Origin of the sequence: Micromonospora chalcea (genome assembly GCF_028768405.1) — a bacterium.
In the GTDB taxonomy this organism is placed as follows: domain Bacteria; phylum Actinomycetota; class Actinomycetes; order Mycobacteriales; family Micromonosporaceae; genus Micromonospora; species Micromonospora chalcea.
Genome location: NZ_CP118233.1, coordinates 1,670,855 through 1,781,825, shown reverse-complemented (window position 1 = coordinate 1,781,825; position 110,971 = coordinate 1,670,855). Strand labels below are relative to the sequence as shown.

At 74.3% G+C, this 110,971-nt stretch carries 112 protein-coding genes and 1 riboswitch (2 of these 113 cut by a window edge); of the genes, 55 read left to right on the top strand and 57 right to left on the bottom strand.

From position 1 onward, the window contains the following. The 17 genes from PVK74_RS08330 to PVK74_RS08250 all read left to right on the top strand — a co-directional run. Positions 1–284 carry the 3' portion of a macro domain-containing protein gene (locus PVK74_RS08330; RefSeq protein WP_274478725.1) on the top strand. It extends 190 nt beyond the left edge of the window, so 284 of the gene's 474 nt are visible here — the last part of the coding sequence; its start codon lies beyond the left edge, outside the window; the stop codon is at positions 282–284. A 70-nt stretch (positions 285–354) separates the two neighbouring features. After that, a complete protein-coding gene (locus tag PVK74_RS08325; RefSeq protein ID WP_274478724.1) occupies positions 355–2,457 on the top strand; it encodes a heavy metal translocating P-type ATPase in 2,103 nt (700 codons plus the stop codon). A gap of 94 nt (positions 2,458–2,551) precedes the next feature. Then, entirely contained in the window at positions 2,552–2,950 is a 399-nt protein-coding gene (locus PVK74_RS08320; protein WP_043323433.1) for a TOBE domain-containing protein, read from the top strand. After that, complete coding sequence (gene modA / locus PVK74_RS08315; RefSeq protein WP_166455975.1) at positions 2,947–3,729, top strand: molybdate ABC transporter substrate-binding protein; 783 nt, start codon at positions 2,947–2,949, stop codon at positions 3,727–3,729. The genes PVK74_RS08320 and modA overlap by 4 nt, the downstream gene beginning before the upstream one ends. Beyond that, a complete protein-coding gene (locus tag PVK74_RS08310) occupies positions 3,726–4,523 on the top strand; it encodes an ABC transporter permease (protein WP_274478723.1) in 798 nt (265 codons plus the stop codon). Before modA ends, PVK74_RS08310 begins: the two co-directional genes overlap by 4 nt. Then, entirely contained in the window at positions 4,520–5,575 is a 1,056-nt protein-coding gene (locus PVK74_RS08305; protein ID WP_043330044.1) for an ABC transporter ATP-binding protein, read from the top strand. Before PVK74_RS08310 ends, PVK74_RS08305 begins: the two co-directional genes overlap by 4 nt. A 104-nt stretch (positions 5,576–5,679) precedes the next feature. Continuing rightward, on the top strand, positions 5,680–5,943 hold the full coding sequence (locus PVK74_RS08300) for a hypothetical protein (RefSeq protein WP_205796395.1): 264 nt from the start codon (positions 5,680–5,682) through the stop codon (positions 5,941–5,943). A 49-nt stretch (positions 5,944–5,992) separates the two neighbouring features. Beyond that, positions 5,993–7,012: a zinc-dependent alcohol dehydrogenase gene (locus PVK74_RS08295; RefSeq protein ID WP_369830112.1), complete on the top strand. Its 1,020-nt coding sequence runs from the start codon at positions 5,993–5,995 to the stop codon at positions 7,010–7,012. A gap of 2 nt (positions 7,013–7,014) precedes the next feature. Then, positions 7,015–7,413: a 6-pyruvoyl trahydropterin synthase family protein gene (locus tag PVK74_RS08290; protein WP_043323437.1), complete on the top strand. Its 399-nt coding sequence runs from the start codon at positions 7,015–7,017 to the stop codon at positions 7,411–7,413. A 4-nt stretch (positions 7,414–7,417) separates the two neighbouring features. Beyond that, complete coding sequence (locus PVK74_RS08285; protein WP_274478722.1) at positions 7,418–8,455, top strand: glycosyltransferase family 4 protein; 1,038 nt, start codon at positions 7,418–7,420, stop codon at positions 8,453–8,455. Then, a complete protein-coding gene (locus PVK74_RS08280) occupies positions 8,452–9,261 on the top strand; it encodes a small ribosomal subunit Rsm22 family protein (RefSeq protein WP_064445681.1) in 810 nt (269 codons plus the stop codon). The genes PVK74_RS08285 and PVK74_RS08280 overlap by 4 nt, the downstream gene beginning before the upstream one ends. 147 nt (positions 9,262–9,408) lie before the next feature. Next, positions 9,409–10,305 (top strand): lysylphosphatidylglycerol synthase transmembrane domain-containing protein, encoded by an 897-nt coding sequence (locus PVK74_RS08275; RefSeq protein ID WP_233514685.1) that lies wholly within the window; start codon positions 9,409–9,411, stop codon positions 10,303–10,305. 69 nt (positions 10,306–10,374) lie between these two features. Continuing rightward, positions 10,375–11,004: a GTP cyclohydrolase II gene (locus tag PVK74_RS08270; protein WP_030499246.1), complete on the top strand. Its 630-nt coding sequence runs from the start codon at positions 10,375–10,377 to the stop codon at positions 11,002–11,004. Further along, on the top strand, positions 11,001–11,690 hold the full coding sequence (locus PVK74_RS08265) for a RibD family protein (RefSeq protein WP_043323447.1): 690 nt from the start codon (positions 11,001–11,003) through the stop codon (positions 11,688–11,690). The genes PVK74_RS08270 and PVK74_RS08265 overlap by 4 nt, the downstream gene beginning before the upstream one ends. 107 nt (positions 11,691–11,797) lie before the next feature. Then, the gene (locus tag PVK74_RS08260; RefSeq protein ID WP_274478721.1) at positions 11,798–13,477 is read left to right on the top strand and encodes an extracellular solute-binding protein; all 1,680 of its coding nucleotides are present in this window, start codon (positions 11,798–11,800) and stop codon (positions 13,475–13,477) included. Next, entirely contained in the window at positions 13,474–14,499 is a 1,026-nt protein-coding gene (locus PVK74_RS08255; RefSeq protein WP_064445683.1) for an ABC transporter permease, read from the top strand. Before PVK74_RS08260 ends, PVK74_RS08255 begins: the two co-directional genes overlap by 4 nt. Next, the gene (locus tag PVK74_RS08250) at positions 14,496–15,416 is read left to right on the top strand and encodes a carbohydrate ABC transporter permease (protein WP_043323451.1); all 921 of its coding nucleotides are present in this window, start codon (positions 14,496–14,498) and stop codon (positions 15,414–15,416) included. The genes PVK74_RS08255 and PVK74_RS08250 overlap by 4 nt, the downstream gene beginning before the upstream one ends. A 9-nt stretch (positions 15,417–15,425) precedes the next feature. Here the strand turns inward: PVK74_RS08250 and PVK74_RS08245 are convergent, their stop codons facing one another. From PVK74_RS08245 to PVK74_RS08225, 5 genes are all read right to left on the bottom strand, one after another. Beyond that, positions 15,426–16,163, bottom strand: coding sequence for an amino acid ABC transporter ATP-binding protein (locus PVK74_RS08245; protein WP_064445684.1), 738 nt, complete (start codon positions 16,161–16,163; stop codon positions 15,426–15,428). Next, the gene (locus PVK74_RS08240; protein ID WP_069088490.1) at positions 16,160–16,936 is read right to left on the bottom strand and encodes an amino acid ABC transporter permease; all 777 of its coding nucleotides are present in this window, start codon (positions 16,934–16,936) and stop codon (positions 16,160–16,162) included. Before PVK74_RS08240 ends, PVK74_RS08245 begins: the two co-directional genes overlap by 4 nt. Before the next feature lie 38 nt (positions 16,937–16,974). Beyond that, a complete protein-coding gene (locus PVK74_RS08235) occupies positions 16,975–17,829 on the bottom strand; it encodes an ABC transporter substrate-binding protein (RefSeq protein WP_064445686.1) in 855 nt (284 codons plus the stop codon). A 110-nt stretch (positions 17,830–17,939) separates the two neighbouring features. Next, complete coding sequence (locus PVK74_RS08230) at positions 17,940–18,065, bottom strand: hypothetical protein (protein WP_255361248.1); 126 nt, start codon at positions 18,063–18,065, stop codon at positions 17,940–17,942. A 33-nt stretch (positions 18,066–18,098) separates the two neighbouring features. Beyond that, positions 18,099–18,209, bottom strand: a riboswitch (SAM riboswitch). Between the two features lie 69 nt (positions 18,210–18,278). Continuing rightward, positions 18,279–19,754, bottom strand: a complete 1,476-nt coding sequence (locus PVK74_RS08225; RefSeq protein ID WP_043323460.1) for an NAD(P)/FAD-dependent oxidoreductase — start codon at positions 19,752–19,754, stop codon at positions 18,279–18,281. Positions 19,755–20,118: 364 nt separating this feature from the next. Between PVK74_RS08225 and PVK74_RS08220 the strand changes: the two genes are divergently transcribed. Both PVK74_RS08220 and PVK74_RS08215 read left to right on the top strand, forming a co-directional pair. Then, positions 20,119–21,435 (top strand): glycosyltransferase family protein, encoded by a 1,317-nt coding sequence (locus PVK74_RS08220; protein WP_083297013.1) that lies wholly within the window; start codon positions 20,119–20,121, stop codon positions 21,433–21,435. 64 nt (positions 21,436–21,499) lie between these two features. Next, on the top strand, positions 21,500–21,952 hold the full coding sequence (locus PVK74_RS08215) for an EVE domain-containing protein (protein ID WP_064445687.1): 453 nt from the start codon (positions 21,500–21,502) through the stop codon (positions 21,950–21,952). A gap of 1 nt (position 21,953) precedes the next feature. Here the strand turns inward: PVK74_RS08215 and PVK74_RS08210 are convergent, their stop codons facing one another. Together PVK74_RS08210 and PVK74_RS08205 are read right to left on the bottom strand one after the other, a co-directional pair. Next, positions 21,954–24,485: a DUF6493 family protein gene (locus PVK74_RS08210; protein WP_274478718.1), complete on the bottom strand. Its 2,532-nt coding sequence runs from the start codon at positions 24,483–24,485 to the stop codon at positions 21,954–21,956. Further along, positions 24,482–25,816 (bottom strand): SWIM zinc finger family protein, encoded by a 1,335-nt coding sequence (locus PVK74_RS08205; protein WP_274478717.1) that lies wholly within the window; start codon positions 25,814–25,816, stop codon positions 24,482–24,484. Before PVK74_RS08205 ends, PVK74_RS08210 begins: the two co-directional genes overlap by 4 nt. Before the next feature lie 59 nt (positions 25,817–25,875). Between PVK74_RS08205 and PVK74_RS08200 the strand changes: the two genes are divergently transcribed. Both PVK74_RS08200 and PVK74_RS08195 read left to right on the top strand, forming a co-directional pair. Then, the gene (locus PVK74_RS08200; protein ID WP_274478715.1) at positions 25,876–26,418 is read left to right on the top strand and encodes a GNAT family N-acetyltransferase; all 543 of its coding nucleotides are present in this window, start codon (positions 25,876–25,878) and stop codon (positions 26,416–26,418) included. A 38-nt stretch (positions 26,419–26,456) separates the two neighbouring features. After that, positions 26,457–26,867 (top strand): hypothetical protein, encoded by a 411-nt coding sequence (locus PVK74_RS08195; RefSeq protein ID WP_069088496.1) that lies wholly within the window; start codon positions 26,457–26,459, stop codon positions 26,865–26,867. Positions 26,868–26,914: 47 nt separating this feature from the next. Here the strand turns inward: PVK74_RS08195 and pgi are convergent, their stop codons facing one another. Continuing rightward, complete coding sequence (gene pgi, locus PVK74_RS08190) at positions 26,915–28,549, bottom strand: glucose-6-phosphate isomerase (RefSeq protein WP_064446469.1); 1,635 nt, start codon at positions 28,547–28,549, stop codon at positions 26,915–26,917. 243 nt (positions 28,550–28,792) lie between these two features. Between pgi and PVK74_RS08185 the strand changes: the two genes are divergently transcribed. From PVK74_RS08185 to PVK74_RS08175, 3 genes are all read left to right on the top strand, one after another. Next, positions 28,793–30,763, top strand: a complete 1,971-nt coding sequence (locus tag PVK74_RS08185; RefSeq protein ID WP_274478713.1) for an ABC transporter ATP-binding protein — start codon at positions 28,793–28,795, stop codon at positions 30,761–30,763. A gap of 77 nt (positions 30,764–30,840) precedes the next feature. After that, entirely contained in the window at positions 30,841–31,890 is a 1,050-nt protein-coding gene (locus tag PVK74_RS08180) for an aldo/keto reductase (protein ID WP_274478712.1), read from the top strand. A 385-nt stretch (positions 31,891–32,275) separates the two neighbouring features. After that, entirely contained in the window at positions 32,276–32,818 is a 543-nt protein-coding gene (locus PVK74_RS08175) for an RNA 2'-phosphotransferase (RefSeq protein ID WP_274478710.1), read from the top strand. Positions 32,819–32,825: 7 nt separating this feature from the next. Here the strand turns inward: PVK74_RS08175 and PVK74_RS08170 are convergent, their stop codons facing one another. From PVK74_RS08170 to PVK74_RS08145, 6 genes are all read right to left on the bottom strand, one after another. Further along, positions 32,826–34,109 (bottom strand): sulfite oxidase, encoded by a 1,284-nt coding sequence (locus tag PVK74_RS08170; RefSeq protein WP_274478709.1) that lies wholly within the window; start codon positions 34,107–34,109, stop codon positions 32,826–32,828. 84 nt (positions 34,110–34,193) lie between these two features. Continuing rightward, entirely contained in the window at positions 34,194–34,832 is a 639-nt protein-coding gene (locus PVK74_RS08165) for a hypothetical protein (protein WP_274478708.1), read from the bottom strand. Further along, complete coding sequence (locus tag PVK74_RS08160; RefSeq protein ID WP_069088501.1) at positions 34,829–36,235, bottom strand: selenium-binding family protein; 1,407 nt, start codon at positions 36,233–36,235, stop codon at positions 34,829–34,831. The genes PVK74_RS08165 and PVK74_RS08160 overlap by 4 nt, the downstream gene beginning before the upstream one ends. Positions 36,236–36,251: 16 nt before the next feature. Continuing rightward, on the bottom strand, positions 36,252–36,977 hold the full coding sequence (locus PVK74_RS08155; RefSeq protein WP_166455961.1) for an ABC transporter ATP-binding protein: 726 nt from the start codon (positions 36,975–36,977) through the stop codon (positions 36,252–36,254). Next, on the bottom strand, positions 36,950–37,786 hold the full coding sequence (locus PVK74_RS08150; protein ID WP_274478707.1) for an ABC transporter permease: 837 nt from the start codon (positions 37,784–37,786) through the stop codon (positions 36,950–36,952). Before PVK74_RS08150 ends, PVK74_RS08155 begins: the two co-directional genes overlap by 28 nt. Beyond that, positions 37,783–38,757 (bottom strand): sulfonate ABC transporter substrate-binding protein, encoded by a 975-nt coding sequence (locus PVK74_RS08145; protein ID WP_064445699.1) that lies wholly within the window; start codon positions 38,755–38,757, stop codon positions 37,783–37,785. Before PVK74_RS08145 ends, PVK74_RS08150 begins: the two co-directional genes overlap by 4 nt. 141 nt (positions 38,758–38,898) lie before the next feature. Here PVK74_RS08145 and PVK74_RS08140 point away from each other — a divergent pair, with 141 nt between their 5' ends. After that, entirely contained in the window at positions 38,899–40,065 is a 1,167-nt protein-coding gene (locus tag PVK74_RS08140; RefSeq protein WP_113972890.1) for an LLM class flavin-dependent oxidoreductase, read from the top strand. A 30-nt stretch (positions 40,066–40,095) separates the two neighbouring features. Here PVK74_RS08140 and PVK74_RS08135 read toward each other — a convergent pair whose 3' ends face one another. The 7 genes from PVK74_RS08135 to PVK74_RS08105 all read right to left on the bottom strand — a co-directional run bounded on the left by PVK74_RS08135 (position 40,096) and on the right by PVK74_RS08105 (position 45,705). Beyond that, on the bottom strand, positions 40,096–40,605 hold the full coding sequence (locus PVK74_RS08135; protein ID WP_064445701.1) for an NUDIX domain-containing protein: 510 nt from the start codon (positions 40,603–40,605) through the stop codon (positions 40,096–40,098). Positions 40,606–40,646: 41 nt separating this feature from the next. Further along, positions 40,647–41,237 (bottom strand): NADAR family protein, encoded by a 591-nt coding sequence (locus PVK74_RS08130; protein WP_069088505.1) that lies wholly within the window; start codon positions 41,235–41,237, stop codon positions 40,647–40,649. Positions 41,238–41,534: 297 nt separating this feature from the next. Further along, entirely contained in the window at positions 41,535–42,176 is a 642-nt protein-coding gene (locus PVK74_RS08125) for an SRPBCC family protein (protein ID WP_166455958.1), read from the bottom strand. Next, the gene (locus PVK74_RS08120; RefSeq protein WP_069088507.1) at positions 42,173–42,538 is read right to left on the bottom strand and encodes an ArsR/SmtB family transcription factor; all 366 of its coding nucleotides are present in this window, start codon (positions 42,536–42,538) and stop codon (positions 42,173–42,175) included. Before PVK74_RS08120 ends, PVK74_RS08125 begins: the two co-directional genes overlap by 4 nt. 91 nt (positions 42,539–42,629) lie before the next feature. After that, positions 42,630–43,304, bottom strand: coding sequence for a peptidoglycan recognition protein family protein (locus tag PVK74_RS08115; protein WP_187693201.1), 675 nt, complete (start codon positions 43,302–43,304; stop codon positions 42,630–42,632). Positions 43,305–43,377: 73 nt separating this feature from the next. After that, positions 43,378–44,124, bottom strand: a complete 747-nt coding sequence (locus PVK74_RS08110; RefSeq protein ID WP_064445705.1) for a lysozyme — start codon at positions 44,122–44,124, stop codon at positions 43,378–43,380. Positions 44,125–44,250: 126 nt separating this feature from the next. Next, complete coding sequence (locus PVK74_RS08105) at positions 44,251–45,705, bottom strand: flavin monoamine oxidase family protein (RefSeq protein ID WP_274479258.1); 1,455 nt, start codon at positions 45,703–45,705, stop codon at positions 44,251–44,253. On the opposite strand from PVK74_RS08105, the gene PVK74_RS08100 reads away from it, so the two are divergent. From PVK74_RS08100 to PVK74_RS08065, 8 genes are all read left to right on the top strand, one after another. After that, a complete protein-coding gene (locus PVK74_RS08100) occupies positions 45,697–46,047 on the top strand; it encodes a YciI family protein (protein ID WP_064445706.1) in 351 nt (116 codons plus the stop codon). The genes PVK74_RS08105 and PVK74_RS08100 overlap by 9 nt on opposite strands. After that, positions 46,044–47,249: an RNA polymerase sigma factor gene (locus tag PVK74_RS08095; RefSeq protein ID WP_274478706.1), complete on the top strand. Its 1,206-nt coding sequence runs from the start codon at positions 46,044–46,046 to the stop codon at positions 47,247–47,249. Before PVK74_RS08100 ends, PVK74_RS08095 begins: the two co-directional genes overlap by 4 nt. A gap of 140 nt (positions 47,250–47,389) precedes the next feature. After that, the gene (locus tag PVK74_RS08090; protein WP_274478705.1) at positions 47,390–48,202 is read left to right on the top strand and encodes an ABC transporter ATP-binding protein; all 813 of its coding nucleotides are present in this window, start codon (positions 47,390–47,392) and stop codon (positions 48,200–48,202) included. Then, the gene (locus PVK74_RS08085; protein ID WP_043323500.1) at positions 48,199–48,915 is read left to right on the top strand and encodes an ABC transporter ATP-binding protein; all 717 of its coding nucleotides are present in this window, start codon (positions 48,199–48,201) and stop codon (positions 48,913–48,915) included. Before PVK74_RS08090 ends, PVK74_RS08085 begins: the two co-directional genes overlap by 4 nt. 13 nt (positions 48,916–48,928) lie before the next feature. Then, positions 48,929–49,807: a branched-chain amino acid ABC transporter permease gene (locus tag PVK74_RS08080; RefSeq protein ID WP_043323502.1), complete on the top strand. Its 879-nt coding sequence runs from the start codon at positions 48,929–48,931 to the stop codon at positions 49,805–49,807. Then, a complete protein-coding gene (locus PVK74_RS08075) occupies positions 49,804–50,949 on the top strand; it encodes a branched-chain amino acid ABC transporter permease (RefSeq protein WP_069088511.1) in 1,146 nt (381 codons plus the stop codon). The genes PVK74_RS08080 and PVK74_RS08075 overlap by 4 nt, the downstream gene beginning before the upstream one ends. A 52-nt stretch (positions 50,950–51,001) precedes the next feature. After that, entirely contained in the window at positions 51,002–52,273 is a 1,272-nt protein-coding gene (locus PVK74_RS08070) for an ABC transporter substrate-binding protein (protein ID WP_064445709.1), read from the top strand. 89 nt (positions 52,274–52,362) lie between these two features. Next, complete coding sequence (locus PVK74_RS08065) at positions 52,363–52,989, top strand: TetR/AcrR family transcriptional regulator (RefSeq protein WP_064445710.1); 627 nt, start codon at positions 52,363–52,365, stop codon at positions 52,987–52,989. Between the two features lie 16 nt (positions 52,990–53,005). On the opposite strand, the gene PVK74_RS08060 is transcribed toward PVK74_RS08065, so the two are convergent. From PVK74_RS08060 to PVK74_RS08045, 4 genes are all read right to left on the bottom strand, one after another. After that, entirely contained in the window at positions 53,006–53,593 is a 588-nt protein-coding gene (locus PVK74_RS08060; RefSeq protein ID WP_043323509.1) for a cysteine hydrolase family protein, read from the bottom strand. Between the two features lie 10 nt (positions 53,594–53,603). Further along, the gene (locus tag PVK74_RS08055) at positions 53,604–55,691 is read right to left on the bottom strand and encodes an amylo-alpha-1,6-glucosidase (RefSeq protein WP_274478704.1); all 2,088 of its coding nucleotides are present in this window, start codon (positions 55,689–55,691) and stop codon (positions 53,604–53,606) included. Further along, entirely contained in the window at positions 55,684–56,052 is a 369-nt protein-coding gene (locus PVK74_RS08050) for an SCP2 sterol-binding domain-containing protein (RefSeq protein WP_274478703.1), read from the bottom strand. Before PVK74_RS08050 ends, PVK74_RS08055 begins: the two co-directional genes overlap by 8 nt. 74 nt (positions 56,053–56,126) lie before the next feature. Beyond that, positions 56,127–56,543: a MarR family winged helix-turn-helix transcriptional regulator gene (locus tag PVK74_RS08045; RefSeq protein WP_104114099.1), complete on the bottom strand. Its 417-nt coding sequence runs from the start codon at positions 56,541–56,543 to the stop codon at positions 56,127–56,129. A gap of 80 nt (positions 56,544–56,623) precedes the next feature. On the opposite strand from PVK74_RS08045, the gene PVK74_RS08040 reads away from it, so the two are divergent. Further along, positions 56,624–58,414 (top strand): ABC transporter ATP-binding protein, encoded by a 1,791-nt coding sequence (locus PVK74_RS08040; protein ID WP_274478701.1) that lies wholly within the window; start codon positions 56,624–56,626, stop codon positions 58,412–58,414. A 103-nt stretch (positions 58,415–58,517) separates the two neighbouring features. After that, positions 58,518–59,075: a M23 family metallopeptidase gene (locus PVK74_RS08035; protein ID WP_082930909.1), complete on the top strand. Its 558-nt coding sequence runs from the start codon at positions 58,518–58,520 to the stop codon at positions 59,073–59,075. Between the two features lie 91 nt (positions 59,076–59,166). Here the strand turns inward: PVK74_RS08035 and PVK74_RS08030 are convergent, their stop codons facing one another. Then, positions 59,167–59,952: a hypothetical protein gene (locus PVK74_RS08030; protein WP_274478700.1), complete on the bottom strand. Its 786-nt coding sequence runs from the start codon at positions 59,950–59,952 to the stop codon at positions 59,167–59,169. Between the two features lie 330 nt (positions 59,953–60,282). Between PVK74_RS08030 and PVK74_RS08025 the strand changes: the two genes are divergently transcribed. Then, positions 60,283–60,828: a hypothetical protein gene (locus PVK74_RS08025; RefSeq protein ID WP_043323518.1), complete on the top strand. Its 546-nt coding sequence runs from the start codon at positions 60,283–60,285 to the stop codon at positions 60,826–60,828. Here the strand turns inward: PVK74_RS08025 and PVK74_RS08020 are convergent. Together PVK74_RS08020 and PVK74_RS08015 are read right to left on the bottom strand one after the other, a co-directional pair. Then, on the bottom strand, positions 60,756–61,061 hold the full coding sequence (locus PVK74_RS08020) for a hypothetical protein (protein ID WP_274478698.1): 306 nt from the start codon (positions 61,059–61,061) through the stop codon (positions 60,756–60,758). The genes PVK74_RS08025 and PVK74_RS08020 overlap by 73 nt on opposite strands. A 2-nt stretch (positions 61,062–61,063) precedes the next feature. After that, positions 61,064–61,339: a DivIVA domain-containing protein gene (locus PVK74_RS08015; protein ID WP_274478696.1), complete on the bottom strand. Its 276-nt coding sequence runs from the start codon at positions 61,337–61,339 to the stop codon at positions 61,064–61,066. A gap of 299 nt (positions 61,340–61,638) precedes the next feature. On the opposite strand from PVK74_RS08015, the gene PVK74_RS08010 reads away from it, so the two are divergent. The 5 genes from PVK74_RS08010 to PVK74_RS07990 all read left to right on the top strand — a co-directional run bounded on the left by PVK74_RS08010 (position 61,639) and on the right by PVK74_RS07990 (position 67,084). Further along, positions 61,639–61,878: a winged helix-turn-helix domain-containing protein gene (locus PVK74_RS08010; RefSeq protein ID WP_064445718.1), complete on the top strand. Its 240-nt coding sequence runs from the start codon at positions 61,639–61,641 to the stop codon at positions 61,876–61,878. Positions 61,879–61,936: 58 nt separating this feature from the next. Next, the gene (locus PVK74_RS08005) at positions 61,937–62,782 is read left to right on the top strand and encodes an alpha/beta fold hydrolase (protein WP_274478695.1); all 846 of its coding nucleotides are present in this window, start codon (positions 61,937–61,939) and stop codon (positions 62,780–62,782) included. Positions 62,783–63,068: 286 nt separating this feature from the next. Continuing rightward, positions 63,069–65,978, top strand: a complete 2,910-nt coding sequence (locus tag PVK74_RS08000) for a M36 family metallopeptidase (protein WP_274478693.1) — start codon at positions 63,069–63,071, stop codon at positions 65,976–65,978. 187 nt (positions 65,979–66,165) lie between these two features. Next, on the top strand, positions 66,166–66,606 hold the full coding sequence (locus PVK74_RS07995; protein ID WP_030499301.1) for a ribonuclease domain-containing protein: 441 nt from the start codon (positions 66,166–66,168) through the stop codon (positions 66,604–66,606). Positions 66,607–66,667: 61 nt separating this feature from the next. After that, positions 66,668–67,084 carry a barstar family protein gene (locus PVK74_RS07990; RefSeq protein WP_274478692.1) on the top strand — a complete coding sequence of 139 codons (417 nt, stop codon included), beginning with the start codon at positions 66,668–66,670 and terminating at the stop codon, positions 67,082–67,084. Between the two features lie 199 nt (positions 67,085–67,283). On the opposite strand, the gene PVK74_RS07985 is transcribed toward PVK74_RS07990, so the two are convergent. The 8 genes from PVK74_RS07985 to PVK74_RS07950 all read right to left on the bottom strand — a co-directional run bounded on the left by PVK74_RS07985 (position 67,284) and on the right by PVK74_RS07950 (position 76,877). Then, entirely contained in the window at positions 67,284–68,012 is a 729-nt protein-coding gene (locus PVK74_RS07985; RefSeq protein ID WP_064445723.1) for an HD domain-containing protein, read from the bottom strand. A 7-nt stretch (positions 68,013–68,019) separates the two neighbouring features. Continuing rightward, positions 68,020–68,478, bottom strand: coding sequence for an ATP-binding protein (locus tag PVK74_RS07980; protein ID WP_104114108.1), 459 nt, complete (start codon positions 68,476–68,478; stop codon positions 68,020–68,022). A 282-nt stretch (positions 68,479–68,760) separates the two neighbouring features. Continuing rightward, a complete protein-coding gene (locus tag PVK74_RS07975; RefSeq protein ID WP_274478690.1) occupies positions 68,761–70,104 on the bottom strand; it encodes a pectate lyase family protein in 1,344 nt (447 codons plus the stop codon). Between the two features lie 28 nt (positions 70,105–70,132). Next, positions 70,133–71,299 carry a Gfo/Idh/MocA family protein gene (locus tag PVK74_RS07970; protein ID WP_274478688.1) on the bottom strand — a complete coding sequence of 389 codons (1,167 nt, stop codon included), beginning with the start codon at positions 71,297–71,299 and terminating at the stop codon, positions 70,133–70,135. A 25-nt stretch (positions 71,300–71,324) separates the two neighbouring features. Continuing rightward, positions 71,325–72,809: a mannitol dehydrogenase family protein gene (locus PVK74_RS07965; RefSeq protein WP_210887701.1), complete on the bottom strand. Its 1,485-nt coding sequence runs from the start codon at positions 72,807–72,809 to the stop codon at positions 71,325–71,327. Then, complete coding sequence (locus PVK74_RS07960) at positions 72,800–74,101, bottom strand: enolase C-terminal domain-like protein (RefSeq protein ID WP_274478687.1); 1,302 nt, start codon at positions 74,099–74,101, stop codon at positions 72,800–72,802. The genes PVK74_RS07965 and PVK74_RS07960 overlap by 10 nt, the downstream gene beginning before the upstream one ends. After that, positions 74,098–75,531 carry a glucuronate isomerase gene (gene uxaC / locus PVK74_RS07955; protein ID WP_274478685.1) on the bottom strand — a complete coding sequence of 478 codons (1,434 nt, stop codon included), beginning with the start codon at positions 75,529–75,531 and terminating at the stop codon, positions 74,098–74,100. Before uxaC ends, PVK74_RS07960 begins: the two co-directional genes overlap by 4 nt. A 17-nt stretch (positions 75,532–75,548) precedes the next feature. Beyond that, positions 75,549–76,877 (bottom strand): Gfo/Idh/MocA family protein, encoded by a 1,329-nt coding sequence (locus PVK74_RS07950; protein WP_274478684.1) that lies wholly within the window; start codon positions 76,875–76,877, stop codon positions 75,549–75,551. 240 nt (positions 76,878–77,117) lie between these two features. On the opposite strand from PVK74_RS07950, the gene PVK74_RS07945 reads away from it, so the two are divergent. The 8 genes from PVK74_RS07945 (at position 77,118) to PVK74_RS07910 (ending at position 84,508) form a co-directional block, all read left to right on the top strand. Then, positions 77,118–78,164, top strand: coding sequence for a LacI family DNA-binding transcriptional regulator (locus PVK74_RS07945; protein ID WP_043323558.1), 1,047 nt, complete (start codon positions 77,118–77,120; stop codon positions 78,162–78,164). 97 nt (positions 78,165–78,261) lie between these two features. After that, complete coding sequence (locus tag PVK74_RS07940) at positions 78,262–79,605, top strand: ABC transporter substrate-binding protein (protein WP_274478683.1); 1,344 nt, start codon at positions 78,262–78,264, stop codon at positions 79,603–79,605. Positions 79,606–79,626: 21 nt separating this feature from the next. Next, the gene (locus tag PVK74_RS07935) at positions 79,627–80,607 is read left to right on the top strand and encodes a carbohydrate ABC transporter permease (RefSeq protein ID WP_064445732.1); all 981 of its coding nucleotides are present in this window, start codon (positions 79,627–79,629) and stop codon (positions 80,605–80,607) included. Beyond that, positions 80,604–81,473 (top strand): carbohydrate ABC transporter permease, encoded by an 870-nt coding sequence (locus tag PVK74_RS07930; protein WP_274478682.1) that lies wholly within the window; start codon positions 80,604–80,606, stop codon positions 81,471–81,473. Before PVK74_RS07935 ends, PVK74_RS07930 begins: the two co-directional genes overlap by 4 nt. Next, positions 81,470–82,078 (top strand): hypothetical protein, encoded by a 609-nt coding sequence (locus PVK74_RS07925; RefSeq protein WP_393100173.1) that lies wholly within the window; start codon positions 81,470–81,472, stop codon positions 82,076–82,078. Before PVK74_RS07930 ends, PVK74_RS07925 begins: the two co-directional genes overlap by 4 nt. Next, positions 82,075–82,917: a DUF6807 domain-containing protein gene (locus PVK74_RS07920; RefSeq protein ID WP_274478679.1), complete on the top strand. Its 843-nt coding sequence runs from the start codon at positions 82,075–82,077 to the stop codon at positions 82,915–82,917. The genes PVK74_RS07925 and PVK74_RS07920 overlap by 4 nt, the downstream gene beginning before the upstream one ends. Beyond that, entirely contained in the window at positions 82,914–83,897 is a 984-nt protein-coding gene (locus PVK74_RS07915; RefSeq protein WP_274478678.1) for a sugar kinase, read from the top strand. Before PVK74_RS07920 ends, PVK74_RS07915 begins: the two co-directional genes overlap by 4 nt. Continuing rightward, on the top strand, positions 83,894–84,508 hold the full coding sequence (locus PVK74_RS07910; protein ID WP_043323565.1) for a bifunctional 4-hydroxy-2-oxoglutarate aldolase/2-dehydro-3-deoxy-phosphogluconate aldolase: 615 nt from the start codon (positions 83,894–83,896) through the stop codon (positions 84,506–84,508). Before PVK74_RS07915 ends, PVK74_RS07910 begins: the two co-directional genes overlap by 4 nt. On the opposite strand, the gene PVK74_RS07905 is transcribed toward PVK74_RS07910, so the two are convergent. The 18 genes from PVK74_RS07905 to PVK74_RS07820 all read right to left on the bottom strand — a co-directional run bounded on the left by PVK74_RS07905 (position 84,501) and on the right by PVK74_RS07820 (position 100,313). Further along, positions 84,501–85,265: a hypothetical protein gene (locus tag PVK74_RS07905; protein WP_274478677.1), complete on the bottom strand. Its 765-nt coding sequence runs from the start codon at positions 85,263–85,265 to the stop codon at positions 84,501–84,503. The genes PVK74_RS07910 and PVK74_RS07905 overlap by 8 nt on opposite strands. A gap of 18 nt (positions 85,266–85,283) precedes the next feature. Further along, positions 85,284–85,760: a hypothetical protein gene (locus tag PVK74_RS07900; protein ID WP_274478676.1), complete on the bottom strand. Its 477-nt coding sequence runs from the start codon at positions 85,758–85,760 to the stop codon at positions 85,284–85,286. Beyond that, the gene (locus PVK74_RS07895; protein WP_069088530.1) at positions 85,757–86,677 is read right to left on the bottom strand and encodes a carbohydrate-binding protein; all 921 of its coding nucleotides are present in this window, start codon (positions 86,675–86,677) and stop codon (positions 85,757–85,759) included. The genes PVK74_RS07900 and PVK74_RS07895 overlap by 4 nt, the downstream gene beginning before the upstream one ends. Beyond that, complete coding sequence (locus tag PVK74_RS07890) at positions 86,674–87,336, bottom strand: phage tail protein (RefSeq protein WP_274478673.1); 663 nt, start codon at positions 87,334–87,336, stop codon at positions 86,674–86,676. The genes PVK74_RS07895 and PVK74_RS07890 overlap by 4 nt, the downstream gene beginning before the upstream one ends. Further along, the gene (locus PVK74_RS07885; protein WP_274478671.1) at positions 87,317–89,938 is read right to left on the bottom strand and encodes a putative baseplate assembly protein; all 2,622 of its coding nucleotides are present in this window, start codon (positions 89,936–89,938) and stop codon (positions 87,317–87,319) included. The genes PVK74_RS07890 and PVK74_RS07885 overlap by 20 nt, the downstream gene beginning before the upstream one ends. After that, positions 89,935–90,375, bottom strand: coding sequence for a GPW/gp25 family protein (locus PVK74_RS07880; protein WP_274478669.1), 441 nt, complete (start codon positions 90,373–90,375; stop codon positions 89,935–89,937). The genes PVK74_RS07885 and PVK74_RS07880 overlap by 4 nt, the downstream gene beginning before the upstream one ends. After that, the gene (locus PVK74_RS07875; RefSeq protein WP_064445743.1) at positions 90,372–90,710 is read right to left on the bottom strand and encodes a hypothetical protein; all 339 of its coding nucleotides are present in this window, start codon (positions 90,708–90,710) and stop codon (positions 90,372–90,374) included. Before PVK74_RS07875 ends, PVK74_RS07880 begins: the two co-directional genes overlap by 4 nt. Next, entirely contained in the window at positions 90,710–92,281 is a 1,572-nt protein-coding gene (locus PVK74_RS07870) for a phage baseplate assembly protein V (RefSeq protein WP_064445744.1), read from the bottom strand. The genes PVK74_RS07875 and PVK74_RS07870 overlap by 1 nt, the downstream gene beginning before the upstream one ends. Positions 92,282–92,330: 49 nt before the next feature. Beyond that, on the bottom strand, positions 92,331–93,089 hold the full coding sequence (locus PVK74_RS07865) for a CIS tube protein (RefSeq protein ID WP_064445745.1): 759 nt from the start codon (positions 93,087–93,089) through the stop codon (positions 92,331–92,333). Beyond that, positions 93,089–93,229 carry a hypothetical protein gene (locus tag PVK74_RS07860; RefSeq protein ID WP_231915426.1) on the bottom strand — a complete coding sequence of 47 codons (141 nt, stop codon included), beginning with the start codon at positions 93,227–93,229 and terminating at the stop codon, positions 93,089–93,091. Before PVK74_RS07860 ends, PVK74_RS07865 begins: the two co-directional genes overlap by 1 nt. 1,270 nt (positions 93,230–94,499) lie before the next feature. Continuing rightward, a complete protein-coding gene (locus PVK74_RS07855; protein ID WP_043323571.1) occupies positions 94,500–94,982 on the bottom strand; it encodes a phage tail protein in 483 nt (160 codons plus the stop codon). A 1-nt stretch (position 94,983) separates the two neighbouring features. Then, complete coding sequence (locus PVK74_RS07850) at positions 94,984–96,225, bottom strand: phage tail sheath family protein (RefSeq protein WP_064445747.1); 1,242 nt, start codon at positions 96,223–96,225, stop codon at positions 94,984–94,986. 16 nt (positions 96,226–96,241) lie between these two features. Beyond that, positions 96,242–96,922, bottom strand: a complete 681-nt coding sequence (locus PVK74_RS07845) for a carboxypeptidase-like regulatory domain-containing protein (protein ID WP_064445748.1) — start codon at positions 96,920–96,922, stop codon at positions 96,242–96,244. Further along, positions 96,919–97,527, bottom strand: a complete 609-nt coding sequence (locus PVK74_RS07840) for a hypothetical protein (RefSeq protein ID WP_069088539.1) — start codon at positions 97,525–97,527, stop codon at positions 96,919–96,921. The genes PVK74_RS07845 and PVK74_RS07840 overlap by 4 nt, the downstream gene beginning before the upstream one ends. A gap of 13 nt (positions 97,528–97,540) precedes the next feature. Then, on the bottom strand, positions 97,541–97,885 hold the full coding sequence (locus PVK74_RS07835) for a hypothetical protein (RefSeq protein WP_069088684.1): 345 nt from the start codon (positions 97,883–97,885) through the stop codon (positions 97,541–97,543). Between the two features lie 138 nt (positions 97,886–98,023). Then, positions 98,024–98,860: an LppM family (lipo)protein gene (locus PVK74_RS07830; protein ID WP_274478664.1), complete on the bottom strand. Its 837-nt coding sequence runs from the start codon at positions 98,858–98,860 to the stop codon at positions 98,024–98,026. A 179-nt stretch (positions 98,861–99,039) separates the two neighbouring features. Beyond that, on the bottom strand, positions 99,040–99,291 hold the full coding sequence (locus PVK74_RS07825; RefSeq protein ID WP_274478663.1) for a hypothetical protein: 252 nt from the start codon (positions 99,289–99,291) through the stop codon (positions 99,040–99,042). Positions 99,292–99,323: 32 nt separating this feature from the next. Beyond that, entirely contained in the window at positions 99,324–100,313 is a 990-nt protein-coding gene (locus PVK74_RS07820; RefSeq protein WP_069088541.1) for a LacI family DNA-binding transcriptional regulator, read from the bottom strand. 118 nt (positions 100,314–100,431) lie between these two features. On the opposite strand from PVK74_RS07820, the gene PVK74_RS07815 reads away from it, so the two are divergent. Together PVK74_RS07815 and PVK74_RS07810 are read left to right on the top strand one after the other, a co-directional pair. Then, positions 100,432–101,691 carry an MFS transporter gene (locus PVK74_RS07815; protein WP_113972851.1) on the top strand — a complete coding sequence of 420 codons (1,260 nt, stop codon included), beginning with the start codon at positions 100,432–100,434 and terminating at the stop codon, positions 101,689–101,691. Between the two features lie 88 nt (positions 101,692–101,779). Continuing rightward, positions 101,780–102,112, top strand: a complete 333-nt coding sequence (locus PVK74_RS07810; RefSeq protein WP_030499339.1) for a hypothetical protein — start codon at positions 101,780–101,782, stop codon at positions 102,110–102,112. A gap of 9 nt (positions 102,113–102,121) precedes the next feature. On the opposite strand, the gene PVK74_RS07805 is transcribed toward PVK74_RS07810, so the two are convergent. Continuing rightward, positions 102,122–102,484, bottom strand: coding sequence for a fluoride efflux transporter FluC (locus PVK74_RS07805; RefSeq protein WP_274478661.1), 363 nt, complete (start codon positions 102,482–102,484; stop codon positions 102,122–102,124). 22 nt (positions 102,485–102,506) lie between these two features. Beyond that, positions 102,507–102,977 (bottom strand): FluC/FEX family fluoride channel, encoded by a 471-nt coding sequence (locus PVK74_RS07800; RefSeq protein WP_043330057.1) that lies wholly within the window; start codon positions 102,975–102,977, stop codon positions 102,507–102,509. Between the two features lie 223 nt (positions 102,978–103,200). Here PVK74_RS07800 and paaK point away from each other — a divergent pair, with 223 nt between their 5' ends. Together paaK and paaI are read left to right on the top strand one after the other, a co-directional pair. Further along, positions 103,201–104,508 carry a phenylacetate--CoA ligase PaaK gene (gene paaK, locus PVK74_RS07795; protein WP_274478658.1) on the top strand — a complete coding sequence of 436 codons (1,308 nt, stop codon included), beginning with the start codon at positions 103,201–103,203 and terminating at the stop codon, positions 104,506–104,508. 1 nt (position 104,509) lies between these two features. Continuing rightward, positions 104,510–104,917: a hydroxyphenylacetyl-CoA thioesterase PaaI gene (gene paaI, locus PVK74_RS07790; protein ID WP_043323587.1), complete on the top strand. Its 408-nt coding sequence runs from the start codon at positions 104,510–104,512 to the stop codon at positions 104,915–104,917. A 76-nt stretch (positions 104,918–104,993) separates the two neighbouring features. Here the strand turns inward: paaI and PVK74_RS07785 are convergent, their stop codons facing one another. After that, a complete protein-coding gene (locus tag PVK74_RS07785; protein ID WP_274478656.1) occupies positions 104,994–107,159 on the bottom strand; it encodes an adenylate/guanylate cyclase domain-containing protein in 2,166 nt (721 codons plus the stop codon). Positions 107,160–107,348: 189 nt separating this feature from the next. On the opposite strand from PVK74_RS07785, the gene PVK74_RS07780 reads away from it, so the two are divergent. Together PVK74_RS07780 and PVK74_RS07775 are read left to right on the top strand one after the other, a co-directional pair. Further along, the gene (locus PVK74_RS07780) at positions 107,349–110,285 is read left to right on the top strand and encodes a helix-turn-helix transcriptional regulator (protein WP_274478654.1); all 2,937 of its coding nucleotides are present in this window, start codon (positions 107,349–107,351) and stop codon (positions 110,283–110,285) included. A 112-nt stretch (positions 110,286–110,397) separates the two neighbouring features. Next, positions 110,398–110,971, top strand: partial view of a DUF5995 family protein gene (locus PVK74_RS07775; protein ID WP_043323591.1) — the 5' portion only. Its footprint extends 197 nt past the window's final position; the window shows 574 of its 771 coding nt (coding positions 1–574); it begins with the start codon at positions 110,398–110,400; its stop codon lies off the right edge, out of view.

The following is a 110,971-nucleotide window of genomic DNA, read 5'->3' as shown; positions in this document are numbered from 1 at the left end:
GGCTGGGCGCCGTCCGGCTGGTTCGGGTCGCGCCGGATTTGTGGGTGGCCAACATGGTCGGCCAGCGCGGGATGCGCCGGGGCAGCTCTGGGCCGCCGATCCGGTACGACGCGGTGGAGCGTTGCCTGACGGCCGTGGCCGAGCACGCCGAGGAGCTGGGCGCCTCGGTGCACATGCCGCGCATCGGCTGCGGGCTGGCCGGTGGCTCGTGGCAGCGGATCGAGCCGTTGATCCGGCGGGCGTTGTCCGACCGCGGCATCCCGGTGACGGTCTACGACCAGTGACCTCCGTTGTCGCCCGGGTCATTTCACCGAGCCGATGTGGGCAGGTACCCCCAGGGGGTATGGTGGTGCGATGGAGCACGGACCCGGCCACCACAGCGACCACGGCGGCGCGCACGCCGGGCACGACCCGGAGCAGTTCCGCCGCCGATTCTGGCTGAGCCTGGCGCTGACCCTGCCGATCGTCGCCACCAGTCACATGGTGATGGACTGGTTCGGCTACTCGATCGACCTTCCCGGCGTGCGCTGGGTCGGCCCGGTGCTCGGCACCGTGGTCTTCCTCTACGGCGGCTGGCCGTTCCTCACCGGCGGCCTGCGTGAGCTGCGCGAACGCAGCCCCGGCATGATGCTGCTGATCTCGATGGCGATAGTCGTCGCGTACCTCGCCTCGGCCGCCACCAGCATCGGCCTGTTCGACCTGGACTTCTGGTGGGAGCTGGCCGCGCTGGTCACCATCATGCTGCTCGGCCACTGGCAGGAGATGCGGGCGGTCGGGCAGGCACGCGGCGCGCTCGGCGCCCTCGCGGCGCTGCTGCCCGACGACGCCGAGCGCCTGGACGACGCCGGGCGGCCGCATCCGGTGCCGGTCGGCGAGCTGCGGGTGGGCGACCTGGTGCTGGTGCGCCCCGGCGGACGGGTGCCGGCCGACGGCCGGATCGTCGAGGGCGCCGCCGAACTGGACGAGTCGATGATCACGGGGGAGTCGCGGCCGGTGGCCCGCGCCGCCGGGGACCGGGTGGTCGCCGGCACCGTGGCCACCGACTCCACCCTCCGGGTACGCGTCGACGCGGTCGGCGCGGACACCGCGCTGGCCGGCATCGGGCGGCTCGTCGCCGAGGCGCAGGCCTCCGGCGGGCGCGCGCAGGTGCTCGCCGACCGGTTCGCCGCGCTGCTGTTCTACCTGGCGGCGTTCGCCGGCCTGGCGACGTTCGCGGTGTGGGCGCTGCTCGGCGACCCCGACCAGGCGGTGGTACGCACCGTGACGGTGCTGGTGATCGCCTGCCCGCACGCGCTCGGCCTGGCGATCCCGCTGGTGGTGGCGCTGTCCACAGCGCTGTCGGCGCGCGCCGGCATCCTGGTCAAGGACCGGCTCGCGCTGGAGCGGATGCGCACCGTCGACACCGTCCTGTTCGACAAGACCGGCACGCTCACCACCGGCCGGCACACGGTGACCGGCGTGGCCGCCACCGGCGGGATGGACTCCGCCGCCGCCCTGGCCGTGGCCGGCGCGGTCGAGGCCGACAGCGAGCACCCGCTGGCCCGTGCGCTCGTCGCCGCCGCCGACGTGCGGCCGACGTCTCCCGGGCCGACGTCTCCCGGGCCGACGTCTCCGACCGGGTCCGACGCCGAGCCCGGCCCGGCGCGTCCGGTCGCGCGCGGCTTCCGGGCGCTGACCGGCCGGGGCGTGCGCGCCACCGTGGACGGCGTGGACTGGGCGGTCGGCGGACCGGCCCTGCTGCGCGAACTCGACGCCCCGGTGCCGGACGACCTGGCCCGGGCCGCGCAGGAGTGGTCGGGCCGGGGCGCCGCGGTGCTGCACCTGGTCCGGCTGCCCGAGGGCGGGCAGCCGGAGGTGACCGCCGCGTTCGGGCTGGAGGACCAGGTCCGCCCGGAGGCGCGGGCCGCCGTGGCCGAGCTGCGCGACCTCGGCGTACGCAAGATCGTGATGATCACCGGCGACGCGCGCCCGGTGGCCGAGGCGGTCGCCGCCGACCTCGGGTTCCGGCCCGGCGTCGACGAGGTCTTCGCCGAGGTGCTCCCGGCCGACAAGGACAAGGCGGTGGCCGAGCTGCGCGGTCGGGGACTGACGGTGGCCATGGTCGGCGACGGCGTGAACGACGCCCCGGCGCTCGCGCGCGCCGACGTCGGGCTGGCCATCGGCGCCGGCACCGACGTGGCGATCGAGTCCGCCGGGGTGGTGCTGGCCGGCTCCGACCCGCGCGGCGTCGGCGGCGTGATCCGGCTGTCCCGCGCGTCGTACCGGAAGATGCGGCAGAACCTGGCCTGGGCGGCCGGCTACAACGTGGTCGCGATCCCGCTGGCCGCCGGTGTCCTCGCCTGGGCCGGGGTCGCGCTCAGCCCGGCGCTGGGCGCGGTGCTGATGTCCGCCTCCACCATCGTGGTGGCGCTCAACGCCCAACTGCTGCGCCGGGTCCGGATCACCCCGGCCGACTGACCCGCAGTTCCGGTTCCCGAGCCGCCTTGAGGTTCGCGGATGCGAGCCACCATGCCCCTTCCAGCCCGCACCTGCGGGCCGCTAGGGTGAGCGCGTGACGGTGTTCCGGATCGGTGAGGCAGCCGAACTGCTCGGGGTCAGCGCGGACACGGTCCGCCGCTGGATCGACGCCGGCAAGCTGCCGGCCACCCGCGACGAGCACGGTCACCGGGTGCTCGACGGCGCCGACGTCGCAGCGTTCGTCCGCGCCCCCGGCCACCCCGAGCTGTCCTCGGCCCGCAACCGGCTGCGCGGCATCGTCACCGCCGTGGTCAAGGACACCGTGATGGCCCAGGTGGACATCCAGGCCGGGCCGTTCCGGGTGGTGTCGCTGATGAGCCGCGAGGCCGTCGACGACCTCGACCTCCAGGTCGGCGCCGTCGCCGTCGCCGTGATCAAGTCGACCACCGTCGTGGTCGAGCGTGCCACCCCCAGGGGAAGGACCAGCCCGTGACCGTACGGTGGATCCGTGCCGCCCTCGCCGGCGCGCTGGTGGCGGCGCTCGGCCTGACCGGCTGCGGCGGCGCGGACGCCCCGGCCGGGCCCGACGGCGCCGGCCCGGTGACGGTGTTCGCCGCCGCCTCGCTCACCGAGTCGTTCACCCGGCTCGGCAAGGACTACGAGGCCGCGCACCCGGGCCGCACCGTCCGGTTCAACTTCGGCGGCAGCTCCGGGCTCGCCACCCAGATCACCCAGGGCGCGCCCGCCGACGTGTTCGCCGCCGCGTCCCCGGCCACCATGAAGACGGTCACCGACGCCGGTGACGCCGCGGGCGAACCGGCGGTGCTGGTCCGCAACCAGCTCGTCGTGGCCGTACCCCGGGGTAACCCGGCCCGGGTCGGCGGCCTGGCCGACCTGGCCCGCCCCGGCGTCAAGGTGGCGCTCTGCGCCGAGCAGGTGCCCTGCGGCGCCGCCGCGCGCACCGCGCTGGACGCCGCGGGTGTGCGGCTCACGCCCGCCACGCTCGAACAGGACGTCAAGGGCGCGCTGGCCAAGCTGCGCCTCGGCGAGGTCGACGCGGCGCTGGTCTACCGCACCGACGTCCGCGCCGCTCCCGGGCTCGACGCCGTCGAGTTCCCGGAGTCCGCGCGCGCGGTGAACGACTACCCGATCGTGGTGCTGCGCGCCGCCGGGAACCCGGCCGGCGCCCGCGCCTTCGTCGACTTCGTCCGCTCCGACGCCGGGCTCGCCGTGCTCACCGCCGCCGGGTTCCAGGCGCCGCCCGGCGCATGAGCCGCACGGTACGCCGGCAGCGGGTGCCGATCGCCCTGCTCGTGCCCGCCGGGCTGGGACTGGCCTTCCTCGTCCTGCCTCTGGCCGGTCTGCTGCTGCGAGCCCCCTGGACGACGCTGCCCGGGCGGCTGACCGAACCGGGTGTGCTCACCGCGCTGCGGCTGTCGCTGGTGACCGCCACCGTCGCCACGCTGCTCTGCGTGGCGCTCGGCGTACCCCTGGCGTGGCTGCTGGCCCGCGTGGAGTTCCCCGGGCGGCGGCTGGTCCGGGCGCTGGTCACGGTGCCGCTGGTGCTGCCGCCGGTAGTCGGCGGCGTGGCGCTGCTGCTGGTCTTCGGCCGGCGCGGGCTGATCGGCTCGTGGCTGGACGAGACGTTCGGCGTGACGCTGCCGTTCACCACCGCCGGGGTGGTGCTGGCCGAGGCGTTCGTGGCCATGCCGTTCCTGGTCATCGCCGTCGAGGGGGCGCTGCGCGGCGCCGACCCCCGGTACGAGGAGGCCGCCGCCACGCTCGGCGCCGGGCGGTTCACCACGTTCACCCGGGTCACGCTGCCGCTGGTCGCCCCGGGCGTGGCGGCCGGGGCGGTGCTCTGCTGGGCCCGCGCGCTCGGCGAGTTCGGCGCCACCATCACGTTCGCCGGCAACTATCCGGGCCGCACCCAGACCATGCCGCTGGCTGTCTACCTGGCGCTGGAGACCGACCTGCAGGCCGCGATCGTGCTGAGCCTGATCCTGCTCACCGTCTCCGTGGTCATCCTCGCCGCCCTGCGCGACAAGTGGGTCGGCAGGACATGACCGCGCTGCTGGACGCGCATCTGGCCGCCGAGCGGGACGGCTTCAGCCTCGACGTGCGGCTGCGCATCGCCGCCGGTGAGGTGGTGGCGCTGCTCGGCCCCAACGGCGCGGGCAAGACCACCGCGCTGCGGGTGCTCGCCGGGCTGCACCCGCTCACCGCCGGGCACCTCACGCTCGACGGCGCCGACCTGGACCGGCCGGACCGCCGGATGTGGACGCCGCCGGAACGGCGGCCGGTCGGCGTGGTGTTCCAGGACTACCTGCTGTTCCCGCACCTGAGCGCGCTGGACAACGTGGCGTTCGGGCCGCGCCGCCGGGGCGCCGACAAGCGGGCCGCCCGCGCCCGTGCCCAGCAGTGGCTGGACCGGGTCGGCCTCGGCGACCAGGCCCGGCGCCGGCCCCGGCAGCTCTCCGGCGGGCAGGCGCAGCGGGTCGCGCTAGCCCGCGCGCTCGCCGTCGACCCGGCCCTGCTGCTGCTCGACGAGCCCCTGGCCGCGCTCGACGCGCGGACCCGGCTGGACACCCGCGCCGAACTCCAGCGCCACCTCGGCGCGCATCCCGGCGCGACGCTGCTCGTCACCCACGACCCCCTCGACGCGCTGGTGCTCGCCGACCGGCTGGTCATCGTGGAGCACGGCCGGGTGGTGCAGGAGGGTGACGCCGCCACCGTCACGGCGCGGCCACGCACCGACTACGTGGCCCGGCTGGTCGGCCTGAACCTGCACCGCGGCCGCGCCGACGGGCACACGGTCACCGTCGGTGAGCTGGCACTCACCACCGCCGACACCGTCCACGGTGACGTGTTCGTCGCCTACCCGCCGGCCGCTGTGGCGCTGCACCCGTCCCGGCCCGAGGGCAGCCCGCGCAACGTGTGGGCGGCCACCGTCACCGGCGTGCAGCGCCACGGCGACAACCTGCGCGTGCAGCTGGCCGGCCCGGTCGAGGTGGCCGCCGACGTCACGCCCGCCGCCGCGGCCCACCTCGGGCTGATCCCCGGCCGGCCGGTCTGGGCGGCGGTCAAGGCAGCGGAGACGCGCGCCTATCCGGCGTGACAAACACCGCTGGTCGCGGCATGTGCGCAGGTGAGAGGTTTGATCTGCGCTCAACCGGTCACTGGGACGGTAGCGACGACGCAAAGGGGGACACGGTGCCCGACATGATCCGCAACAGGTCCAGTCAGGACGCCGACCTGCCACGGGGAGTCACCGACCCGTTGCTCTGGCGGGCCGCGTACGACGTGGCCGTCGCGCACCGGCCCGACGAGTCCGGCCGGTGCGAGAGCCTGCTGTGTGACGGTCAGGTCGCGCCGTGCGACGCGCTGACGGCGGCCCACCGGGCGATGGAGCTGGCCGGGGACCGGCACGCCGACCGGGCCGAGCCGGAAACGTGGCGTACGGAGCAGCGGCGGCGCGCCGCCTGAGCATCGGGTCGCGGGCGGTTCGAACCGTTGACGCCCCGCTTCCGTGTTTATGATCGACAACTCGGTCGGAATGCGGGGAAGAGGAGAGTTCGTGACGGTAGACGCCCAGGCGTTCTGGCTCCGCGCTCCCGGCGAGGGCGAGATCCGGCCGGTGCGCGTCGCCTCGCCCGGCCCGGGTGAGGTGCTGGTGCGTACCCGCTTCTCCGGCGTCAGCCGCGGCACCGAGACGCTCGTGTTCACCGGCCGTGTCCCGGCCGACCAGCACGCCGCGATGCGCGCGCCGTTCCAGGAGGGCGACTTCCCCGCCCCGGTCAAGTACGGCTACCTCAGCGTCGGCACTGTCGAGGCCGGCGACGAGCGGCTGCTCGGCCGTACCGTCTTCTGCCTCTACCCGCACCAGAGCGCGTACGTGGTCCCGGCCGACGCCGTGACCGTCGTGCCGGACGGCGTGCCGGCGCAGCGCGCGGTGCTGGCCGGCACCGTGGAGACCGCGGTGAACGCGCTGTGGGACGCCGCGCCGCTGGTCGGCGACCGGGTCACGGTGATCGGCGGCGGGATGGTCGGCTGCGCGGTCACCGCGCTGCTGGCCCGCTTCCCCGGCGTCCGGGTCGAGCTGGTCGACGCCGACCCGGCCCGCGCCGACGTGGCCGCCGCGCTCGGCGCCGACTTCGCCGCGCCCGCCGACGCGGCCGGCGGTCGCGACCTGGTGGTGCACGCCAGCGCCACCGCCGACGGGCTGCAGCGCGGTCTGGAGCTGCTGCGTCCCGAGGGCACCGTGCTGGAGCTGAGCTGGTACGGCGACCGGCCGGTCACGCTCGCGCTCGGCGGCGCGTTCCACTCCCGACGGCTGCGCATCCGCAGCAGCCAGGTCGGCACGGTGTCGCCCCGGCGCGCCGACCGCAGCTACGCCGACCGGCTCGCCCTGGCCCTGGACCTGCTCGCCGACCCGGCGTTCGACGCGCTGCTCACCGGCCGGTCCCGCTTCGACGACCTGCCCGACGTGCTGGACCGGCTCGCCTCGGGCCGTCTTCCGGCGCTGTGCCATCTCATCACCTACGGCGAGGAGTGAACGTGTTCAGCGTGACCGTCCGGGACCACATCATGGTCGCCCACAGCTTCCGCGGCGAGGTGTTCGGCCCGGCCCAGCGGCTGCACGGCGCGACGTTCGTCGTCGACGCCACGTTCCGCCGGCCGGAGCTGGACGACGACGGGATCGTGGTCGACATCGGGCTGGCCACCGAGCAGCTCAAGGCCGTGCTCGGCGAGCTGAACTACCGCAATCTCGACGACGAGTCCGCCTTCACCGGGGTGAACACCACCACCGAGGTGCTGGCCCGTACGGTGGCCGACCGGCTCGCCGACGCGGTGACGGCCGGCCGGCTGGGGGAGGGGGCGCGCGGCCTGACCGGGATCACCGTCACCCTGCACGAGTCACACATCGCCTGGGCGAGCTACGAGCGGTCGCTCTGACCGGATGAGCGTCGTCCACGTGGTGCTGCCGGGTGACATCGACGACCCGGCGGACCCCAGCGGCGGCAACGCCTACGACCGTCACGTCTGTCGTGGCCTGGCCGGACGCGGCTGGACGGTCCGGGAACACCAGGTGCCCGGCGGCTGGCCGCACCCCGGGCCACGCGAGCGCGCCGACCTGGCCGGACTGCTCGGCGGGCTCCCCGACGGCGCGACGGTGCTGCTCGACGGCCTGGTCGCCTCCACCGTGCCGGACGTGCTCGCCCCGCACGCCGCGCGGCTGCGCCTGGTGATCCTCGTGCACCTTCCGATCGAGGGGGAGACCGAGGCGCGGGCGCTGGCGGCGGCCACCGCAGTGGTAGCCACCAGCGAGTGGACCCGCGGCCGGCTGCTCGACCGCTACCGGCTGCGCCCCGAACTGGTGACGGCCGCCCCACCCGGCGTCGACCCGGCGCCCGTCGCCCCCGGCACGCCCGGCGGTGGGCGGCTGCTCTGCGTCGCCGCCGTCACGGCGGTCAAGGGCCACGACGTGCTCGCCGCCGCGCTCGCCGAGGTGGCGGACCTGAACTGGACCTGCGACTGGGTGGGACCGCTGGAGCGGGACCGGCCCTTCGCCGACCGGATGCGCGGGCGGCTCGCCGCCGAGGGTCTGGGCGCCCGGGTCCGGCTCACCGGCCCCCGTACCGGGCCGGACCTGGCCGCCACCTACGCCGCCGCCGATCTGCTGGTTCAGCCCTCGCGACAGGAGACGTACGGGATGGTGGTCACCGAGGCGCTGGCCCGGGGCGTACCGGTGCTGGCCAGCGACACCGGCGGCCTGCCGGCCACGCTCGGGCACGCGCCCGGCGGCGAGCGGCCCGGCCTGCTGGTGCCACCGGACGACCCGGGCGCGACCGCCGCGGCGCTGCGCCGCTGGCTCACCGACCCCGGCCTGCGGGACCGGCTGCGCCGCGCCGCCCGGCAGCGGCGGGACACCCTCACCGGCTGGCCGGTCACAGTGGACCGGCTGGCGACGGCGCTGAAGGAGGCGACCGCGGCATGACCACCTCACTCCCGCCCGGCTTCGCGGACTGGCTGCGGCTGCGAGAGCCCGCCGACGCGGCGGCCCGCAGCGCCGAGCTGGCCGACGCGGTCCGCGACCGGATGCCCGCCGGCCGGCCGCTCGTCGTGCACGACCTGGGCAGCGGCACCGGTTCGATGGCCCGCTGGCTCGCGCCCCGGCTGCCCGGCCCGCAACGCTGGGTGCTGCACGAACGCGACCGGGACCTGCTGGCGCTGGCCCGCTCGGCGCGGCTCACCGCCGCCGACGGGGCCGAGGTAACCGTGACGACGCTCGACTCGGACATCACCCGGCTGACCGCCGCCGACCTGGCCGGCGCGCACCTGGTCACCGCGTCCGCGCTGCTGGACATGCTCACCGCCGAGGAGGTCGAGCGGATGGCGGCGGCCTGCGCCGGGCACCCGACGCTGTTCGCGCTCACCGTCAGCGGGCGGGCCGAGTTCACCCCGCCGCACCCGCTCGACGCCGAGCTGACCGCCGCGTTCAACGCCCACCAGCGGCGCACCGTCGACGGCCGGGCGCTGCTCGGGCCGGACGCCGTGGACGCCGCCGTGGCCGCGTTCTCCCGTCACGGCGTCGAGGTCGTGGTGCGCCCCACCCCGTGGCGGCTCGGCCCGGAGCAGGCGGAACTGGCCGCCGAATGGCTCACCGGCTGGGTCGCCGCAGCGGTCGAGGAACTACCGCATCTGTCCGGGCCCGCCGGGACGTATCAGAAGTGGCGGCTCGCCGAGGCCGCCGCCGGCCGGCTCGACGTGGTGCTGCACCACGCCGACCTGCTCGCCGGCTGAACCGTACCGGCTGCTGGCACGTGACAACCGGTGGGAACGAGGGAGGACCGTTTGTCACACGTCGCCGTCGCCGTCGCCGGACCCGTACCGGCTGTCACGCCCGCGCCGCCGCGCCGGGCCCGGACGCGCCGGACCTGGGTACGTCCGCTGCTCGGGCTCGCGGTGCTCGCCGTGCTCGTCGCGTCAGTGGGCACCGGTCCGTTCCTGGCCGGGCTGCGCCTGATCGACGCGCCGGCGCTGGCCGCCGCGCTCGGCATCGGCGTGATCACCACCGTCTGCTGCGCCTGGCGCTGGTCGCTTGTCGCCGGCGGGCTGGGCGTACGGCTGCCGATGCGCGCCGCGGTGGCGCACTGCTACCGGGCGATCTTCCTGAACTCGACGCTGCCCGGTGGCGTGCTCGGCGACGTGCACCGGGCGGTCCGGCACGGCCGCGACGCCGGGGACGTGGCCCGGGGCGTACGGGCGGTGGTCTGGGAGCGCACCGCCGGTCAGGTGGTGCAGGTGGTCATCGCGGTGGCGCTGCTCGCCGCGTTCCCGTCACCGGTGCGCCGGTACCTGCCGTGGCTGGCGGCCGGCCTGGCCGTGCTGGCGCTGGCGCTGGCGCTGGCCGCCCGCGCGGTGCCCCGCTCCGGGGCGTCCCGCTGGGCGCGGGCGGCCCGGACCGTGGTCGTCGACGTGCGCTCCGGCGTGCTGGGCCGCCGGACCTGGGCCGGTGTGGTGATCGCCTCGACTGTGGTGTTCGCCGGCCACCTGGCCACGTTCGTGGTGGCCGCCCGCACCGCCGGGACGGACGCCCCGCTGTCCCGCCTGCTGCCGTTGACGCTGCTCGCCCTGCTGGCCATGGCGGTGCCGCTCAACGTGGGCGGGTTCGGCCCGCGCGAGGGAGTCGCCGCGTGGGCGTTCGCCTCGGCCGGGCTGACCGCCGCGCAGGGTGTGGCGACCGGCACGGTGTACGGCGCGCTGGTGCTGGTGGCCAGCCTGCCCGGCGCCGCGGTGCTGCTGGCGCGGCGGATGCCCCGGCGGGAGCCCGGCAACTGTCGGTGATCCCGCCTACGGTGGGGGAGCGAGGTGTGCGTCGCCGGGTCCGCCCGGCGACCGGACGACAGGAGAACCATGGACGAAACCCTGCCCACCGCGACGGTCCGGACCCGCGTGACGGTCCCGCTACGGTTCCCCGACGGTTACGTGACGACCGCGCGCGTGCACACCTTCCACGGTCTCGTCGACGGGCGCGAGCACCTGGCGTTCGGGCTCGGTGAACACGTCGACGCCGACCCGCCGCTGGTCCGCCCGCACAGCGAGTGCCTCACCGGGGACGTGTTCGGCAGCCAGCGCTGCGACTGCGGGCCGCAGCTGCGCGAGGCGGTCGAGCGCATCGCCGAGGCCGGTGGCTACCTGCTCTACCTGCGGCAGGAGGGGCGCGGCATCGGCCTGTACGCCAAGCTCGACGCGTACGCGCTGCAGGACGACGGCCTCGACACGTACGAGGCGAACCTGGCGCTCGGGCGCGGCGCGGACGAGCGTGACTACACGGTGGCCGCGCAGATGCTCGGCGCGCTGGGCGTGGACCGGGTGGCCCTGCTCAGCAACAACCCGGACAAGGCAGCCCAGCTCGAACGGCTGGGCGTCACGGTGGCCGACCGGGTGTCCACCGGCGTGCACCTGTCGCCGGCGAACGCCGGTTACCTGGCGGCCAAGGTGACCCGCGCCGACCATGCCCTCGACCTGCCGTTCGTGCCGTGACCACCCGCCCGTACGTCCTGCTCAGCTGCGCGATGTCGATCGACGGCTACATCGACGACGCGACCACCGACCGGCTGCTGCTGTCGAACGACGACGACCTGGACCGGGTCGACGCGACCCGGGCCGGGTGCGACGCGATCCTGGTGGGCGCGGCGACAGTGCGCCGCGACGACCCCCGCCTGCTGGTGCGCAGCGAGCGGCGGCGCGCCGAGCGGGTGGCGCGCGGCCTGCCCCCGTCGCCGGTGAAAGTGACAGTCACCGGCAGCGGCGACCTCGACCCGGGGGCGCGCTTCTTCACCATGGGTGACGGGCTCAAGCTGGTGTACTGCCCGAGCGGAGTGGTGGACAAGGCCCGTGAGCAGGTCGGCGCCGTGTCCACGGTGGTCGACGCGGGCGATCCGGCCACCGCGGAGGCGGTGGTGGCCGACCTGGCCGGGCGCGGCGTGACGCGCCTGATGGTGGAGGGCGGCGGCTCGATGCACCGCCAGTTCCTCACCGCCGGCCTGGCCGACGAGCTGCACCTGGTGGTCGCCCCGTTCTTCGTGGGGGACCGTCGGGCGCCGCGCTTCGTCGGGGACGGCCGCTTCCCGTGGCACCCGGGCCGTCGGGCCCGGGTGGTCGAGGTACGCCAGATCGGCGACGTGGTGCTCACCCGCTACGCGTTGTCCGACCGCTGCCCGGCCTGACCCGTCGTCCCACCCGGTCCACCCTTGTGCAAGCTCACGGTCGTGATTAGTTTGTTGACCATCCATACGAACTAATCCACTGCGCATCCCTTCCCGAAGGGGGACCGATGACCGCGCACCACCCCGACCCGGGCTCCTCCCGCCGTCGCTTCCTCGGCCTGGTCGGCCTCGGCGTGGCCGCCACCACCGCCGGCCCGCTGCTCGCCGGCTGCTCGGAGAAGCCGGCCGGCACCGGCGCCGCCCAGAACCTCGACGCCGTCTCCGGCCTGCTGCCCAACCACAAGGACCTGCCCGGCGGCATCAAGCCCGACATCGTCGGCACCCGGCCGGTGCCCGATGGCTACACCCGCTACCCGGCCAGCCTCGTCGACGCCGTCACCGACAAGCCCGGCACCAGCGGCAAGCAGGTCACCGCCATGACCCCCGCCTGGGGCCCGGCGCCGCCCGGCGTCGCGCAGAGCGCCTACCTCCAGGCGGTCAACGCCGAGCTGGGCACGCCCGTCAACTTCACCATCCAGGACGGCAACACGTACGCCGACAAGCTCAACGCGATGCTCGGCGCGCGCGACGTACCGGACCTGCTCTGCGTACCGGGGTGGGAGGTGGAGAAGATCCCGCGCTTCGCCGAGGCCATCAAGGTGCTCTTCGAGGACCTGACCGACCACCTCAGCGGCGACGCCGCCGCCGCGTACCCGATGCTGGCGAGCTTCCCCACCGGGGCCTGGCGGCGCGCGGTCTGGAACGAGCGGCTCATGTCCGTGCCCAACCCCACCGACGGGCCGTTCCCGTGGGCGCTGTTCACCCGCAAGGACATCCTCGACGCGCGCGGCCTGGCCGTGCCGGCGAACCTGGACGACCTGCTCGCCGTGGCCAAGCAGGTGACCGACCCGGCGCGCAAGGTGTGGGCGTTCAACGACGTCTTCGCCATGATCCAGATGTTCCACAAGGTGCCGGGTCACAAGGGCGGATGGCGGGTCAAGTCCGACGGCACCCCCGAGTTCAAGTACGAGACCCCGGAGTTCCGCCGCGCGCTGGAGGTGATGGCCAAGATCTACGCGGACGGCCTGGTCCACCCGGACATCGTGGCCAGCAGGGGCGCGGACGCCAAGCAGCTGTTCGCCAAGAACGGCGCGATCGTGTTCCTTCAGGACGGCGTCGGCTTCTGGCAGGGCGCCCAGGCCGAGCACCAGAAGACCAACCCCAAGCTGAACATCCAGCCGGTGCCGATCTTCTCCGCCACCGGCGGCGACCCGCTGGTCTGGGGCGACGACGAGCCGATTTCCTACACGTTCGTCAAGAAGGGCCTCGGCAAGGACCGGGTCCAGGAGCTGCTGCGGATCATCAACTGGTGCTCCGCGCCGCTGGGCAGCCAGGAGGCGCAGCTGCGGGACTTCGGCGTCGCGGGCAAGCACCACAACCCGTCGCCGAACGGGCCGGTCAAGACCGACCTGGCGTTCAAGGAGATCGCCAACCAGTACTTCTTCATCAGCGGCCGCAACCCCACCATCGGGCCGTTCCCGGACACCCCGCGCTTCGTGCCGGACGTGCTCGCGTACTCCAACGAGATGGTCAAGCACATGGAGCCCAACCCGTGGGCCGGGGTGAAGCTGGAGATGCCCGCCGCGTACAAGGCCAACCAGGTGCCCACCGAGGACAAGTTCACCGACGTGCTGCGCGGCCGCCGACCGCTGAGCGACGTGGACGCCATCGTCAAGGAGTGGAAGGCCGCCGGCGGCGAAGAGGCCCGGAAGCTGCTCGCCGACGCGCTGCCCAAGGCGGGCCGATGAGCGAGCCGGCCGTCCTGGCCGGGCCCGAGCGGGCCCGGCCGGACGCCCCGGCCTCGCCCGGCCGACCGCCCGGCCGACCTCCCCGCCGCCGCCGGGTGCCGCTGCGCACCCGGCTGCGCCGGGACTGGCAACTGCTCGCCATGGTGGCGCCCGGCTTCGGAATCCTGCTGGTCTTCAGCTACCTGCCGATCGCCGGCAACGTGATCGCGTTCCAGGACTACAACCCCTACCTCGGCGACAACCCGTGGCAGGCGTTCGCGCACAGCGACTGGATCGGCTTCGGCCAGTTCCAGCTGCTGTTCTCCGACCCGGCGTTCTGGGACGCGTTCCGCAACACGCTGGCGATCACCGCGTTCCAGCTCGTCTTCTTCTTCCCGCTGCCGATCCTGCTGGCCATCGCGCTGCACAACCTGCTGTCCAGCCGGCTGCGCGGGCTCATCCAGACCATCGTCTACCTGCCGCACTTCTTCAGCTGGGTGCTGGTGGTCACGTTCTTCGTGGCGATGCTCGGCGGCGCGGGGCTGCTCGCCCAGAGCATGCGCGACGCCGGGATGCAGCCGTGGAACGTGATGACCAACCCGGACACGTTCATCGTGCTCGTCACCGTCGAGGCGGTGTGGAAGGACGTCGGCTGGGGCACCATCGTCTTCCTGGCCGCGCTGTCCACCATCGACCAGAACCTCTACGAGGCCGCCGCCGCCGACGGCGCCGGCCGGTGGCGGCGGCTGTGGCACATCACGCTGCCCGGCCTGCGCCCGGTGATCGTGCTGCTGCTCATCCTGCGCCTGGGCGACGCGCTCTCGGTCGGCTTCGAGCAGTTCCTGCTGCAACGCGACGCCGTCGGCCGGCAGGCCGCCGAGGTGCTCGACACCTTCGTCTACCACTTCTCCATCGCCACCGGGAACTACGGGTACGGCGCCGCGGCCGGACTGTTCAAGGCCGTCATCGGGCTGGTGCTGATCCTGGCCGCCAACCGGGTGGCGCACATGCTCGGCGAACGAGGGATCTACTCCAAGTCATGACCACGCTGATCCGCCGGGTCGCCGGCGACCGATCCCGCCGGCCGGTGTGGCAGGAACCGCCCACCCCGGTCGGGCAGGGCCTCAAGGCCGTCGTGCTCACAGTGCTCGTGGCGGGCGTGCTGTTCCCGCTCTGGGTGATCCTGGTGACCAGCCTGTCCTCGCGGGAGACCATCGCGCGGGCCGGCGGCCTGGTGGTCGTGCCCCGGGGCATCGACACGTCCGCGTACGAGACGATCTTCGCCGGGGGTGCTGTCACCCGGGCCCTCTGGATCAGCACGCTCGTCACGGTGATCGGCACCGCCATCGCGCTGACGGTCACCGTGCTCGCCGCGTACGGGCTGTCCCGGCCGGGCTCGCTGGGGCACCGCTGGCTGCTGGCGTACTTCCTGATCCCGTTCCTGGTCTACCCGCCGCTGGTGCCGCGCTACCTGGTGGTCACCGGGCTGGGCCTGAAGGACACCATCTGGGCGCTGGTCCTGCCACCGGCGATCAGCGTGTTCAACCTGGTCGTGGTGCGCGGGTTCTTCCAGGGCATCCCGTCGGAGCTGCTGGACAGCGCCCGCATCGACGGCGCGAGCGACTTCCGTACGCTCGCGCGCATCGTGCTGCCGCTGTCCCGCGCGGTCATCGCCGTGGTCGGCCTGTTCTACGCGGTCAGCTACTGGAACGTCTGGTTCGACGCGCTGCTGTTCATCGACCGCAACGACATGTACCCGATCCAGCGGGTGCTGCAGAGCTACCTGCTGGCCGGGCAGGCCCCGCACACCTCCGGCGGCAGCAGCGGGGTGACCATGCCGCCGACCGAGGCGGTCAAGATGGCGGTCGTGGTGCTGACCGTCGCGCCGATCGTCGCCGTCTACCCGTTCATCCAGCGGCACTTCGTCAAGGGCGTGCTGATCGGCGCGGTGAAGGGCTGAGGCGGCCGGTCACAGAACCTGGGACAGGAAGCGTCGCAGCCGCGGGTGCTCCGGCGCCTCGAACACCGCCTCCGGCGGGCCGGACTCCAGCACCACGCCCGCGTCCATGAACGCCACCGTGTCGGCGACGCTGCGCGCGAACCCCATCTCGTGCGTCACCACGACCATCGTCATGCCGGCCGCGGCCAGGTCCGCCATCACCGCGAGCACGCCCTTGACCAGCTCCGGGTCCAGCGCGCTGGTCGCCTCGTCGAAGAGCATCACCTGCGGGCGCAGCGCCAGCGCCCGCGCGATCGCGACGCGCTGCTGCTGCCCGCCGGAGAGCTGCGCCGGCCGCGCGTCGGCCTTGCCGGCCAGGCCGACCAGGTCGAGCTGGGCGCGGGCGAGCGCCACCGCCTCGTCCTCGTCGAGCTTCTTCAGCTTGCGCAGCGCCAGCGTGATGTTGCGCAGCACGCTCAGGTGCGGGAAGAGGTTGAACTGCTGGAACACCATGCCGATGCGCTGGCGCAGCGCGTCCGGGTCGTCGCGCAGCACGCTGCGGCCGTCCAGCAGCACGTCGCCCCGGTCCGGCTCGATCAGCCGGTTGATGGTGCGCAGCAGCGTCGACTTGCCGGAGCCGGACGGGCCGATCACGCAGGCGGCGCCGCCGCGCGCCACGTCCAGGTCCGCGCCGCGCAGCACCCGGTGCGCGCCGAAGGCCAGGTGCACGTCGCGGACGGCCAGGCTGACCGAGGTGGTGGTGGTCATCGCGGGTCCTTTCCGGACGGGGTGAGGTCGACCGGCTCGGCATCCGGCTCCGGCTCGGGCGGCGCGGCCGGGCGGCCCTGCCGCAGCCGCCGGTCCAGCCAGTTCACCGCGTGGGTCAGCGGCACGGTCAGCAACAGGTAGAACAGCCCGGCCAGCAGCAGCGCGGACTGGTTGCCGGTGTTCGCGGCGTAGTCCTGCCCGATCCGGAACAGCTCCCGCTGGCTGGCCAGCAGGCCGAGGAAGTAGACCAGGCTGGAGTCCTTGATCAGCGAGATGAGCTGGTTGACCCAGGCGGGCAGCACCCGGCGTACGCCCTGCGGGATGATCACCAGGCGCATCGCCTCGCCCCAGGAGAAGCCGAGCGCCCGCGCGCCCTCCAACTGGGCGGCCTCCACGCTCAGGATGCCGGCCCGGAAGATCTCGCCGAGGTAGGCGGCGGCGATCAGGGACAGCGCCAGCACGCCCAGGGGATAGGGGTTCGGGCCCCAGACCTGCATGCCCAGCGGCGCCAGGCCGACGCCGATGAGCAGGATGGTCGCCGCGGCCGGCAGGCCGCGGAACACGTCGGTGTAGATCCGCGCCGGCCAGCGCAACCACCGGGTACGCGAGATGCCGGCGACGGCCAGCAGCATGCCCAGCACCGAGCCGAGCAGGGCGGCGGAGACCGCCAGGGTGAGCGTGTTGGGCAGCCCGACGGTCAGCATCTCGGGCAGCGCCTCGCGCATCGACTCCCAGTCGAAGAACGTCTCCCAGAGGGTGCTCAGTGGGTCCATGTCCGCTCCGTCCGCCCTGCTCGTGCTCGGTTACCGGCTCAGGAGGCGGCCGACGGCGCCGGCGCCGCCACCGACCCGCTGCCGGGCTTGAAGTCGGCCGGGATCGGCCGCCCCGGGTAGTACTCCGCCTGCAGGCGGCTCCACGTGCCGTCCGCGATCACCTCGTCGAGGCCCTTGTTCAGCGCCTCGCGCAGCTTGTCGTTGCCCTTCGCCACGGCGAACGCGGTCGGGGTGGGGCTGAGCTGCTTCGCCGCGACCTTGATCTTGCCGTTGCTGTCGGCGGCGGACTTGTCGCCGATCTCCGCCGGGGCGATCCAGGCGTCCGCGGTGCCGGCCTTGAGCTGGTTGATCGCGCTGTTGTAGTCGGGCACCCGCACCGGGTCGAGGTTCTGCTTGGTGGCGTAGTCGTCCTGCACGGTGCCCTGCACCACCACCACGCGCTTGCCGGCGAGCTGGTCGAAGCCGGTGAGCGTGGATCCGGCCGGCACGTCCAGGCCGAAGTAGCCGAAGTCGTAGCCGTTGCCGAAGTCCACTGTCTTCTTGCGCGCCTCGGTGATCGTGATCGAGGAGCTGCCGACGTCGAACTTGCCGCTGTTGACCTGGGAGAGCAGGGCGGAGAAGTCGGTGCCGACGAACTCCACCTTCAGGTCGATCTTGGCGGCCACGGCGCGCAGCAGCTCGTTGTCGAAGCCGGTGAACTTGCCGTCCTTGAGGAAGACGTTCGGCGGCGCGTCGGTGAGCGTTCCGGCGCGGATCACGCCGGGCTGGAGCAGGCCGTACGGGTTGTCGGCCGCGTCGGTGTCGTCGCCGCCGCAGGCGGTGAGCGCGGTGACGGCGAGCAGGGCCGCCGCGCCGACGGCGGCCGCACGGGTCAGGACGGTACGGAAACGCACGATGTCTCTCCAGAGTGGATGGACGCGCGGAGGTGCGCGTGGGCGCCGGCCCGCCGGACGGACGGCCGGGCCGGAGAAGGGTGAAACGGGGAAGGGAGGGTGGCGCTCGCTCAGCGCGCGGGGCGACAGGCGTCGCTGCACACCCGCATCAGGTCGACGTGGCGGCGCTTGACCAGCGCGAAGCGGGCCGGGTACGCGGCGACGTCGCCGGAGGGGGTGGAGGGTGGTACGGACATCGGTCTCCCTGGTCTGGTGCTGACCTGGGTGCCAGGCCACGCTTGCACCGGCGGCTGCCGGTGCCTGGTCTTCACCCGGGGCACCCCACCGCGGAGGAGGGTTGCCGGCCAGCGAGCCGGGGCTTCGCGCTGGCGCTCATGACCTGCCCAGAAGGCTAGCAGCACCGCCGGGGCGGCCGTCCAGCGGTTATGACCACCCTCACGCGCGGCGCCTTACCGACGGGCCGGGACGACCGGCGCGTCCCGGCCGGTGCCGTGCCGCGACGGGCTGCGCTGCTCGTGGTAGTCCTGTTCCACGTTGACGGTCCAGACGTCGTGCTCCGCGCCGTGCGCGATGTTCTCCGCGGTCAGCATCGCGGTGAGCATCGAATGGTCGGCGTTGTTGTACCGGTGCATGCCGTTGCGCCCGACCGGGTGCACGTTCGGCACGTTCGCAGCAAGCCAGCCCCGGATGACGTCGACGTTGCGCTGGTACCGCTCGTCGTAGACCGGGTACGCCTTCGGCATCCGGACCACGTAACCGGCCTCCACACAGCCGGGCTTGACCAGGCCCAGCCGCTCCAGCTCGGCGGTGGCGAACGCGACCAGTTCGGCGTCCGGCGTCCGCCACATCTCGTCGCCCTCGAACACGAAGTACTCCAGCCCCAGGCACGTCCGCCCGTCCTTGACCAGGTACGGCGACCAGGAGCCGAAGTTCTGGATCCGGCCCACCCGGGCCGCCGGGTCGTGCACGTAGATCCAGTTGTCCGGGAACGAGAACTCCTCCGGCACCACGAGCGCGACGGTCAGGAAGTCCCGGTACCGCAGGTCGTCGGCGGCGGCCCGCACCTCGGGCGGCGCCTCCGGCCGCATCGCCCGCACCAGCGCGGAGATCGGCATCGAGGAGATCACATGATCGGCCGGCTCGGTCCGCTCACCGTCCGCGTCGACGAGCGTCACCGCTGTCGCCCGCCGGGCCGCCGGGTCCCGCCGTACCTCGGTCACCCAGGCGCCGGTGCGTACCGTGCCGCCGCGTCGGGCGACCTCCTCGGCGCAGCGCTCCCACATCATCCCGGGACCGTGCTTCGGGTACTGGAACTCCTCGATCAGGCTGGTCACGTCCGTGCGGTCGCGCCGGGGCAGCAGCGCGTTGCGCATCGCGGTGGCCAGCGACAGGTTCTTGATCCGCTGGGCCGCCCAGTCGGCCTGCAGCTGGTCCGCCGGCATCCCCCAGACCTTCTCCGTGTACGTCTTGAAGAAGATCGAGTAGAGCCGCCAGCCGAACCGCGCCGACACCCACCCCTCGAAGTGCGACTGGTCCTTCGGCGGGCGCAGCCGGGCCCGGCCGTACGAGGCCAGACAGCGCGCCGCCTCCAGCAGGCCGAGGTTGCGCAGCGCGTTCCCGGCGCTGAGCGGATAGTCGAACAGCGCCCCGCGGTAGTAGATACGGCTCATCCGCGGCCGGAGCAGGAAGTCCTCGTCCGGCAGGATCTCGTGCCAGAAGTCCTCGACCCGGGACACCTTGGTGAAGAAGCGGTGCCCGCCGATGTCGAAGCGCCAGCCCTCGCGCTCCACGGTCCGGCTGATCCCGCCGACCACGTCGTCGGCCTCGTAGACCCGGACCGGCTCGCCGTGCCGCAGCAGCTCGTACGCGGCGGTCAACCCGGCCGGCCCCGCCCCGATGATCACGGTTCCGTCGCCGTCACCCATGCCGTCCGCGCCCCCTGCCGCCAGCCTCCCGATGCGGCACCGCGCATACCCGCCCCACCGGCAACTTCACCTGCGCACCCACCCCGATGCGCCGCCCACCCCGCCCCGCCCCGACCCGACCCGGCCTGGCCCCGTCGATCATGAAGTTGACGGCGTTTGGTGTCTGATTTGTCGCCGCCAACCTCATGATCGACGCGGGCATGGGGGCGTGCCGGACAGGTGTGTGGGCGGGCCGGACGGGGCAGGCCGGAGGGGTGTGGGCCGGACGGGTGCCGGCGGGGACGGGTGTGGGCGGGGGCGGACGGGGAATGCGGGCCGGGTTTCCGGCCGGCACGTCGGCCAGGGGCCGACCGGTGGGAGCGCGATGACGGAGGAGCGGCGGGTCGATCCCGGTGGCGCGGCCGACCCCGAACGCGCGGCCGAATCCTTCCGCGCGGCCGAATCTGAACGCGCGGCCGGCCCTGCCGTCGGGGCGCGCTCCGGGCGTACCCGGTGGTGGTCGCGTGGAATCCGGGTCGTCCGCGGGGTGCCCGAGCCGTGGGGATTCGTGTTCGCCGTCTTCGTCGGCTCGAAGCTCGTGCTCAGCCTGCTCGGCGTGCTGGTGCTGGCCGCCTGGGACGGGGTGCCCGGCGCGCCGCCGGCCGGCGAGACCGGGATGCGGGAGCAGCAGGACGCGATCTCGTCGCACCGCTGGTTCTCGCTCTGGTTCGCCTGGGACTCGTTCCTCTACGAGCACCTGGCCCGGCTGCCACTGGACCGGCCGTGGCCGGACTTCGGCTTCCCGCTGCTCTATCCGTTCCTGGCCCGGCCGCTCGCGCCGCTGCTCGGCGGTCACACCGCCTGGGCTCTGCTGCTGGTCAGCAACGTGGCGCTGGTGGTGCAGCTCTACTTCGCGTACCGGCTGGGGGGCCGGCTGCTCGGCGGCGCCGCACCGGCCGACGGCCGGCGAGCGGTCCGGTACCTGCTGCTCCTGCCGACGGCGTTCCTGTTCCAGGCGGCGCTCACCGAGTCCCTGTTCGTCTGCCTGGCGCTGGCCACCTTCTGGTACGCCGAACGACGCCGCTGGCTGGTCGTCGGCGTGGTCGGCTACTTCCTGGCGATGAGCCGCTCCGTCGGCTTCCTCGTGGTGGCGCCGCTGGCGCTGGTGCTGCTCCGCCAGCACGGCTGGCGGGCCGGCCCGCGCGCGTGGCCGCGACTGCTGCGCGAGGGCTGGCCGCTGGTGCTGGTGCCGGCGGGCTGGCTGACGTTCATGGCGTTCTGCCGCTGGCAGAGCGGGGACTGGTTCGCCTACCAGCACGCGCAGGAGACCGGCTGGGCGATCCGGTTGCAGAACCCCGTCGCGACGGCGGTGTCCGCGCTGACCGGCGGCAACTCGGCCGACGCGCTGCGGGTGTGGATCGCGGTGGCGACGCTGGTGGTGGCGGTCGTCGGGCTGCGCCGCCGGGCCGACTGGCCGTACCTGGTCTACACGCTCGTCGTGGTGCTGGTGCCACTGTCGATGGGGCCGCCGGTGTACAAGAGCCTCCTGCGCTACCTGCTCGCCGCGTTCCCGGTCGCGTTCGTGCTGGCCCGCTGGGCTCGCCGGCCCGGCCTCGACGGCTGGCTCACCGCCGCGCTGGCGCTGCTGCAGGGCGCGTTGTTCGCGGTCTGGCTCACCTACTGGACCCACCTGATCATCTGACGGCCGCCCCGGCCCGCCGCCCCGTCGTCCGGCGCTCCGCTCGGGCGGACCGCAGAATGGGCTGATGACCGATCGGCGGGTGACCCTGGACGACCTCGGCGCCTGGTTGATCAAGGGCAACGCGGACGCGGTGGACCTTACGGCCCGCTTCGCCGCCGACCCGCGCGTCACCGGCTGGTGCGTCCGCCCCGGCTACCGGGTACGCCTGATGCGCGCCGGCCAGCCGGTGGTGTTCTGGGCCAGCGGCAGCCGGGGCCGGACGCCGTACGGCGTCTGGGGCGTCGGGCGGATCGCCGCCCCGCCGCAGCCCGGCGCGCCGGGCGAGCCGTGGACCGCGCCGCTGGACCTGACGATCCTGGACGAGCCACTGCGGGTACGCCGCGAGGTGCTGCGCGCCGACCCGCGGCTGGCCGGGGCCGAGGTGCTCCGGCAGCCGCAGGCGGCGAATCCCTCGTACCTGACCGTGGCGCAGTTCGACGCGCTGTGCGCCTACCTGCCCGGCGACGGGGGCGGCTGACTCAGGCGGCCAGGGCGGCGGCGAGCCGCCGGGCCTCGGCGACCAGCCGGCTGCTGCCGCCCCGGGCCACCACGTCGGCCAGCCCTGGTACCTCGATCCGGACGCCCGTCGCGGTCGCCGCCTCCGCCGCCAGCGCGAGCAGGTCCGGCGTGCCCCGCGGTGGCGTCGGCCCGGCCAGCAGCGGCGGCAACGCCGCGGCGAGCAGCCGCCAGACGCTCAGCCGGGCGCCCGCCGCCAGCGCGTCCCGCAGCGGCGTGACGGCCCGGGTGAGGATCACCTGCCCCTGCGCCCCCATCTCGCCCAGATGCCCGCCCACCGCCGGCGCGTTCAGGTCACCGGCGGCGGCCAGGATCAGCAGCGCGTCGAGCGCGGCCACCCGGTCCGCCTCGTGCCGGGCGCACAGCCCGTACGCCACGGCCAGGTCCAGCGCGGGCCCGCCCGCACCAGTGCACTCGGCGAGCGCCAGCAGGACCGGCCCACGCCCGGCGAAGTCCTCCTGGGCGGCCATGGCCAGCTCGGGAAGGACCTGGGCGGCGACCACGCCCCGGTGGCCGGGCAGGACGGCCGGCCACAGGTGCCCGGCGTCGAAGATCCGGCGGCCGATCGCCGCCGGCCGCACAGTGAGCAGGCCGAACCGGTCGTCCACGTCGGCCGGTGGGGTGAGCGCGACGAGCCGCCGTCGTTCCGGCAACTGGTCGTAGCTCCAGTCGTAGCGGCCGGACCGGTCCCGCCGGCCCACCGTCACCACCTCCTGCACCGGCGCCGGCACGCCACCGCCGCGCAGCCAGGCCGCCAGCTCGACGCCGCCCGGCGTGCCGAGCGCCTCGGCGCGGGCCGCAAGCGGCTCGTCGACCCCGGCCGGCAGGCGCAACAACGCCTGCGTGTAGTCCCACCTCCAGTACGGCCGGTCGCCGAGCGCCGCCAGCCGCTCGTAGAGCACCTGCGGTTCGACCGCCCCGGTGGCCGAGGTGGGCGCGGACAACAGCCCTGGATCGTCACGGCCGTCCAGGCGCTGCCCGGCCTCGGCCAGCCGGAGGCGGTATAGCCACATCGGCGCGGGGCGGCCGGAGGCCACCGCGGCAGGCCCGCCACCGGCCGTAGCCAGCGTCGAGGCCCAGCCGTCGCGGCGCCGGGTGGCGTCCCCGATACGCGCGACGAACAGCAGCAGCCGGTCGATCTCGAACGAGGGGTCGGACCGGGCCCAGATGTGCTCGTACTCGGCCACCTGCTCCCGGCGCAGCACCGGCGCCAGCGCGACCTCGAGACGGTCGCGGTCACGGGTGCCCAGCCGCAGCAGCCCGTCCATGACCCGTTCCAGCACCGAGGCCGGCCACAGTCCGCGCAGTGTCGCCGCCACCTCCTCCACCAGCTCGTCCACGTCGGCGATCGGCGGTGGCGCGGCCGGCGCCGGCAGCGGCGGCGGCAGGTCGTCACGAGGCTCGGCCACGGTGGCGACCGCCTCTGGCCGGTGACCGTGCCGCGCCGCCAGCGTCAGCGCGCGCTCGCGCAGTCCGGCGTCCGGGTGACCGGCCGCCACGGCGAGCACCGCGCCGACCTCCGTGGCCCGCTCCGGGTGCTGCCGGGCCAGCCGGTCGAGCCAGGTCAACTGTGCCCGGACCAGCGCCTTCTCCGGCCGGGCCAGCACCGTCCGGGCGGTTTCCCACAGCGCCTCCGGCTCGGCGGCGTCACCGGCCTCCCGCAGCGTCCGCTGGGCGGCGCGGGCCACCGGCCCCGGCCCGTCGGCGAGCAGCCGCAGGTAGGCGCTCGACCGCACCGCCACCTCGTCCGGAGTCGGCGCGAGCAGGTCGTGCAGGGCCAGGAACGGGCGCAGCGCCGCCGGCCGGTCGCCGCGCAGCAGCCGGCCGAGCACGCCGTTGAGCAGGGCAGCGCGGTCGAGCCGGCCCTCCGCCGCCAGCGCCGCCAGCGCACGGGGCAGGGCATCCGCGTCCGTGCCCGCGCCGTCGCCGCGGGCCAGTTCGGTGCCCACGCCGTCCACCTCGAACAGGCGCGGCAGCAGCGCGTCCAGGAACGGGTCCGCGCGCAGCCGGTCCACAGTGGGTGGGCGCGTCCCGCGTGGGGCCGGGGAGCCCTGTGCGGCCGCCCACCCGCGCACGAAGTCGTCCCCGGTCGGCGGCGGCGCCTTCTCCGCCAGCAGGAGACCGGCGACGAACCGCCAGCCCGCGAGCATCCGGTCCCGGGGCAGCCGGTCGGCCAGCTTGTACGCCACGTCCGCCAGCCAGGTCACCCCGCGTTCCCGAGCCACGTCGACCACCGGCGCGGCGTCGACGCCGCTCAGCCAGACCGAGCGGCGGCCGAGCAGCGCGGCCACCTTCGTCGGCGTGCTCAGCGTCCCCACCGCTGCGACCGCCAGCGTCGCCGCCTCACCCTGCCACCACCAGGCGTCCCGCCTGCGGCGCACGTCGGCGACCAGTTCGTCGCCGAGCGCCCGCCGGGCCGGCTCGTCCAACCCGGCCAGGGCGGAGCGGACCTCGGACATCCTGCCGCGCACCACCGCCTCGACGAACCCGGTCACGACAGCACCTCCACCGGCGCCGCGACCATCGACACGGCCAGCGCGTGCCGGCACGGCCCCCGCTGCCCGCGGTGCCGCGCCCACCAGCGACAGTTGCAGGAGTATGCGCCGTCCGGGTGGCGGCGCACCCGGTAGACCTCGGCGTCGGTGCGTACCGTCGCGTCCTCGCCGTCGCGCTCGACCGCGCCGCGCTCGACCAGCGCCCGCGCGCCGAGCAGCCGCGGGTTGTCCCGCTCCGCGCGGCCCGCGTCGTAGGGCATCACCCGGTGGAAGTACGCCCCGTCCGCCACGTCGTACCCGACCCGCCCGGCGGTGCCCAGCTGGGCGAGCGCGGCACGCACCCGCCCGTCGGGCAGCGCGGCGGCGTCGGCCAGCGCGGCCACGTCGATCGTCGGATCCCAGTTGAGCAGCGCGCCCACCAGTTCCGCGTCGTCCACCACGTCGTCACCGGCGAGCGCCGCCAGCGCCGCGCCCTCGCCGGAGAACCCCCGGTACGGCTCGGGGGACAGCGTCAGCGACACCCGCAGCGCCCCGGTGTCCAGCTCCCACGTGCTCGGCACGGCCGGCGATCCGGCGCGCACCGCCGGGCCGTACACCCGCAGCGTGCGGGCGTGGCGCAGCACGCCGCGCAGCGCCGCCAGCCGGCCCGCGCCGGCCAGGCAGACCGCGCCCGGCGCCGGGCGGGAGGTCAGCCGCAGCGTCCGCCCGGCGGGCACCGCCCACAGCACGCTGCGGTCCGTCGCGGCGGGCAGCCGGCGCAGGAACGCCGCCGCCTCCGCCGCCGGGATCTCGGCGCGCGGCTCGAAGCCGGCGGTGAGCACGTGCACCTCGGCGAAGCCGCGCAGCCAGCGTCCGGGCAGCGGCACCTTCCGCTCGACCACCGAGCCGTCCATGGTGGAGACGGTCAGGTCGTCCGGGCCGACCGCCACGTGCAGCGGCTCGATGCCGCCCACCCGGGCCAGCGCCTCCCGCAGCGGCGGGTTCACGTCCACGTTCGTGGTGCCGTGGCCGCTGATCTCGCCGTCCAGCCCGGCCGGCAGGACGTCCATCCGGGCGTACACCCCGCAGCAGCCGGAGAACGACTCGAACCGCAGGCGGCCCCGGCTGCCGGTGACCACCGGGTCCAGGCTGGCCGGGTTGACCGGCTGGTGGTAGCGGGTGCGGGCCACCTCGGCGACGGCGAGCAGCCCGGCCGCCGCGGCGGCGGGAGCGGTGAGGAACCCGGCGAAGAAGCGCGGGTTGGCCGCCGGGCCGCCGCAGGTCTGCAGATCGAGACCGGCGGCGCGCAGCGCGGACGGCTGAAGGTATCGGTACGTCTGGACGGCGTTCACGGCGCAGACCGTAGAGGGACCGACCGACAAAAGCGCGACGGTCCTGCTAGCTTCCTCGGATGTTCGCCCACGCCCTCACCGACGACGCGGAGCTGCGTCCACTGTCGCCCTGGCACGCCGACGAGTTCCTGGCCAACCTCGAGCGCTGCCGCGAGCACATCTCGCCGTGGGTCGGCGCGTCCTTCGTCGCCACCGACGCCGAGTCGGCCCGCAAGGTCCTCCAGGCGTACGCCGACCGGTGGGCCCGCGACGACGGCGGCCTCTGGGGCATCTGGCAGCGCGGCACGCTCGTCGGCGGCGTGCTGTTCGTGTCGCTGAGCACCGCACGCGGGGTGTGCGAGGCGGGCTGCTGGCTGGAACCGGGCGCCGAGGGGCAGGGCCTGGTCACCCGCGCCGCGCGCGTGATCATCGACTGGGCGGTGCGGGAGCGCGGCATCCACCGGGTCGAGTGGATCACGAAGGCCGGCAACGACCGCAGCATCGCCGTCGCCAAGCGGCTGGGCATGAGCCGCGACGGCGTCCTGCGCGGGGCCGCCGCGACGCCGGAGGGCCGCGCCGACATGGAGGTCTGGTCGGTGCTGGCGCCGGAGTGGACGACCTGACCGCCGAAACTGTCGTACCCGGACGTGAACATGTGTCCATGGCTGTCCCCGCACTGGCCGACCGGTCCCCGCAGCCGCGCGCCCTGCCGCTGCGCGAGGTCCGCACCCGGCTCACCCAGCTCGTCTCCCTGGCCGAGCTGACCGACACCGTCACCCTCGTCACCCGCGACGGCGATTCCCGCCCGATCGCCGCGATCGTGCCCGCGCCGGCCGCCCGCACCGGGGCCCAGGCGCGCGCCGACGCCGAACGGGTCGCCGCGATCAGCGCCGGCTGGGCCCGCCGCCTGGAGGAGCTGCACCAGCAGTCCGGCCGGCGGCACGCCGCCGAGTTGCGGGCGCTGGCCGACGCGCTGGCCGAGGCGTGGGCCGAACTCGACCGCCGCGCCCCGGCCGGCGACCCGGCGCTGATCCGGCTGCGCGCGGCGCACGCCGACCTGCTGCGCCGCTGACCCGTGGCGTCCCGGCCGGTCGCGCGCGGGACGCCACGGGTACGCGGTCAGCTCCGGCCGCGCTCGGCCCGGTAGCGGCGGATCAGTTCGGCGGTCGAGGTGTCCACGTCGGCCAGGTCCGGGTCCGGCCCGGTCAGCTTCGGCGCGAGCTGGTTGGCCATCACCTTGCCCAGCTCCACACCCCACTGGTCGAAGGCGTTGATGTCCCAGACCGCGGCCTCGGTGAACGTGATGTGCTCGTAGAGCGCGATCAGCTGGCCCAGCGTCGACGGGGTGAGCTTCGGCGCCAGGATCGACGTGGTCGGGTGGTTGCCGGCCATCACCCGGTGCGCCACCACCTCGGGCGCGGTGCCCTCGGCCTCCACCTGCTCCCGGGTCCGCCCGAACGCCAGCGCGGCGGTCTGGGCGAAGAAGTTCGACATGAACAGGTCGTGCATGTCGCCCAGGTCGTGGTTGGGCCGGCTGAACGCGATGAAGTCCGCCGGGATCAGCCGGGTGCCCTGGTGGATGAGCTGGTAGAAGGCGTGCTGGCCGTTGGTGCCCGGCTCACCCCAGAAGATCTCCCCGGTCGGGTACGTCACCGGCGAGCCGTCGACGCGTACCGACTTGCCGTTGCTCTCCATGGTGAGCTGCTGCAGGTAGGCGGGGAAGCGGTGCAGGTACTGCGAGTAGGGCAGCACCGCGTGGGTCTCCGCGCCGAGGAAGTCGGTGTACCAGACGTTGAGCAGGCCGAGCAGCGCCGGCACGTTGCGTTCCACCGGAGCGGACCGGAAGTGCTCGTCGACCGCGTGGTAGCCGGCCAGCATCTCGCGGAACCGGTCCGGCCCGATCGCGAGCATCACCGACAGGCCGACCGCCGACGGCAGCGAGTAGCGTCCGCCCACCCAGTCCCAGAAGCCGAACATGTTCTCCGGGTCGATGCCGAAGTCCCGGACCCGCTGCTCGTTGGTGCTGACCGCGACGAAGTGGCGGGCCACCGCGTCGTCGTCCGCGTCCAGCCCGGCGAGCAGCCAGCGCCGCGCCTGGTCGGCGTTGGCGAGCGTCTCCTGGGTGGAGAACGTCTTGGAGACCACCACGAACAGCGTGCTCGCCGGGTCCAGGTCGGCGGTCTTGTCGTGGATGTCGGTCGGGTCGATGTTCGACACGAACCGGCAGCTGATGCCCGCGTCCCGGTACGCCTTCAGCGCCTCGTACGCCATCACCGGCCCCAGGTCGGAGCCGCCGATGCCGATGTTCACCACAGTGGTGATCCGCTCGCCGGTGTGGCCGCGCCACGATCCGGAGCGCACCCGCTGCGCGAACGCCGACATGCGGTCCAGCACGGCGTGTACGTCGGCGACCACGTCCTGGCCGTCCACGGTGAGTGAGGCGTCCGCGGGCAGGCGCAGCGCGGTGTGCAGCACGGCCCGGTCCTCGGTCACGTTGATGTGCCGCCCGGCGAACATGGCCGCGATCCGGTCGGCCAGCCCGACCCGCTCGGCGAGCGCGCCGAGCAGCGCGACGGTCTCGTCGGTGATCAGGTTCTTGCTGTAGTCCACGTGCAGGTCGGCGACCTCACCGGTGAGCCGCTCACCCCGCTGCCCGTCGGCGGCGAACAGGTCGCGCAGGTGCGTGCCGCGCATCGCCTCGGCGTGCTTGCGCAGCGCCTGCCATTCGTCGGTGGTGGTGACGTCCACAGCCATCGGGTCGATCTTCTCCTTCACGACGGGCGGTCGGCCGGCCTGCGCCGGCGAACCCCACAAGCCTGCCACCCGGACCGGTCGCGCGCGACGCGACCCGGCGGCGACCACCGTGCGGGCGGTCTTTCGCCCGCCGCCCGGTGGACACGCCGTTGGGACGCCTGTACGACACGCCGAACACGGGGAGACATCTGTCGATTGCGGAACGTAAGCTCCGGAGTCGTCGGCGTACCGGAGGAGACGCGTATGGCAGCGGTTTTCGGTCCTCGGCGCCCCTCGGACGAGCACCCGCCGGACGAGCCCGCCCCGGCCGGGAGCGCGGCGGGCGACGAGACGCCGCTGCCGGAGCTGGCGGACGGGCACTGGATGAACCGCGCCACCGAGTTCGCCCACACCAGCTTCTGGTCGGTGGCGCGCCGGCTGCCCGCCCTCGTCCGCGAGGCCATCGGCCTGGCCTGGGCGACCAGCCGCCGAGACACGCTCGCCTCGATCGGGCTCAACGTGGTCGCCGGCCTGCTCACCACCTTCGGGCTGCTCGCCACCACCGGCGTGCTCCGGCAACTCTTCGCCGACGGGCCCACACCGGACCGGATCCGGGCGGCCCTGCCCGCGCTCCTGCTCGCGGCCGCCGCCGTGACGGCCCGGGGAGCGCTGACTGTCGCCGCCGGCTGGGCGCAGGCGCGGCTCATCCCGCAGATCAACTACCAGGTGGAACTCCGGCTGTTCGAGGCGACCACCGCTGTGGAACTCGCCGCGTTCGACGACGCCGGCTTCGCCGAGGAGATGGATCGTGCCCGGGATCGGGGCATGGCCGAGGCTGCGTCGATCGTGGACCACACCGTGAACCTGGTGACTGGGGTCGTGGGTGTGCTGGCCACCGCCGCCGCGGTCACCGTCATCCAGCCCGTCCTGCTGCCGTGCCTGCTGCTCGCCGCGGTGCCCGAGGCGGTCACCGCGGTCAAACTGGCGCGGCGGCAGTACCTGGCGCTGCTGGCCTGGATCACCCGTCGCCGCCGGATGTACCTGCTGGCCCGTTTGATGGCCGATCGGCACACCGCCGCCGAGATCCGTGCCTACCAGATGCGGGACTTCCTGCTGGCCGAGTACCACCGGATGATGACCGTCGAGACCCAGGCCCAGCTCCGGCTGGCCCGTTCGCAGACCGTCACCCGAGGACTCGGCCTGTCGGTGACCGGCGTGGCCGCGTTCGCGGTCTACGCCGTACTGGGCGGGCTGCTGATGGGCGGCGTGGTGGCGCTGGCGGCGGCGGCCACCGCGCTGCTCGCGCTCCAGGCCGCGCGGACGAGCCTGCGTACGGCGATCTTCGCCACCAACTCGCTCTACGAGGACGCGCTCTACTACCAGGACTACCGCGACTTCCTCGACCGGGCCACCCGGCGGATCCCAGCCGGCGGGCACCTGCCCGTCGACGGGTTCACGCGCATCGACGTCGAGCGGGTCAGCCTGCGCTACCCGGACACCGACACGGCGGCGGTCGACGAGGTAAGCCTCACGTTCCGGCGCGGTGAGGTGATCGCGCTGGTGGGGGAGAACGGCTCCGGCAAGACCACGCTCGCCAAGCTGATCGCCGGCCTCTACCGGCCCACCGGCGGCACGATCCGCTGGGACGGCGTGGACACCGCCGAACTGGACCCACGGCAGACCGCCGCCCAGGTCGCGGTGATGAGCCAGGACTGGTGGAAGTTCCCGTTCACCGCCCGGCAGAACATCCGCGTCGGCCGCCACGACCGCGCCGACGGGCCCGGCCCCAGCGTGGAGACCGCCGCCCGCGACGCCGCCGCGCACGACATGATCAGCGAGTTGCCGTTCGGGTACGACACGCTGCTGGACCGGCAGTTCAAGGACGGCCAGGACCTGTCCGGCGGGCAGTGGCAGCGGCTGGTGGCCGCACGAGGCCTCTACCGCGACGCCCGGCTGCTGATCTGCGACGAGCCGTCCGCAGCGCTGGACGCGCGTGCCGAGCACGCCCTCTTCCAGCATCTGCGGCGGCACCCGGACCGGGCCGTCGTGCTGATCACCCACCGGCTGGCGAACGTGCGGCACGCCGACCGGATCTTCGTGATGGACCACGGCCGGCTCGTGCAGTCCGGCGACCACGACACGTTGATGGCCCAGGGCGGGCTCTACCGCGAGCTGTTCGAGTTGCAGGCGGCCGGCTACCTCGCCGGCAGCGCGGAACCCGCCGCCGACGGTTGACCTCCAGCGCACTCGAACTCCTACCGTGACCGGACCGCGCGCCATCCGGCCGGCGCGGTGCGAACCAGGGAGCTCACATGCGCTATCGCGTCCTCGGCGGCACCGGCATCGAGGTCAGCGTCCACTGCCTCGGCACCATGATGTTCGGCGCGGTCGGCAACCCCGACCACGACGACTGCGCCCGGATCGTCCACGCAGCACTCGACCGCGGCGTCAACTTCGTGGACACCGCCGATATGTACTCGGCCGGCGAGTCCGAGGAGATCGTCGGCAAGGCCCTGCGTGGCCGCCGCGACGACGTGGTGCTCGCCACGAAGGTCCACTTCCCGATGGGGGAGGGGCCCAACCGGGGCGGCAACTCGCGCCGCTGGATCGTCCGTGCGGTCGAGGACAGCCTGCGCCGGCTGGGCACCGACTGGATCGACCTCTACCAGGTGCACCGCCCCGACCACACCACGGACGTCGAGGAGACGCTCGGCGCGCTCACCGACCTGGTCCGGGCCGGGAAGATCCGCGCGTTCGGCTGCTCGACCTTCCCGGCCGAGGAGATCGTGGAGGCGCACCACGTCGCCGAGCGGCGTGCGCTGGGCCGCTTCCGCACCGAGCAGCCGCCGTACTCGATCCTGGCGCGCGGCATCGAGACGTCGGTGCTGCCGGTCTGCCGCCGCTACCGGATGGGCGTGCTGGTGTGGAGTCCGCTGGCCTCCGGGTTCCTGTCCGGCCGCTACCGGCAGGGGCGGCCCGTCGACCTCGGCGCCGGTCGTCCGGCGCTCACCCCGGCCCGGTTCGACCCGGCGCTGCCGGGCAACGCCGCCAAGTACGCCGCCGTCGAGGAACTGGTGGCGCTCGCCGACGAGGTTGGCTGCACGCTGCCGCAGTTCGCCGTGGCGTTCACCGCCGTGCATCCGGCGGTCACGTCGACCATCATCGGGCCGCGCACGATGGACCAGCTGGACGCGCTGCTCGCCGGGGCGGAGCTGACGCTGGATGACGCGGTGCTGGACCGTATCGACGAGATCGTCCCGCCGGGCACGAACCTCTACCAGCCCGACGGCGCCTGGTCCCCGCCGACCCTGACCGACCCGTCCCACCGCCGCCGCCCCCTCCCGGACCGAGCCGCAGCCTGACCCGTCCCGCCCACCCGCCCTTTCCCCGTCCCTCATCCCTCCCCGTCGCTGGGCTCCCCGCCCTCGGCTCCCCGCCCTCGGCTCCCCGCCCTCGGCTCCCCGCCCTCGGCTCCCCGCCCTCGGCTCCCCGCCCTCGGCTCCCCGCCCTCGGCTCCCCGCCCTCGGCTCCCCGCCCTCGGCTCCCCGCCCTCGGCTCCCCGCCCTCGGCTCCCCGCCCTCGGCTCCCCGCCCGTCGATCATGGGGTTCCGGCCCCGGCAAACAGCGCGATCCGGACAGCCGAGGGGCGGAAACCGCAAGATCGACGGGGGCAGGGCGGGGCGGGCTAGGGGAGTGGGTGTGGGGAACTGCGTCGACAGGTGACGGGTGCGGCTCCACACTGGGCGGGTGGAACATCGGGATCTTGTTCGGGTGAGCAAGCGCCTGTCGCTGGCGTTGCGGCACCGGCCCGACGCGTACGGCCTGCGGCTCGACCGGGCCGGCTGGGCACCGGTCGCGGACGTGCTCGCCGGGCTGGGGATCAGCCGTGCCCACCTGGACGCCGTGGTCGCGGGCAACGACAAGCAGCGCTTCGCGGTGGAGACCGGTCCGGACGGGGCCGACCGGATCCGCGCCAACCAGGGGCACTCCGTTCCGGTCGACCTCGGCCTCACCCCGGCCGCGCCGCCGCCCCGGCTGTTCCACGGCACCGGCGAGGCCGTGCTGGACGCGATCCGGGAGCAGGGGCTGCGCCGGGGCGGGCGGCACCACGTACACCTGTCACCTGATGCGGCGACGGCCCGGCGCGTCGGCGCGCGCCGGGGCGGCGCGGTGGTGGTGCTGACCGTGGACGCGGCGGCGATGGCAGAGGCCGGGTACCTGTTCTACCGCTCGGCCAACGGAGTGTGGCTCACCGACACCGTGCCGCCGGCCTACCTCGGCACCACCTGAGCGGCGGTCAGCAGGCGGTGACCGGGTGGGCCACCACGGCGTCGAACAGGTATGCGAGGTCGTTCACGGCGGCCCGGTCGGGCTGGACGACGCCGGTGCAGTCGGTGGCCCGGGCACGGAGCGTGTGCCGGCCCGTGGCTGGCGGGCGCCAGCGGACGGTCCAGCGCTGCCAGGCGCCGCCCCGGTCCGCGGTGACCAGGTCGGCCGGGCGCCACCCGTCGCCGGTGTCCACCTCGACGTGCGCGATCGGGCCGTTGCCGGACCAGGAGCGGCCGGTCAGCAGCACCTCCTCACCGGCCGGCAGCCGGGCGTCCCAGGGCAGCTCGAACGCGCTGCGCACCGGCTGGGCGGTGAGCGCGGTGCCGCCGGCGGGGTGGCCGGGGCCGAACATCCGGTAGAACTGTGTGTTCCACGGCGAGAACAGCGGGGCGGTGGAGACCTCGATCGCGCCCACCCACTTGATCGAGGCGATGCCGACCCAGCCGGGCACCACGACCCGCACCGGGAAACCGTGGTCGGCTGGGAGCGGCTCGCCGTTCATCTCGTACGCCAGCAGCACGTCGTCCAGCGCCTTCGCGATGGGCATCGGGCGGCGTACCCGGCCGAGGTTGACCCCGCCGGTGACGTAGTCCGGGTCGAGGCCCTCGGGCATCACGTCCACCGCCTCGTCGCGCAGCCCGGCCAGGCGCAGCACCGTGCCGAGCCGCACGCCCCGCCAGCGGGCCACGCCGACGCTGCCCAGCCCCCACGCCACGCCCGGGGCGGGGTCGCCCTGCTGCTCGGCGAAGTAGCGCCGCCCGTTGCCGGCGCACTCCAGCAGCGCCGCGTGCTCCTCGGCGGGCAGCCGGCGCAGCTCGTCGAGGTCGAACTCGACCGCGTCGTCCCGGGTCGGCGCGCCGCGCAGCCCGTCACCGAACAGGCGCAGCCGCCAGGTGGCCGCGTCCAGGTGCGGCGTGACCGTGTGGTTGCGGACGAAGAAGCGGTCGATCGGGACCACGTACTCCTGGCCGGCCATCGACGGCCAGCGCATCTCGGCGTTGGTGTCCAGCGGGCGCAGCAGGTCCGCCGGCAGCGGCTTGACGATCGGCGCGCCGGGGTCGACGCCGACCGGCGCGGACGTCACCGCTACCGGCTCGCGCTCCGCGGCGGCGGCGGTCACCGCGGCCATCGCCGCGCCCACCTCCAGCAGCCGGTCACGGTCGACGCCCGGCCCGTGTGCCTGCCCGGCGAGCCACTGCCGGCTCCGGTCGGCGTCGTGGACGGCTTCGGCTGAGGACGGGGACTGACTCACGGCTGACCTCCGGGGTGGGCGACGCTGCCTTTCCTATTCAACCAGTAGGACTTCCCGTCGATCCATAGCAGGTCGGCGGCACGGTCACGCCGCGCCGATCAGCGTCACCACCCCGGCCACCACGAGCACGCCGGCCCAGAGCCGGTCGACGTTGAACCAGGCCCGGCGCAGCACACCGACGCCGAGCACCTCGTACACGGTCACGGCCACGGCCAGCGCGACGCCGAGCATGGCGGCGGTGTGCACGGCCGCCGCGAACAGGCCGGTCAGCGCGCCGGCCGGCGCGGCGGCGAGGTGTCCGGCGTGCGGGCCGCCGCCGACCGCCGGTTCGGCGAGCAGCACCGGCAGCAGCATCAGGCCCGCGCCGTGCGCCGCCGACATCAGGAACGACCAGGCGGTGAGCTGCGCGGCCGACAGCCGCATCCCGGCCCACCGGAAGTGCCGGTCGGACAGCAGCCGCCACAGCCCGAACCCGACGAGCAGCACCCCGCCGGTGACCGCGACCGCAGTGCTCGCCGTCACCGACCGGGTGGCGCTGACCAGCGCGGCGACCACCGCCACCGACGCCAGATGACCGGCCGCGATCGGCGGCAGCGCCGCCAGCAGCGCCGCCCGGCGGCGCTCCTGCAGGCCCCGGGCCACCGCGAACAGCCAGCCCATCGCCGGGTTCAGGCCGTGGAACGCGCCGAGGCCGGCCAGCGCCGCCCAGGTCGCGCCGGTCACGGGAAGCAGTACGAGTCGGACGACGCGTCGCCCCCCTGCAACCGGGTCTGGTGCACGCGCAGGCCGCGGAACTCCTCCCCCCGCGGGAAGAACCGCGGATCCGGCACGAGGCCGCCGTGCTCCGGGTCGACGTCGAGCTTCGCCACCCAGGCACCCACCCCGTCGGGGTAGAACTGGTCGTCCCAGGCGCCGTAGAGCGAGTTGCTGACGTAGACGCGGCGGCCGTCGCGGCTGATCTCGACCATCTGCGGGCCGCCGGCCAGCGGCTCGTCCGGGTACGCCGGGTGCGGCGTGCGGTTGACGATGCCGCCCAGGCGCACCGAGCCGACGCGTACCGGGTGGAACGGGTCGCTGACGTCGTAGCGGATCAGCTCTCCGGTGCCCCAGCAGGAGACGTGCAGGAACCTGTCGTCCACTGACAGGTCGATGTCGGTGACCAGCGGCGGCACCGCCCCGAACGGCTTGAGCAGGTCCGGCAGGTCCGCCGGGTCGGCCGGCTCGGCCGGGATGTCGATCACCTTGGTCACGGCCCAGGCGTCGCCGTCGCGGTGCCACAGCCAGATCGAGGCGGACAGGTCCTCGACGCTGATCACCACGCCGACGAAGCCGTACGACTTCGTCGGGTCGTGCGCGGGGCGCAGCTCCAGCGGCATCTGGTACTGGTCGCCGAGGTCGACGCGCTGCACGTGCCGGCGCTTCGCCAGGTCCCAGAAGTGGATCGCGTGCCCGTACTTCCGCCCCAGCAGCAGTTCCCCGACGATGCCGTCCTCGATCATCGACGGCGTGCCCCACTCGCTGGTGACCAGCACGTCCTGCGTGTAGTGCCACCAGAAGTCGTACGCCAGGAACTGCGGCCCCCGGTCGGCCTCCCACGCGCCGCGTACCTCGAACGTGGTGTGGTCGAGCACGGCGATGCCGCCGGGCCCCTCCTGCCCGTCCGCGCCGCCGAGCGCGGAGACGTAGATGCCGTCCGGCCCGCAGTGCACGGTGTGCGGGCGGGAGTATCCGGCGCGCTTGCCGAGTTCCTCCGGGCCGATCACCTTCACCAGTTCGGGGCGGCGCGGGTCGGGCTTGGTTTCGAGCACGTGGATCCGGGACGAGCGCAGGCCCGGCACGATCAGGTAGCGGCGTTCCACGTGCGGGTGCGGCGCGGTGGGGCAGAGCGCGCTGCTGCAGGCGTTCCAGCCGAAGTGGTGCAGCTCGTCGCCGGTGTTCGGCAGCTCGGTCCAGCCCACCACCCGGCCGTACGAGTCGGAGTCCGGGTCGGTGTCGAGCACCGCGATGGCGTCGGGGCGCTGCCCGGCGCGGTCGAACGCGGCGACGTACGCGAGTTTCTCGGCCGGCGCGGTGGCGGCGAGCGCGGGGGAGGGGTAGAAGGTCGGGTCGGGGGTCCAGCGGGTCATCGGTTCTCCCTCGCGGTCAGCCGGCGGGTACGCCGAGGCGGTCGAGCAGGTGGCGGCGCAGCGCGCCGAGGGCCGGGTCGTCGGGGCTCGGGGTGGGGCCGAGGCGTACCGGCACCTCTTCGGCGATCACGCCGTCGTCGAGGAGCAGGACGCGGTCGGCGAGCAGCAGCGCCTCCTCCACGTCGTGGGTGACCAGCAGCGCGGCGAAGCCGTGCTGGGCGCGCAGCCGCCGCAGCAGCCCCTGCATGCGCAGCCGGGTCAGCGCGTCCAGCGCGCCGAACGGTTCGTCCAGCAGCAGCAGGTCCGGTTCGCGGACCAGCGCGCGGGCCACCGCGACCCGCTGCGCCTGCCCGCCGGACAGCTCGGCGGGCCAGGCCCGGCCCCGGTCGGCGAGCCCCACCTCGGCCAGCGCGCGGCCGACCCGGTCGCCCACGTCCGGCCCGGTCAGCCCGAGCGCCACGTTGTCCGCGACCCGCTTCCACGGCAACAGCCGGTGCTCCTGGAACACCACGGCGGCGGTGCCGTGCACCGCGTGCTCGCCGCCCGCGTCGCCGTCGAGCCCGGCGAGCACGCGCAGCAGCGTGCTCTTGCCGGATCCGCTGCCGCCCAGCAGCGCCACCGTCTCCCCGGCGCCGATGATCAGGTCCACCCCGGCCAGCACCACCGCCGGGCCGAACGCCCGGGTCACCGCGCGTGCGGTGAGCACCGGCCCGGTCAGGTCGCGCGCAGTCCGCGTCGCCACGCCAGCGTCCTCCTCTCCGCGTACCGGATGAGCAGGTCGGAGGCGAGCCCCAGCAGCGCGTAGATGAGCAGGCCGAGCACCACCACGTCGGTCTGGCTGAACTCGCGCGCCTCCATCATCAGGAAGCCGACGCCGGTCTGCGCGTTCACCTGCTCGCCGACGACCAGGCTGAGCCAGGCCGCGCCGATGGCCAGCCGCAGCCCGAGGAACAGCGCCGGCAGCGCGCCGGGCAGCACCACGTGCCGCAGGCGGGCCGCCGCGCCGAGACCACAGGTGCGCGCCGCCTCGACCAGGCGTTCGTCGATGTCGCGGATGCCGGCGTACGTGTTGAAGTAGATCGGGAAGAACGCACCGAGCGCGACGAGCGTGACCTTCAGCGACTCGCCGATGCCGACCCAGATGATCAGCAGCGGGACCAGGCCCAGGTGCGGCAGCATCCGGGCCATCTGCACCGGCGGGTCGACCAGGTCGTCACCGAGGCGCAGCAGCCCGGCCGCCGCGCCGAGCACCAGCGCCAGGCCGCCGCCGATGAGCAGGCCGAGCGAGGCGCGGGTGAGCGAGTCGAGCAGGTGCACGCCGAGCGTCCCGTCGCGCGCCAGCCGCCACCCGGTGGCGAGCACCGCGCTGGGCGCGGGCAGCTTCTCCGCGGCGAGCAGGCCGGTGCGCGCGGCGACCTCCCAGGCGAGCACCAGCACGACCGGGCTCACCGCGCGCCGCCACCGCCGCGAGGCGCGGGCCCGGGACCGCCGCGGCGTCGCCCGATCGGGTACGACAGCGGGGCTCGCCTCGGCCAGCGCCGGACCGCTCACTGGAACGCCTCGTTGAACCGGCCGTCCACCCGCCCGGCGATGTCGACCGGTCCGGGCACCAGCTTCAGCTCCACGAAGCTGTCCGCGATGGCCTGCAACTCGGCGCCGATCTCCGGGGTGACCGGGGCGAGCGGCTTGGCGCTGCGGGCCAGCGCCCGGGTGGTCACGTCGAGCGGGATCTTCAGCTCCGGGGCGAGGACGGCGGCCCGCTCGGTCGGGTGGGCGATGCCCCAGTCCGTGGTCTGCCGGTACGTGTCCAGGAACGCGCGTACGTCGGCGGTGCGGTTCTTCACCGCGTCCGGCGCGGCCAGCACGTACTCGCGGTTGCCGGCCAGGCCGGTGGCGTCGGCGAGCACCCGTACGCCGGGCTGCTCGGCCAGCGCGAAGTAGGGATCCCAGATGATCCACGCGTCGACCTGCCCGTTGTCGAACGCGGGTCGCCCCTCGGCGGGCTTGAGGTACTTCACCTTGATGTCGGCGAGCGTCATCCTGTTGGCCTCCAGCAGCTTGACCAGCAGCCAGTGCACGTTGGAGCCCTTGTTCAGCGCGACCGTCTTCCCGCGCAGGTCGGCGAATCCACGATACGGGCTGCCCGCCTTGACCAGAACCGCCTCGCCCTGCGGGATCGGCTGGGACGTGCCGACCACGGAGAACGGGATCTTGCCGGCGGCGGCGAACACGGGTGGGGCCTCGCCGACCTGGCCGATGTCGATCGAGCCGGCCTTGAGCGCCTCGGTCAGGGCCGGGCCGCTCTCGAACAGCGACCAGGTGACGTTCTTCGCGTCGCCGCGCGCCTTGACCAGGCTGAGCCCGCCGAAGCGCTGGTAACCGATCCGCAGCGGGCCGTCACTGCCGCCGCCGCTGGCGTCGGCCGCCTCGCCGCCGCAGGCCGTCAGCGCCGTCGCGGCCAGCAGCGCGAGGGTGGTGAGCAGCGCGGCCACCGGCCGGCGGCGGGTTCTGGGGGTACGCATGGCGACTCCTCGGGGAGGGATGGACCCGGCCATCGACGGGCGACAGCAACCTACCAACCCGATAGGTTTTATGGGTAGTCTGTCGGCGCGGTCGTCCCACCACTCAGGAGACGGCCCGTCCGACGCGCACCGGAGGCCCCCATGTCGCTCACCTTCCACTGGTTCCTGCCGACCTACGGCGACAGCCGGGACATCGTGGGCGGCGGACACGGCGTACCGGTCGGCACGGCCGGTGGCGCGCGACCCGCGAGCGTGGCGTACCTGGGGCAGATCGCCCGCACCGCCGAACAGCTCGGTTTCGCCGGCGCGCTCACCCCCACCGGCGCCTGGTGCGAGGACGCCTGGCTGACCACCGCCATGCTCACCGAGGTCACCGAGCGGCTGAAGTTCCTCGTCGCGTTCCGGCCCGGCCTGCTCTCACCCACCCTCGCCGCGCAGATGGCGTCCACGTTCCAGCGCCTGTCCGGCGGGCGGCTGCTACTGAACGTGGTCACCGGCGGCGAGTCGGCCGAGCAGCGCGCGTACGGCGACTTCCTGGACAAGGACGCCCGCTACGCGCGTACCGACGAGTTCCTGCACGTGGTGCGGGCGCTGTGGCGCGGCGAGACGGTCGACCACGACGGCGCCCACGTGCGGGTCGAGGGCGCCCGGCTCGGCCGGCTGCCCGACCCGGTGCCGCCGGTCTACTTCGGCGGGTCGTCCGGCGCGGCCGGGCCGGTGGCCGTACGCCACAGCGACGTGTACCTGACCTGGGGCGAACCGCCCGCGCAGGTGGCCGGCAAGCTGGACTGGATCCGCGGGCTCGCCGCCGGGGCCGGCCGCGAGCTGCGGTACGGCATCCGGCTGCACGTGATCAGCCGGGACACCGCCGAGGAGGCGTGGGCCCAGGCGCGCAAGCTGCTCGACGGCATCCCCGAGGCTGACGTGCGCGCCGTGCAGGAAGGGCTGCGACGCAGCGAGTCCGAGGGGCAGCGGCGGATGCTCGACCTGCACGGCGGCTCCCGCGACGGGCTGGAGGTCTCGCCGAACCTGTGGGCCGGATTCGGGCTGGTACGCGGCGGCGCGGGCACCGCACTCGTCGGCAGCCACACCGAGGTCGCCGACCGGATCGCCGAGTACCACGCGCTCGGCCTGGACGAGTTCATCCTCTCCGGCCACCCGCACCTGGAGGAGGCGTACTGGTTCGGCGAGGGCGTGCTGCCGATCCTGCGGCGGCGCGGGCTGTGGCGGCACCCGGCCGGCGAGCCGGAGATCGAGGCGCCGGCCGCCGTGCCGTTCTCACCCCAGCCGGTTCCGGCCCGCGGCTGACCGCGCCGCACGGTGCCGGGGTCGGTCCGGTCAGAGCGGGCGTTGCCCGGCGAGGAAATCGGCGAGCACCCGGGTGTGCGTGGAGAAGGCCAGCTCGACCGGATCGGTGAGCACCAGCCACTCGGTGGCCTCCTCGGTCGGCGCCGACGGCGGCAGGTCACCGATCGCCCGCTCGGGCAGCACCCCGAAGACCATCATGGTGCCGCCAGCCGGAGCGCCGTGCACCGCGAACAGCCGCGCCTCGCCGGCCTCGGCCAGCAGCCCGGTCTCCTCGCGCAGCTCCCGCACGAGCGCCTCGGACCACTCCTCGCCGTACTCGACGAAGCCACCCGGGAGCGCCAGCAGCCCCCGGGCCGGTTCGATGTCGCGGCGCACCACGACCACGCCGAGCCCCTGCGGCGTGCGGACCGGCAGCACCGCCACCGCCACCGGCAGCGGATTGCGCCACACCGTCTCGCCGCACGAGGAACAGACCCGCGGCCACCCGGCGCCCGCCGGGTAGGCCGCGCCGCAGAAGGAGCAGTGCGAGTACGGGGTCACGCCGCAGCACGTTACCCGCACCTGCCGCCCGAGGTCAGACGTCACCCCCTCTGGCCGGCGAGCTGGGCGCGCGCCTCCATCAGGGCGAAGCCGAGCAGGTTGTCGCCCCGCCAGGTCGCCGGGTCGGCGGCTCGCGGGTCGTCGGCGGTCAGGCCGATGCCCCAGACCCGGTCCGTCGGGCTGGCCTCGACGAGCACCCGGTCGCCGGTGCCGAGCAGGAACCGCCGCAACGGCTCGTGCTGGGCGAACTTGGCCACGCTGCCGGCCACCACGATCTCGTAGCGGCGGGCCGCCCAGGTCGCCTCGTCGAAGTCGCGCACCTGCCGGCCGAGCGCCTTGGCCCGGTGCGGGTGCCCGGCGGCCAGCACCCGCTCGGCGACCGCCAGGTCACCGAAGAGGGTGGCCTTGTGCCACATCATCCAGTGCTCGGCGGTGGCGAACTCCCGGCCGTCCACTGTGAACGCCGCCGGCCACCACTGGCTCAGGCAACCGGCGCCGACACCGCCGTCGCGCTGCGGCCGGTGCCCCCAGAAGCGCAGATACTTGAACGTCGCGCCGGTGTCGAGCGCGGCGGTCAGGTCGGCGACGGAACGGATCGGCATGCCCCGCAGTCTGCCCCACCCCACCGACATCCCACCGCCGCTTTTCGCCCCCGACAAGGCGCCGTCATCCACGCCGATCACCCGCATCTCCGCCGGGACAACGACGGATGTCCTGCTTGGAGAGGCCTGCTCCACATCACGAGATGCAAAGAGATCTTGGAAGGAAAAGGCTCCTATGGCGACCCTTTCCTTCCAAGATCTCGAAGAGCTCGACCGAACCCGTCGATCTTGCGATTTGGTGCCCCGCAAATTCCGTCAAACGGACATTCCGAGGGCCCAAACCGCAAGATCGACGAGGAGAGGAGGGGGAGGGCGGGGAGAGGGGGGTCAGGGCGTGGGGGCGCCTGTGTAGAACGCGGTGACGCGCTCGCCCGCGCCTTGTGCCTCCTCGGCCGGGGTGCCGGCCTCGATGCTTGCCTCCGTCCAGCTCCTGCTGGACTCGGTGACGAAACGGAGGCCCTCGGGTGAGGCCATCCACTCGGCTGCGGCGGCCGGGTCGACGCCCGTGCCGTCGGCCGCGAAATGGGAGGCCAGCCCGACCAGCGCCAGGTCCCAGCCGATGCCGACCGCGCCCGGGCCGTACTCGGCCCACCGCTGGTCGTCGACGTGCGCGACGTGCTCCAGCTCGAAGCGGGTACGCCCGGGGCCGGCCTCGCGCAGCCGCACCTCGATCCAGCTCACCTCGTCGCCGAACTCCCAGGTGGCGGCGAAGCCGTGCGGCGGGTCGCAGCGTTCGACGGTGCCACCGGCGTTGCCCTCCAGTTGGTAGCGGCCGCCGAGGCTCAGGTCGCCGGAGACCGGCAGGAACCAGCGCGGTATCCGTTCCGGGTTGGTGCAGGCGTCGAAGACGTCGTCCACCGGCGCGTCGTACGTCTGGGCGATGGTGAGCACCCGCGCCTGCCCGGCGGGGAGCGTACGGTCGCCGATGCGGCGCTCGACGGCGCTGATCTGTCCGGTCACGTCGATCATGGTTCGGTCCTCTCGTCGTCGGTGTCGTCTGCGCGCAGCCGTCGTTCGCGGCGGCCCCGGGCCAGCTCGGTGGCGAGCGCGGCCAGTGGCGGCGTCCAGAAGCGGCGGAACCCGTCCAGCCACGCGTCGATCTCGCGCAGCGGGCCGGGGTCCACGGCGTAGAGCCGGCGGGTGCCGTCGGCGCGCACCGTGGCGAAGCCGTGTTCGCGCAGCACCTTGAGGTGCTGCGAGACGGCGGGCTGGCTGATGCCGAACTCGCGCCGCACGGTCTCGCCGAGCGCCCCGGCGGGCTGCTCACCGTCGGCGAGCAGTTCCAGGATCCGGCGGCGGACCGGGTCGCCGAGAACGTCGAAGGCGTGCACGACACCTTTGTATCAGACTCGGCTTATATAAGCGAGCGCTGACGCGCTGCGGGACGCCCGTCGCACCCGGGCGTCCCGCGTACCCCCGTGGTCAGCCGCCGAGACGAGCGGCGACGGTACGGCGCAGCTCCGGCAGGCGGTCGTGCAGCAGGCCCGGGCACTGCGTGTCGTTGAAGTCCTTGTGTCCGTAGATCTCGGTGGGCGCGATGCCGTACTGCTGGCAGGTGAACGCGCAGAACGTCACCAGGCTGTTCCAGAGCGCCTGGGGCGGCTGCACATCCAGGTAGATGCCGTCGTTCTCGATGCCGATGGCCTGGCTGTTCTGCCCGACGCAGTGCGCGCCCTGCACCATGGTCTGGCCGTGCAGCAGCGCGTAGAGGCTGCCGTGCCGGCCCTCGGTCAGGTAGCCGCCCCGGCTGTTGGTGAAGTGCTGCCCGGAGTCGAGCCAGCCGTTGCTGTCCATGTGCAGGTTCTGGATGTCGCGGGAGTTCCGGTACGCCTGGGCGAGGCTGTAGTCGGTGGTGTTCGGGAACGCGGTGTGGTGCACGATGATCTTGTTGGGCCGGCTGGCCACCACGCTCACCGGCGACGAGGGCGGGCGGGCGCCCCAGGTCGCGCAGTTGGCGATGGTCGGCTGGTCGACCCGGGTGGCAGCGGCCCGCGCGTCGGGGCCGGAGCCGATCTGGGTCAGCGCACCGACGCCGGCGGCGGCGCCGAGCAGGACCGCGCCGCGCAGCACGGTCCGCCGGTGGACGGGAACAGACATCGCAGCCTCCTCGTGGGGTGAGGTAAGGCCGGGCGTGGCGGGACCGGCACCGCCCGCCACGCCCGGGCCGGCGTCAGCAGGGTCCGTTGCAGGCCAGCACGCGCAGCCGGTCCAGCGAGCCGTTCCACACGTTCTGGTCACCGGGGAAGACCCCGGAGGAGGACCACTGCCAGAACGAGTACGTGCCCCAGCCGGCCGGCAGCGTGCCGACGCTGCTTGCGTAGCGGGCGATCCACAGTGGGTTGTTGGCCGCGAACTGCGAGGTGTTGCCGGTGCAGGTGCTCCACCAGTCGGTGGTGGTGTAGATGGTGGCCCACCGTCCGGTGCGGGCGTAGTACTGGTTGACGAACGAGGCGATCCAGCTGCGCATCGACGCCTGGCTCAGGCCGTAGCAGGTCGCGCCGTACGGGTTGTACTCGATGTCCAGCGCGCCGGGCAGTGTCCGCCCGTCCTTCGACCAGCCGCCGCCGTGGTCGACGAAGTAGTTGGCCTGGACGGCGCCGCTGGTGGTGTCGGGGCGGGCGAAGTGGTACGAGCCGCGGATCATCCCGACGTTGTAGGAGCCGTTGTACTGCTGGGCGAAGTACGGGTTGGTGTAGTACGTGCCCTCGGTCGCCTTGACGTAGGCGAACCGGGCGCCGTTGGCCCACGCCCCGGACCAGTTCACGTTGCCCTGGTAGCTGGACACGTCCATGCCGGGTAGTCCGGCCGGGGCGGCGGAGGCGGGTGCCGCTGCGGACAGGGCCGCGGCGGCGACGGTGACGGTGGCGAGCAGCGCGGCTCCGGCCGCGCGCAGCGCCGATCGGATCGATCTGTGCATCTGTCCTCCCTGGGGGTTGCCGCGCTCCGGCGGCGGGAGTATGACGAAAGGAACTGTCGTCATTAGTGCACAGGGCGGAGAAACTTTTCAATAGAGCGCATCGAAGAATCTCACTGAATTGGGTGCTCAGCCGAGCTGGGCGAGCGCCTCGGCGGCGGCGCGCTCGCCGGCGGTCACCGCGCCCTCCAGGTAGCCGCTCCACCGGGTCGCGGTCTCCGTGCCGGCCCAGTGCACCCGGCCCACCGGCGTGCGCAGTTCCGGGCCGTACGCGCACCACGCGCCGGTCGGCAGGACGCCGCAGAAGCAGCCGCGCGTCCACTCGTCGGCAGACCAGTCGTACTCGACGAGGTCGTCGGGGCGCGCGGCGGCCGGGCCGAAGATCGCGGCGAGCGCCTCGCACAGCGCGTCCCGGCGCGCGCCCTCCGGCAGCCGGCGCAGCGCCCGGGCCTGCGCGCCGTAGCTGAACGCGGTGAGGATCCCACCGGGTACGTCCGGCAGCGAGTTGTCCACCGTCTCGGTGAGCGGCCCGGTGTCGGTGCTGGACACGCCGGAGCGGCCGTCGGCCCGCCAGAACGGCTCCGGATAGAGCGCGTGGACCTTGAGCGCCGCGCCCATCGGCATCCGCTGGGTCAGCCCGTCGCGCAGCGGCGGCAGCGGCGGGTCGTACCGGATGCGCCCGGCCAGCGTCGGCGCCAGCGCGACCACCACCGCGTCGCCGCGGTACGTCTCGCCGCCGCAGCGCACCCGCACCCCGTCGCGGTCCTGCGCGACGCCGTCCACCGGCGCGCGCAGGCACAGGCTCCCCGGAGGCAGCGCGGCGGCCATCCGCTCGGCCAGCGCGGCCGGGCCGCCGGCGATCCGGTCCTGCTGGGCGCCACCCGCCATGCGCAGCAGCGACCGGGTGCCGCCGCCGCTGCGCAGGTAGAACAGCATGTGCAGCAGCGAGACCTCGTCCGGCGAGGCGGCCAGCAGGCCACCGGCGAGCATCCGGCCCGCGTACCCGGCGGTGACCGGGTCGGCCCCGCTCGCGTCGAGCCAGCCGCCGAACGTGACCCGGTCCCACAGTGCCGCCCCGTCCGCCCGCCACGGCGCGGCCGGGTCGAGCCCGGCCGCCATCTCGTCGAGCGTGCCCAGCAGCGCGGACAGCCCCGGCGGTTCCCCGGTGGCCGGGCGTGCGCCGAGCAGCAGCGTCGCCGCGCCGTGCGCGGGGGAGGGGAACGTGGCCAGGCCGTACGCGGCGGCGAGCGCGTACATCCGGTCCTGGGTGGGGCCGATCCACTGCGCGCCGAGATCGAGCCAGCCGCCGCCTGGTAGCGGTCGGCTGAGCGTGCGGCCGCCCACCCGGTCCCGGGCCTCCAGCACCCGCACCTGCGCGCCCGCCGCGTCCAGCGCGAGCGCGCAGGCCAGACCGGAGAACCCGGCGCCCACGACGACGACCCGGTGGCGGCGCACGCGGCGGCGTACCCCGCTCCCGGCCGGATTCACCCGGCCCGGCGTGTCGAAACCGGCGCCAGCCGTTCGTGTGGAGGGTGAAGGGGCGGCGCGGGGCCGTCCGGTGACGAGGAGAAGCCGATGAAGCAGTACCTGATCAGCATGTACCAGCCGGCCGGCCAGGGACGCCCGGACCCGGAGTTCCTGGCCGGGGTGATGCGCGAGGTCGAGGCCATCGGCCGGGACCTGCGGGAGGCGGGGTGCTGGGTGTTCGGCAACGGCCTGCACGACCCGCAGACCGCCACCGTGCTGCGCCCGGCCGGTGACGAGGTGCTGGTCACCGACGGGCCGTTCGCCGAGGGCAAGGAGTACCTGGGCGGCGTCACCATCATCCGGGCGCCCGACCTGGACGCCGCGCTGGACTGGGGCCGCCGGTACGCGCTGGCGACCACGCTGCCGATCGAGGTCCGCCCGTTCCAGGGCGAGGGATGACCGACGTCGAACGGGTCTTCCGGGCCGAGTACGGCCGCGCGGTAGCCGTCCTGGTCCGTCTCCTCGGCGACATCGACCTCGCCGAGGAGGCGGTCCAGGAGGCGTTCACGATCGCCGTCTCGCGCTGGGCCGCCGACGGGCCGCCGCCCAGCCCGGCCGGCTGGATCATCACCACCGCCCGGAACCGGGCGATCGACAGGTTGCGCCGCGAGGCCACCCGGACTGCCCGGCACGCCGAGGCCGCCCTGCTGCACGCCGCCGACCCGCCCGCCGAGGAGGGGCCCGTGCCCGACGACCGCCTGCGCCTGATCTTCACCTGCTGCCACCCGGCGCTCGCCGCGCCCGCCCGGGTGGCGTTGACGCTGCGCCTGCTCGGCGGCCTGAGCACCGCCGAGATCGCGCGCGCCTTCCTGGTGCCGGAGCGGACGATGGCGCAGCGCCTGGTCCGGGCCAAGGCGAAGATCCGCGACGCCGGTATCCCGTACCGGGTGCCGCGCGACGCGGACCTGCCGGACCGGCTGCGCGGGGTCCTCGCGGTGGTCTACCTGATCTTCAACGAGGGGCACACGGCCAGCGCGGGGGAGCGGCTGGGCCGCGTCGAGCTGGGCGCCGAGGCGATCCGGCTGGGCCGGCTGCTGGTGACGTTGATGCCGGACGAGCCGGAGGCGCTCGGCCTGCTCGCGCTGATACTGCTCACCGAGGCGCGCCGGGACGCCCGGACCGGGCCGGACGGGGCGCCGGTGTCGCTGTCCGAGCAGGACCGTGGCCGGTGGGACCGGGAGCTGATCGCCGAGGGCCAGGAACTGGTCCGCCGGTGCCTGCGGCGGGGCCGGCCCGGCCCGTACCAGCTCCAGGCCGCGATCGGTGCGGTGCACGCGGACGCGCCGACCGCCGCCGCGACCGACTGGGGACAGATCCTCGCGCTCTACGACCAGTTGGCGGCCGTCGCGCCGGGACCGGTGGTGGCGCTGAACCGGGCGGTCGCGCTGGCCGAGGTACGCGGACCGGCGGCCGCTCTGGCCGAAGTGGACCGGCTGGACCTGACCGGATACCACGTGTGGCACGCGATCCGGGCCGACCTGTTGCGCCGCCTCGACCGTCCGGCGCAGGCCCGGATCGCGTACGACGCGGCGATCGCCGGCACCGGCAACGCGGCGGAGCAGACGTTCCTGCGCCGCGCCCGCGACCGGATGGCGGGATGATCACACCGACAGTGCATGTTGGAGGCCGATAACCCCGGGAAATGAACCGTGATCGTCTGGGCATTGACGCGGCGGCAGAGAAAAGTACACTCCCGGTGTAATTAGTTTTTCCGCGCTCCGTCGACCGGCACGAGGTGACGATGAGCCCACCGGCCACCCCCGCCGACGATCAGGGTCTGGCGCTGCACCACGTCGGCGTACGCTTCGGCGGCCTGGTCGCCCTCGACGACGTCTCGCTGCGCGTACCGCCCGGCCGGGTCGTCGGCGTGATCGGGCCCAACGGCGCCGGCAAGACCACGCTGTTCAACTTGGTCTGCGGCTTCGTCCGACCCACCGAGGGCTCGCTCACGCTCGACGGCCGGCCGTTCCGGCCCCGCCCGCACGCCCTCACCCGGCTCGGCATCGCCCGTACGCTGCAGGGCGTCGGCCTGTTCGCCGGGCTGACCGTGCTGGAGAACGTGGTGGCCGGCGCGAGTCACACCGCCCGCGCCGGTTTCGCCGCCGCGCTGTTCGGCCTGCCGCGCAGCGACAACGACGAGCGCCGGCTGCGCGCCCAGGCCCTGGACCTGCTCGCCGAGCTGGGCATCGACAAGCACGCCGACGCCGCGCCGGGCACCCTGCCCTATGCGGTACGCAAGCGGGTCGCGCTGGCCCGCGCGCTGATCGCCCGCCCCCGGCTGCTGCTGCTCGACGAGCCGGCCGGCGGTCTCGGCGCCGACGACGTGGCCGAGCTGGCCGACCTGGTCCGCGCGCTGCCCGACCGGGCCGACGGCTGCGCCGTGCTGCTCGTCGAGCACCACATGGACCTGGTCATGTCCGTCTGCCACGACCTCGTGGTGCTCGACTTCGGCAAGGTGATCGCCGCCGGGGCGCCGGAGAGCATCCGCGACGACCCGAGGGTCACCGAGGCGTACCTGGGCGCCGACGTGCCGGTCGAGGGGAGCACGCCGTGACCGCCGTGCTGGAGGTGGAGGCGCTCAGCAGCGGCTACGGCCCGGTGCCGGTGCTGCGCGACGTCGCGTTCACCGTCCCGGCCGGCACCGTCACCGCCGTGCTCGGCGCCAACGGCGCGGGCAAGACCACGCTGCTGCGTACCCTCTCGGGCCTGCTGCGGCCCACCGGCGGCCGGATCCGGTACGCGGGCGAGGACCTGCGCGGCGTCCGGGTGGAACACCTGGTCCGGCGCGGGCTGGCGCACGTGCCGGAGGGGCGCGGCGTGGTGACCGAGCTGACCGTGGCCGAGAACCTGCGCCTGGGCGGGCTGTGGCGGCGTGACCGGGCCGACGCCCGGCGCGCGCAGGACGAGGTGTACGAGCTGTTCCCGGCGCTGGCCCGCCGCCGCGACCACGCCGGACACCAGCTCTCCGGCGGCGAACGGCAGATGCTCGCGATCGGCCGCGCGCTGATCGCCCGGCCCCGGCTGCTGCTGCTCGACGAGCCGTCGCTCGGGCTGGCGCCCAAGGTCACCGCGCAGATCATGGCGCTGCTGCGGCGGCTGCGCGACGAACGGGGGCTCACCGTGCTGCTGGTCGAGCAGAACGTGCGCTCCGCGCTCTCCGTCGCCGACCAGGGCATCGTCATGTCGCTCGGGCGCGTGGTGACCGCCGCGCCGGCCGCCCGGCTGCGCGACGACGACCAGCTCCGGCACGCGTACCTCGGATTCTAGGAAGGGGTCGCGGATGGAGCGGTTCTGGTTCCTCACCTTCGACGGGCTCGCCGCCGGGGCGGTCTACGCGGCGTTCGCGCTCGCGCTGGTGCTCATCTGGCGGGCCGCCCGGGTGGTCAACTTCGCCCAGGGCGCGATGGCCGTGGCCACCGCCTACGTCGGCTACGCGGTCGTCTCCGCCACCGGCTCGTACTGGCTCGGCCTGGCCGCCGCGATCCTGTCCGGACTGGCCCTGGGCGCGCTGGTGGAGCGGGTGCTGATGCGGTTCGCCGGGCCCGGCGGGCCGCTCAACCAGGTGATCGTCGCGCTCGGCCTGGTGCTCGTCATCCAGGCGGTGCTCGGCATGATCTTCGGCAACGAGTACCGTCCCGCCCCGGCGCCGTTCGACACCGACGCGCTCACCATCGCCGGGGTGGCCGCGCTGTCCCCGTACGACCTCTGGGTGCTCGGCGCGGCGCTCACGGTGGTGGCGCTGCTCGCGGTGCTGTTCACCCGCACCCCGATCGGATTGCGGATGCGGGCTGCCGCGTTCGCCCCCGAGGTGTCCCGGCTGCTCGGCGTCAGCGTCGGCCGGATGCTCACGCTCGGCTGGGCGCTCGCCGCCGCCGTCGGCGCGCTGGCCGGGATGCTCGTCGTCCCCACCGGACTCGGCCTGCACTCGCACGCCATGGACCTGGTCTTCGTGATCGCGTTCACCGCCGCCGTGGTCGGCGGCCTGGACAGCCCGGTCGGCGCTGTCGTCGGCGGCCTGCTGGTCGGGCTGATCCTGTCCTACGTCACCGGCTACCTCGGACCGGACACCACCCCGCTGGCCGTCCTGGTGCTGCTGCTGGCCGTCCTGCTGGTCCGCCCCGGCGGGCTCTTCTCCGCGGCGAGAGCGAGGCACGTGTGACGACCACCCCGACCGAGACCGCGCCCGCCACGGCGTCCCCGCTGCGCCGGCTGCTGCCCGGCGCGCCGGCCGGACGCGATCCGCGCGGCTCCACGCTGCTGCGCCACCTGGCCGTGGCCGTGTTCGCCGGCACGCTCGTCGTGCTGGTCACCAACCAGCTCGCGCCGTACCAGAACCTCCAGGTGGCGCGCGTCTGCGCGTTCCTCTGCGTCACCGCCGGGCACACCGTGCTGGTCGGGCTCAACGGCCAGCTCTCGCTCGGGCACGGCGCGCTGATGGCCACCGGCGCGTACACCGTGGCGCTGACCCAGCAGGCCCTCGACGAGCGGGCCGTACGCGGGTGGTGGACGCTGCCGGCGTCGCTGCTCGCGGGGGTCGCGGTGACCGCGCTCGGCGGACTCGTCGTCGGGCTGGCCGCGGCCCGGCTGCGCGGCCCCTACCTGGCCGGCGTGACCCTCGCCGTGGCGACGCTCGTCCCGGCGGTCACCACGATCTTCACCGGCGTGTTCAACGGCGAGCAGGGGCTGTCGTTCCCGGCGCAGACGCCACCGGCCGCGCTCGGCGCCTACTTCCAGCCCGAGCGCTGGCTGGCCTGGATCGCGCTGGCCGCCGCGCTGCTCACCATGCTGCTGCTGGCCAACCTGGTGCGCAGCCGTTTCGGCCGGTCGCTGCGGGCGGTCCGCGACGACGAGGTCGCGGCCCGGCTCGCCGGCATCCCGGTGGCCCGTACGCAGGTGCTCGCGTTCGTGGTCAGCGCCGCCTGCGCCGGGCTGGGCGGCGGCGTGTACGCCATGCTCACCGCCACCGTCGCGCCCGGCAAGTTCCCGCTGGACCTGTCGCTGTTCCTGCTCATGGCGATCGTGATCGGCGGGCTGGGCAGCCTGGCCGGCGCGGTCTGGGGCGCGGTGCTGCTGGTCGCGCTCCAGGACCTGCCCGGCCTGCTCACCGAACACCTCAGCCTCTCCGCCGGGCTGGCCCAGCGGCTGGAGGGCAACCTCGCGCTGGCCGTGTTCGGCCTGGTCCTCATCGTCGTCATGCTCGCCGCCCCGGGCGGCCTGCAGGGCGGCGTGCGTGCCCTCACCGCCCGCCTACGCGGGGCCGTCCGCCGCCGTCCCGCCACCCCCCGGCCGCCGGACCGCTGACCTCACCGGTTCCACCCACACCGTTCGCACCGTCGCACCGGAATGGAGAACCATGCGCACCACCACCCGCCGCGTTCTCGCGGCCGCCGCCGGCCTGGCCCTGCTGGCCGCGCTGCCGGCCTGCGCCGACGACGAGAAGCAGGCCGCCGAGAATGTTCCCGGCGTCAGCGACTCCGAGGTCGTCATCGGCACCCACCAACCGCTCACCGGACCGGCCGCGCCCGGCTACTCGAAGATCTCCGCCGCCACCAAGGCGTACTTCGAGCATGTCAACGCCAAGGGCGGCGTGCACGGCCGGAAGATCGTCTACAAGGTCATGGACGACGGCTACAACCCCGCCAACACCGAGAACGTGGTCCGCAAGCTGGTGCTCGACGACAAGGTCTTCGCGCTGCTCGGCGGCCTCGGCACGCCCACGCACACGAACGTGCTGGAGTTCGTCAAGACGCAGAAGGTGCCGGACCTGTTCGTCGCCTCCGGCAGCCGCAACTGGAACGAGCCGGACAAGTACCCGACGACGTTCGGCTGGCAGCCCGACTACACGGTCGAGGGCAAGATCCTGGCCAGCTACGTCAAGCGGGAGTTCCCCGGCGCGAAGGTCTGCCACTTCGGGCAGAACGACGACTTCGGGCGGGACTCGCTGGTCGGCGTCGAGCAGGTCCTCGGCCCGGTCGCGGCGAAGCAGACGTACACCACCACCAACCAGCAGGTCGGCCCGGCGATCGGGGCGCTGCGCGCGGCCGGCTGCCAGGTGGTCATCTCGGCGACCATCCCCGGCTTCACCGCGCTGGCCATGGGCCAGGCCGCCGGGCAGGGCTTCAAGGCGCAGTGGGTGGTGTCCAACGTGGGCGCCGACTACACCACGCTGGCCGCCCAGCTCGGCGACAAGAAGGTGATCCTCGAGGGCATGGTGGCCGACAACTACCTGCCGAACGTGGCCGACACCGCGAACCCGTGGATCCAGGAGTTCACCAAGATCCACCAGAAGTACAACGCGGGCAACCCGGTCGACGGCAACGCCATCTACGGCTACTCGATGGCGTACACGTTCGTCCAGGCGATGCTCGCCGCCGGGCCCGACCCCACCCGGGAGAAGCTGGTCGAGGCCGTGCGCAAGGGCGGCTTCCGCGGGCCCGGCCTGGTCCCCTTCCGGTACGCCGACGGCGTGCACGCCGGCTACGGCGGCGTCCGGCTCACCAAGGTGAGCAACGGCGTGCAGGAGTACTTCGGTCCCGCGTACACCACGGACGACGGCGACGGTGCGGTCACCGAGTTCACCGAGCCGCCGACGAACCCGCCCGCCGACGCGGTGCCGACCGCCTGAGGCGTCCCGCCGGGCGGCCGGGTGCCGGTCGCCCGGCGGCACGCACGTAGAGTTGCCGCCGGTACCCGAGCAACAGGAGATCCGTACCCATGATCGAGGTGGAGGCCGACCCGCCGGAGCGGGTGGACGGCCGGGCGGCGCGAGCCGAGCGGACCCGGGCCGCGATCGTGGAGGCGCACCTGGCCCTGATCGACTCCGGTGACCTGCGCCCCACCGGGGAACGGATCGCCGAGCGGGCCGGGGTGTCGCTGCGCACGCTCTGGACCAACTTCAAGGACATGGAGACGCTGTTCGCGGCGACCGGGCGGCGGGTCGGCGAGCGGCAGGCCGCGCTCTGGCGGCCGGTGTCGCCGGAACTGCCGCTGACCGCCCGGATCGCCGCGTTCTGCGACCAGCGCGCCCGGCTGCTGGAGGTGCTGGCGCCCTCGGCCCGCGCGTCGGCGCTGCGGGAGCCGTTCTCCCCGCAGTTGCGCCGCAATCGGGAGGCGGCGGTCGCCCGGGTCCGGCACGAGATCGAGGCGGTGTTCGCCCCGGAGCTGGCGCACGCCGGTCCGGGCCGCGCGCAGTTGCTGGACGCGCTGACGGTGGCCGGCACCTGGTCGTCCTGGTCGATGATGCGCGACTCGATGGGTCTCGACGTGGACGCCGCCCGCGCGGTGATGGCCCGGATGCTCGGCGCGCTGCTGGTCGACGCGATCGCCGCCGGCCTGCGCTGAGCGCCCCGGCGGCCGGTCAGGCGATCTCGCCGGTGGTGGCGATCTCGCCGAGCTGGCCCAGCGTGCTCAGGTACGCCTCGTGCAGCTCGTCGGTGGCCGCCGTGCACGCGTCGGAGACAGTGACGATGCGGTACCCGTTGTCGACCGCCTGGTAGGCGGTGGCGGCGACGGCCAGGTTCGTCGCGACGCCGGTGAACACCACGGTCCGCACGCCCCGGCCGCGCAGGATCAGGTCCAGTTCGGTGCCGGAGAATCCACCGAGCCGGGTGCCGGTGACCACGACGTCGCCGGGCTGTCGCCCGACCTCGTCGACGATGCGGGTCTTCGGGTCGCCCTCCAGGAACGCCCCGCGTTCGGCGATCATCGCGAAGCTCGGGGTGTTGGTGATCAGGTCCGGGTAGCCGGGCCGGTAGGCGACCCGGGTGAAGACCACGAGGCCGCCCGCCGCCCGCGCGGCGGCGGCGACCCGTGCCGCGTTCGCCGCCACGCCGTGCCGGGCCACCTGGTCGGCGAAGAACGGGCCGAAGACGCCGTCCGGGCTGACCACCTCGGGTTGCCAGTGGACGCCCACGACCGCGGTGTGCTCCCAGTCGATGCGCTGCATGTCGATCCCGTCACGGTGCGGAGAGCTGCTGTGGCGCCAGCTCGTAACGGCTCAGGCCGCCGGCGGCGGTGCTCCTGCCGAAGGCGTCCAGCCGCCCCCAACGACCGGGGACGTCGAGCAGCGCCACGTAGTCGAGGCTAGCAGGCAGAGCCGGCCGGGCCACGAGATCGTCGCCGACCGGCCGCAGGCCGAGCATCGTCCGCAGGAGCAGCAGCGGCGCTCCGGCCGACCACGCCTGCGGGCTGCACGCGGTCGGATACCGGATCGGGTAGCGGGTCTCGGACCGGTCGTGCCCGGCGAACGCCTCCGGCAGCCGGCCGTCGTAGAAGGCCGCCGCGTCCAGGATGCCGGCCGCGACGCGGGCCGCCTCCTCGGCGTACCCGTAGCGCCGCAGTCCCCAGGCGATGAACGAGTTGTCGAACGGCCAGATGGTCCCGACGTGGTAGCCCACCGGGTTGTAGCGCGCCTCGCCCTCGGCCAGCGTGCGGACACCCCAGCCGCTGAACATCGCCGGTGACATCAGGTGCCGCACCAGGGCCTCGGCCTTCGGCTCCTCGACGATGCCGCTCCACAGCAGGTGGCCGATGTTCGACGACAGGGCGTCCACCTTGCTGCCGTCGCCGTCCAGCGCCAGCGCCATGTACTCGCCGTCGTCGATCCAGAAGTCGTGGTTGAAGCGGCGCTTGAGGTCGGCGGCGTCCCGCTCCAGCCGGTCCGCGTACGCCGCGTCGTGCCAGATCTCGCGGGCCAGCCGGGCGGTGCGCACCTTCGCGTCGTACGCGTACCCCTGGAGTTCGCAGGTGGCGCGCGGGAAGCCCGGCAGCCGGCCGTCGCGGTAGGAGATGCTGTCCCAGGAGTCCTTCCAGCACTGGTTCTCCAGGCCGTTCACCGGGTTGCGCCGCTCGTAGGAGACGTAGCCGTTGCCGGCCAGGTCGGCGTAGTGGTCGATCCAGTCGACGGCCGCCCGCGCCTCCTGCTCCACCGCGCGCACGAGGGCGGCGTCGCCGGTCCACCGCTCGTACTCGTCGAGCAGCACGAGGAACAGGGGAGTGGCGTCCGCGCTGCCGAAGTAGGGGCTGTGCGGCGTCTCGTCGAAGACGGTCAGCTCGCCGTAGCGCATCTCGTGCAGGATCCGGCCCGGCTCCTCCTCCCGGAAGTCGTCGATCCGGCTGCCCTGGCGGAACGCGAGCACGGTGAGCGTGGTGGCGGCGAGCTCCGGTGCGAACGGCAGCGCCTGGAGGCTGGTGAGGATGCTGTCGCGGCCGAACAGGCTCATGAACCAGGGCAGCCCGGCGGCCAGCACGCACCCGGTCCCGGCGAGGAACGGGCTGAACCGCAGCGCGGCCAGGTCGATGAGGCTCTGCCGGTAGGTGTTCTGCAACGGCCCCCAGCTGGTCTCCAGTCGCGGCGCCCGGTCCAGCCACTCCCGTAGCTCGGCGGGCTTGTCCCGGGCGTTGCCCTCGACCCGTCCGGGCAGGCTGAGCCGTTCCAGCCCGCGGGGCAGGGGGAGGTCCGGCTCGGCGGTCAGCCGGGTCTGCCACCGGCCGTGCGGTTCGATGTGCACGCGCAGCGTCAGGCCGTTCTCGTCCACCTCCGCCGGAGCCGTCGCCGACACGATCGTCTCGCGGCGGTAGCGTTCGCGCTGGTAACCCAGGACGAGTCGCGGGCCGTCGACCCGCCGGTAGTGCCGCCCCTCCCGGTTCGTCGTGCCCTCCTTGACCGCGAAGAGGTCCGCGAAGTCCGCGTCCACCTCGATCCGTACGGTCAGGTCGACGGCTCGCCGGTCGTTGTTGACCAGGACCAGTTCCTCGTGGAGTCCGCTGTTCAGCCTGTGGGTGCGGCGCACCTCGAGCGTGCTGTTGACGTAGACGTCCTGCGCGCCCGGGACCAGGTAGAACCGGTTCTCGAAGTACTGGATGTCGTCGATGGACAGCGTGCTGAGCCGCTCGCCGTCGATGGTGAGCTGCCACCGGGACAGCAGGCGGGTGTCGTGGGCGAACAGGCCGTGGGTGCCGTCGGCCGCCGGGACGATGTCGCCGGCCCGGTCGCAGACCAGGAAGATCGTCCCGTCGAAGATGCCGACGTGGTCGTCACCCATGATCGTCTCCCCGGTGTCCTTCCGGGCGCGAGCCGGGCGGGGAGGGGAACAGCCGGCGTACGGTCGCGAACAGCCGGGGGCTGCCCTCCACCTCGGCCTCGCCGCGCAGGACGGTGGTCAGGAAGTACGCCTCGCCCCGGGCGATCCGGTCGAAGACGGCCCGGTCCGCCCGGACGACCGCGTCCCCGCCGGTGGCCTGCCGTGCCGCGGTGACCTCGCCCCGGGCGATGGAGAGCAGCCAGTGGTCGACCGACCCGTCACCGGCGATGTCGAACCGGACGCTGCCCTCGTGGAGCGCTGTCAGCCCGCGCTGCCGGCGCTGCCCCAGGCTCCGGAAGAACTCTTCGGTGGCGTCGACCATCGGCCCTCCTCCCGATGGCGCTATTCCCCGCCACGGGGCCTGTCGCCTCACCCGGATCGGGTGAAACCGCTGATCTAGTCCTCGCGCAGGCGGCGCAGGATGCGGGTCAGCTCGGCCCGGTCGTCCGGCGAGAGCGCGCCGAAGAACCGTTCCGCCTCGGTGGCCCGCGCCTGCCGGATCGCGGCGCCCACCCGCTCGCCCTCGGCGGTGGGCGCGACCAGCGTGGCCCGCCGGTCGGCCGGGTCGGGCCGGCGTTCGACCAGCCCGCGCTCCTGCAACCCGTCGATCACCTCGGTGGCCGATCGCGGCGCGATGCGCAGGTGCTCGGCGAGCGCGCCGGGACGCAGCGCGCCGTGACGCATCAGCACGCCCAGCGCCCGCGCCTGCCCGGGGCTGATCTCCCACGGCGCAAGCGCGCGCTTGGTCTGGTGCCGCAGCCGGCGGGTCACCGCCCAGAACGTCTCGGCCAGGCTCTCGTCGCTGCCGTCCACGGGGAATACGGTAACAGGCTTTCGTGTTGTTCCCTCATGTTGAGGTAACCTCAGCATTGTCCCCCACATGAGGAGCACCCTTGGATCGCATCCCCGACGGCCGTCGCGACGGCCGAACCGTCTCCCCGGCCGAGAAGGCCCAGGCCCGCGACGTGTCCCTGCGCCGGATCGGCGGCCTGTTCACCGCCCACCGCGGCCCGCTCGCCACCGTGGTGGCGATCATCGTGGCGTCCTCGATCATCGCGATGGCCACGCCGTTCCTGCTGCGTACCGTGATCGACAGGGCCCTGCCCGAGCGTGACCTGACCCTGCTGGCCTGGCTGGTCGCGGGCATGGTCGCGGTCGCCGCCGTCACCGCCGTGCTCGGCGTCGCCCAGACCTGGATCTCCACCCGCGTCGGCCAGCAGGTCATGCACCGGCTGCGCGCCGACGTCTTCGCGCACCTCCAGCGGCAGTCGATCGGCTTCTTCGTGCGCACCCGCACCGGCGAGGTCCAGTCGCGCATCACCAACGACATCGGCGGCATGCAGGCGGTGGTCACCTCCACCGCCACCTCGATCGCCGCCAACCTCACCACAGTGGTCGCCACCACCATCGCCATGCTGGCGCTGAGCTGGCGCCTCACGCTCGTCTCGGCGGTCGTGCTGCCGCCCGCGCTGTGGCTCACCCGCCGCGTCGCCCGGCTGCGCCGGGAGATCACCGCCCAGCGCCAGCGCGAGCTGGCCGACCTCACCGTGACCATCGAGGAGGGGCTGTCGGTCAGTGGCGTCCGGCTGGCCAAGACGCTCGGCACCGGCCCGGCCCTGGTCGACCGGTTCACCGCGTCCTCGGCCCGCCTGGTCGACCTGGAACTGCGCTCCGAGCTGGCCGGACGCTGGCGGATGGCCGCCATGAGCATCGTCTTTGCCGCCATCCCCGCGGTGATCTACCTCGGCGCCGGGTTGCCCGGCACCGCCGGCACGCTCACCATCGGCACGCTCGTCGCGTTCACCGCCCTGCAGGGCAACCTGTTCCGGCCGCTGATGGGCCTGCTCAACGTGGGCGTCACGCTCACCGCGTCGCTCGCCCTGTTCGCCCGCATCTTCGAATACCTCGACCTGCCCGTCGAGGTCGCCGAGCCGGCCCGCCCGGTCCCGCTCGACCCGGCCACCGCCCGCGGCCACCTCCGGATCGAGGACGTCACCTTCAGCTACCCGGGCAGCGACACCGCCGCCCTCGCGGGCGTCAGCCTGGACGTCCCGGCCGGCACCAGCCTCGCCCTGGTGGGGGAGACCGGCTCCGGCAAGAGCACGCTCGCCGCGCTGATCAGCCGGCTGCACGACCCGGCCGCCGGCCGCATCACCATCGACGGGATCGACCTGCGCGACCTGCGCCCGGCCGATCTGGCCGCCGTCGTGGGCGTGGTCAGCCAGGAGACGTACCTGCTGCACGGCACCGTGCGGGACAACCTCCGGTACGCCCGTCCGGACGCCACCGACGCCGACATCGAGGCCGCCGCCCGCGCCGCCCGCATCCACGACCTCATCGCCGCGCTGCCCGACGGGTACGACACCATGGTCGGCTCGCGCGGCCACCGGTTCTCCGGCGGCGAGCAGCAGCGCCTGGCGATCGCCCGGACCCTGCTGCGCGACCCGCGGATCCTGGTGCTGGACGAGGCGACCAGCGCGCTGGACACCGAGACCGAACGCGCGGTCCAGCGGGCGCTGGACGAGCTGGCCCGGGGCCGCACCGTGGTGACCATCGCGCACCGGCTCTCCACCGTGCGCGACGCCGACCGGATCGCGGTGCTCGACCACGGCCGGATCGTCGAGTCCGGCAACCACGACGCGCTGCTGGACCGGCGCGGCCGCTACGCCGCCCTGGTCGGCTGACCGTAGGAAAGTTTTGATCGAGTATTCATCCGTGTAGCTATTTACCCAACCTCCACGCGGCCCATAGCATCGACCTGGATCACTCGATGCGAGGAGGGGAACGATGTCGCTGACGACCACCGCCGCCCGGTGGCGCGTGCCGGCGCTGCTCACGACCGCCGTCGTCGCGGGCGCGATGCTCGGCGTGCAGCCCGCACAGGCCGCCCGGCCGGGCTTCCGGATGCCGTTCCTGTGCGGCCAGACCTGGCAGGGCAACAACTGGAACGGGCACAGCCCGGCTCACGCCATCGACTGGAACCACTACGACGCCAACGGCAGCCCGGACGACCTCAACCGCCGGACGGTGGCCAGCGCCGCCGGCACCGTGCTGGAGTCGTACTACTCCACCACCTCCGGCTACGGGAACACCATCGTCATCGGGCACGGCGACGGCTGGCGCACCCGGTACGCCCACCTCAACTCGCGCGCCGTGGCCACTGGCGACACCGTGAAGCGCGGCGACGTCATCGGCCGGGTCGGCGCGACCTCGGCGAAGTACGACCTCAGCCCGCACCTGCACTACGAGCAGATCCACAACGGCAGCGTCGTGGTGGCCGTCGTGCAGGGCGTGACCTGGTCAGACGGGCTGAAGCGCAACCAGAAGAGCACCAACGGCTGCTGATCGGCCTCGCCGCGTACCTGACCGCCCGCCGGACCCGGCCGGACGAGGCGGCCGTAGCGGGCTGACCGCCGCCGTCCGCCCGTGCGGCGCGTCAGACTGCCGGTGGCTGCGGCTCGCCGGGACGCGGTCGCTGCCCCGGAGCCGGGCGCGGCGCGGGCGGGGGGAGCAGCGGCTCCAACGGGAACAGGTCCGCCGGCCCCTCGGCGTCCGGCGCTCGCGGCGCGGGCCTCGCGCCCGCCGCCTCCGGCTGCCGGTCGCGCCGGTCCCGCTCGTCGGCGTACTCGGCGCGGCGGCGGGCCAGGTCGCGCTCGCACTCCAGCGCGATGCGCTGCTCCCAGTACGGCTGGAGCAGCCGGCGCACCCGCTCGTCCAGATGCACCGTGACGTCCGGCTCGCAGGCGAACGTCACCTCCCCGCGCGCGTACGTCCAGGGCGGTGGATCGTCCTCGGCCAGCGCCGCCGTCAGCGCGGCGTGCAGGTCACGCGGCCGGTGCGGCGGCACCTCCACCGCGTAGCGGACGGCCAGCCGGTGCAGCCGCTGCGTGGCCTGCGCCTGGAAGTAGTCGACGTACCAGCCGAACAGCTCCGGCCGGGCGGTCTCCGACGACCAGGTGTAGGTGGCCCGCACCAGGAACACGTACACCTGGCCCTGCGCCGGCACCACGAGCGGCTCCGGGGCGCGCCGGTCGACTGTGGTCACCGGCGTCTCCGGCTCCTCGGTCCACCAGAGCCGCCGCAGCGTGGGCTGCGCGCCGTCCCAGAAACGCCGGGTCCGCAGGCGCGCCGCGTCGCCGAGCGCCCGCGCCCGTACCCGCCAGCCGTTGCGCGGCGCGGGCCGCTGGTCGCCCGGCCCCGGATCCTCCGGCACCGCGGTCATCGCACCCCCTCCCTGCCGGATCGCGGCACCGCGTCCCGCGGCGTCGCCGGGGCGCGCGGGCCGTCGGGTGAGGGGTGGCCGGACCGCCGTGGCGGTCCGCGATCCACGCTAACAACAGCGACCGGTGTACGCGCGCAGCCGCGCGGACGGCTCCGCCCCGCCGGTTGACCGATCGGACGAGCCGTCCCGTAGTCCTATCCGTGGGACTCGGGGCGGGTTCGGTCCCGTTCACGAGACCGACCATCCAAACTCGATCGGCATGCCTTGATCTGTTATCGAAGCGCTTCGTAGCGTGAGGCTCCGCGATGCTTCGGGGGAGGACCAGAACGCATGGGCGTAGACGCTCGCCACGCCGCCGGCCAGACCGTGACGTACGTGCGGTCCCTGGCGGAGCGGCAGTACGACCGGGTCTGGACTCCGGACTTCCTGCACCTCACCCCCGACGTACAGGGCTTCGCCGTCTTCCACCGCGGTGGCCTGGTGCTGGTCTACGGCGCGGTGTCGCCGGAGGACCCGGCCCGCTGGGTCTTCCGGATGGCCTGCGCGGCCGGCGCCGACGTGCCGGACATCTCCGGGGCCATGGCCTGGGCGAACATCCGCAACCGGCTGGCCGAGGAGGGGCGTTACTACTGCGTCGTCAAGGCCGACCAGAGCGCCTGCCACGTGGTGTTCGCGCTGGACGTCCGCAGTCCGCTGCTCGACGACGCCACCGCGCCCGACGCGCAGGCGCTGCGCGAACTGCTGCACTTCTCGCTCGCGGTGTGCGTGCACAACGCCGTGGCGGACTTCCGCGATCTGGCGTCCTACCTGCCGGCGCGGCCCCTCGCGCCGACCGAGATCGACGCCTGGACGCTGTTCGCCGGCACCCAGGACTGATCGCGCGGCAACGGTTCGCGGGCCCGGCGCAGCCCGGCGAGCTGCACGAAGATCTCCCGCTTCGCGGTCGCGGTGCCTCGACGGTCGAGCACGTAGCCGGTCAACCAGATCCAGCCGGTGTGCGGCACCTCGGCGCCGACCGACACGACCCGGAACGTGAGCGCCCGGTCGCCGCCGAACTGCACGGACGCTCGGCCGTCGACGCGCAGCAGGTCACCGGGTTGCGGGCGCACCGCTACCAGTGGCCGTCGTTCGGCGGGCGGCACTCGCGGGCGTGCATGGTCTGCCAGTCCCGCAGGGCGCGCTTCAGCCTGTCGTTCTCCTGCGCGAGCAGGCGTACCTGTCGGTGCAGCTCGGTCAGCTCGTCGGCGACCCGGGCCTGGAACTCGCGTACCTGATCGGGGTCGACGCCGCGCCTGCGGGCGTCGAAGGCGCGGGTGCGCACCTCGTGCGAGGTCAGCCGGGCCGGTGGGGCGGTCAGGTAGAGCCGACCGGATCGATGCGGCGTCATATCGGTCCTTCCAGGAGCGGGGGACAGGTGCGGTGGGTCTGGAGGGGCGGGCCGTCCGCACGGCGGCCGCGGGCGGCCCGCCCGCTCCGCCCCCGCAGCCTGGATCGGCGGTACGGAGGCGGAGCAGTCCGGAGGGTCGGGACGGGTACGCGCACCCGCCCCGACCGGGGGATGAGCCGAACTCGTTGCCACGCGAGGAGCGGCCCGGAATCAACATATCTAGACATGTCAGATGAGTCAACGCTGCTTGTTAGGCGAGTCGCGGTGTGATCGAATCGGATCGCCACGCGAGGAGTGCCATGCGAGAAGTGCCGGATTACTGGCGCATCGCCGATGATGTGATCGCCGACGTCAGAGGAAAGAAGCTGAAGCCGGGGGACAAGCTGCCCTCAATCGCTGAGCTGCGCGATCGCTACGACGTCAGTCATGGGACCGTGCAGATGGCGTATGCGCGGCTGGAAGCGTTGCGGGTGATCCGACGACAGCAGGGCAAGGGCGTCTTCGTGACCGATCCGAAGACCTGGATGAGAGAGCCGTAACCGGCGTCAGCCCAGCAAGCCCTCATCGGCCGGCGCGCGACTCGCCATACTGTCGGCGATGACTGGGGATGTGCGTACCGAAGACGGCTGTCGCCTGTGGGCCGACCAGGGCGGCGCCGGAGCGGCGCTGGTGCTCTGTCACGGCGGTCCGGGCATGTGGGACTACCTCGGCCCGGTCGCCCGGCTGCTCGACCGGCACGCCCGCGTCATCCGGTGGGACCAGCGTGGTTGCGGGCGCTCCGAGCGGCGCGGTCCGTACTCGACCGGCCGCTTCGTCGCGGACCTCGATGCGGTACGCGAACGCCTGGCCGGGCCGCGAACGGCGGTGCTGGGCCACTCGTGGGGCGCGCACCTGGCGCTGCGGTACGCGATCGACCACCCGGAACGGGTCAGTCACCTGATCTACGTGTCCGGCACCGGCATCGACCCCGATCGCGGCTGGCACCCGCACTACGAACGGAATCTCCGGCGGCGGCTCGGGCCGCACCTGGATCGGTGGGAGGCGCTTGGCGCACGGGACCGCACCCCGGCCGAGGATCGGGAACGGGCGGTCCTGCAGTGGTCGGCCGACTTCGCCGACCCCGACGACGCCGTGCGGCACGCCGAGGACATGGCCACGCCGAGGCTAGGTGTCAACGGCGACTGCAACCGGGCGATCAACGCCGAGGTCAAGCAGGAACTCCGCATCTGCGACCTCGCGGCGCGGTGCCGGACGCTCGACCTGCCCGTGCTGATCATCGACGGACCCGAGGACATCCGTCCCCGCTGGGGCGTCGACTCGCTGGAGAAGGCGCTGCCGAACTGCGAGCGGGTCAGCCTCCCCAGATCCGGTCATCTGCCGTGGGTCGAGAATCCGCACGGCTTCCGCCGGGCGGTGACCACCTTCCTCGACGCGACGATGTAAGCCGGGGTGCCCCCGTCCGGCACGCTACCGACCTGTGGAGATCTTGGTACGAAAGGGCCCTCATAGGGGCCGTTTCGTACCAAGATCTATTCGCGTCTCGTCTGGTGAGAAGCGAGTCTCGAAACTGCTCGGCCAGGGGTGCCTGTGGGTGCCATCGAGAAATCGACGCAGCAACATTTATGGATGTTCGGATGGTGTCGGCGCGTCGATCGTCCTGGTCGGATGGCGGAACGGACATCGCCGTTCGACGATGACAGGAGGGACCGTGCGCACACCATCCCGTGCGTTGACGGGGACCACCGCGCTGCTGCTGGCAGCCGGTCTGGTCCTGACCGCCGCTGGCGGCGGCCAGGCGGCACCCCGGGAACAGACCCGTACCCAGGCGCCACCCGACCACCTGCCGGGCGACCGGCACGACACCAAGGCCACCGACAACCGCAAGGGCCGCGTCGCCGCCACCGAGCGGCAGCGGGACCGGGCCGCCGCGCTCGGCGCGCGCGTGCGCTGGACCGACTTCGGTACGCCCGCCACGCTCACCTCCACCGGCAAGCCCCTGGCCACCGGCCTGCCTGCCGACCCGGCCGCCGCCGCGCGCGCGTACGTGGCCGCCAACCGGGACGTGCTGGGCCTGACCGCCGAGGGCGCCGCCGCGCTGGAACTGCTGACCGTGGCGCCGATGGGGCAGGGCGCGACGGTGCTGTTCCGGCAGCGCTTCGGTGATCTGCCGGCCGCCGTCGACGGCATGCTGTCGGTCGGCGTACGCGACAAAGCGGTGTGGCACGTCAGCTCCTCGCTGGCCCGGGACGCCGGTACGCCGGCCCCGGCCACGATCAGCGCCGAGCAGGCCCGCAAGGCGGCGATCGCCGATGCCGGCCGCGGCGACGCGCAGGTCATACGTACCTCATTGGTCGCGGTGCCCACCGCGGACCGTGGGCCGCGCGCGGCGTGGGAGGTGGTCCTCGGCGCGGACACCACCGGCGCGGACCCGGCCGCCTACTCCACCTACGTGGACGCCCGCGACGGCGCCGTGCTGGTCCGCGAGGACCTGATCGACCACGCCTCGGATCACCCGTCCTGGGAGGTCTTCCCGAACTCGCCCCGGGTCGACAGGTCCTCCGTCGACACCCGTAAGCGGTGGTGCGCCGTCCCGGCGCGCGGTTGCGCCGAGGTCGTCGGCGTGCCCGGGCACCCGGCCTGGGACGTGGACCCGGCGACCGGCGAGTCCACCACCACGACCAAGGGCAACAACGCGATAGCCGTGCAGAACTGGTTCAGCAACGACGCGTTCAGCGTCGGCACGGAGACCGCCACGCCCCGGCCGGACCGCAAATACGCGTACCCGTGGACGAACCAGTGGCAGGAGCAGCGCTGCAACCCGGAGGTGTTCACCTCGCCGCGCGCCAACGACATCGACGCGGCCCGGGCCAACCTGTTCGCGATGCACAACCGGATGCACGACTGGACGTACCACCTCGGGTTCACCGAGGAGACCTGGAACATGCAGCAGGACAACCTCGGCCGCGGCGGTCTCGGTAACGACCCCGAGCAGGGCAACGCCCAGGCCGGTGGCGTCAGCGGCGGCCCGCCGACGTTCCCGGCCCGCAACAACGCCAACCAGATCACCCCGCCGGACGGCGTCGCGCCGACCACCAACATGTACCTGTGGCAGCCCACCGCCGGCTCGTTCTACGCGCCCTGCGTCGACGGCGACTTCGACATGTCGGTGATCGCCCACGAGTACGGTCACGCGGTCACCAACCGCATGATCGCCGGCCCGAGCGCCGGGGTCAGCACGCCGCAGGGCATGAGCGAGAGCTGGTCCGACCAGCTCGCGATGGAGTACCTCTTCGAGCACGGGTACGCCGCGCCCGGCCGGCGCGGTTTCACCATCGGCGAGTACACCACGCAGGACCCGAACGCGGGCATCCGCAACTACAACATGAGCGACAGCCCGCTGAACTACAGCTCGCTGGACTACGACTTCGTCGGCCTGCAGGTGCACGCCTCCGGCGAGGTGTGGAGCGCCACCAACACCGACATCCGCGCGGCCATGATGCGCCGCTGGGGCAGCGGCACCCCGGCGATCCAGAAGGCGTGCGCGACCGGCGCTCGCGACGTGACCGCCTGCCCCGGCAACCGGCGCTGGATCCAGCTGGTCTTCGACTCGTTCCTGCTGATGGCGGTCAGCCAGGTCAGCATGGTCGACGCCCGGGACGCGATGCTCGCCGCCGACCGGATCCGTTTCGGCGGGGCCAACCAGGACCTGCTCTGGAACGCGTTCGCCAAGCGCGGCCTGGGGGAGGGCGCGGCCAGCGTCGGCCACACCGACCCCGACCCCACGCCGGGCTTCACCTCCCCGTACGCCCGGGAGGGCTCGCTGCGGCTCCTGCCGGTGGGCGAGCGCGGGCCGGTGGCCGGTGCGCAGCTGTTCGTCGGGCGCTACCAGGCGCGGGCCGTGCCGGTCGCGGACACCGACGCGGCGACCCCGCTGACCGACCGGGTGGACCTGGTGCCCGGCACGTACGAGTTCGTGGTGCGGGCCCCCGGCTACGGGCACACCCGGATCGGCCCGGTGACGATCAAGGCGGGCCAGAACCGGACGCTGCCGGTGAAGCTGCGACCCAACCTGGCCTCGGCGACCACCGGCGCGACAGTGGCCGGTGACGGGATCAACCTGCCGCAGATCGTCGACGACGACGAGGCCACCAACTGGGCCTCGCTCGGCGCGCCGGTCGCCGGCCGGCAGGTCACCGTCGACCTGGCCGGCGGCGTCCAGCAGGTACGCCGGGTGCAGGTCAGCGCGATGCTGCGCCCGCCCGTCACCGGTGACGCGGACGCCGGCACCCAGAGCCGGTACTCCGCGCTGCGGCAGTTCCGGGTGCTGGCGTGCACCGCGCAGGGGCCGGTGACGTGCGCCGACGCGGCGGACTTCCGGCCGGTCTACACCAGCAAGCCGGACGCCTTCCCGTCGGTGGCGCCGCGTCCCCGGGCGCCGGAGCTGATCATGCGATCGTTCGACATCCCGCGCACCACTGCCACGCACCTGCGCGTCGAGGTGCTGACCAACCAGTGCACCGGCGCGCCGGACTACGCCGGTGAGCAGGACGACGACCCGCGGGCGGCGACCGACTGCGCCACCGCCAGCCCGCAGGCGCAGAACGTGCGGATCGCCGAGTTCCAGGCGTTCTCGCACTAGCTCCACTCGGCGGGTGTGGACGGGCGGCCCCTGTCGTCCGTCCGCACCCGCCGCCGTGTGTTCACGCGGGGTTCGGGGCCTCGTCGCCGGATCGGGGCTGTACCGGGGGCAGGATCCCGGACAGACTGAGCGTCGACCGGTCATCAACGCCGGTCGATGCGCTGTCGTCCCGTTCAAGGAGGATCCCTTGACCCCGTTCCGCGCCGCCGTCACCCGCGTACGCCGCGCCCTCGCCGCGTCCGCCCTGGTCGCCGCCGTGGCCGCCGCCGCGCTCGTCGCCCCCGCCACGGTCTCCACCCGGCTCGCCGAACCGGCCGCTGCCGCCGTCTACGGCTCCTGCACCCAGTCCCGCTGCGCCGACGCGCGCACCGCGCGGTCCGGCTGGTCCGCGAAGAGCTTCCCGACCAGCCGCGGCTGGTACTCGTGGAGCGGCGGCCAGTGCAACTTCGCCGGCGGCCGGTTCTACAACTACGAGGGACAGCTGCCCTCCGGCGCCACCTACTACGAGTACGACGTCTACCCGCGCGCCTGCAACGCCTCCCGGGACGCGTACCGGATCGTGGTCAACAAGAGCACCGGGGCGACCTGGTTCTCACCCGACCACTACGCCAACTTCTACCGGCTCTGAGCAGCCTCGACGCCGGCCGGGCTCCCGACGCCCGGCCGGCGCCGTCGGGAAAGGACGGATCATGGGTACGCGGTTGCCGGCCTGGCTCGGGTACGACTTTGCGCCGTCCGAGCCGGACGGTGTGCCGGTCTCCGGCGTGGCCGGCCGCACCCGGGCCGGGCTGCACGAGGCGCTGGCCGGTGCGTTGGACCTGCCCGACTGGTACGGCCGTAACTGGGACGCCCTGGCCGACGCGCTCGCCGACCGCCTCGACGCCGGTCCGCTGACAGTGGTCGTGACCGACGCGGCGTACCTGCTCGCCGACGAGCCGCCCGCGCAGCTCGGCACGCTGCTCGACGTGCTCGGCGCGGTCGCCGCCGGTGGCCACGAGACGCTGCGGGTGGTGCTGCACGACCACCCGGACCGGCTGCCCGCCCTGCGCGACCGCGTCGCCGCCGTGCTCGGCGGACGGCTCGCCGGCCCACCCGCCACCGGCTGATCCCACCACCCGCACCCGTCACCCTCACCCGGCCTGCCGACCGGGGCGGTGATCAAGGAGTTTGTGTCCGAATCAGGCCGCCGGGGCGACCCAAACTCCTTGACCAACGCCGCGAGGGCGGGTGGTGATCATGAAGTTGGCGGGGGCGGGGAGCGCTCTCCCGGCGGTCAACTTCATGATCGACGGGGCGGGGTGGGGGTCAGGTGGGGTGGTCGAGGATGGCGCTGAAGCGTTCCTCGGCCAGGTCGAGCTGGGCCAGGATGTGCTCCTTGACCGGTGGCGACAACGGTGTGTCCGGGCGGGCGACCAGGTCGCGGAAGACCGGCACCAGCGGGCGGTACTTCGCGGCGGCGCGGGCCACCTTCGGCCCGACCGTGTGGATCACACCCACACCGTTGTCGGTGAAGTCGGACACCTTGATCACCCGGGCCCAGGGCTCCCGTTCCAGGCTTGCCGCCACGTGCTCCCGGTACTGCTCGTCGCGGTCCCGCCCCGGGTCGTACTCGGGGTTGGTGACCGCCGCGACCAGCCGGGCGACCCGCGACCCGAACCGGCCGGACAGCGCGGCGAGCGCCGCCGAGGTCACGTCGGGCCCGGTGGCCGAAGGGTCGAGCCCGGCCAGCTCGGCGGGATGGTCCTCGACCGCGTCGTGCAGCAGCCCCGCGACGATCACGTCCACGTCCCGCACCTGGTAGTGGTGCATCAGCCGGATCGACACCCGCAGCAGGTGGTTGAGGTACGGCTCGCGTACCCGCCGGTCGTCGCGGTGCAGGTCGGCGGCCAGGTCGAGCGCCTCGGTCAGCCGGTCGCGGTCGGCCTCGTCGAACGCCTCGATCTCCAGCCGGAACCGGGCCAGCAGGCCGGGCTCACCGTGGATCTCGGTGATCGCGTGCATCGGCATGGTGGCGAGGTACGCGGGGAACTCCATGCGTCCCTTATAGCTGATCTTCGCTAGATCCGGTGCCCGCCGGGCCGCTCACGTCGTCGGTGAGGCGCTTGACCAGGCGTACGCAGGTGCCCTCGGGCGTGCCGACGATGGTGGCCTCGTCCATCACCCGCGCCATGATCAGCCGCCCGCGTCCCCGGTCGCCGCTCTCGTCGCCGTCGGCTGGCCGCCAGCCGCCCTGGTCGCGTACCTCGATCTCCAGCCGGTCGCCGCGCAGCTCGGCCCGCAGCGTGGTGATCCCCTCCGGTGCGAAGCGGTACCCGTGCTCGATGGCGTTTGCGCACGCCTCGCCGGTGGCGATGAGGACGGTTTCGACGTCCCACTCGCTGACGCCCCGGGCGTGTAGCCAGCCGCGTAGCCGCTCGCGGGTGGCGGCGAGCCGGCCCGGGTCGGCCGGCAGCTCGATGGTGAGGACCGGGCCGACGTCGCCGGATGTCCCACCCGTCACGTCCGGCCCTCCGTCCCGTGCCCGTCCCCGGACCTGGGCGCCCACTCGCGCTGTCACCGCCCGATTCTCACCCTGTTGTCCCCGGTGACCGCCGATTCATTCCCCCGGCGGCGCTGTCCGTCAAACGTGATCATTGCGCATCGGGGGCGGCGTGTCAGCCGGCGGCCCGGCAGGGCGGCAACGGCGGCGGGCCGGCGCCCCCCGGAGGGGACGCCGGCGCGGGATGAGCGGACGGTCACGCCGGCGGCGTCGAGGCGGTACGCGTGCGGGCTCAGGCGCAGGTCAGAGCGGCAGCCGCCCGGCGCCGGCGAAGGCGTCGACGACGAGCGGGACCAGCGGGGCGGGCATCGGCCGGGCGGCGCGCAGCGTCGGCGTCCATCCGGCGTCGCCGCCGAGGTCCGGGTCGTGGACGGCGTTGTACGCGGCGAGCAGGCTCACCGGCCGGGGCAGGCGGTCACCCTGGCGCACCCAGCTGCCGCGCTCGGTGAGCGCGGTGCCGCCCCAGTCGTACAGCAGGTCTGCGGGGCCGGCGTCGCCGGTGAGCGTGAAGAAGTTGTTCTCCGCGTACAGCGCGGACTGCACGCCGACGCCGAGGGCGTACTCGAAGCCGGGCCCGCCGAGCCGGTAGTGGTTCTCGTGCACGTCGACCTGGCCGAACCGCACCCGGGGCAGCCGTTGCAGCGTGCCGTCGAACAGGTTGTGCCGCACGGTGACGGCGAGCCGGCCCACGTCCGGCCCGACGGTGTTGGACGAGCCGATCAGCATCACCTTGTCCCGGCCGGTGAACCGGTTCCAGGAGACGGTGACCAGGCTGGCGGTGTGCGTGACGTCCAGCGAGCCGTCGTGCACCTGCCAGGGCCGGCCGAAGTAGACGGGCTGCGTGCTGTCCGGGTTGTCGCCGTCGGTGAACGTGTTGTGGTCGATCCAGACGTGTTCGCTGCGCCGTACGGAGATCTGGTCGTACTGGGAGTTCCAGTTGCCGGTGTCGCCGTCGGTGGGGGACCAGGCGGGGAAGCAGTCCCGGGCGTCGACGAACTCGATGTTGCGCACGATCACGTTGTCGACCCGGTCGATCATCAGCGTCAGGCCGGTGAGCCGGGCGCCGCGCAGCCCGATGATCGTGGTGTTGGAGCCGACGTTGATCTGGGTCTGCCGGGTCTGGTTGGCCACCGACCGCACCCGGGCGGCCTCCAGCGGCCCGCTCGGGTTCGTCCGCCCCCAGGTCGCCGGGTCGTACGCGGCCAGGTAGGCCTGCAGCGAGTACTCGGGGTCGGCCAGGTCGGCGCAGTCCAGCGGCGTGCCGTCCGGGCCTTCGAAACCGTCGACGGTTCCGGCCACGTACACAATCTTGGAGGTGGCGTCGGTGGCGTTCGTGGCGTTGTTGCCGCCGAGCGCGGCGACCAGTTCGGCCCGGGTACGCACGACGCGCACCCGCTCCGGCGTGGCGGCCGACCCGCCGGTGGTGCCGGTGCCGGCGGCGGCCCAGCCGTCGTTCGCGGCGAGGGCCTGGCGGCCGATCAGCTCGGCGGCCCGGGACGGCTCACCAGGTGCGGCCGGCGCGGGCGCGGCGGTGGTGAGGACGAGCGCGGCGGTCAGCGCCGCGACGACTGCGGTTCGGGTACGCATGACTCGTTCCGTTCTCCTGGAGGGACATTCACTGCGCGGGCAGGTCCACCACGTACGGCTCGACCGCCCACGGCACGCCCGCCTCGGACGGCAGCGCGCCGGTCTCGACGGCGGCCCGCAGCACCGCGCCGACGCCCCGCACCATCCGCACCCGCTGCGGGCCGTCGCCCGCCACGCGCACCAGGTCCCCGTCGAGCAGCGTCGGAACGGGCGCGTCCCGCAGCGCGTCCAGCACCGCGGTGAACGGTTCGGTACGCGCCAGCGGCGCGATCAGCGGCGTGCCGTCCGCGCGGTGGTCGAGCAGGTTCGCCAGCAGCCCCCGGCGGCCGGGCACCGGGCGTGGCGTGTCGTCGCCGGGTAGCCGCAGCCGGTCGGTGGGGTACTCCAGCACCGCCCGGCCCCGCTCGCCGGTGACCAGCACCTCCCCGGGTACGTGTTCCTCGGCGGCGAGGGTGAGCGCGGCCAGCACGGGCGGCCCGGCGTGCGGCGTCAGTCGCAGCACTGTGGTGTCGTCCACCTCGATCGGGCGCACCCGGTAGCGCTCGACGGCGATCCGGGCGGGGCGGACGGGTGCGCCGGTGACCGATTCGGCGACGGCGAGGCACTGCATGAGCGCGTGGGCGAGCGGGTTGGCGAGCGCTCCGTCCAGCGCCGGGCGGCCGTCGACGGTTCGTCGCCCGGCCCACGGGGAGCGGGCGTAGTAGGCGTCCGGGCGTTGCCAGGCGGCGAGTGTGGCGATGCCGGTGACCGGGCCGAGCCGCCCGAGCGCGCCGGTCAGTTCGGTCAGCGCGGCCGAGCCGAGCGCCTGAAAGTTGACCTGCACGGCCCGGCCGGCGGCGTCCGCGGCGGCGGTGAGCGTCAGGTGTTCGGCGAGGTCGAGCACCGGCGGCTTCTCCAGCAGCAGGTCCGCCCCGGCGGCGAGCGCGTCGAGCGCGATCGGCAGGTGGGTGTGCGGCGGCGTGCAGATCACCACCACGTCGGGCCGGGACTCGGCGAGCATGGCCCGGTGGTCGGTGAAAACGGCCGCCTCCGGCGGGACCGGCGCGTCCGGTTCGGCATCCAGCGGGCGTACGTCGACCAGCGCGACCAGGCGCGCCCGCCCGGCCGCGTGCAGTTCCGCGATGGTCCGGCGGTGCCAGCGGCCGTGCCCGTTCGCCCCGATCAACGCCACCCGTGGCGGCCCGCCGGCGCTCACCGGGCGCCGCCCGGCGTGCTCCCGGTCACCGGGCGTCCGCCAGCGTGGCCCGGACGCCGTGGCGTTCCAGCGCGGTGAGCCAGCCGGTCACGTCGGCGCGGAACTCGTCGTCGGCGGCCAGGTCGGGCGGGAACACCTCGCGCAGCGCGAAGACCGCGTCCACCACCCCGGCCGGGGTGTGCGCTCCGGCGGCGAGGGCGGCGCGCAGCCGGTCGGCGAGCGGGTCGTCCAGCGGCAGCGGCCGGCCGTCGTCGGCGTACCCGAGCAGGAACCGCAGCCAGGCGGCCACCACGAGCGCGCTCCACCGCGCCGACCGGCCGGCCGCCCGCAGGTCGGCGACGGTGTGCAGCACCCGCTGCGGCAGCTTCTGCGAGCCGTCCATGGCGACCTGCGTCGTCCGGTACCGGATCGCGGGGTTGGCGAAGCGAGCGAGCACCTGCTCGCCGTAGGCGCTCACGTCGACGCCGGCCGGCGGGGTGAAGCTCGGCGTGATGTCCTCGGCGACCAGCCGCCGCAGCACCGCCTCCAGGTGCGGCAGCGTCAGCGCCTCGGCCACCGTCTCCGCGCCGGCGAGCGCGCCCAGGTACGCGGTGGCCGAGTGCACGCCGTTGAGGGCCCGCAGTTTCAGCCGCTCCCACGGGCCGGCGTCGTCGGTGAGCACCGCGCCGGACCGCTCCCAGGCCGGTCGGCCGCCGGGGAAGTCGTCCTCGATCACCCACTGCGACCACGGTTCGGCGGCGATGGCCGCCAGGTCGGTCACGCCCAGCGCCCGGCGCGCGGTGTCCCGGGTCTCGTCGGTGGCGGCCGGCACGATCCGGTCGACCATGGTGCCGGGGCAGGTGACGGCGGTGAGCACCCGTTCGGCGCTCGCGTCCGGCACCCGGGCCAGCGCGAGGCACTGCTCCACCAGCCCGCGCAGACGGCGTCCGTTGGCGGGCAGGTTGTCGCAGCTCACCAGCGCGATCGGCCCGGCGTCGGCGGCGGCGCGGGCGAGCAGCCCGCGCACCAGCAGACCGGGCACGGTACGCGGGGGACGGCCGGTGGTGAGGTCGGCGGTCAGGTCCGCGTCCACCGTCAGCGCTGCGGTCACCGGGTCGAGCCGGTACGCCTTCTCGGTCACCGTCAGCGTGACCACCCGGATCGCCGGGTCGGCGAGCAGGCCGACCACCGCGTCCGGGTCACTCGCGGCGTGCCGTACCCCGGCGAGCGCGCCGACCACCCGGGTGGCCGCGGCGTCGGGGGCGAGCGTGGTGACGCTGAACAGGCAGTCCTGCGCGGCCAGGGCGTCGACCACGTCGGTGCTGCGCGGCGCGACGCCGATGATGCCCCAGTCGCCGCCGGCCGCGCCGACCGCCGCCTCGGTGTGCACCGCCTGGTGGGCGCGGTGGAACGCGCCGACGCCGAGGTGGACGATGCCGGCCGGCACGGTGCCGGGGCGCAGCAGCGGCCGGGACTCCGGCGGCAGGTGGCGTAGCGTGGCCAGGCCGAGCCGGTCGGGGGTCAGCGCCATGCCGGGCCGTCCGGGAAGCGGAACCGCGCGATCGACTCCGGGCGCATGGTGGCGCTGTAGCCGGGCACGGTGGGCAGCAGGTAGCGCCCGCCCCGGGTGCGGACCGGGTCGGTGAAGTGCTCGTGCAGGTGGTCGACGTACTCGACCATGCGGCCGTCCAGGCTCGTGCCGACCCGCAGGTGGTCGAAGATCGCGAGATGCTGCACGTACTCGCACAGGCCCACGCCGCCCGCGTGCGGGCAGACCGGCACGCCGAATTTCGCCGCCAGCAGCAGCTCGGCGAGCACCTCGTCCACGCCGCCGACTCGGCAGGCGTCGATCTGCATCACGCCGATCGCCTCGGCCTGGAGCAGCTGCTTGAAGATGACCTTGTTGGCGGCGACCTCGCCGGTGGCGACCCGGCAGCGTCCGCCGGTCAGCTCGGTGACCGCGCGGGCGATCCGGGCGTGGCCGAGCACGTCGTCGGCGTGCGTGGGCTCCTCGATCCAGTACGGGTCGACCTCGGCGAGCACGCCCATCGCGGCGATCGCCTCGTCCACGTCCCACACCTGGTTGGCGTCCATCATCAGCAGCGCGTCCGGGCCGATCTCGGCCCTGATGATCCGGGCCCGCCGCAGGTCGTCCTCGATCCGCCCGCCGACCTTCATCTTCATCGCGCGCCACCCGGCGGCGTACGCGTCGCGGGTCAGCGCGCGCACCTGCTCGTCCGGGTAGCCGAGCCAGCCCACCGACGTGGTGTACGAGGGGAATCCGTCGCGTTCCAGCCCGGCGAGCCGGTCGGCCAGGCCGTCGCGTCCCTTGTCGAGGATGGCCGCCGCCTCGTCCGGGGTGAGCGCGTCGGTGATGTGGTGGAAGTCGACAGTCGCGACCAGCTCGTCGGTGGGCATCTCGGCGAGGAGGCGCCACATCGGCTTGCCGGCGAGCTTGGCGCGCAGGTCCCAGACCGCGTTGACGAGCGCGCCGGTGGCCATGTGGATCACGCCCTTCTCCGGGCCCAGCCAGCGCAGTTGCACGTCGGCGGCCAGGGAGCGCCAGAACGCGACGGGTTCGGCGGCGATCTCGGCGACGGTGCGTCCGCGTACGTGGTGGGCGAGCGCGCGGACCGCCGCGCAGGTGATCTCGTTGCCCCGCCCGTTGGTGAACGTGAACCCGGTGCCGGTCGGCCCGCCGTCGGTGGTCAGCTCCACGTACGTGGCCGAGTAGTCGCCCCGGTTTATCGCGTCCGACCCGTCGCCGCTGGCGGCGGTGGGAAAGCGCACGTCGTGCACCTCGACGTCGACGATTGTGGTCATGAAGGCCCACCTCCGAACTTGAAGACCTGCTTCGGCAGCCGGTACGCCAGGTCGACGATCGTCTCGGCGGCCTCGTCCCCGGTCATCCGGTGCTCGGCGACGAGGCGGGCGAGGAATCCGGCGTCGACCCGGCGGGCCACGTCGTGGCGTACCGGGATGGAGCAGAACGCGCGGGTGTCGTCGACGAACCCGGCGGTGTTGTAGAAGCCGGCCGTCTCGGTGACCGCCTCGCGGAACCGGCGCAGCACCTCGGGGGAGTCCAGGAACCACCAGGGCGCGCCGAGGCGCAGCGCCGCGTAGCCGCCGGCCAGGGGGGCGAGTTCCCTGGTGAACGTGTCCTCGTCGAGCGTGTAGAGCACCACTGTGAGCCGCGGGTCGTTGCCGTGCGCGTCCAGCAGCGGCGCGAGAGCGTGCACGTACTCGGTGGCCTGCGGCACGTCCCCGCCGACGTCGCGGCCGTGCCGGGCGTGCAGCCACCGGTTGTGGTTGCGCACCGCACCGGGGTGCAGCTGCATGACCAGGCCGTCGTCGAGCGACATCCGGGCGAACTCCAGCAGCATGTGCGCCCGGAACGCCTCGGCGTCGCCCGTGTCGGCCAGGCCGCGCCGGCCCCTGTCGTAGAGCGCGGCGGCCTGCGCCGGACTGAGATCGAGGGTACGGGCGGTCGGGTGCCCGTGGTCGGTCGAGGTGGCCCCGGCGGCGGCGAACGCCTCCCGCCGGGCCCGCAGCGCGGCCAGGTATCCGGCGTACGTGCCGGTGTCCTCGCCGGAGACCTCGGCGAGCCGGTCCACGTTTGCCGCCCAGTTGCCGAACTCCATGTCCACCACGTCGTCAGGGCGGAACGTGGTGACCACCCGCCCGCCCGGCCCGCCCCAGCCGTCGGCGGCGAGCTTGGCGTGCCGGCCCAGGTCGTCCAGCGGCGACTCGGTGGTGGCGAGCACCTCGATGCCGAAGCGCTCGAACAGCGCCCGGGGCCGGAACCCCGGTTCGGCCAGGCGCGCCGCGAGCGCGTCGTAGACGGTGTCGGCGGTGGCCGGGCCCAGCGGCGTGTCGACGTCGAACACGTTGCGGAACGTCTGCTCCAGCCACAGCCGGGACGGGGTGCCGCGGAACAGGTGCCAGTGCGCGGCGAAGCGCCGCCAGATGGTCCGCCCGTCGGTCTCCACCGGGCTGCCGTCGACGCTGGGCACGCCCAGGTCGGCCGGGGGTACGCCCTGGCTGAGCAGCATCCGGGTCAGGTAGTGGTCGGGTACGACGAGCAGCCGGGCCGGGTCGGGGAACGGCTGGTCGTCGGCCAGCAGCCCGGGGTCGACGTGCCCGTGCGGGGAGATGATCGGCTGCTGCGCGGCGAGCGCGTACAGCTCGCGGGCCAGGGCACGCAGGCCGGGCTCGGCGGGCAGCAGCAGATCGCTGGGGGAGATGATCGGCACGGGGGCGGGCTCCTCGGTCAGTGCAGGGTGAGCAGGTCGGCGACGCGGGTGGGCGCGCCGGTCTCCAGCGAGCGGTTGGCGGCCAGGCCGGTGAGCAGCGCGAGCGCGCCGTCGCGGGCGGTGGCGGCCCGGCCGAGCGGGTCGGGTTCGCCGCCGAGCAGCACCCGGGTCATCCGGGTGTCCGCGCCGCCGTGCCCGCGCCGGGTCCAGCCCTCGACCGGGATCTGGACCGGCGGCGCCCAGAACGGGCGCAGCGTGAGCCGGGCCGCGCCCCGCTCGACGGCGGCCTCGTCGCCGTGCAGCGCCGCGCCCTTCAGTGCACCGGCGACGGACGGGCTGACGTGGTCGCTCTCGGTCACCTCCAGCTCCAGGCGGCCCCGGCTGCCGTTGACCATCACCCGGTAGCCCTCCCAGGGGGCGTACGCGGTCAGGTGGTAGGTCATGGTCGCGCCGGTGTCGTAGCGGGCGAGCACCGCGAGGTCGTCCTCGATGGTCACGCCGGGGGCGAAGACGTTGCGGTCGCGGTGGTAGCCGTCCTCGGCCTCGGCGTCGAGGTACAGCTCGCGCAGTCGCGGGTGGTCGGCCAGGCGCAGCGCGAACGGGTCGCCGTCGGCGGCGGGGGAGCCGTGCGCCCGGTCGTAGTCGCGGGCGTAGCCGTGCCGGCGGCCGTGGGCGCCGTAGAAGAACAACCTGCCGTACGCGTGCACCTCGACCGGGCGCGCGTCCAGCCACCAGTTGACCAGGTCGAAGTGGTGGCCGGACTTGTGCACCAGCAGCCCGCCGGAGACGGACTTGTCGCGGTGCCAGCGGCGGAAGTAGTCGGCACCGTGGCGCACGTCGAGCAGCCACTCGAAGTGCACCGACCCGATCTCGCCCACCGCGCCGTCGGCGAGCAGCCGCCGGACCTGCTCGTGCAGCGGGTTGTAGCGGTAGTTGAACGCGACTGTGACGCGGCGGCCGGTCTCGGCGACCGCGTCCAGGATGCGGCGGCACCGTTCCGCGTCGACCGTCATGGGCTTCTCGACGATCACGTCGCAGCCGGCGCGCAGCGCCGCCGTCACGTACTCGTCGTGGGTGGCGTCCACGCTGGTCACCAGCGCCACGTCGACGCGCTCCTTGACGAGCATGGTGGTGAAGTCGGCGGCGGCGTACGTGGGCACCGGCGACCGGCCCAGCTCGGCCAGCCAGCGGTTGTGCGCGTCCATCCTCGTCTGGTTGACGTCGGCGAACGCGACCAGCTCGGCGGTGTCGGCGTGGTCGAGCGCCAGGGCGCGGACGAACATCTCGGCGCGCGCCCCGGCGCCGACCAGGGCGTGGCGGACCCGTTCCCGGGCCGGTGGTGACATGACGTGGCCTCCCCGGCAGTCGGCTGCAAAGGTTTGCAGCCGAAGAAACCACGACGATGGATACGTCGTCAACGGATGGCGGTCAAGCCGCCCTATCCATCCGCATTGATGAGGTTTCGCGCGCCCACCGGGACCGTCGCCGCAATCGAGCCGCAACAATGGACCGTTGACACGGGCGCAACCGTTTGCATTAATGGGCGGCACCCGTGACCCCCACCACATCGGACGAGGGAGCCCGCCGTGCCAGCCACCATCCGGGACGTCGCCCGCGCCTCCGGTGTGCACATCTCCACCGTGTCCCGGACGTTCTCGGCCCCGCACCTGGTCAACCCGGAGACCCGGGTCCGGGTGCTGGCCTGCGCGGAGGACCTCGGCTACCGGCCCAACCGGGCCGCCCGGGCCCTCATCACCGGCCGTACGCACAACATCGGCCTGATCGTGGCCGACATCGCCAACCCGTTCTTCCCGCCGCTGATCAAGGCGGCGGAGGGGCAGGCCCGGCACCGCGACTACCACGTGTTCGTCGCCGACACCAACGAGGACCCGGTCGCCGAGGAGGACCTGGTCCACGCGCTGGCCAAGCAGGTCGACGGCGTGCTGCTGTGCAGCCCCCGGATGAGCAACAGCCTGATCGAGCAGGTCAGCCGCGAGGTCCCGGTGGTGGTGATAAACCGCCAGGTCGCCGGCCTGCCCTGCGTGATGATGGACGTCGGGCAGGGCGCCCGGGCCGCGATCGAGCACCTGCTCGGGCTCGGCCACCGCCGGATCGCGCTGCTCGGCGGCCCACGCGGCTCGTGGACCGCCCGGGAGATGCGCCGCGCCGCTACCGCCGCCGCCCGCAGCGGTTCAGCGGAGCTGACCGTCCTCGGACCCAACCAGCCCACCGAGACCGGCGGCGGCGCCCTGGCCGAACAGGTGCGCCGCAGCGGCGTCACCGCCGTGCTGGCCTACAACGACCTGATGGCGATCGGCCTGATCGAAGGGCTGGACGCGCTCGGGACGCGGGTGCCGCACGACGTGAGCGTCGTCGGCGTCGACGACATCGCGCTGAGCCGGCTCACCCGCCCCAAGTTGACGACGGTGGCCACGCCGACCGCGGCCGCCGGCCGGACGGCCGTCGACATGCTGCTGCAACTCGACTCCGACGCGCCACGCGGCGCCCGGGGCCGGGGCGCGGCGGCCGGCGACCGTCGCACCACCGCACAGGTAATGCTCCAGACCGAACTGGTCGTCCGCGACTCGACCGGGCCCGTCCCCGCGCCCGGCCGGGACGGCACCGGGGCCTGAGCAGGTGGCCCGGGCCCGCACAGCACTGCGGACCCGGGCGGCCCGTGGACGGCCGCCGGTGACGTCGTCGCCTCCCACAGCCGAGGAGTGAGCGCAGATGCACCCCGCAACGTCCCCCACCGCCGGCGCACCCGCCGGGCGGCATCACCGTACCCCTGTGACCCGACGCCGACTCGTGCGCGGCCTGGCCGCCGTCGCGCTCGCCGTGCCCCTCGCCCTGGGCGCGGCCGGCTGCGGCGACGACGACGCCGGCGGCGACGGCGGCCCGGTCAAACTCTCCGTCTTCTGGTGGGGCGGTGAGGCCCGGGCCAAGCTCACCGAGGACGCCCTGGCCCTCTACACCAAGAAGCACCCCGACGTGACGTTCGAGAAGACCTGGCAGGCCAACCAGGGCTACTTCGACAAGCTCGCCACGCTCACCGCCGGCGGCAACCCGCCGGACCTGTTCCAGATCGACGACAACTACCTGGCCGAGTACGCCGGCCGCAGCACCACGCTCGACCTGGGCAGCTACCAGGACTCCGGCAAGCTCGACGTGTCGAAGTTCCCCAAGAGCCTGCTGGAGTACGGCGTGGTCGACGGCAAGCTCGCCGGGGTGGCCGCCGGGGAGAACACCCAGGGCCTGGTCTACAACAAGACGCTGCTGCAAAAGAACGGGCTGCCTGAGCCGACCACCGGGATGAGCTGGGAGGAGCACATCGCCTGGGCCGAGCAGGTGGCGAAGAAGACGAAGGTGCCCGGCACCCAGGACCCGAGCGCCGACTACAAGGCGCTCTGGGTGTGGCTGCGCCAGCAGGGCAAGGACCTGTACAACGGCAAGGAGCTCGGCTTCACCGCCGAGGACGTGACGAAGTGGTTCGAGCTGTGGAAGGGCGCGCGGGACCGGGGCGCCACCCCGAAGCCTGACGTCATCCACGAGGGCAACTCCAGCGACATCACCAAGCAGCTGGTGGTCACCGGCAAGTCGGCCACCTCCTGGGTGTGGGTCAACCAGATGCCGGACCTGAAGAAGAACACCAAGGACGAGCTGGGCGTGGTCGCGTACCCGGGTGACCCGAGCGGGCAGTGGGCGCGCGCCTCGATGTACTGGTCGGTGTTCAAGGGCAGCAAGCACAAGGACGTCGCCGTCGACGTGATCAACTTCCTGAACAACGACCCGGAGGTGGTCGCGCTGCTCGGCACCGACCGTGGTCTGCCGTCGAACATGGATCTGCGCGCCAAGGTCAGCGAGACCGCCACCGACCCGGCCATGAAGCAGTCCATCCAGGTCGAGTCCGACCTGGCGCAGAAGTTCGGCGCCTCGCCCCAGGTGCCGATCAAGGGGCACAGCAAGGTCAAGTCCGAGCTGGTCAAGGCCGCCGAGAACGCCCAGTACGGCCGCGCCACCCCGGCTCAGGCGGCCGAGCAGTTCGTCACCGCCTGCAAGTCCGCGATCGCCTGACCCCACGAAAGGACCGGTCCCGTGGCTGTCACCACGGCGCCCGGCCGGACCCCGCGCACCGGACCGGCCGGCCCTCGCCCCACGCGGCGTCGGGCCGGCCGGGCCCGGCTCGGCGAGGGCCTGGCGGGGTACGTCTTCCTCTCGCCCTGGCTCATCGGACTGATGGGCGTCACGGCGATCCCGATGCTGCTGTCGCTCTGGCTGAGCTTCACCGACTACGACATCCTCACGCCGCTGTCCGAGGTGCGGTGGGTGGGGCTGGCCAACTACGAGCGGATGTTCACCGCCGACCCGTCGTACTGGCACGCGGTGCGGGTCACGCTGACGTTCGCGCTGATCGCGGTGCCGCTGAAGCTGGCCGCCGCGCTCGGCGTGGCGCTGCTGCTCAACCGGGCCTGGCGCGGCGTCGGGCTGTTCCGCAGCCTGTTCTACCTGCCGTCGCTGCTCGGCGGCAGCGTCGCGCTGGCCATCGTCTGGGTCAACATGTTCAACCGGGACGGCGCGTTCAACTCGTTCCTCGCCCTGTTCGGCGTCGAGGGGCTGCCCTGGGTCAGCGACCCGGACTGGGCGCTGGAGACGCTGATGGTGCTGGCCATCTGGCAGTTCGGCGCGCCCATGGTGATCTTCCTGGCCGGGCTGAAGCAGGTGCCCACCGAGCTGTACGAGGCGGCGGCGGTGGACGGCGCCGGGGCGTGGCGGCGCTTCCGCGCGGTCACCCTGCCCATGCTCTCCCCGGTGATCTTCTTCAACCTGGTGCTGGAGACCATCAACGGCTTCCAGGGCTTCACCGCCGCGTTCGTGCTCAGCAACGGCACCGGCGGCCCGGTCGACTCCACCCTGATGTACACGCTGAAGCTCTACATCTCCGGCTTCACCGACCTGGAGATGGGCTACGCGTCGGCGATGGCGTGGGTGTTCCTGGTGGCGATCGGCGTGGTCACCGCCGTCTTCTTCAGCACCGGCCGGTTCTGGGTGCACTATTCGGACGGAGACGACTCATGACGGCGCTTCCTGTCGCCCGCCGCCGGCCGGGCGGCGGCCGCAACGTCCTGCGGCTGGTCGTGCTCGTGGCGATCGTCGCGGTGGTGCTCTACCCGCTGTTCTGGATGCTCGGCACGTCGGTCAAGTCGCAGGCCGAGATCGTCAACAACGTCGGCCTGCTGCCGGAGGTGTTCACCCCCGGCAACTACGTCGACGGCTGGACCAACTTCGACATCAGCTTCGGCCGGTTCTTCCTCAACAGCGCAGTGGTCAGCGCGCTCACCGTCGTCGGCAACGCGCTGTCCTGCCTGCTCGCCGCGTACGCCCTGGGCCGGCTGCGGTTCCGGCTGCGCAAGCTGTGGTTCACCGTCATGATCGGAACGCTGCTGCTGCCCGGGCACGTGCTGATCGTGCCGCAGTACATCCTGTTCCGCAGCCTTGGCCTCGTCGGCGGCGACTGGCCGTACCTGCCGCTGCTGGTGCCGCAGTTCCTGGCCACCGAGGCGTTCTTCGTCTTCCTCATGGTGCAGTTCATGCGCGGCATCCCGCGCGAGCTGGACGAGGCGGCCACCATCGACGGCGCGTCCCCGTACGGCGTGTTCCGGCACGTCATCCTGCCGCTGAGCCGCCCGGCGCTGGTCACCACCGCGATCTTCTCGTTCATCTGGACCTGGAACGACTTCTTCCGGCAACTGGTGTTCCTGTCCAGCCTGGAGGACTACACGATCCCGGTGGCGCTGACGCTGTTCATCGACTCGACGAGCCAGAGCGCCGTCGGCCCGATGTTCGCCATGTCGGTGCTGTCGCTGCTGCCGGTGTTCCTGTTCTTCCTGGCCTTCCAGCGGATGCTCGTCGAGGGCATCAACACCAGCGGGCTGAAGGGATGACCGCCGTGCCTGCCCGTGCCGACTGGCGGGACACGCTGCGCGAGGCGACCGACCTGGCGCTGCTCGGCTTCGCCGTGGCGCTGGCCGCGCTGCCGGTGCTCACGCTCGCCCCGGCGCTCGCCACCGCCAGTGCCGCGCTGCACGACAGGTCGGTCACCGGTTCCTGGCCCGACGCGCGGACCAGCCTGGCCCGGTTCGGCCGCGCGCTGCCCGCCGGGCTCGCGGTCAGCGCCGTCGCCCTGGCCGCCGTCGCGCTGCTCACCGCCGACCTGCTCGCGCTCGCCACCGGCCGGGTACCCGGCGGCGGGCCCGCGCTCGCGCTCACCGCCGTCGTGGTCGCGGTCCTGCTCGGGTACGCGGGCCTGGTCACCGTCGCGGTCGGGCGCAGCGGCGGCCGGGGCTGGCAGTCCGCCGCCCGTAAGGTGGCCCGCACCTGCCCGCAGCGCCCCGGCGTGTGGGCCGCCGCCTCCGGCATCTGCGCCCTCGCGGTGCTGCTGGGCGTGCTGGTCACGCCGGTCGCGGTGCCGATCCTCGGCGGGTACGCCCTCGCGGCGCTGCACGCGCTCGACGCCCGCCGCCCGGTCCCCGCCCCGGACCCGACGTGACCGCCGAACCCCGGCTGGTGGTGGACGGCGCCGAGGTGGCCCGGTACCTGGTCCGGCCGGAGCTGGACCCGCGCCACGGGCCCCGGCCGTACCTGCATCCGGTGCGGACCCGGGCCGGCACGCCGGTCACCGACGCGCTCCCGGCCGACCACGTCTGGCACCTCGGCGCGTCACTGGCCGTGCAGGACGTGGACGGCGTCAACCTGTGGGGCGGCCGGACGTACGTGCGCGGCACCGGCTACACCTGGCGCGACGACCACGGCGTCATCGCGCACACCGGCTGGCGGGAGCGGGCAGCCGACCGGCTCGACCACGACCTGGAATGGCGGGACCGGCACGGCCGGGTGCTGCTGCGCGAACACCGGCGGATCACCGCCACCCCGGCCGGGGAGGACGCCTGGTGGCTTGACCTGTCCGCCACGCTCACCTCCGCCACCGGCGCCAACGTGCGCCTGGGCAGCCCGGCCACGAACGGCCGCCCGGGCGGCGCCGGCTACGGCGGATTCTTCTGGCGTGCCGTGGCCGACGGGGAAGCGCGGGTGCGCACCGCCGAGGCGGTGGGCGAGGAGGCGGTGAACGGCTCGGCCGCGCCCTGGCTGGCGTTGTCCGCCTCCGCGCCCGGCGGTGGCGCGTACACGCTGGTGTTCACCGGTCTGGGGCCGGGTGACAGGTGGTTCGTGCGCACCGCGATGTACCCGGGCGTCTGCGTCGCGTACGCGTTCGACAGCCCGGCGGTGGTCGCGGCCAGCCGGCCCCGGCACAACCGGCACCGGGTGCTGGTCGCCGACGGCCACCTCGACCCGGCCGACGTGTCGGCCCGCCTGGGGGTGACGCCGTGAGCCCGGCGGGCGGGCCGGAGGTGGTCTGCGTGGGCGAGACGATGGTGGTGCTCGCCCCCGATGACGGCGGGTCGCTGGAGCGCGCGGCGCGGCTGACCGTCGGCGTGGGCGGCGCGGAGTCGAACGTGGCGGCCGGGCTGGCCCGGCTCGGGCACCGCGCGGCGTGGGTGAGCCGGGTCGGCGACGACCCGTTCGGGCGGCGGGTGGTGGCCGAGGTCGCCGCCGCGGGCGTGGACGTCAGCCTGGTCACCGTGGACCCGGACGCGCCGACCGGGCTCTACCTGAAGGAACCGGGGCCGTACGGCACCCGCGTGCACTACCACCGCGCCGGGTCGGCCGCGAGCCGCCTCGGCGCCGCCGACCTCACGCGTTCCGGGCTGGCCGGGGCACGCCTGCTGCACCTGTCCGGCATCACCGCGGCGCTCTCCGGCACCTGCCGTGACCTGCTCGTATCCGCGCTGGACGGGCGCGCGCTACCGGGTGCCCGGGTCAGCTTCGACGTGAACCACCGCCCGGCGCTCTGGCCCGCCGACCGGGCCGCCCCGGTCCTGCACGGCCTGGCCGACCGCGCCGACGTGGTGCTGGTCGGGCTGGACGAGGCGGCCGGGCTCTGGGCTGCGGACGATCCGGCCGACGTTCGTGCCCTGCTGCCCGACCCGGAACTGGTGGTGGTCAAGGACGGGCCGGTCGGCGCGACGGCGCTGCCGCGTACCGGGCCGGCGGTGTTCGTGCCGGCGCTGCCGGTGGACGTGGTGGAGCCGGTCGGCGCGGGTGACGCGTTCGCCGCCGGGTTCCTGTCCGGGCTGCTGCGCGGCCTGGACCTGCGCGCCTGTCTGCGGCTGGGGCACCTGACCGCCGCGCCGGTGCTGGTCGTGCCGGGCGACACCGCGCCGCCGCCTGATCCGGAGACGATCGCGCGGGCGCTGGCGCTGCCGGAGACGATGTGGACCGCGCAGGTCAGGGGAGGGAGCGGGAGATGAGCGGGCACGACTTCGAAGCCCTGTTCGGCGACGCGCGGGTGATGGTGATCCTGCGCGACCTGCCTGTCGACGAGACGGTCCGGCTGGCGGAACTGGCCTGGGATCTCGGCATCGCCGTGGTGGAGGTGCCCATCCGTACCCCGGAAGCGGTGCCGGCGCTGCGCGCCGCCGTGACGGCCGGGCGGCGGCGGGACCGGATCGTCGGCGCGGGCACCGTGCGTACCCCGGCGCAGGTCCACGACGCGGTGGCCGCCGGGGCGGCGTTCACAGTGGCGCCCGGCCTGGACCTGGCGGTGGCCGACGCGGCGGCCGGTCTCGGCGTGCCGCACCTGCCCGGCGTGGCCACCCCGACCGAGGCGCAGCGGGCGCTCGACCACGGCCTGGTGTGGCTCAAGGCGTTCCCGGCGGTCAGCCTCGGCCCGGCCTGGTTCCGGGCGGTGGCCGGGCCGCTGCCGGAGGCCCGGTTCGTCGCCACCGGCGGCGTCGACGCCGGCAACGCGGAAGACTTCCTCGCCGCCGGGGCGCGCGTGGTGGCGGTCGGGTCGGCGCTCACCGACCCGCAGCAGCTGCCGCGCCTGGCCACGCTCGCGGCCGGCGGCGCGGTCACCTGACGGTACGACCGGACGTGGTGGCGGTGGTCCGGATCGCCTTCACGATCGCCGGGATCGACCCGATCAGCAGCACCAGCGCCCAGATCAGCGCCACCACCGCGAACACCACGGCGCCCAGGTCGTCCAGGATGCTGACCAGGATCACCGGCACCAGGCCGTGCAGGAACTGCAGCACCACTGTGCACAGCAGCGTGGTCAGCACCAGCGCGACGAGGCCCTTGTTGCGCAGGAACCGGGGCTGGGCGGCGAGCAGCAGCCCGGCCCAGACCAGTTTGAGCAGCAGCGCCAGCCCGAGCAGCACCGCCGCGTCGTCGACCGGGAAGAACCCCCACACCGCGAGGTACGCCAGCGTGCCGAACGGCGGCGCCAGGAACAGCGACACCATCACCGTCAGCTCGACGAACGCGACGATCAGCAGGACCAGCGACACCAGCAGCAGCACGATCGAGAAGACGAGCGTGGCCACGCCCTGCACCCGGCCCTGCATCCGGTCCGGCAGCACCAGGCTCAGGCAGAACAGCCCGGTCGTCCAGAGCGCCACCACGTCGATCAGCGCGAGGTACCCGATGCCCCGGCCGGACGGCTCGGCCACCGCGCCGACGTCGCCCAGCTCGACGCCGAGCTGCCCGGCGCGCTCCCGCAGCGCGCCGCTCGCGTCGCCGCCGCCGGTCAGCGCCGCCGCGCCCAGCTCCACGCCGACCACGAGCGCCACCGCGAGCAACGCCAGCAGCAGGAACGGCTTGCGCAACTCACCCATGCCGCGTCTCCGTCCCGGTCAGGACCGGGCCAGCGTGACCGAACATCCGCCACCTCCCGGACACCGCAGGAGCACCTCGGTCTCCCGGTCCACCGCCACCTTCGCCACCGCCGGGCCGTCCGCGTCCGGGGCGACCTCGTCGGTGACCGTCACGTCCGCGTCGCCCGGCGCGCGGGCTGTCACCTCGAACGGTGTCGTGCCGCGCAGCACCAGCGTGCGCAGCGCGCCCGGGTCGGCCACCCGCAGCCGGCACACCGTGCCGAAGGTGAGCGTCACCCCGTCGGCGGTGGTGGCCGGATCGGCGGCCGGCGGCAGGCAGTTCACCGCCACCGTCGCCGGGTCGACCGTCCCGGACCCGCGTCCCAGCCGGGCCAGCGCGCCCGGCCCGGCCGCCGGGTCGCCCCTGTCGTCGCGGCGTCCGGCCACCGCCACCACGTACAGCGCCACCAGCAGCACTGCCACCGCCACCAGCAGCACCTTCTGCCTGGTGGTCATGGCCGGACGACGGGCGTGAAGCGGATCTCGTCCACGCCCGCGAAGTACCTGTCGGTGCCCTGCGTCTTGCTCACCGCCACGAGCGTCAGCTTGTGCGGGCCGCGGGTCAGCTCCAGGGTCCCCACGTCCACCTCGTCGGTGCGGACCACCGTCGGGGTGAACCCGAAGAACGTGTCGCCGACCTGCCGGCCGTCGACCAGCCAGATCGTGTTCGCGTAGTCGAACGACGTGGTCCGCACGGTGGAGAACCGCCAGGTGCCGTCGGACGGCAGATCCACCTGCACGGTGACCCGGTCGCCGACGCCCCGGCCCAGGAAGAACAGCTGGGCGTCGCCGGACCACACCACGTCGCAGCAGTTCTTTTGCGCCACCACGTCCGCCTTCGCGCCGGTGGTGGACTGCACCGTCGCGCCGGAGACCAGCGTCTCCGCCTCCACGGTCACCGCGTCGGCCTGCGGCGGCGCGGGGGTGTCCGGTCCGCGGGTCACCAGCCAGGCCACCACCCCGGCCACGACCAGCACCAGCGCCGCGGCGGCCGCGATCCACGGCCACGGCGCGCGCTTCGGGGGTACGACGGCCCGCACGTCGTACGTGACCCGGCCACTCGAGCGGGAACTCTCCTCCGGCGCGGTGTTCGCCGAGTACGCGAACCCGGTCATGTCGTAGCGCCGGGGCGGCGTGCCGGGCGGCACGGCCAGGCGTACCAGGAACGACACCGAGCCCTGCCCGGGCACCACCCGCTGCGGCTCGGCCACGGTGAACCAGGCCCGCTGGCTGCCCTCGCCGGGCGCGACGTCGAAGACGACGGTGTCCGGCGCGGTGCCCGGGTTCGACACGGTGAACGTCAGCTCACCGCTGTTGCGGGCGTCCAGGGTGAACTGTTCGGCGGCGGCGACGACTGTCCATTCGGTGGTCATGACGGCTCCTCGGGCGGATCGTGGGGTGCGGGTACGTGCGCCCGGCCGACCGCGCGCACCGTCGCCACCCCGGCGGCGGGCTCGGCATCGTCCGGCTCGGGCGTGGGCGGCGGGCCCGGGTCGGGCGGCGTCGGGTCGGAGGACGGGCCGGCCGGGTCCCCGGTGACGACCTCGACGGTGACCGCCGCCGGTTTCTCCGCCTCGACGATGCGGGTGACCAGCGCGAGCCGGTCGGCGGCGGCCGGTGGCACCCGCACCACCAGATGGAACGGCCGGTCCGGCGGTTCGTCCAGCACGAACCCGGTCACGCCGGTGGCCAGCTCCAGCGCGGTCCGCATGCCGTACGGGGTGCCGCGCCACCGGGCCAGCAGCGCGCCGTGCGCCACCAGGTCCCGCAGCCGGCCCGCCGGCAACGGCAGCGGCGCGTCGGCGCGGGGCGCGGCGACCACGTGGTCCATCGCCACCCAGCGGGTCAGGTACGCCACGAACCCGTCCGGCGTCCGGTACGCCCCGAACAGCGCGTCGACGTCGGCGAGCACCGCCTCGTCCGGGGCGTGCAGCGCCTCCATCACGTCCAGCAGCGCGCCCAGCACGCTGCCCGGGCCGGCGGCCCGCTGGTACGCGGCCGGCAGCAGCCGCTCAATCGCCGCTCGGCGCATCCTGCCGCACCACCTCGATGTCGTGCTCGCCGGAGCAGAGCAGCCAGGTGCCGGGGACGGTGACCACGTCGGCGGTGGCCTGGTTGGCGCTCGCCGTCCAGTCCTCGCCGTCGCCGCTGCGGAACACGCCGCGCTCGCCGCCGGCGAGCACCAGCCGCCCGGTGCCGGAGGTGCCGGTGGGCGCGGTGGCGGCGATGGCGTCGACCGGGACGAACCGGGTGCGGTCCCGCAGCGGCAGGCCGCAGTTGACCATCACCGGCGACCACTGCGGCTGCCCGGCGAGCGTGTCTAGGCGGACCACGCCGCCGCTCTGCGTCGCGGCGAGCGCGAGCGGGCCGCTGAACGCCAGGTCGCGGCAGGTGCCGCCGATCCAGCCGGACGCCATCGACTGCCACTTCACGTCCGACTCGAACAGCCGGGTGCGGTGGCAGCCCTGGCCGGGCTTCTTCGGGTCCGGCTCGCCCGCGCCGCACCACAGCAGCGTGGCCGGGCCGTCGTACTGGACGGCGAGGATCCGGTTGTCGACGTTGGCGAGGCCGACGTGGGCGAACGTGCCGGGCCGTCCGGCAGATGTCGACAGGTAGACGCCGAATCCGGCCTGCGCGGCCACCGCCACCCCTGGTGCGCCGCGCTCGGAGACGAACGCGCGCACCGCGTAGAAGCCCCGGTCGGCGTCGGCCGGGTCGACCAGGATCTGCAACGGCACCGCGCCGGGTAGCAGCGGCACCTCGTACAGGCCCGCGTCGGTGGCCAGCAGCAGCGCGCCGGTGCCGTCCCGGTCGATCCAGGCCAGATCGCGGACGCCGGAGTCGAGGTCGGTCAGCAGCGTCCACGTCTCACCCAGGTCGGTGCTCAGCCGGACCCGGGAGCCGCCGGCGGCGCGGGCCGTCACCACCGCCACCGAACCGGCCCGGGGGACCACGCCGGGGCGTACCGGGGCGGGCGCGGGCACCACCCGCACCACTGTCTCGTCGTCGAACCGGCCGGCCGGTTCCCAGCCCGCCCCCGCGTTGGTGGAGCGGAACAGCACCGGGCCGCCGCCGGCGTACCAGGTGTCGGCCTGGTACTGGTCCACCGCCACGGTCCGTACCTGCGCGTCCGGCGCCTCGTCGACCACGAACCGCACCGACTCGACGTAGCGCACACCCGGCTCGGCGTGCTCCAGCATCCGGTACACGTTGGAGGCGCGCAGCGGCTCGCCGAACGCCCAGCCGGCCGGGTTCAGCGGCGTCGGCAGCGGGCTGAGCGTCTGGTGCAGCCGGTCGTGGATGCGGCGGCGCACCGCGTCCACGTCCTCCTCGCGGCGCACCACCACCCGGGCCCTGATCGACACCGCCTTGTACCGGGCCCAGCCCGCCCGCACCGCCGTACCCAGGGCACGGCGGCGTTCCAGGTCGGCCTCGACCCGGCGGCGGGCCTCCTCCACCTCGTGCTCGCGCAGCACCGCCACCGGCAGCCGGCCGCCGGGACGGGCCGCCTCCGGCACGTACGGCACCAGCACCACCTCGACCTCGCCGGGCCGGGCGAAGCTGTAGACGGCGGCCCGGGTGAACGCCCGCGCCCGCGCCACCGCCCCGGAGCCGGTGGCCAGGATCTCGAAGTCCCGGGCGGTCACCGCGCGCTGCTGGGCGAAGAACTCGTACGGCCCGCGCGCCAGCACCGACTCCAGCGACTCCAGTTCCCGCCCACCGGTGGCCGGCTCCGGGTTGTCCACCCTCACCCCCGGCAGCGGGTCGCGCAGGCTGGTCAGCACGCCCGCCGCGACGTTCCCGGCCGGTCCGCCGCCGCAGCGGTACCAGAGCCGCACCTGCCGTCCGTCCGGCGGCACCGCCGCCACAGTGGTCGCCCCGGCCGCCCCCTCGACGGCCGGGGCGCCACCGTCCGGGCGCAGGTCCAGCGCCGGGGCGAACGTGACCACCCCGGAGGCCCGGTCCACCAGGTAGACCTTCGCCTGCGGGCCGACACCGGCGAAGCTGTCCACCGGCCGCCAGATCTCGTACGTGCGCCCCTCGTGCTCGCGGGCGGCCGCGCCCAGCTCCACCGAACCGGCCGGCACCTCCACGCCGAGCAGCAGATCAAGCGCCTCGGTGGTACGGGTCAGCGGCGCACGGGCCGCCCGCAACACCTGACCGGGCTGCCCGGTGCCGGTGCCCAGCAGTTCCGCCTCGACCGGCTCGCAGTGGTGCACGCGTACCGTCGTCGTGGTCTCCCCGGCGGGCAGCACCGCCGGTTCGGTGGTCACGAAGACGACCGGCCGGGGGTCCGCGCCGCGGGCCGCGGCGACCCGGGTGCCGGCCGGCACCCGCACCGGGCCGCGGTCCGGGCCGGTACGGGTCAGGCGCACGTCCGCCCAGGCCGCCGCCGGTGGATGCCGGGTGACGCCGAGCAGGTTCAGGAACGCCACGTACGCCTTCTCCGGCAACTGGTTCAGCCGGTAGATCATCACCTCGGTCAGGTACGCGAACGCCTCCACCAGCGCCATGCCCGGGTCGTGCGCGGACAGGTCGGTCCAGTCCGGGCAGGACCGGGCGATGCGTTCCCGCGCCTCGGTGACCAGGTCGAGGAAGGCGCGGTCGTCCAGGTGCGGCACCGGCAGCGTCATGACGTGCCCTCCTCGTCTCCGGTTTCCTCGTCGGCGGGCAGCAGGTCGACGGAGAACACCAGGTGGCCGGGGGAGAGGCTGGCCCGCACCCGGTAGTCCAGCCGGATCACCAGACGCCACGGGTCGTCCGGGTCGGGGCCGGCGTCCACATCGAGCACCTCGACCCGGGGCTCCCAGCGCCGGATCGCCTGCCGCACGTAGTGGATCGCCAGCCCGGCCGTGGTGTCGTCGTTCGGCGCGAAGACGAGCCGGTGCAGCCGCGACCCGTACCCGGGACGCATCAGCCGCTCCCCGGGCGTGGTGGACAGCAGCAGGTACAGCGCTTGGCGTACCGTCTCGTCGCCGTCGGTCATGGCGAGCGAGCCTGCGGCGGTGAGCGCGAGACCACGGGCGCGGCCGGCGTCGAAGCCGGCGCCGACGAAGCGGAAGGCCCTCATGCGTCCGCCCCCAGGAAGCTCTGCCGCACGTCGCGGACCTGGTGGTGCACGGTGCCCGGCGGGGTGCCGTCGGTCAGGCCGTCCAGGTGCGACAGCACCACCGGCTGCCGGTCCACCCGCACCCACGTGCTGTAACCCACTGTCACGGTCAGCGTGTGCAGGCACGGTTTGATCGTCGGGCCGTAGTTGGGGCAGGCGGTGATGTCGCGCCCCTCCGGGTCGGGGCGGATCAGCACCGGCACGGCCTGGACCGTCACCCACTGCTGGGACGGGCGGTTGCTCACCCGCCCGTCGTGTCCGCAGGTGATCAGCGAGTCGCGGTGGATCCAGCGCATCAGCCACCTCCGGCGGAACGGGCGAGCGTACGGGCCTGCGCGGCGGCGGTCTCGGCGTCCTCGGCCGCCGGGGCGTGCAGGAAGTCGACGGTGCGGCCGCGTACCACGACGGCCCGGCCGGGCGCGGAGAGCACCAAATCCCCGGCGGCGTGCACGGTGGTCAGCTCGGGACGCAGCTCGACGAAGCTGCCCGCGTCGGTGGCCAGGCGCAGCGTGCGCCCGTCGTCGTCGATCACGATGGACTGCCCGGTGCCGGTCCGCATCGACCAGCGCCGCGAGCGGCCGGACACGATCCCGGTGTCGTACGGCTCGACCGCGCCGAACAGCGAACCGAGCACCACGCCCGAGGCCGGCTCGCCGCCGGGCAGCGCCACCAGCACGGTGTCGTCCGGATCGGGCAGCGCGACGATCCCCTTGCCCCGGCCCGCGCCCGGGCAGAGCACCGCGAGCCAGCCGGCGTCCAGATCGCCGTACGCGGGCAGCGTCACCCGGGCCCGGCCCAGCCCGTCCGGGTCGTCGACGTCGGTGACGGTGCCGAGCGTGACAGTCGCCGCCGGGGGCGCGGCCGACGGCGGCGGGCCGGGCGGCGCGGTGGAGAACCGGGTCAGGTGCCCATCGGCGTCCACCGTGTGCACCACCTCGGTGAGCACGTACACCCCGGCCAGCGGCTCCGGGACGCCGGCGAGCGCGATCCGCCGGCCCGGCCGCAGCGCCGGGTCGCCCTCCGCGGTGCCCTCGGCGGTGACCAGCGCCGCCACCCGGGCGTCCAGCCCGGCTCGGGCCAGCGCGGCCAGCTCGTCGTCGCTGCGGCCCGGCTGGTCCACAGCGGTACGCACGCCGTCCGCGCCCACGTCGCCCGGGTCGGGGCGCAGCGGAATGCGCCGCCCGCTGCGCGCCTCGTCCGCGCGCTGGCTCAGCGGCTCGGCGCGCTGCGGGTGCCAGCCGAGCACTGCGCACTCCGCGCCCGCCCGGTCCAGGTTCTCGGTGATCCGCAGCGCGTGCACCGTCTCGCCGAGCGTCAACGGCAGCGGCTCCCCGTAGCCGTCCAGCGTGCACAGCCGCAACCGGTCACCGTCCACGCCGAGGTGCAGCCCGGCCCGGCCGGCCACCTCGCACAGCAGATCCAGGTCGGTGTGCCGGTGCTGGAGCAGCCGGTCCAGGCGCGGCCCGTCGTCCTCGGCCGCCACGCTCAACCCCAGCCCGGCGCACAGGTCGGCGGCCAGCTCGGCGGCGGTCACCGACTCGAACACGCGCAGCTCCTGCCGCTTGCGCAGCCGGTGCAGCGGGTCGTACGCCCGGATCCGGGCCAGCGCGGCGCCGTCACCGGCGTACTCCCGCTCGACTGCTGTCACCTCGCCGGTGAACAGCGCCTCCGCCTGCCCGTCGAGGCGGACGTCGACTGTGGCGCCGGGGCGTACCGGAGGGTCGAGCGGACCCGCGCCGGGAGCGGCGGCGAGCGTCAGCTCGCACTGCGCGGGCCGGTCGAGGCGGGCGGCGACGCGGATGCCGCGCAGCCGGGCCGGATCGGCCAGCGGTCGCCCGTCGACCGTGACCAGGGCGGCCCGGCTCACGGCGCACCCCCGGCGGCCGCTCGCCGCGCCGGGCTGGTCGCGTGACGGGTCACGGCGTGCCTCCCGCGGTGACGGCGTCCGGCGCGACGGTGGCGGCGCCGGCCGGCGGGACGGCGAGCGCGGTGCCGGCGGGCACGGTGAGCGGATCGGTGATCCGGTTGTGCTCGGCGAGCAGACGCCAGCGCAGCGGCGAGCCCAGCGCGTCGTGGGCGAGCAGGTCGAAGCGCACCCCGGACCAGCCCGGCTCGGCCGCGCCGTCGGCGGCGGCGACCACCGCCGACCCGGGCGCGACAGCGGGTGTGCTCGCCGCGGCCAGTTCCTCCTCGAACCCGGCGCGCGCCGCCTCCGCGCCCTCCGCGACGCGGACCAGCTTCAGCCGCAGCCAGGAGCGCCGGGGCGTACCGGTGAGGGTGAACGCGTCGAACCGTTCCGCGATCGCCGTGATCACGCCCGGCACGTTCCAGGTCTTGCCCCAGACCAGGCGGACCAGCGGCGGGCGCAGCCAGCCGTGCTCGACCGCCGAGTTCTCCGCCAGCATCCACAACGGCCGGGTCAGCGTGCGGACGTCCTCCGGCCGGGCCGGGGACTCCACGAAGTCGACGTCGAAGAGCAGATCGAGGACCAGTTCGGTACGCCCGCCGCCGGTGAAGACCAGCGGGTCGTCGGCCAGCCCGGCGCCGGTCAGCGGCCCGTCCGGTCCGCCGCGCGGGCGTACCCCGGCCAGCCGGGTCACCTGCACGGTCTCCGGGTTGAGCAGGCAGTCGACCCGGGTGCCGGACTCGTCCACGAGGAAGGCGACGCGCTCCATCAGTCACCCGCCTGTTCCCGGTCCAGCCGGGCCGTGTCGCTCCACCGCGTGGGCTGCGGGGCGGGCCAGGCCGGTTCGGCCGGGAGCGCCGGCCACGGATCCGCGTGCGTCCCGCCGCCCTCGGCCATCCCGGTCGCCACCTGGCCCGTCGTGCGGATCGGGTCGGAACCGTCCGGCAGGGCCGGCCACGGGCTGCTGTACGTGGGACGCGCGGGCCACCGCCCCTGCCTCTCCCCGGACGCCGGGTCGTGTCCGCCCGGGTACGGCACGTCGGCGGCGCGCCCCGGGTACTGGGCGACGGATCCGTCCCTTGTCCCGTCGCGACCGTTCGTTGATCCGGTTCGACCGCCCTTGATGCGTGCGGCCGGTCCGCGCGGCAACGACGGTGGCGCAGCCGCGAAGGCGAGCGGGGGCCTGTCACCTCGACCGGACGGCACGTCCGCTCCGGCGATGTCGTCCCTGCGCGTCGGCCGGCCCCGGTCGACCTGTGGGAGGTTGCGGAGCGGGTCCACCCGGTCGGGGCCGGGCCTGCGCTCGGACGGTGACGGCCGGTCCGATTCGCCGGATCCCACGGGACCCGGCGATCCGATCGTGTCCCGGCTGCCGGCGGGGTGTTCGGGCCCGGCGGTGCCAGCGGGCACGCCCGGGTCGGTGGGCCGACCGGTGCCGTCGCTGCTCGCGCCCCTCGTGCCGGTGAGGGCCGGCCTGAGGGCGCGAGTCACCACCGGCCGGCGTGCCGGGGGCGCGCCACCGATGGCTTCCGTGGTGCTTGCGGTACCGGTCGGGCCGACGGCGCCCGGTGACCCGGTCCGGTCCGGCATACGCGCCGCTCTCGTCCTCTCCGGTGCCCCGGCCAAGCCGATCGGCTCCGTCACGAACCGGTTCGCGGGTTCACCCGCAGACGCCCCGTCGTCCCACGACCGCGACGGCCTGTCCGAGCGGGACCGGGCGCCCGGCGTCGGCGTGGAAGGCGCCGCCCCGCTCACTTCCCACCCGGCACTCGTCGCTCCCGGCGACCGCGCACCGCGCCCCGGCTCCGAGTTCCCGCTTCCCGAGATCCCCGTCCCACTTCCCAGGAGCTCCGGGAGATCTTGGTAGGAAACGGCCCCTATAGGGGCCCTTTCGTACCAAGATCTCGGCGGGCTGTTGCGGAAAGCGGCGAGTCCGTTGATCAAACGTGCCATCCAGCGCCACCGGCCCCTCTGGCGCCGCTCGTCGGAGAGCGGGGGAGGAGCGGAAACCGGCGGAAGGTCGCGCAGCAGGCCGGGGGCGTGCGCCGCCACCAGCCGCCGCCAGTGCTCGGGCGGCTGACCGGGGGCGGGCTGCTGGCCGGGGGAGGACGGCGCGTCCTCGGCCGGGGCCGGACCGGACAGGCGATCCGCGGTGACCCGCAGCGCGCGGGCCAGCCGGTCACGCGCCCGCCGGGGCGGCGGCACCGCCGGCCTCCAGTTCCAGGCCCTCGTACGCCAGGGTCAGCGCCTCGATGGCGATCTCCTGCGACAGGGTGTTCAGGTGCGCGCCCCGCCACCGGGTCGGCCAGGCATTGATCATGTTCCAGCGCAGCACCTCGGCGGTGCCGGCCGGGTCGAGCAGCACCACCGACACGTTGCGCCGGTTGACGGTGCCCTTCGCCGCCGCGTTCACCCAGTCCCACAGCTCACGCGAGCTGGTCAGGCCGAAGTGGAGCGTGACCGGGGCGTACTCGACCTGTCCCGGCACGGCCCGGATGCGCTCGTTGCCCGCCTCCCGGTACGACAGCGCGGGAATCGCCACCTCGAAGCCGCTGACCTCGGTGAAGTGCCCGTTGGTGATGCCGTTGATGAGCAGCTTGAAGTGGTAGGCGCGGTACGGGTCGACGGGCGCCCCCGGCTGCGGCGTCGCGGTGGTGGGCATGTCAGCCTCCGATCGTCTCGGTCTCGGTGCCGCCGGCCCACTGGCTCAGCTTGAACACCACGAACTCCGCGGGCTTGACCACGGCGATGCCGATGTGCGCCACCACCATCCCGGCGTCGCGGACGTCGGCCGGGTTGGTCTCCTCGTCGCACTTGACGAAGAACGCCTCCTCGGGCGTACGGCCGAGCAGCGCGCCGTCGCGCCACACCCGGGTGAGGAACGCCCCGATGTCGCGGCGGATCGAGCGCCACAGCGTGAAGTCGTTCGGCTCGAACACCATCCACCGGGTGCCGCCCGCGATGGCCTGCTCGATCGAGATGGACAGCCGCCGTACGTTCAGGTAGCGCCACTCGCTGGCCTCGGCGGCGAGCGTACGGGCGCCCCACAGCCGGATGCCCTCCCCGGCGAAGAACCGGATCACGTTGACGCCCTTGGGGTTGAGCACGTCGTGCTCGGGCCGGGTCACCCGGTACGCGAGGTCGACGGCGCCGCGTACCGGCTCGTTGGCGGGCGCCTTGTGCACGCCGCGCAGCGCGTCGGTGCGGGCCCAGATGCCGGCGACGTGCCCGCTCGGCGGGGTGAGCACCAGGTCGCCGCTGAGCGGGTCACGGACCCGGATCCACGGGAAGTAGAAGGTGGCGTAGTCCGACTGCCGGGGCCGGTCGCCGCCGGGCGGTTCGTCGTCGGCGTCGCCCGGCGTACCCTCGGCGGGTTTGTCGGCCGAGCCGGCCGACGCGGGCTTGGGCGGCTTGCCCGGCGTGGCGACGCGGGTGAGCCGGGAGACGTCGGTGACCTCCGGCGGCGGGTCGCAGATCGCCACCATGGTGCGCAGCCGCTCGGCCATGCTGATCAGGGCCTCGTGCGAGACCGGGTCGTGGTAGCCGGGCGCGGCCACTATGGAGACCTCGTCGATCGCCTCCAGCAGTTCCAGGCCGCCGCGCCGCCCGCCGGTGCCGGTGAGGCGGCCGCCCTCGCCGACGTTCACCACCCAGCAGCGGGTGCCGCCGTTGTCCAGGAAGCCGAACACGGCGCGGGCCAGCGGGGTGCTCTCCAGGTGCTCGCCGTCGGCGTACAGCCGCAGGAACTCGGTCCAGCTGTTCACCGCCAGCGCCTCGCCGACGTGGGCGCCCCGGTCGGGCGCGACCCCGACGAACGCGGCGGTGCTCATGCCGACCGGTCCGATCGGGCGGGCCCCGCTCGGTACCTCCTCGACGTAGATGCCGGGGGAGAAGTAGGTGGGCATCGGTCCTCCTCGGACGTCAGTCGGGCGCGCGGACGACGATCAGGTGGTCGCCGTCCGGATCGAGTTCGGCGGTGTGGACGCGTCCCGCGCCGACCAGCCGGATCCGCACCGGGGCCTCCGGCGCGTCGGGGTCGTGCGGCACGCCGGTCAGCCGGAACCGGCCAGCGGTGTCGGTCTCGGTGGCCTGGGCGGTGCCCACCAGCTCCACCCGGACGGCGGCGAGCGGCTGGTCCTGCGGGCCGACCACCCGGCCGTCGAGCGTGCGCATGCCGAGCTGCCGCAGTCGCAGCGGGTGCCGCACCGGCGGCGCGATCGGGACCGGCCGGTCGATCCGGGCCGGCACGTCCAGCAGCAGCGCCGGCCGGGGCGCCACGCCGAGCGCCCGCCACAGCGCCGGGTCGCCGGTGGCGAGCACCAGTTCCGGCCGGCCCGCCGTGGTGGCGGCGGCGAGCACCCGGTCCAGCGCGGGCAGCGCCGCCGGCCCGCCGCCGGAGACCAGCAGGCGGACCACGAACCGGTACGGCTCGCGCGCCGCGCCGCCGGTGGCGGTCTGCCGGGCCGGCCGCAGCTCCAGCGGCCAGACCGTGAGGCCGCCGCCGGGGTCGTCGCGCGGCGGGCCGACCGGTACGGGCTCACCCGCGGCTCCGGTCAGCCAGCTCGCGACGTCCGCGACGGCCGCCTCGATCGCGCCGGTCATCGCGGTGGCGTCCCCTGGATCCGGTACGCGATGGCCTCGTTCCACACGTGCGGGTAGACGCCGATCTCGAAGTAGCGGGTGAACCGGTTGATCGGCGCGTTGGTGTGGTCGTGCCAGAGCAGCCACACCGGGGCGATGGTGAACAGCACGTAGTTGAGAGCCACGAGCGGCAGGTAGAACGGGCCGAGCAGCCGGGCCTGGAACACGTGCACGTCCTCGTGGCGCTGGATGCCCGGGCTGGAGCCGGCGCACACGGTGCCGATCGTGGTGGCGTACCGGGGGGAGACGCCCTCGATCACGTTGACCCGGCCGCTGCCGGCCGAGACGATCCGGTCGAGCTGGTGGCCGAAGACCAGGTGCAGGGCCAGGAAGAGCGCCCCGGCGAACGTGTTGAGCAGGCTCCAGGTGTGGTCGACCACGAACAGGAAGATCCCCTTCGGGTCGGGGCCGTACGTGCCGGCGGACGCGGACGCCCAGCCGAACGGCGCGCCGACGAGCAGGCCGACGACCGCGCCGGCCAGCAGGCCGACGGTGCCGGCGGCGAGTTGCCCGAGTACGGCGCCGAAGACGACCTGGACGGCCGCGCTGAGGATGCCGAAGATCATGGGGTCACCTCTCTCAGACCCAGGAGCGGACGTAGCGGGGCTCGCGGCCCTGGGCGAGCTGGGTCGGCGACGCCTGCGTCGCCTGCCGGTTACCAGGGGGGAGCTGGTTGACGCCGAGCGCGGCGGAGAAGATCACCAGCCCGTTGAAGAACGCGATGATCCACTTCTCCGGGCCGGCGTCGGCGGCGAACGCGGCGGTCAGGTAGGACAGCAGGAGCGCGAAGCCCAGCGCGATCCACTTGCGCGCCTTGTCGCCGCTCGGGCCGATCAGCCCGCCGATGACGTTCGCGGCGAGCAGGGTGGCGGCGCTGGCGCCGGTGAGGCTGCCCAGGGCGGCCCAGGTGAAGAGATCGTTCACGGCGATCCCCCTCTTTTCGGTGGTGCGGTGGTGCAGGTCGGGGTGGGATGGTGCGGCGGCGTTCCGGGTCACGTGACCCAGCCTCCGCCCGGTGTGCTGGTGGGCCGCCGGCGCGGACGCCGTCGGTGGTCGGTGGGCTCAGGCCGGCGGACCGGCGGGTCGAGTCGGTGCGTCGGGCACGGCCGGGGCGCCGGTGGAGGCCGGGGCGGGGTCGGCCGGCACGCCCGGGCCGGTGGTCGCCGTCGCGTCCGGGTCGCCGCGGGAGCGCCGTCGCCGCAGCAGCAGCACGAGCACGACGGCGGCGACCAGCAGCAGGACGACCACGGCGGCCACCTCCGGCAGCCACGGGAAGGAACCGTCACCGGTCACCACGGCGGCCGGGCTGGTGGCCGGCGGCGGGGGCGCCTGGGCGACGGCGCGCAGCTCGGACGGCTTGGGCTGGTTGGCGACCACCTTCCAGGTGACCGAGCGCCCGGTGACAGTGCCGTTGGTGTCGAGCACCCGGCCGGGGAACGTCACCGAGATCTCGAACGCCATCAGCGTCATGAACGCCTGCTGCTGGCGCGGATCCTGCTGCCCGAACTTGCCGCCGTATTTCTTCGGGTCCAGCGGGAGCGAGAAGCGATACAGATCATCGTCCCGGACAAGATTCACGCTTTCGCTCGTGAATTGTGCCAGCGGTGTTTTCCGGTATGTGATCTGAATGCCGTACGAGGTGGCATCCTCGTACCGGGTCTCCGCTCCGGGCGGAAGTGAGGGAATGTTCGGCCGCAGTTCCGCGAAGGCCACCGCCGGGTCCGGGTTGCGCTGCTTGAGCACGGACTTCGGCGCGGTGAGCAGGAGCTGACCGGAGACCGTGTCGTCGTCGTTCACGGTCAGCCCGAGGTTGAGCTGCATGCAGCCGCTCAATATCGCCACGAGGGCGAGACACACCGCGAGGCGGAATGCCCGGCTGCGGCGGAGTCTCGTATTCATGCGCTCAGTGTGAGCCGGTGCAGCCCGCCGGGCAGTCCGTGATCGGTCGCCGTTCTGTCGCCGATCTTACCGGCGTCCTCTCCCATTCGGACGACGTCGAAAACGTGAGCGATCGATATTCTGAAGGATTGTCGTGTCGCCGTTCCGCCGGGGTTCCCGGTGACGACCCGGGCGGCGGGTCACCGCGCCGGGGACTCCGCCGCGACGATCCGGAAGGCCGGGATGCCGGGGGCGACCCGGGCGAAGTCGGCGAGCGGGGCGTGCCGGTCCACCGGCGCGTGCGGGCGCGCGCCGGGAGCGAGCGCGAGATGCCGGCGCAGGATCGGTGGCCGCTGCGCCACCGGCACCTTGACCAGCCGGACCGGCTCGCGGCGGCGACGGCGCAGCACCACCCGGCCGCCCCGGTACATCCACGTCATGACACCGCCCACCGGAGGCCCTCCTTCGCCGTACCCGTCGACCGTCAGGCGCTCTCGCGGGCCACCAGCGTCGACGGGAACGCGGTGCTCGGGGCGACCGGCGCGCGCGTCAGCACGGCCGTGGCCGCGGCGGCGGCGATCCGGTCCACCGGGTGGGTCGCGGTGGTCAGCGGCGGGCTGCTGATCGCCGCGTACGGCAGGTCGTCGAACCCGGCCACCGCCACGTCGTGCGGCACCCGCACGCCGCGCCCGCGCAGCGCGGCGATCACGCCGAACGCGGTGGCGTCGCTGGCCGCGTAGACCGCGTCGGCGTCCGGCCACCGGCGCAGCGCCTCCAGTGCCGCCCGGCCGCCCCGCGCCGCGGTGAAGTCGCCGGTGACCAGCCGCTCCGGCGACCCGGACTCCCGCATCAGCTCCCGGTACGCGGTCACCGAACGCTCGGCGCAGCTCAACCAGCGCGGCCCGGTGACCATGACGACGCGGCGCCGGCCGGTGGCGTACAGGTGACGCAGCACCTCACCCGCGCCACCGGCGTTGTCGACGTCGAACGACGGCACCGCCGGAGAGCCCTGACCGATCGAGACGACCCGGCCGCGCAGCCTCGGCGGCACCGCGTCCAGCGCGGCCTGGGTCGTGTTGACCAGGATCACCCCGCACACGCCCCGGTCGGCGCCCAGCCGGGTCAGCCCGGACGGGTCGGCCAGCGGCAGCCACTCCAGCGCCACCCCGACGCCGTGCGGCGCGCCCACCCGCGACGCCGCGCCCACCACCCGGTGCACGTACGGGTCGTCCAGCACGGTGTCGTCGCGGCCCACCACGGCCACCACCAGGCGTACGCCCGCTCCGCGCACCAGCGACCGGGCCGCGAGGTCCGGCACGTAGCCGAGGTGCTCGGCGGCGGCGTGCACCCGGGCGCGGGCGTCCGCCGAGGCGAACCCGTAGCCGCCGAGCACCCGGGAGGCGGTGGCTCGGGACACCCCGGCGTCGCGGGCGACGTCGTCGAGCGTGGCGGGACGTGCGGTCGGCGTACCCATGTCCGCATCATGCCTGCTCCGGCGTGGATGGGCGAAGCCATAACGGCGCTTGTGGTGGAAGCGCTCTCAGGTGTGCGATTGTCGTCGGGAACCAGACGGGGGAAGGGACCACCGCACCGTGAGCAGCACCATCGACGCACCGGCCGGGAAGCGGCCACCGGCGCCCCGGGCGGTGCTGACCGCCCGCAACGGCGTCGCCGTCGTCTTCGCCCTCAACGGGCTCGCGGTGGCGAGCTGGTTCTCCCGGGTCCCGGCGGCCCAGGAGGCGCTCGACCTCAACCCGGGGCGGCTCGGCCTGCTGCTGCTCTGCGCGTCGGCGGGTTCGCTGCTGGCCATGCCGACGGCCGGCCTGGTCACCCAGCGGCTCGGGCCCGCGCGCACTGTCGCCGTGTCGGTGGTGCTGGTCTCGCTCGGCCTGACCGTGGCGGGTCTGTCCGCCAGCCTGGTCGGCTCGGTCGTCGGGGTGGGGTTCGGCCTCGCCGCGTTCGGCTTCGGCTCCGGCATGTGCGACGTGGCGATGAACGTCGAGGGCGCGGCCGTGGAGAAGCGCCTCGGCTACACCATCCTGCCCCGGTTCCACGCCGCCTGGAGTCTCGGCTCGGTGGCCGGGGCCGGGCTCGGCGCCGGCGCCGCGCACTTCGGCGTACCCGTGGGCGTGCACCTGCCGGTCCTGTCCGTGCTGATCCTGGCCGGCACGCTGGTCGGCGCCCGGGCATTCCTCGCGGCCACCGCCGAGGCGGCCGGGGCCGGGGAGCCGGCCGCCCGGCGGCAGGCGCTGCTGGCCGCCTGGCGCGAGCCCCGCACCCTGCTGGTCGGCCTGCTCGTGCTGGTCATGGCGTTCACCGAGGGCAGTGCCAACGACTGGCTCGCGGTGGCGTTCGTCGACGGGTACGGGGTCGACGAGGCGGTCGGCGCCGCGGTGTTCGGCGTGTTCGTGGTGGGCATGACGATCGGCCGCACCGTCGGCACCGTCGCCATCGACAGGTGGGGCCGGGTGCCGGTCCTGTTCACCACCATCGCGATGGCGTCCGCCGGCGCGGCGCTCGCCGTACTGGCCGGGAACGGCCCCCTCGCGGTGGTCGGCGTCGCGCTGTGGGGGCTCGGCGCCTCGCTCGGCTTCCCGGTCGGGATGAGCGCCGTCGCCGACGACGAGGACAAGGCCCCGGCCCGGGTGAGCGTGGTCGCGGTGATCGGCTACACCGCCTTCCTGGCCGGGCCGCCGCTGCTCGGCTTCCTCGGCGACCACTTCGGCGTGCTGTCCGCGCTCGGCGTGGTGCCGCTGCTCCTGCTGCCCACGCTCGCGCTGGTGCCGGTGCTGCGGGAGCGCCCCGCCGCGCCGGACACGCAGGCCGGCGCAGCGGCGGCGAAGGTCGGCTGAGCGGGTCCAGCCGACTCCCACCGCGCTCCCAGCCGCCTGCCAGGCCGGCGTGCTGCACTGGAGCGAACGCCGAGGAGAGGAGGCGGGCATGGGCTGGTTCAGCCGCCGGGCCGCCGACCCGACGACGCCCACGAAGCTCGACCGCGAGGCGACCAAGGAGGACCTGGCGCAGCTGGAGGCGTTCGTCACCAGCCGGCGCGGGGTCGAGTTCTACCTGGAACCGGAGACCACCGCCACCGACACCACAGTCGTCGCCATCGCGCACGACGGTGAGTGGATCCGCCGCCGTACCGGCTCGCCCCGCGCCGCCGGCAAGATCGCCCAGAAGCACGCGGTGCCGCTGTACGAGGCGGCCCGCACCGGCTACCCGGAGCGGATGCGGGCGTGGAACCGGGCCCACCCGGAACGCCGGGCCCGCTGACCGGCGCGGTCAGCCGGTCAGCGCGGTGACGAGGGCGTAGCCCAGGAACGCCGCGCCCAGGCCCGCGGCCACGCTGAGCGCCGCATTCGCGTACGCGAGGCGGCGCTTCCCGGTGCGGGCCAGGCGCAGCGTCTCGTAGCTCAGCGTCGACCAGGTGGTCAGCGCGCCGCAGAAACCGGTGCCGACCAGCGCGGCCACCGCCGGGTCGACGGGCGCCGCGAGCAGGCCGCCGAGCAGCAGCGACCCGGCCACGTTCACGGTGAGCGTGCCCCACGGGAACGGTGAGCCGTGCCGGGCCTGCACCGCCCGGTCGGTCAGGTAGCGCAGCGGCGCGCCGAGCGCGGCGCCGAGCGCGATCAGCAGGACGGTCATCGGCCCGCCACCGTCTGGGCGGTCACGGGGCCCGCCCGTGCCGGGCGGCCAGCAGGCGCGCTGTCACCGCGTCCCCGGCCGCGACCGCGGCCAGCGCGCCGAGCACCGTGGCGGCCAGGTAGACGCCCGCCGTCGCCGCCGCGCCGTCGGTCAGCAGCCGCTGCGCGTCGACCGCGTACGCGGAGAACGTGGTGAACCCGCCGAGCACGCCGACGCCGAGGAACGGCCGGGTCAGCGGGTGGGCCGGGCGGGCGGCGAGCATCGCCGTCAGCGCACCGATCAGCAGGCAGCCGGTGACGTTGACGGCGAACGTGGCCCACGGAAACTCGCCGGGCCGGTGCGGCACCGCCGCCTGCGCGCCCGCCCGCGCGAGCGCGCCGAACACGCCACCGGCGGCGATCACGCCGAGCACGGCCGCCGGGTGCGCGGACAGTTCCGACCGGTCCGCCGGTACGCGCAGGTCGACGTCCGGATCAACGCGCGGATCCGACACCACACCTCCCACCGCCCCCGCGAGCATAACCCCGCCGCCCGCCCGCGCCCCCGCTCTCGGTGATCTTGCGGTTCCAGCCCCGGCATTGCGCGCGAAGCGGACACCCGAGGGGCGGCAAGTGCAAGATCACGGGGGCGGGGGGTGGGGGAGGGATGAGGGGCGTACGGTGGGCGGCAGCGCCCGGCGCGGCGGTGCCCGGGGCCCGTCGCGCCAGGAGGAAGCCGTGCAGGACCGCACCCCTCGTCCGGACGAGCTGGATCCCGTCGAGCGGATCGGCGTCGACGAGCTGCGCGCCCTGCAGCTGGACCGGCTGCGCCACTCGCTGCGGCACGCGTACGACAACGTGCCGCACTACCGCCGCGCGTTCGACGACGCCGGCGCGAACCCGGGCGACCTGCGCGAGTTGACCGACCTGGCCCGCTTCCCGTTCACCACGAAGGCGGAGCTGCGGGAGAACTACCCGTTCGGCATGTTCGCGGTGCCCCGCGAGCGGATCGCCCGCCTGCACGCGTCCTCCGGCACCACCGGACGCCCGACCGTGGTCGGCTACACCCGCGCCGACCTGGACACCTGGGCGAAGCTGATGGCCCGCTCGATCCGGGCCGCCGGTGGCCGCCGCGGTGACCGGGTGCACGTCGCGTACGGCTACGGGCTGTTCACCGGCGGCCTCGGCGCGCACTACGGCGCCGAGGAGCTGGGCTGCACCGTCGTCCCGGTCTCCGGCGGCATGACCGAACGCCAGGTCATGCTGATCCGCGACCTGGAACCGGAGGTCATCATGGTGACCCCGAGCTACATGCTCGCCATCGTGGACGAGATGGAACGCCAGGGCGTCGACCCGCGCGCCACCTCGCTGCGGGTGGGCGTCTTCGGCGCCGAGCCGTGGACCGAAGACATGCGCCGTGAGCTGGAGCAGCGCCTGGACATGCACGCGCTGGACATCTACGGCCTGTCCGAGGTGATGGGCCCGGGGGTGGCGGTCGAGTGCGTGGAGACCAAGGACGGCCTGCACCTGTGGGAGGACCACTTCTACCCGGAGATCATCGACCCGGTGACCGGGGAGGTGCTGCCCGACGGACAGCGGGGCGAGCTGGTGCTGACCTCGCTGACCAAGGAGGCCATGCCGGTGGTGCGCTACCGCACCCGGGACCTGACCCGGCTGCTGCCCGGCACGGCCCGCCCGATGCGGCGGATCGAGAAGATCACCGGACGGACCGACGACATGATGATCGTCCGGGGGGTGAACGTCTTCCCGACGCAGATCGAAGAGCTGATCCTGCGTACCCCGGCCCTGTCGCCGCACTTCCAGTGCGTGCTCGACCGGCGGGGGCGGATGGACACGCTCGCCGTCCACGTGGAGCGGCGCGCGGACGCCGCCGCCGACGAGGCCGAACGGGCCGGCGCGGCCCTGGCCGAGCAGGTCAAGAACACCATCGGCGTCTCCGTCGCGGTGCGGGTGATCGAACCGGACGGGGTGGAACGGTCGATGGGCAAGATGCGCCGCATCGTCGACCAGCGGCGGGAGCGCTGACATGGCGGACGACGGCGGCCGTACCGCGGCGCACGACATGTTCGACGCCGACGTGGCGTCCAAGGGGCTCGGCATCGAACTCGTCTCGGCCGGTGACGGCGCGGCCGTGGCGCGGATGCGGGTCACCCCGGCGATGCTCAACGGGCACGCGATCGGGCACGGCGGCTTCGTGTTCCTGCTCGCCGACACCGCGTTCGCGCTGGCCTGCAACAGCCACGGCCCGGCCACCGTCGCGGCCGGCGGCGAGATCAGCTTCCTGCGACCGGTACGCGAGGGCGACGTGCTGGAGGCGTACGCCACCGAGCGGGTCCGGCAGGGCCGCAGCGGCATCTACGACGTCACGGTGCGGCGCGGCGACGAGGTGGTGGCGGAGTTCCGGGGACGAAGCCGCACCATCGCCCGCGGCTGACGGCCACCGCTCGACCCGCCCGACGAGCCGCCCGGGCCGGAGTGGCCCCGTGCCCGCTCCGACCCGGACGTCGCCGTCATGCGGCGAGCCCAGTCGCGTACCCGCCGGGCTCGGCTCTTCGCCGCGCGCGGCCCGCCCTCTCAGGCCGCGCCGCGGCTCCGGGTAACGGGACGGTCCGCCACCCGGGCCACGCCGCGAGATCGCCGGCCGTCGCCGGTCCGGCCCAGGACGGCCCGGGCACCGCCCGGAGCACGCCGCTCCGATCCGGCGGGCCGGGCGCCGGTCGGGCCCCTCCACCCGACCGGCGCGACCGTCCCGCCCCGAGCGGGCAGAGTTCCCGCTCGTCGGGGTCCCGTGCGGGGACACCGGCTCCCGCTCCCGGCGCGAAGCCGGCAGCGGTGTCCTCCGGGACGCGGGCCGGATGCCGACCCGCGCCCACTCCGGCCGTCCGGGCGGCGGCGCGTCCGCCACCGGCCGCGCCCGGCGGTACGGCCGCGCCGACGGTCCGGACACCGGCCCGGGCGGCGACGCGCTCGCCGTCCGCCATTGCGCCGATGTCGCCGACTCCGGACGCGGCGCGAAGACGGCGGGCGAAATCCGCTCGCACGGCCCGGGAGAGCCGGTGCGCGGCCACCCGCGCCACCAGCGGCTCGACCGTCCACCCGCCCGGCGCGACGGGCCGCAGCAGTCCGGCCGCGGCCAGGGCGCGCAGCGCCGGCGTGGCCCGGCCGGCGGGCCAGCCGAGCATCGCCTCCACCGTCGCGGCGGCAACCGGGCCGCCGCGGGCGGCGGCGGCCATCAGCACCGCCCGGTGCGTGCCGTCCAGCCGGTCCAGCCGGGCGTCCACCAGCCGCCGCGCGGCCGAGGGCACGCCGGCCGGCTCGTCCGCCGGGTCGGTCAGGGCGTACGCGGTCGCGACGGCCGGATTGCCGCCGGCCAGGGGGAGCAGCCGCGCGGCGAGCGCGGCCGGCCGGCCGGTGTGGCCGAGCAGGTGCCGCAGCAGCCGTCCGGTCTCCAGCGGACTCAGCGGGCGCAGCGGGATCCGCCGGGTCCCCGGGGCGGGCAGCGGGTCGGCCGACCCGGAGCCGTACGTGGTGACCACCGCGAGCGGCAGCCCGCGGTCGCTCGCCGCGACGTGGAGCTGGCGCAGGAACCGGCGCAGCGCCGGCGCGGCCCGGTCCAGGTCGTCGACGGCCACCACCACGGGCGCGTCGGCGGCCAGGCCGAGCAGCGCCTCCCGGCAGGCCACCACGGCCCGCGCCGCCGTGGTGTCGTCGTGCGGCGCGGCCAGGAACGCGGCCAGCGCCCCGCCGCCCGGACCGTCGACGGCCACGCCCGGCAGTGGGCGCGGCGCCTCGGCCCGGGTGCGGAGCAGGTCGGCCAGGGGCGCCAGCTCGCCGGCCGGGTACGGCGGGCAGTACGCCACCCGCCGGAGTACCGGGACACCGTCCACCTGGGACACCGCGCGGATCACCTCGTGCAGCAGCCGGCTGCGGCCGCTGCCGGGCGGCCCGACCAGCGAGATCCACCGGGGACGCCGCTGCCGGAGCGCGGCGGTCACCTCCTCGGCCGCGGTGGCCAGCTCACGCCGTCGCCCGACCAGCGGGGCGCGATGCCGCGCCGGCCGGCGCCCGGCGGTCCCGGTCACCCGCCACACGTCCAGCGGCAGCGACTTGCCGGCGAGCGTCATGGTGGCCAGTGGACGCTGCTCGACCAGGCCGGCCACCGCGTCGCGGGTGACCGGGCAGACCACCACGCCACCGGGCGGCGCGTGCTCCTGGAGCCGGGCCGCGGTGGTGATGACCGCGCCGCTCGCCGCGCCGTGGCCGCCGTCGCGGGCGCCGGCCAGGTCGAGCAGCACCTCGCCGGTCGCCACGCCGACCCGCACGCGCAGCCGGACGCCGCCCGGCCGCCGCCGGTCCAGCGCGGCCTGGATGTCCAGCCCGGCCCGCACCGCCCGGTACGCGTCGAAGCCGTCCGAAGCGGACGCGCCGAACAGCGCCATCACCGCGTCGCCGACGTACTTCTCCACCACGCCCCGCCAGCGGCGCAGCACCGACGCGACGGTGCCGAAGTAGGCGCGTTGCAAGGCCCGCAGGTCCTCCGGGTCGAGCCGCTCGACCAGCCGGGTCGAGCCGACGATGTCGACGAAGAGGACGGTCACCGTGCGGCGTTCCTCCGGCACCGGCGGGCAGGCCGCGACGACGGCTTCCCGACTTACCACGGGCGTGGTGATCAACATCGCACCCACCCTTTCCCTGGTCCGGTGCCTGACGACCTCCGAAGACTTTCACCACCGGGTTCTCGGGGGATCGGTAGGACGACGTATGTCGGCCACCCGCAACCATTAGTCGTGTAGTCGACGCGAGGAGTACGAGTCCGACCCCGAGGCCGTAGAACGGTGCGGGGCCCTGTGACTAGGCTGCGTCCCATGGCCAGCGAAGTGGACACCGCACCGCTCGTCGGCCGCACCGGCACCATGGCGACGCTGCGGTCGGCGCTCTACGACGACCTGCGGCCCGGGCAGACCGGGGCGGTGTTCCTCACCGGTGAGAGCGGAGTGGGCAAGACCCGCCTGCTGAGCGAGGTCGGTGACCAGCTGCGGCAGGCCGGGGCCCTGGTGCTGACCGGCGCCTGCCTGGACATCGGCGACGCCTCGCCGCTGCACCCGGTACGCCAGGCGTTGCGCCGGCTCGACGCCGAGCAGGGCGAGGCGCGTACCGCGTCGGCGATCCGCGGGCTGTTGCAGGTCTTCGACGAGGAGACGCCCGGCCCGGACGGCGCCGGGGCGCTGCTGGAGCGCGTCGCCCAGGGCCTGCACCTGGTGGCCGGCGGGCTGCCGCTGGTGCTCGTCCTCGACGATCTGCAGTGGGTCGACCGCAGCACCCGGCAGCTCCTGCTCTACCTGCTCGCCGGTCTGGGCGACCTGCAGCTCTCCGTGCTGGCCGCGATCCGGGCCGAGTCGCTGCGCGGCGCGCACCCGCTGCGCCGGGTCCTCACCGAACTGCGCCGGCTGCGCTCGGTGCAGGTGGTCGATCTGCTGCCGCTGGACCGGGCCGCCACCGACGAGCTGGCCGCCGCCGTGGTCGGGGCGCCGCTGCCGCCGGAGGCCGCCGACCAGCTCTGGCGGCGCAGCGGCGGCAACCCGTTCGTGGCCGAGGAACTGGCCCGCGACCGGCGCGACGGCCGCGACGGCATCTCCGACACCGTGCGCGAGGTGTTCCTGGACCGGGTCGACGCGCTGCCGCAGCCCGCGCACGCCGTGGTGCACGCGGTGGCAGTGGGCGTCGAACCGGTCGAGCACTGGCTTCTGGCCCAGGTGGTCCGGCTGCCCGAGGAGGAGCTGCTCGACGCGGTCCGCGAGGCGGTGGCGCACCGCCTGCTGGTCGGCGCCGACGACGGCTACCGGCTGCGCCACCGGCTGGTCGCCGAGGTGCTGGCGAGCGAGCTGCTGCCGGCCGAGCGGGCCGCGCTGCACCGCCGCTTCGCCGAGGCGCTCACCGCCGCCCCGGGCGAGCTGCACCAGGCCCGGCTGGCCCACCACTGGCGGCACGCCGGTGAGCCGGCCCGGGCGCTGCCCGCCGCGATGGCCGCCGCCCGCGAGGCGGAGCGGCTGCACGGGTACGCCGAGGCGCACCGCCACTGGTCGGCCGCGCTGACGCTCGCCACCGAGCCGCCTGCGGTGCTGCCCGACGGCGGCCGGCCCGAGCCGGTCGAGGTGGACCGGGCCGAGCTGCTCAGCCACGCCGCCGAGGCCGCGCACCACAGCGGGGAACACGCCCGCGCCCTGACCCTGCTGGAGGAGCTGGCCGCCGAGGAGTCCGGGCCGCCGGTCTGCGCGCTGCACATCCGCCGCGCCCGCTACCTGGCCGCGGCGGGCCGGTCCGCGCCGGCCGAGGAGGAGTACCGGCGGGTGCTGGCCTCGCCCGACTGCACGCCGCACGAGCGCTGCACGGCCGCGGCCCGGCTGGCCGAGCTGCTGCTGCACCTGGGCCGCTACGCCGAGGCCGGTGAGCAGGCCCGGGAGGCGCTCGCGCTCGCCGCCGACGTGCCGGGCTCCACCTCCGAGGTGGTGATGGCCAGCGCCGCGCTCGGGTTCAGCGAGGCGTTCCTGGAGGATCCGGCCGCCGGGCTGGCGGTCATGCGCCGCGCTCTGGACACCGCCGAGCGCTCCGGCGGCCCGGAGGACGTGGCGTGCGCGTACCTGCACCTGGCCGACCTGATGACCGGGCCGCTGAACATCCTCGAGGAGGGTGTGGTGGTGGCCCGCCGTGGCGCCGAGCGGGTCGCCGAGCTGGGGCTGGGCCGCACCTGGGAGACCCGGCTGCTGGCGGTGGCGACGAACGGGCTGTTCCGGGTGGGGCAGTGGGCCGAGGCGGAGAAGGTCGTCGCCGCCGCGCTGCGGCACCGCCCCTCCGGCGCCGACGCGGTCGAGCTGCTGCTGGCCCGGTGCCGGCTCTCCGTCGGGTACGGCGACGTCGAGGCGTCCGACCGTGACCTGGAGGCGGTCGCCACCATGCTGGCCGGCGGCGGCGCCCGGCACGTGCTGCCGATGCTCATCCTGCGCGCCGGCCTGTCCATGTGGCAGGGCCGGCACGACCTGGCCCGGCAGGCGGTGCAGCGGGGCCTGACCGAGAGCCGGTCCGACGACGTGATCGTGCTGGCCACGCTGGCCTGGCACGGGCTGCGCGCGGAGGCGGAGGCCGCGGCCGGCCGCACCATCGAGCCGGATCCGAACGCGGTACGCCGGCTGCGCGAGGCGGTCGACCGGGTGACCCGCAAGAGCGCCCGGGCGGGCGCGCCGGTGCGGTACGTCGCCGACGGGTTCCTGGCGCTCTGCGACGCCGAGCTGAGCCGGCTCGACGACGGCCGTGGCGACCCCGCGCTGTGGGAGCGTTCGGCGCTCGAGTGGGACCGGCGCAACCACCCCTATCCGGCGGCGTACTCCCGGTTGCGGCAGGCCGAGGCGCTGCTGGGACGGCGCAGCCGGGTGGCCACCGCGGGCAAGCTGCTGCGCCAGGCGTACGAGATGGCCCAGTCGCTCGGCGCGGTGCCGCTGACCGCGGAGATCCGTACCATCGCCTCGCGGGCCCGGGTGACCGTGGACGCCGCGCCCGGCCCCGCGCCGGTGCCCCGGCCACGGGCGGCGCCGGCCGGGCCCGCGGTGGACGAGCTGGCCACGCTCACCGCGCGGGAGCGGGAGGTGCTCGCGGCGGTCGCCGAGGGGCTGACCAACCGGGAGATCGGCCAGCGGCTGTTCATCAGTGAGCGGACCATCGGCGTCCACGTCTCGCACATCTTCGACAAGCTGCAGGTCCGTACGCGGGTGCAGGCCAGCGCGATCTTCCTGCGCAGCCGTCCGGGATAGACGTACGTCGGTAATACGTCGTTCTACCGATCCGGCGCGCGGGCGCCGGCTGGCACGCTGTGCGCCGGAGCGCCGGTGGCGTCGTGGGGGCGCCGACCATCGTGGAGGAGAAATGACCGAACCGGTCTGGGGTCCTGTGCACCAGGACATCGTCGGGTTGCTCGCCGATCACCCGGCCGACGTGCCGGCGGTCGTGGACCATCTCACCAAGCTGCAGGATCTGCTGGTCCGGCTCCCCCCGCTGGAGGAGAGCTGCCCGCTCGCCGACTTCAACAAGCTCTACCTGGTCATCACCAGCACGGTGCTCGACGGCCTGTACGACGACCGGTTCCGTGACCCGGCGTTCCTGGCCCGCCTGGACGTGGAGTTCGCGGCCCGGTACTTCGACGCGCTGCGGTTCTGGACCGACTCCAGCCCGAGCACGCCGAAGGCGTGGGCGTGCCTGTTCAAGCGGATGCGCGGCCCGGACGCCCGGCCGCTGCCCTCGGCCGCCGCGGGCGTCAACGCGCACATCAACTACGACCTGCCGTTCGCCCTGGTGACGACGTTCGACAGCCTGGACTCCGAGCCGATCGACGGCAGCGACCAGCACCGCGACTACCTGGAGATCAACAACATCTTCGCCGAGCGGATCCCGCAGCTGCGCCGGGGCTACCTGGACAACTGGCAGCTCATGATCGACATGG

Bases quoted from the DNA above. Each gene is read 5' to 3' on its own strand.
- PVK74_RS08245 (WP_064445684.1), bottom strand. From the start codon at position 16,163: ATGACCACCACCACCTCGGTCAGCCTGGCCGTCCGCGACGTGCACCTG.
- PVK74_RS08140 (WP_113972890.1), top strand. From the start codon at position 38,899: ATGTCGCTCACCTTCCACTGGTTCCTGCCGACCTACGGCGACAGCCGG.
- PVK74_RS08065 (WP_064445710.1), top strand. From the start codon at position 52,363: ATGATCGAGGTGGAGGCCGACCCGCCGGAGCGGGTGGACGGCCGGGCG.
- PVK74_RS07865 (WP_064445745.1), bottom strand. From the start codon at position 93,089: ATGGAGCGCGTCGCCTTCCTCGTGGACGAGTCCGGCACCCGGGTCGAC.
- PVK74_RS07840 (WP_069088539.1), bottom strand. From the start codon at position 97,527: ATGATCTTCGGCATCCTCAGCGCGGCCGTCCAGGTCGTCTTCGGCGCC.
- PVK74_RS08110 (WP_064445705.1), bottom strand. From the start codon at position 44,124: ATGCACAGATCGATCCGATCGGCGCTGCGCGCGGCCGGAGCCGCGCTG.
- PVK74_RS07975 (WP_274478690.1), bottom strand. From the start codon at position 70,104: ATGCGTACCCGAACCGCAGTCGTCGCGGCGCTGACCGCCGCGCTCGTC.
- PVK74_RS07820 (WP_069088541.1), bottom strand. From the start codon at position 100,313: ATGGGTACGCCGACCGCACGTCCCGCCACGCTCGACGACGTCGCCCGC.
- PVK74_RS08325 (WP_274478724.1), top strand. From the start codon at position 355: ATGGAGCACGGACCCGGCCACCACAGCGACCACGGCGGCGCGCACGCC.
- PVK74_RS07930 (WP_274478682.1), top strand. From the start codon at position 80,604: ATGACGGCGCTTCCTGTCGCCCGCCGCCGGCCGGGCGGCGGCCGCAAC.
- PVK74_RS08195 (WP_069088496.1), top strand. From the start codon at position 26,457: ATGGCTGTCCCCGCACTGGCCGACCGGTCCCCGCAGCCGCGCGCCCTG.
- PVK74_RS08025 (WP_043323518.1), top strand. From the start codon at position 60,283: ATGGGCGTAGACGCTCGCCACGCCGCCGGCCAGACCGTGACGTACGTG.
- PVK74_RS08080 (WP_043323502.1), top strand. From the start codon at position 48,929: ATGGAGCGGTTCTGGTTCCTCACCTTCGACGGGCTCGCCGCCGGGGCG.
- PVK74_RS08125 (WP_166455958.1), bottom strand. From the start codon at position 42,176: ATGATCGACGTGACCGGACAGATCAGCGCCGTCGAGCGCCGCATCGGC.
- PVK74_RS08115 (WP_187693201.1), bottom strand. From the start codon at position 43,304: ATGTCTGTTCCCGTCCACCGGCGGACCGTGCTGCGCGGCGCGGTCCTG.
- PVK74_RS07900 (WP_274478676.1), bottom strand. From the start codon at position 85,760: ATGACCACCAGGCAGAAGGTGCTGCTGGTGGCGGTGGCAGTGCTGCTG.
- PVK74_RS07925 (WP_393100173.1), top strand. From the start codon at position 81,470: ATGACCGCCGTGCCTGCCCGTGCCGACTGGCGGGACACGCTGCGCGAG.
- PVK74_RS07780 (WP_274478654.1), top strand. From the start codon at position 107,349: ATGGCCAGCGAAGTGGACACCGCACCGCTCGTCGGCCGCACCGGCACC.
- PVK74_RS08310 (WP_274478723.1), top strand. From the start codon at position 3,726: ATGAGCCGCACGGTACGCCGGCAGCGGGTGCCGATCGCCCTGCTCGTG.
- PVK74_RS08030 (WP_274478700.1), bottom strand. From the start codon at position 59,952: ATGACCGCGGTGCCGGAGGATCCGGGGCCGGGCGACCAGCGGCCCGCG.
- PVK74_RS08005 (WP_274478695.1), top strand. From the start codon at position 61,937: ATGACTGGGGATGTGCGTACCGAAGACGGCTGTCGCCTGTGGGCCGAC.
- PVK74_RS08200 (WP_274478715.1), top strand. From the start codon at position 25,876: ATGTTCGCCCACGCCCTCACCGACGACGCGGAGCTGCGTCCACTGTCG.
- PVK74_RS07950 (WP_274478684.1), bottom strand. From the start codon at position 76,877: ATGTCACCACCGGCCCGGGAACGGGTCCGCCACGCCCTGGTCGGCGCC.
- PVK74_RS07875 (WP_064445743.1), bottom strand. From the start codon at position 90,710: ATGCGCTGGATCCACCGCGACTCGCTGATCACCTGCGGACACGACGGG.
- PVK74_RS07855 (WP_043323571.1), bottom strand. From the start codon at position 94,982: ATGCCCACCACCGCGACGCCGCAGCCGGGGGCGCCCGTCGACCCGTAC.
- PVK74_RS08185 (WP_274478713.1), top strand. From the start codon at position 28,793: ATGGCAGCGGTTTTCGGTCCTCGGCGCCCCTCGGACGAGCACCCGCCG.
- PVK74_RS08160 (WP_069088501.1), bottom strand. From the start codon at position 36,235: ATGACCCGCTGGACCCCCGACCCGACCTTCTACCCCTCCCCCGCGCTC.
- PVK74_RS08015 (WP_274478696.1), bottom strand. From the start codon at position 61,339: ATGACGCCGCATCGATCCGGTCGGCTCTACCTGACCGCCCCACCGGCC.
- PVK74_RS08180 (WP_274478712.1), top strand. From the start codon at position 30,841: ATGCGCTATCGCGTCCTCGGCGGCACCGGCATCGAGGTCAGCGTCCAC.
- PVK74_RS08225 (WP_043323460.1), bottom strand. From the start codon at position 19,754: ATGGGTGACGGCGACGGAACCGTGATCATCGGGGCGGGGCCGGCCGGG.
- PVK74_RS08070 (WP_064445709.1), top strand. From the start codon at position 51,002: ATGCGCACCACCACCCGCCGCGTTCTCGCGGCCGCCGCCGGCCTGGCC.
- PVK74_RS08130 (WP_069088505.1), bottom strand. From the start codon at position 41,237: ATGTCGGTGGGGTGGGGCAGACTGCGGGGCATGCCGATCCGTTCCGTC.
- PVK74_RS08260 (WP_274478721.1), top strand. From the start codon at position 11,798: ATGACCGCGCACCACCCCGACCCGGGCTCCTCCCGCCGTCGCTTCCTC.
- PVK74_RS08010 (WP_064445718.1), top strand. From the start codon at position 61,639: ATGCGAGAAGTGCCGGATTACTGGCGCATCGCCGATGATGTGATCGCC.
- PVK74_RS07905 (WP_274478677.1), bottom strand. From the start codon at position 85,265: ATGGGTGAGTTGCGCAAGCCGTTCCTGCTGCTGGCGTTGCTCGCGGTG.
- PVK74_RS08035 (WP_082930909.1), top strand. From the start codon at position 58,518: ATGTCGCTGACGACCACCGCCGCCCGGTGGCGCGTGCCGGCGCTGCTC.
- PVK74_RS08050 (WP_274478703.1), bottom strand. From the start codon at position 56,052: ATGGTCGACGCCACCGAAGAGTTCTTCCGGAGCCTGGGGCAGCGCCGG.
- PVK74_RS08305 (WP_043330044.1), top strand. From the start codon at position 4,520: ATGACCGCGCTGCTGGACGCGCATCTGGCCGCCGAGCGGGACGGCTTC.
- PVK74_RS08240 (WP_069088490.1), bottom strand. From the start codon at position 16,936: ATGGACCCACTGAGCACCCTCTGGGAGACGTTCTTCGACTGGGAGTCG.
- PVK74_RS07960 (WP_274478687.1), bottom strand. From the start codon at position 74,101: ATGACCACAATCGTCGACGTCGAGGTGCACGACGTGCGCTTTCCCACC.
- paaI (WP_043323587.1), top strand. From the start codon at position 104,510: ATGGCGGACGACGGCGGCCGTACCGCGGCGCACGACATGTTCGACGCC.
- PVK74_RS08285 (WP_274478722.1), top strand. From the start codon at position 7,418: ATGAGCGTCGTCCACGTGGTGCTGCCGGGTGACATCGACGACCCGGCG.
- PVK74_RS07910 (WP_043323565.1), top strand. From the start codon at position 83,894: ATGAGCGGGCACGACTTCGAAGCCCTGTTCGGCGACGCGCGGGTGATG.
- PVK74_RS07850 (WP_064445747.1), bottom strand. From the start codon at position 96,225: ATGCCCACCTACTTCTCCCCCGGCATCTACGTCGAGGAGGTACCGAGC.
- PVK74_RS08300 (WP_205796395.1), top strand. From the start codon at position 5,680: ATGATCCGCAACAGGTCCAGTCAGGACGCCGACCTGCCACGGGGAGTC.
- PVK74_RS08145 (WP_064445699.1), bottom strand. From the start codon at position 38,757: ATGCGTACCCCCAGAACCCGCCGCCGGCCGGTGGCCGCGCTGCTCACC.
- PVK74_RS07880 (WP_274478669.1), bottom strand. From the start codon at position 90,375: ATGAGGGCCTTCCGCTTCGTCGGCGCCGGCTTCGACGCCGGCCGCGCC.
- PVK74_RS08270 (WP_030499246.1), top strand. From the start codon at position 10,375: ATGGACGAAACCCTGCCCACCGCGACGGTCCGGACCCGCGTGACGGTC.
- PVK74_RS07805 (WP_274478661.1), bottom strand. From the start codon at position 102,484: ATGACCGTCCTGCTGATCGCGCTCGGCGCCGCGCTCGGCGCGCCGCTG.
- PVK74_RS08060 (WP_043323509.1), bottom strand. From the start codon at position 53,593: ATGCAGCGCATCGACTGGGAGCACACCGCGGTCGTGGGCGTCCACTGG.
- PVK74_RS07895 (WP_069088530.1), bottom strand. From the start codon at position 86,677: ATGACCACCGAATGGACAGTCGTCGCCGCCGCCGAACAGTTCACCCTG.
- PVK74_RS07810 (WP_030499339.1), top strand. From the start codon at position 101,780: ATGGGCTGGTTCAGCCGCCGGGCCGCCGACCCGACGACGCCCACGAAG.
- PVK74_RS08220 (WP_083297013.1), top strand. From the start codon at position 20,119: ATGACGGAGGAGCGGCGGGTCGATCCCGGTGGCGCGGCCGACCCCGAA.
- PVK74_RS08255 (WP_064445683.1), top strand. From the start codon at position 13,474: ATGAGCGAGCCGGCCGTCCTGGCCGGGCCCGAGCGGGCCCGGCCGGAC.
- PVK74_RS07890 (WP_274478673.1), bottom strand. From the start codon at position 87,336: ATGCGCCGAGCGGCGATTGAGCGGCTGCTGCCGGCCGCGTACCAGCGG.
- PVK74_RS07990 (WP_274478692.1), top strand. From the start codon at position 66,668: ATGGGTACGCGGTTGCCGGCCTGGCTCGGGTACGACTTTGCGCCGTCC.
- PVK74_RS08295 (WP_369830112.1), top strand. From the start codon at position 5,993: ATGATCGACAACTCGGTCGGAATGCGGGGAAGAGGAGAGTTCGTGACG.
- PVK74_RS07940 (WP_274478683.1), top strand. From the start codon at position 78,262: ATGCACCCCGCAACGTCCCCCACCGCCGGCGCACCCGCCGGGCGGCAT.
- PVK74_RS08250 (WP_043323451.1), top strand. From the start codon at position 14,496: ATGACCACGCTGATCCGCCGGGTCGCCGGCGACCGATCCCGCCGGCCG.
- PVK74_RS08215 (WP_064445687.1), top strand. From the start codon at position 21,500: ATGACCGATCGGCGGGTGACCCTGGACGACCTCGGCGCCTGGTTGATC.
- PVK74_RS07845 (WP_064445748.1), bottom strand. From the start codon at position 96,922: ATGACCGGCGCGATCGAGGCGGCCGTCGCGGACGTCGCGAGCTGGCTG.
- PVK74_RS07985 (WP_064445723.1), bottom strand. From the start codon at position 68,012: ATGGAGTTCCCCGCGTACCTCGCCACCATGCCGATGCACGCGATCACC.
- PVK74_RS08230 (WP_255361248.1), bottom strand. From the start codon at position 18,065: ATGTCCGTACCACCCTCCACCCCCTCCGGCGACGTCGCCGCGTACCCG.
- PVK74_RS08055 (WP_274478704.1), bottom strand. From the start codon at position 55,691: ATGGGTGACGACCACGTCGGCATCTTCGACGGGACGATCTTCCTGGTC.
- pgi (WP_064446469.1), bottom strand. From the start codon at position 28,549: ATGGCTGTGGACGTCACCACCACCGACGAATGGCAGGCGCTGCGCAAG.
- PVK74_RS07785 (WP_274478656.1), bottom strand. From the start codon at position 107,159: ATGTTGATCACCACGCCCGTGGTAAGTCGGGAAGCCGTCGTCGCGGCC.
- PVK74_RS07830 (WP_274478664.1), bottom strand. From the start codon at position 98,860: ATGAATACGAGACTCCGCCGCAGCCGGGCATTCCGCCTCGCGGTGTGT.
- PVK74_RS08090 (WP_274478705.1), top strand. From the start codon at position 47,390: ATGAGCCCACCGGCCACCCCCGCCGACGATCAGGGTCTGGCGCTGCAC.
- PVK74_RS08280 (WP_064445681.1), top strand. From the start codon at position 8,452: ATGACCACCTCACTCCCGCCCGGCTTCGCGGACTGGCTGCGGCTGCGA.
- PVK74_RS08100 (WP_064445706.1), top strand. From the start codon at position 45,697: ATGAAGCAGTACCTGATCAGCATGTACCAGCCGGCCGGCCAGGGACGC.
- PVK74_RS07885 (WP_274478671.1), bottom strand. From the start codon at position 89,938: ATGACGCTGCCGGTGCCGCACCTGGACGACCGCGCCTTCCTCGACCTG.
- PVK74_RS08095 (WP_274478706.1), top strand. From the start codon at position 46,044: ATGACCGACGTCGAACGGGTCTTCCGGGCCGAGTACGGCCGCGCGGTA.
- PVK74_RS07965 (WP_210887701.1), bottom strand. From the start codon at position 72,809: ATGGCGCTGACCCCCGACCGGCTCGGCCTGGCCACGCTACGCCACCTG.